At 68.1% G+C, this 115,343-nt stretch carries 96 protein-coding genes and 1 other RNA gene (2 of these 97 only partly in view); 50 read left to right on the top strand and 47 right to left on the bottom strand.

What is annotated here, in order from left to right:
• Both gltB and AC07U0_RS01920 read right to left on the bottom strand, forming a co-directional pair.
• Window positions 1-2,565 carry the 5' portion of a glutamate synthase large subunit gene (gltB, locus tag AC07U0_RS01925; protein WP_494718344.1) on the bottom strand. Its footprint begins 1,953 nt before the window's first position, so 2,565 of the gene's 4,518 nt are visible here — the first part of the coding sequence; the start codon lies at window positions 2,563-2,565; its stop codon lies off the left edge, out of view.
• On the bottom strand, window positions 2,562-3,992 hold the full coding sequence (locus tag AC07U0_RS01920) for an NAD(P)-dependent oxidoreductase (protein WP_494718343.1): 1,431 nt from the start codon (window positions 3,990-3,992) through the stop codon (window positions 2,562-2,564). Before AC07U0_RS01920 ends, gltB begins: the two co-directional genes overlap by 4 nt.
• Window positions 3,993-4,254: 262 nt before the next feature.
• On the opposite strand from AC07U0_RS01920, the gene AC07U0_RS01915 reads away from it, so the two are divergent.
• Window positions 4,255-7,062 (top strand): M16 family metallopeptidase, encoded by a 2,808-nt coding sequence (locus AC07U0_RS01915; RefSeq protein ID WP_494718342.1) that lies wholly within the window; start codon window positions 4,255-4,257, stop codon window positions 7,060-7,062.
• Window positions 7,063-7,145: 83 nt separating this feature from the next.
• Here AC07U0_RS01915 and AC07U0_RS01910 read toward each other — a convergent pair whose 3' ends face one another.
• From AC07U0_RS01910 to AC07U0_RS01900, 3 genes are read right to left on the bottom strand one after another with little or no spacing between them, the layout of a single operon-like run.
• Window positions 7,146-8,576, bottom strand: a complete 1,431-nt coding sequence (locus AC07U0_RS01910) for an efflux transporter outer membrane subunit (RefSeq protein WP_494718341.1) — start codon at window positions 8,574-8,576, stop codon at window positions 7,146-7,148.
• On the bottom strand, window positions 8,576-11,824 hold the full coding sequence (locus AC07U0_RS01905; RefSeq protein ID WP_494718340.1) for an efflux RND transporter permease subunit: 3,249 nt from the start codon (window positions 11,822-11,824) through the stop codon (window positions 8,576-8,578). The genes AC07U0_RS01910 and AC07U0_RS01905 overlap by 1 nt, the downstream gene beginning before the upstream one ends.
• A gap of 7 nt (window positions 11,825-11,831) precedes the next feature.
• The gene (locus AC07U0_RS01900) at window positions 11,832-13,046 is read right to left on the bottom strand and encodes an efflux RND transporter periplasmic adaptor subunit (protein WP_494718339.1); all 1,215 of its coding nucleotides are present in this window, start codon (window positions 13,044-13,046) and stop codon (window positions 11,832-11,834) included.
• A 166-nt stretch (window positions 13,047-13,212) separates the two neighbouring features.
• Between AC07U0_RS01900 and AC07U0_RS01895 the strand changes: the two genes are divergently transcribed.
• The 11 genes from AC07U0_RS01895 (at window position 13,213) to AC07U0_RS01845 (ending at window position 26,319) form a co-directional block, all read left to right on the top strand.
• A complete protein-coding gene (locus AC07U0_RS01895) occupies window positions 13,213-13,782 on the top strand; it encodes a TetR/AcrR family transcriptional regulator (protein ID WP_494718338.1) in 570 nt (189 codons plus the stop codon).
• Between the two features lie 512 nt (window positions 13,783-14,294).
• Entirely contained in the window at window positions 14,295-16,037 is a 1,743-nt protein-coding gene (ilvD, locus tag AC07U0_RS01890) for a dihydroxy-acid dehydratase (protein WP_494718337.1), read from the top strand.
• A 3-nt stretch (window positions 16,038-16,040) separates the two neighbouring features.
• On the top strand, window positions 16,041-17,048 hold the full coding sequence (ilvC, locus tag AC07U0_RS01885; protein ID WP_494718336.1) for a ketol-acid reductoisomerase: 1,008 nt from the start codon (window positions 16,041-16,043) through the stop codon (window positions 17,046-17,048).
• Between the two features lie 26 nt (window positions 17,049-17,074).
• On the top strand, window positions 17,075-18,787 hold the full coding sequence (ilvG, locus tag AC07U0_RS01880) for an acetolactate synthase 2 catalytic subunit (protein WP_494718335.1): 1,713 nt from the start codon (window positions 17,075-17,077) through the stop codon (window positions 18,785-18,787).
• Window positions 18,784-19,038: an ACT domain-containing protein gene (locus tag AC07U0_RS01875; RefSeq protein WP_492031726.1), complete on the top strand. Its 255-nt coding sequence runs from the start codon at window positions 18,784-18,786 to the stop codon at window positions 19,036-19,038. Before ilvG ends, AC07U0_RS01875 begins: the two co-directional genes overlap by 4 nt.
• A 3-nt stretch (window positions 19,039-19,041) precedes the next feature.
• A complete protein-coding gene (gene leuC, locus AC07U0_RS01870) occupies window positions 19,042-20,457 on the top strand; it encodes a 3-isopropylmalate dehydratase large subunit (RefSeq protein ID WP_494718334.1) in 1,416 nt (471 codons plus the stop codon).
• Window positions 20,450-21,040 (top strand): 3-isopropylmalate dehydratase small subunit, encoded by a 591-nt coding sequence (gene leuD, locus AC07U0_RS01865; RefSeq protein ID WP_494718333.1) that lies wholly within the window; start codon window positions 20,450-20,452, stop codon window positions 21,038-21,040. The genes leuC and leuD overlap by 8 nt, the downstream gene beginning before the upstream one ends.
• Window positions 21,040-22,140: a 3-isopropylmalate dehydrogenase gene (leuB, locus tag AC07U0_RS01860; RefSeq protein WP_494718332.1), complete on the top strand. Its 1,101-nt coding sequence runs from the start codon at window positions 21,040-21,042 to the stop codon at window positions 22,138-22,140. The genes leuD and leuB overlap by 1 nt, the downstream gene beginning before the upstream one ends.
• A 195-nt stretch (window positions 22,141-22,335) precedes the next feature.
• On the top strand, window positions 22,336-23,694 hold the full coding sequence (locus AC07U0_RS01855; RefSeq protein WP_494718331.1) for an ammonium transporter: 1,359 nt from the start codon (window positions 22,336-22,338) through the stop codon (window positions 23,692-23,694).
• Window positions 23,695-23,830: 136 nt separating this feature from the next.
• Window positions 23,831-24,538: a TorF family putative porin gene (locus AC07U0_RS01850; RefSeq protein ID WP_494718330.1), complete on the top strand. Its 708-nt coding sequence runs from the start codon at window positions 23,831-23,833 to the stop codon at window positions 24,536-24,538.
• Window positions 24,539-24,786: 248 nt separating this feature from the next.
• Complete coding sequence (locus tag AC07U0_RS01845; RefSeq protein ID WP_494718329.1) at window positions 24,787-26,319, top strand: MFS transporter; 1,533 nt, start codon at window positions 24,787-24,789, stop codon at window positions 26,317-26,319.
• 434 nt (window positions 26,320-26,753) lie between these two features.
• On the opposite strand, the gene AC07U0_RS01840 is transcribed toward AC07U0_RS01845, so the two are convergent.
• The 3 genes from AC07U0_RS01840 to AC07U0_RS01830 are packed head-to-tail and all read right to left on the bottom strand — an operon-like array spanning window position 26,754 to window position 28,498.
• Window positions 26,754-27,386, bottom strand: coding sequence for a DUF1190 domain-containing protein (locus tag AC07U0_RS01840; RefSeq protein WP_494718328.1), 633 nt, complete (start codon window positions 27,384-27,386; stop codon window positions 26,754-26,756).
• A 5-nt stretch (window positions 27,387-27,391) separates the two neighbouring features.
• Window positions 27,392-27,811 carry a DUF350 domain-containing protein gene (locus tag AC07U0_RS01835; protein ID WP_494718327.1) on the bottom strand — a complete coding sequence of 140 codons (420 nt, stop codon included), beginning with the start codon at window positions 27,809-27,811 and terminating at the stop codon, window positions 27,392-27,394.
• Window positions 27,812-27,838: 27 nt separating this feature from the next.
• On the bottom strand, window positions 27,839-28,498 hold the full coding sequence (locus AC07U0_RS01830; RefSeq protein WP_494718326.1) for a DUF2491 family protein: 660 nt from the start codon (window positions 28,496-28,498) through the stop codon (window positions 27,839-27,841).
• Window positions 28,499-28,648: 150 nt separating this feature from the next.
• Here AC07U0_RS01830 and AC07U0_RS01825 point away from each other — a divergent pair, with 150 nt between their 5' ends.
• The 10 genes from AC07U0_RS01825 (at window position 28,649) to AC07U0_RS01780 (ending at window position 44,442) form a co-directional block, all read left to right on the top strand.
• Window positions 28,649-29,326, top strand: a complete 678-nt coding sequence (locus AC07U0_RS01825) for a YjfI family protein (protein WP_494718325.1) — start codon at window positions 28,649-28,651, stop codon at window positions 29,324-29,326.
• A 21-nt stretch (window positions 29,327-29,347) separates the two neighbouring features.
• The gene (locus AC07U0_RS01820; RefSeq protein ID WP_494718324.1) at window positions 29,348-30,091 is read left to right on the top strand and encodes a PspA/IM30 family protein; all 744 of its coding nucleotides are present in this window, start codon (window positions 29,348-29,350) and stop codon (window positions 30,089-30,091) included.
• 162 nt (window positions 30,092-30,253) lie between these two features.
• Window positions 30,254-31,417: a glutathionylspermidine synthase family protein gene (locus AC07U0_RS01815; protein WP_494718323.1), complete on the top strand. Its 1,164-nt coding sequence runs from the start codon at window positions 30,254-30,256 to the stop codon at window positions 31,415-31,417.
• Window positions 31,418-31,585: 168 nt separating this feature from the next.
• Window positions 31,586-33,853, top strand: a complete 2,268-nt coding sequence (gene bglX / locus AC07U0_RS01810) for a beta-glucosidase BglX (protein WP_494718322.1) — start codon at window positions 31,586-31,588, stop codon at window positions 33,851-33,853.
• 57 nt (window positions 33,854-33,910) lie between these two features.
• Window positions 33,911-37,594 (top strand): hydantoinase B/oxoprolinase family protein, encoded by a 3,684-nt coding sequence (locus AC07U0_RS01805; protein ID WP_494718321.1) that lies wholly within the window; start codon window positions 33,911-33,913, stop codon window positions 37,592-37,594.
• 4 nt (window positions 37,595-37,598) lie between these two features.
• A complete protein-coding gene (locus AC07U0_RS01800) occupies window positions 37,599-38,300 on the top strand; it encodes a DUF969 domain-containing protein (protein ID WP_494718320.1) in 702 nt (233 codons plus the stop codon).
• Window positions 38,297-39,262, top strand: a complete 966-nt coding sequence (locus AC07U0_RS01795; protein WP_494718319.1) for a DUF979 domain-containing protein — start codon at window positions 38,297-38,299, stop codon at window positions 39,260-39,262. The genes AC07U0_RS01800 and AC07U0_RS01795 overlap by 4 nt, the downstream gene beginning before the upstream one ends.
• 1 nt (window position 39,263) lies before the next feature.
• Window positions 39,264-40,271: a DUF2891 domain-containing protein gene (locus AC07U0_RS01790; RefSeq protein ID WP_494718318.1), complete on the top strand. Its 1,008-nt coding sequence runs from the start codon at window positions 39,264-39,266 to the stop codon at window positions 40,269-40,271.
• A 79-nt stretch (window positions 40,272-40,350) separates the two neighbouring features.
• Entirely contained in the window at window positions 40,351-43,764 is a 3,414-nt protein-coding gene (locus AC07U0_RS01785; RefSeq protein ID WP_494718317.1) for an amidohydrolase family protein, read from the top strand.
• Window positions 43,765-43,788: 24 nt separating this feature from the next.
• Entirely contained in the window at window positions 43,789-44,442 is a 654-nt protein-coding gene (locus AC07U0_RS01780) for an inner membrane-spanning protein YciB (protein WP_494718316.1), read from the top strand.
• On the opposite strand, the gene AC07U0_RS01775 is transcribed toward AC07U0_RS01780, so the two are convergent.
• From AC07U0_RS01775 to AC07U0_RS01745, 7 genes are all read right to left on the bottom strand, one after another.
• The gene (locus tag AC07U0_RS01775; protein ID WP_494718315.1) at window positions 44,414-44,890 is read right to left on the bottom strand and encodes a GNAT family N-acetyltransferase; all 477 of its coding nucleotides are present in this window, start codon (window positions 44,888-44,890) and stop codon (window positions 44,414-44,416) included. The two genes, AC07U0_RS01780 and AC07U0_RS01775, sit on opposite strands and share 29 nt — an antisense overlap.
• Complete coding sequence (rutA, locus tag AC07U0_RS01770; RefSeq protein WP_494718314.1) at window positions 44,878-45,936, bottom strand: pyrimidine utilization protein A; 1,059 nt, start codon at window positions 45,934-45,936, stop codon at window positions 44,878-44,880. Before rutA ends, AC07U0_RS01775 begins: the two co-directional genes overlap by 13 nt.
• A gap of 12 nt (window positions 45,937-45,948) precedes the next feature.
• Entirely contained in the window at window positions 45,949-46,749 is an 801-nt protein-coding gene (gene rutD / locus AC07U0_RS01765) for a pyrimidine utilization protein D (protein ID WP_494718313.1), read from the bottom strand.
• Window positions 46,746-47,135, bottom strand: coding sequence for a pyrimidine utilization protein C (gene rutC, locus AC07U0_RS01760; RefSeq protein ID WP_492947035.1), 390 nt, complete (start codon window positions 47,133-47,135; stop codon window positions 46,746-46,748). The genes rutD and rutC overlap by 4 nt, the downstream gene beginning before the upstream one ends.
• A gap of 16 nt (window positions 47,136-47,151) precedes the next feature.
• Window positions 47,152-47,499 (bottom strand): hypothetical protein, encoded by a 348-nt coding sequence (locus AC07U0_RS01755; protein WP_494718312.1) that lies wholly within the window; start codon window positions 47,497-47,499, stop codon window positions 47,152-47,154.
• Window positions 47,492-48,199, bottom strand: coding sequence for a pyrimidine utilization protein B (gene rutB, locus AC07U0_RS01750; RefSeq protein ID WP_494718311.1), 708 nt, complete (start codon window positions 48,197-48,199; stop codon window positions 47,492-47,494). The genes AC07U0_RS01755 and rutB overlap by 8 nt, the downstream gene beginning before the upstream one ends.
• A 77-nt stretch (window positions 48,200-48,276) precedes the next feature.
• On the bottom strand, window positions 48,277-48,993 hold the full coding sequence (locus AC07U0_RS01745) for a FadR/GntR family transcriptional regulator (protein WP_494718310.1): 717 nt from the start codon (window positions 48,991-48,993) through the stop codon (window positions 48,277-48,279).
• A gap of 203 nt (window positions 48,994-49,196) precedes the next feature.
• Between AC07U0_RS01745 and AC07U0_RS01740 the strand changes: the two genes are divergently transcribed.
• Complete coding sequence (locus AC07U0_RS01740) at window positions 49,197-50,111, top strand: ROK family protein (protein WP_494718309.1); 915 nt, start codon at window positions 49,197-49,199, stop codon at window positions 50,109-50,111.
• Between the two features lie 60 nt (window positions 50,112-50,171).
• Here the strand turns inward: AC07U0_RS01740 and AC07U0_RS01735 are convergent, their stop codons facing one another.
• Window positions 50,172-52,598, bottom strand: coding sequence for a membrane-bound PQQ-dependent dehydrogenase, glucose/quinate/shikimate family (locus AC07U0_RS01735; protein WP_494718308.1), 2,427 nt, complete (start codon window positions 52,596-52,598; stop codon window positions 50,172-50,174).
• A 206-nt stretch (window positions 52,599-52,804) separates the two neighbouring features.
• On the opposite strand from AC07U0_RS01735, the gene AC07U0_RS01730 reads away from it, so the two are divergent.
• Complete coding sequence (locus AC07U0_RS01730) at window positions 52,805-55,354, top strand: ATP-binding protein (protein WP_494718307.1); 2,550 nt, start codon at window positions 52,805-52,807, stop codon at window positions 55,352-55,354.
• A gap of 181 nt (window positions 55,355-55,535) precedes the next feature.
• Here the strand turns inward: AC07U0_RS01730 and AC07U0_RS01725 are convergent, their stop codons facing one another.
• Window positions 55,536-56,450, bottom strand: a complete 915-nt coding sequence (locus tag AC07U0_RS01725; RefSeq protein WP_494718306.1) for a WecB/TagA/CpsF family glycosyltransferase — start codon at window positions 56,448-56,450, stop codon at window positions 55,536-55,538.
• A 90-nt stretch (window positions 56,451-56,540) separates the two neighbouring features.
• Here AC07U0_RS01725 and AC07U0_RS01720 point away from each other — a divergent pair, with 90 nt between their 5' ends.
• Both AC07U0_RS01720 and AC07U0_RS01715 read left to right on the top strand, forming a co-directional pair.
• Window positions 56,541-57,314, top strand: coding sequence for a type 1 glutamine amidotransferase (locus AC07U0_RS01720; protein WP_494718305.1), 774 nt, complete (start codon window positions 56,541-56,543; stop codon window positions 57,312-57,314).
• A 39-nt stretch (window positions 57,315-57,353) separates the two neighbouring features.
• Window positions 57,354-57,821: a hypothetical protein gene (locus tag AC07U0_RS01715; RefSeq protein ID WP_494718304.1), complete on the top strand. Its 468-nt coding sequence runs from the start codon at window positions 57,354-57,356 to the stop codon at window positions 57,819-57,821.
• A gap of 152 nt (window positions 57,822-57,973) precedes the next feature.
• Here the strand turns inward: AC07U0_RS01715 and hemF are convergent, their stop codons facing one another.
• Complete coding sequence (gene hemF, locus AC07U0_RS01710) at window positions 57,974-58,870, bottom strand: oxygen-dependent coproporphyrinogen oxidase (RefSeq protein WP_494718303.1); 897 nt, start codon at window positions 58,868-58,870, stop codon at window positions 57,974-57,976.
• Window positions 58,871-58,918: 48 nt separating this feature from the next.
• Window positions 58,919-59,275 carry an aspartate 1-decarboxylase gene (gene panD / locus AC07U0_RS01705; RefSeq protein WP_207868482.1) on the bottom strand — a complete coding sequence of 119 codons (357 nt, stop codon included), beginning with the start codon at window positions 59,273-59,275 and terminating at the stop codon, window positions 58,919-58,921.
• Between the two features lie 216 nt (window positions 59,276-59,491).
• Between panD and sppA the strand changes: the two genes are divergently transcribed.
• From sppA to AC07U0_RS01625, 16 genes are all read left to right on the top strand, one after another.
• Entirely contained in the window at window positions 59,492-61,279 is a 1,788-nt protein-coding gene (sppA, locus tag AC07U0_RS01700; protein WP_494718302.1) for a signal peptide peptidase SppA, read from the top strand.
• Between the two features lie 120 nt (window positions 61,280-61,399).
• Window positions 61,400-61,717 carry a hypothetical protein gene (locus AC07U0_RS01695; protein WP_207868480.1) on the top strand — a complete coding sequence of 106 codons (318 nt, stop codon included), beginning with the start codon at window positions 61,400-61,402 and terminating at the stop codon, window positions 61,715-61,717.
• A 10-nt stretch (window positions 61,718-61,727) separates the two neighbouring features.
• The gene (locus AC07U0_RS01690) at window positions 61,728-62,492 is read left to right on the top strand and encodes an N-acetylmuramoyl-L-alanine amidase (protein WP_494718301.1); all 765 of its coding nucleotides are present in this window, start codon (window positions 61,728-61,730) and stop codon (window positions 62,490-62,492) included.
• Window positions 62,493-62,525: 33 nt separating this feature from the next.
• Window positions 62,526-62,899: RNase P RNA component class A (gene rnpB, locus AC07U0_RS01685), an RNA gene on the top strand.
• Between the two features lie 527 nt (window positions 62,900-63,426).
• Complete coding sequence (locus AC07U0_RS01680) at window positions 63,427-63,834, top strand: division/cell wall cluster transcriptional repressor MraZ (RefSeq protein ID WP_494718300.1); 408 nt, start codon at window positions 63,427-63,429, stop codon at window positions 63,832-63,834.
• Entirely contained in the window at window positions 63,831-64,784 is a 954-nt protein-coding gene (gene rsmH, locus AC07U0_RS01675) for a 16S rRNA (cytosine(1402)-N(4))-methyltransferase RsmH (protein ID WP_494718299.1), read from the top strand. The genes AC07U0_RS01680 and rsmH overlap by 4 nt, the downstream gene beginning before the upstream one ends.
• Window positions 64,781-65,179, top strand: coding sequence for a cell division protein FtsL (gene ftsL, locus AC07U0_RS01670; RefSeq protein ID WP_494718298.1), 399 nt, complete (start codon window positions 64,781-64,783; stop codon window positions 65,177-65,179). The genes rsmH and ftsL overlap by 4 nt, the downstream gene beginning before the upstream one ends.
• Window positions 65,180-65,247: 68 nt before the next feature.
• Window positions 65,248-66,939 carry a peptidoglycan D,D-transpeptidase FtsI family protein gene (locus AC07U0_RS01665; protein ID WP_494719174.1) on the top strand — a complete coding sequence of 564 codons (1,692 nt, stop codon included), beginning with the start codon at window positions 65,248-65,250 and terminating at the stop codon, window positions 66,937-66,939.
• Window positions 66,936-68,402 (top strand): UDP-N-acetylmuramoyl-L-alanyl-D-glutamate--2,6-diaminopimelate ligase, encoded by a 1,467-nt coding sequence (locus AC07U0_RS01660; RefSeq protein ID WP_494718297.1) that lies wholly within the window; start codon window positions 66,936-66,938, stop codon window positions 68,400-68,402. The genes AC07U0_RS01665 and AC07U0_RS01660 overlap by 4 nt, the downstream gene beginning before the upstream one ends.
• Window positions 68,395-69,807 (top strand): UDP-N-acetylmuramoyl-tripeptide--D-alanyl-D-alanine ligase, encoded by a 1,413-nt coding sequence (locus tag AC07U0_RS01655; RefSeq protein ID WP_494718296.1) that lies wholly within the window; start codon window positions 68,395-68,397, stop codon window positions 69,805-69,807. Before AC07U0_RS01660 ends, AC07U0_RS01655 begins: the two co-directional genes overlap by 8 nt.
• 64 nt (window positions 69,808-69,871) lie before the next feature.
• Entirely contained in the window at window positions 69,872-70,981 is a 1,110-nt protein-coding gene (gene mraY, locus AC07U0_RS01650; RefSeq protein ID WP_494718295.1) for a phospho-N-acetylmuramoyl-pentapeptide-transferase, read from the top strand.
• 4 nt (window positions 70,982-70,985) lie between these two features.
• The gene (murD, locus tag AC07U0_RS01645) at window positions 70,986-72,404 is read left to right on the top strand and encodes a UDP-N-acetylmuramoyl-L-alanine--D-glutamate ligase (RefSeq protein ID WP_494718294.1); all 1,419 of its coding nucleotides are present in this window, start codon (window positions 70,986-70,988) and stop codon (window positions 72,402-72,404) included.
• A gap of 6 nt (window positions 72,405-72,410) precedes the next feature.
• Entirely contained in the window at window positions 72,411-73,595 is a 1,185-nt protein-coding gene (gene ftsW, locus AC07U0_RS01640) for a putative lipid II flippase FtsW (RefSeq protein WP_494718293.1), read from the top strand.
• A 4-nt stretch (window positions 73,596-73,599) separates the two neighbouring features.
• Window positions 73,600-73,848, top strand: a complete 249-nt coding sequence (locus AC07U0_RS01635; RefSeq protein WP_494718292.1) for a hypothetical protein — start codon at window positions 73,600-73,602, stop codon at window positions 73,846-73,848.
• A gap of 31 nt (window positions 73,849-73,879) precedes the next feature.
• On the top strand, window positions 73,880-74,962 hold the full coding sequence (gene murG, locus AC07U0_RS01630; protein ID WP_494718291.1) for an undecaprenyldiphospho-muramoylpentapeptide beta-N-acetylglucosaminyltransferase: 1,083 nt from the start codon (window positions 73,880-73,882) through the stop codon (window positions 74,960-74,962).
• Between the two features lie 56 nt (window positions 74,963-75,018).
• On the top strand, window positions 75,019-76,164 hold the full coding sequence (locus AC07U0_RS01625) for a mechanosensitive ion channel family protein (RefSeq protein ID WP_494718290.1): 1,146 nt from the start codon (window positions 75,019-75,021) through the stop codon (window positions 76,162-76,164).
• On the opposite strand, the gene AC07U0_RS01620 is transcribed toward AC07U0_RS01625, so the two are convergent.
• From AC07U0_RS01620 to AC07U0_RS01610, 3 genes are all read right to left on the bottom strand, one after another.
• Window positions 76,112-76,549, bottom strand: coding sequence for a hypothetical protein (locus AC07U0_RS01620; protein WP_494718289.1), 438 nt, complete (start codon window positions 76,547-76,549; stop codon window positions 76,112-76,114). The two genes, AC07U0_RS01625 and AC07U0_RS01620, sit on opposite strands and share 53 nt — an antisense overlap.
• 5 nt (window positions 76,550-76,554) lie before the next feature.
• Window positions 76,555-77,373 carry a type I methionyl aminopeptidase gene (gene map / locus AC07U0_RS01615; protein WP_492031776.1) on the bottom strand — a complete coding sequence of 273 codons (819 nt, stop codon included), beginning with the start codon at window positions 77,371-77,373 and terminating at the stop codon, window positions 76,555-76,557.
• Window positions 77,374-77,474: 101 nt separating this feature from the next.
• Window positions 77,475-77,912: a MarR family winged helix-turn-helix transcriptional regulator gene (locus AC07U0_RS01610; RefSeq protein ID WP_494718288.1), complete on the bottom strand. Its 438-nt coding sequence runs from the start codon at window positions 77,910-77,912 to the stop codon at window positions 77,475-77,477.
• Window positions 77,913-77,963: 51 nt separating this feature from the next.
• Between AC07U0_RS01610 and AC07U0_RS01605 the strand changes: the two genes are divergently transcribed.
• Window positions 77,964-78,626 (top strand): glutathione S-transferase family protein, encoded by a 663-nt coding sequence (locus tag AC07U0_RS01605; RefSeq protein ID WP_494718287.1) that lies wholly within the window; start codon window positions 77,964-77,966, stop codon window positions 78,624-78,626.
• A 3-nt stretch (window positions 78,627-78,629) separates the two neighbouring features.
• Here the strand turns inward: AC07U0_RS01605 and AC07U0_RS01600 are convergent, their stop codons facing one another.
• From AC07U0_RS01600 to AC07U0_RS01565, 8 genes are all read right to left on the bottom strand, one after another.
• A complete protein-coding gene (locus AC07U0_RS01600; protein ID WP_494718286.1) occupies window positions 78,630-79,307 on the bottom strand; it encodes an SDR family oxidoreductase in 678 nt (225 codons plus the stop codon).
• A 35-nt stretch (window positions 79,308-79,342) separates the two neighbouring features.
• Window positions 79,343-79,672: a hypothetical protein gene (locus AC07U0_RS01595; RefSeq protein ID WP_494718285.1), complete on the bottom strand. Its 330-nt coding sequence runs from the start codon at window positions 79,670-79,672 to the stop codon at window positions 79,343-79,345.
• Entirely contained in the window at window positions 79,669-83,106 is a 3,438-nt protein-coding gene (smc, locus tag AC07U0_RS01590; RefSeq protein WP_494718284.1) for a chromosome segregation protein SMC, read from the bottom strand. The genes AC07U0_RS01595 and smc overlap by 4 nt, the downstream gene beginning before the upstream one ends.
• A 20-nt stretch (window positions 83,107-83,126) precedes the next feature.
• The gene (locus AC07U0_RS01585; protein WP_494718283.1) at window positions 83,127-83,744 is read right to left on the bottom strand and encodes a DsbA family protein; all 618 of its coding nucleotides are present in this window, start codon (window positions 83,742-83,744) and stop codon (window positions 83,127-83,129) included.
• A 4-nt stretch (window positions 83,745-83,748) separates the two neighbouring features.
• A complete protein-coding gene (locus AC07U0_RS01580; protein WP_494718282.1) occupies window positions 83,749-84,375 on the bottom strand; it encodes a DsbA family protein in 627 nt (208 codons plus the stop codon).
• Window positions 84,376-84,379: 4 nt separating this feature from the next.
• Entirely contained in the window at window positions 84,380-85,012 is a 633-nt protein-coding gene (locus AC07U0_RS01575) for a DsbA family protein (protein ID WP_494718281.1), read from the bottom strand.
• A gap of 27 nt (window positions 85,013-85,039) precedes the next feature.
• Complete coding sequence (locus tag AC07U0_RS01570) at window positions 85,040-85,681, bottom strand: DsbA family protein (RefSeq protein ID WP_494718280.1); 642 nt, start codon at window positions 85,679-85,681, stop codon at window positions 85,040-85,042.
• Between the two features lie 95 nt (window positions 85,682-85,776).
• Complete coding sequence (locus AC07U0_RS01565; protein ID WP_494718279.1) at window positions 85,777-86,349, bottom strand: DUF721 domain-containing protein; 573 nt, start codon at window positions 86,347-86,349, stop codon at window positions 85,777-85,779.
• 20 nt (window positions 86,350-86,369) lie between these two features.
• On the opposite strand from AC07U0_RS01565, the gene mutY reads away from it, so the two are divergent.
• The gene (mutY, locus tag AC07U0_RS01560) at window positions 86,370-87,407 is read left to right on the top strand and encodes an A/G-specific adenine glycosylase (protein ID WP_494718278.1); all 1,038 of its coding nucleotides are present in this window, start codon (window positions 86,370-86,372) and stop codon (window positions 87,405-87,407) included.
• Here the strand turns inward: mutY and AC07U0_RS01555 are convergent.
• From AC07U0_RS01555 to AC07U0_RS01530, 6 genes are all read right to left on the bottom strand, one after another.
• Window positions 87,404-89,551, bottom strand: a complete 2,148-nt coding sequence (locus tag AC07U0_RS01555; protein ID WP_494718277.1) for an amylo-alpha-1,6-glucosidase — start codon at window positions 89,549-89,551, stop codon at window positions 87,404-87,406. The genes mutY and AC07U0_RS01555 overlap by 4 nt on opposite strands.
• Window positions 89,552-89,676: 125 nt before the next feature.
• The gene (locus tag AC07U0_RS01550; protein WP_494718276.1) at window positions 89,677-90,792 is read right to left on the bottom strand and encodes a glycosyltransferase family 4 protein; all 1,116 of its coding nucleotides are present in this window, start codon (window positions 90,790-90,792) and stop codon (window positions 89,677-89,679) included.
• A 150-nt stretch (window positions 90,793-90,942) separates the two neighbouring features.
• A complete protein-coding gene (locus AC07U0_RS01545) occupies window positions 90,943-92,502 on the bottom strand; it encodes a permease-like membrane multi-spanning protein (RefSeq protein ID WP_494718275.1) in 1,560 nt (519 codons plus the stop codon).
• Window positions 92,499-93,239 (bottom strand): ABC transporter ATP-binding protein, encoded by a 741-nt coding sequence (locus AC07U0_RS01540; protein ID WP_494718274.1) that lies wholly within the window; start codon window positions 93,237-93,239, stop codon window positions 92,499-92,501. Before AC07U0_RS01540 ends, AC07U0_RS01545 begins: the two co-directional genes overlap by 4 nt.
• A gap of 77 nt (window positions 93,240-93,316) precedes the next feature.
• Entirely contained in the window at window positions 93,317-94,393 is a 1,077-nt protein-coding gene (locus AC07U0_RS01535; RefSeq protein ID WP_494718273.1) for a site-specific DNA-methyltransferase, read from the bottom strand.
• Between the two features lie 45 nt (window positions 94,394-94,438).
• Entirely contained in the window at window positions 94,439-94,906 is a 468-nt protein-coding gene (locus AC07U0_RS01530; protein ID WP_494718272.1) for a GyrI-like domain-containing protein, read from the bottom strand.
• 96 nt (window positions 94,907-95,002) lie between these two features.
• On the opposite strand from AC07U0_RS01530, the gene AC07U0_RS01525 reads away from it, so the two are divergent.
• The 3 genes from AC07U0_RS01525 (at window position 95,003) to AC07U0_RS01515 (ending at window position 99,966) form a co-directional block, all read left to right on the top strand.
• Window positions 95,003-96,673, top strand: a complete 1,671-nt coding sequence (locus AC07U0_RS01525; RefSeq protein ID WP_494718271.1) for a M28 family metallopeptidase — start codon at window positions 95,003-95,005, stop codon at window positions 96,671-96,673.
• A gap of 77 nt (window positions 96,674-96,750) precedes the next feature.
• Window positions 96,751-98,343, top strand: coding sequence for a M28 family peptidase (locus tag AC07U0_RS01520; RefSeq protein ID WP_494718270.1), 1,593 nt, complete (start codon window positions 96,751-96,753; stop codon window positions 98,341-98,343).
• A 3-nt stretch (window positions 98,344-98,346) separates the two neighbouring features.
• Window positions 98,347-99,966, top strand: a complete 1,620-nt coding sequence (locus tag AC07U0_RS01515) for a saccharopine dehydrogenase family protein (RefSeq protein ID WP_494718269.1) — start codon at window positions 98,347-98,349, stop codon at window positions 99,964-99,966.
• Here the strand turns inward: AC07U0_RS01515 and AC07U0_RS01510 are convergent.
• The gene (locus AC07U0_RS01510; RefSeq protein WP_494718268.1) at window positions 99,963-100,964 is read right to left on the bottom strand and encodes a DUF6607 family protein; all 1,002 of its coding nucleotides are present in this window, start codon (window positions 100,962-100,964) and stop codon (window positions 99,963-99,965) included. The genes AC07U0_RS01515 and AC07U0_RS01510 overlap by 4 nt on opposite strands.
• 21 nt (window positions 100,965-100,985) lie before the next feature.
• Entirely contained in the window at window positions 100,986-103,289 is a 2,304-nt protein-coding gene (locus AC07U0_RS01505) for a TonB-dependent hemoglobin/transferrin/lactoferrin family receptor (RefSeq protein ID WP_494718267.1), read from the bottom strand.
• A 123-nt stretch (window positions 103,290-103,412) separates the two neighbouring features.
• Between AC07U0_RS01505 and AC07U0_RS01500 the strand changes: the two genes are divergently transcribed.
• Entirely contained in the window at window positions 103,413-103,925 is a 513-nt protein-coding gene (locus AC07U0_RS01500) for a hypothetical protein (RefSeq protein WP_494718266.1), read from the top strand.
• Between the two features lie 7 nt (window positions 103,926-103,932).
• Here the strand turns inward: AC07U0_RS01500 and ychF are convergent, their stop codons facing one another.
• The 8 genes from ychF to AC07U0_RS01460 form a co-directional block, all read right to left on the bottom strand.
• Window positions 103,933-105,033, bottom strand: a complete 1,101-nt coding sequence (gene ychF, locus AC07U0_RS01495) for a redox-regulated ATPase YchF (protein ID WP_494718265.1) — start codon at window positions 105,031-105,033, stop codon at window positions 103,933-103,935.
• Between the two features lie 72 nt (window positions 105,034-105,105).
• Window positions 105,106-105,582 carry a copper chaperone PCu(A)C gene (locus tag AC07U0_RS01490; protein ID WP_494718264.1) on the bottom strand — a complete coding sequence of 159 codons (477 nt, stop codon included), beginning with the start codon at window positions 105,580-105,582 and terminating at the stop codon, window positions 105,106-105,108.
• Window positions 105,583-105,594: 12 nt separating this feature from the next.
• On the bottom strand, window positions 105,595-107,655 hold the full coding sequence (locus tag AC07U0_RS01485) for a TonB-dependent receptor family protein (protein WP_494718263.1): 2,061 nt from the start codon (window positions 107,653-107,655) through the stop codon (window positions 105,595-105,597).
• A gap of 70 nt (window positions 107,656-107,725) precedes the next feature.
• The gene (locus AC07U0_RS01480) at window positions 107,726-108,115 is read right to left on the bottom strand and encodes a hypothetical protein (RefSeq protein WP_494718262.1); all 390 of its coding nucleotides are present in this window, start codon (window positions 108,113-108,115) and stop codon (window positions 107,726-107,728) included.
• 61 nt (window positions 108,116-108,176) lie between these two features.
• Window positions 108,177-108,782, bottom strand: coding sequence for an aminoacyl-tRNA hydrolase (gene pth / locus AC07U0_RS01475; RefSeq protein ID WP_494718261.1), 606 nt, complete (start codon window positions 108,780-108,782; stop codon window positions 108,177-108,179).
• A 78-nt stretch (window positions 108,783-108,860) separates the two neighbouring features.
• Window positions 108,861-109,544: a 50S ribosomal protein L25/general stress protein Ctc gene (locus AC07U0_RS01470; protein ID WP_494718260.1), complete on the bottom strand. Its 684-nt coding sequence runs from the start codon at window positions 109,542-109,544 to the stop codon at window positions 108,861-108,863.
• Between the two features lie 150 nt (window positions 109,545-109,694).
• Window positions 109,695-110,789 carry a hypothetical protein gene (locus AC07U0_RS01465; RefSeq protein WP_494718259.1) on the bottom strand — a complete coding sequence of 365 codons (1,095 nt, stop codon included), beginning with the start codon at window positions 110,787-110,789 and terminating at the stop codon, window positions 109,695-109,697.
• Window positions 110,790-110,878: 89 nt separating this feature from the next.
• On the bottom strand, window positions 110,879-111,811 hold the full coding sequence (locus AC07U0_RS01460; RefSeq protein WP_494718258.1) for a ribose-phosphate pyrophosphokinase: 933 nt from the start codon (window positions 111,809-111,811) through the stop codon (window positions 110,879-110,881).
• Window positions 111,812-112,044: 233 nt separating this feature from the next.
• Here AC07U0_RS01460 and AC07U0_RS01455 point away from each other — a divergent pair, with 233 nt between their 5' ends.
• Entirely contained in the window at window positions 112,045-112,920 is an 876-nt protein-coding gene (locus tag AC07U0_RS01455) for an outer membrane protein assembly factor BamD (RefSeq protein ID WP_494719173.1), read from the top strand.
• 73 nt (window positions 112,921-112,993) lie between these two features.
• Window positions 112,994-114,694 (top strand): DNA repair protein RecN, encoded by a 1,701-nt coding sequence (recN, locus tag AC07U0_RS01450; RefSeq protein WP_494718257.1) that lies wholly within the window; start codon window positions 112,994-112,996, stop codon window positions 114,692-114,694.
• Window positions 114,695-114,711: 17 nt separating this feature from the next.
• Here the strand turns inward: recN and AC07U0_RS01445 are convergent, their stop codons facing one another.
• A protein-coding gene (locus AC07U0_RS01445) for a cobalamin biosynthesis protein CbiG (RefSeq protein WP_494718256.1) crosses the window boundary here: on the bottom strand, window positions 114,712-115,343 show its 3' portion. Its footprint extends 280 nt past the window's final position; the window shows 632 of its 912 coding nt (coding positions 281-912); its start codon lies beyond the right edge, outside the window — the gene reads right to left on this strand; it ends in the stop codon at window positions 114,712-114,714.

Raw genomic sequence — 115,343 nt, 5'->3', positions numbered from 1 at the left:
CTGGGCGCGGATGGCGTCGGTGTATTGCTTGAAGCGCTTGTAGTCGCCGCGGTTGCAGGCGTCCTGCAGCAGGTGGATCGTCTTCGCGTCGTGGGCGTGGGCTTCCTGACCCGCGCGGATGCGGAAGAAGCCGCCGATGGCCGGGGAGGGAACGGCCTCGGTCCAGGCCTGGGCGTGGCGGCGCAGGGCCTGCTGCTCCAGACCGGCCAGGCCGATGCCCGAGATGCGCGACGGGGCGCCGGGGAAGAACTCGGCGGTCAGGGCGCGCGACAGACCCAGCACCTCGAACTCGCAGCCGCCGCGATAGGCGGAGATGATCGAGATGCCCTTGCGGGCCAGGGTCTTCATCAGACCGGCCTCAAGGCCCGCCTTGTAGTTCAAACAGGCGTCGCGCAGCGACAGGCCGGGGTACATGCCGCGGTCCAGACGTTCCTGGAAAATCTCCTGGGCCAGCCAGGGGTTCACGGCCGTGGCCCCGACGCCGACGAGGACGGCGACGCCGTGCGGCTCCAGCGCTTCCGACGAGCGGACGACGATGGAGACGAAGCTGCGCAGTCCCTTGTCGGTCAGGCGCAGGTGAACCGCCGCTGTCGCCAGGATCATCGGGATGGTGATGCGCTCTTCCGAGGCGCGTTCGTCGGTCAGGACCACCAGAGCCGAACCTGACTTCACGGCCGCCTCGGCTTCGGACTGGATGCGGTCGATGGCGGCGCGCATCCCGGCGCCCGGGCGATCGCCCTCGGCCGGCAAGGGATAGGAGCAATCGATGGTCACGGTGGTGCCCGCGCCGACGACGCCCAGCATCCGCTCGTACATGCCGGTGGTCAGGATGGGGCTGTTCAGGACGAAGACGTTCGTCTGGGCCTCTTCCTCGGCGAGGATGTTGCCGAGGTTCTTGAACCGGGTCTTCAGACTCATGGCCCCGGCTTCACGCAGGGGGTCGATGGGCGGGTTGGTGACCTGTGAGAAGTTCTGGCGGAAGTAGTGGGCCAGCGGGCGCGGCAGGTCCGACAGCACCGCCGGCGGGGTGTCGTCACCCATGGAGCCGACCGCCTCCTTGCCGTCGCGGATCAGCGGATCCAGCAGCATGTCGAGATCTTCGCGGCTGTAGCCGGCGGCGATCTGGCGACGGGTCAGGGCCTCGCCGGTGGCGGCGCGCGGCTCGGGTCCGGGGCCGATGACCGGCTCCAGATCGATCATATTGTCCAGCCACTCCTGATAGGGGTGGGCGGCGGCCAGGGCGTCGATGGCCTCGGCCTCGTCGAGGATGGTTCCGGTCTTCAGATCGGCGACGATCATCCGGCCGGGGCCGATGGGCAGGCGGCGCGCGATCCGGGCCTCGGGCAGGCCGGCCAGACCGGCTTCCGAACCAGCCAGCAGCAGGCCGTCATGGGTGACCATGGCGCGCAGCGGACGCAGGCCGTTCCGGTCCTTGCCGCAGACGATGTAGCGGCCGTCGGTGGCGCAGATGGCGGCCGGGCCGTCCCACGGCTCCATGACCGCGTTGCAGTAGGCGTACAGCGCGCGGTGGTCGGCCTTCATCAGGCCCTCATCGCGGGCCCAGGCCTCGGGGATCAGCAGGGCCTTGGCCATCGGCGCCGGACGCCCGGCGCGGACCAGAACCTCGAAGACATTGTCCAGCGCGGCCGAGTCGGAGCCGCCGGCCTGAACGACCGGCTTCACGTCGCCGTCGTGGTCGCCGAAAGCCTGGGCCGTCATGCGGATCTCGTGCGACCGCATCCAGTTCAGGTTGCCCTTCAGCGTGTTGATCTCGCCGTTGTGGGCCAGCATCCGGAACGGCTGGGCCAGCCGCCATTCGGGGAAGGTGTTGGTCGAATAGCGCTGGTGGAAGATGGCGTAGGCCGACTGGAAGGTCGGATCCAGCAGATCGGGATAGAGCTGGTCCAGCAGCTCGGCGCGGACCATCCCCTTGTAGATCAGCGACCGCGCCGACAGGGAGCAGACGTAGAAGCCGGGCACGGCTTCGGCAGCGACCGCGTTCTCGATCCGGCGGCGGCAGAGATACAGCTCGCGCTCCAGATCCTCGCCGGCCTCGGGGTCGGCGAGGTGGGCGGGGGTGGCCAGCATGATCTGTTCGATCTCGGGCCGGGTCGCGCCGGCCTTGGAGCCGACGACCGACAGGTCGATCGGGGTCTGGCGCCAGCCATAGATATAGAAGCCGGCGCGCAGCACTTCGCTCTCGACGATGGCGCGGGCGCGGTCCTGGGCGCCCAGATCGGTGCGCGGCAGGAAGATCTGGCCGATGGCGATCGGGCCCGGACGCAGGGTCTGGCCGATCACGCGGACCTGTTCGGCGAAGAAGGCCTGGGGCGCCTCGACCATCAGGCCGGCGCCGTCGCCGGACAGGCCGTCGGGATCGACGGCGCCGCGGTGGGCGACGTTCTTCAGCGACTTGATCGCGTATTCCACGACCTCGCGGCGCGGCTTGCCGTCGATGGCGGCGACGAGGCCCACGCCGCAGGCGTCTTTCTCCGACGCGGGCTCATACGCATGGGCGTCGATCAGGCGCTGGCGGTCGGCGGTGTATTGGTCGAGCCAGGTCATGCGGCCTGCTCCTCAGTCTGGGTACGCAGATAACGGTCGATTTCGGCGGCGGCGTCCTGGCCATCGCGCACGGCCCACACGACCAGCGAGGCGCCGCGGACGGCGTCGCCGGCGGCGTAGACGCCGGGCAGGGAGGTGGCGAAGCCCGAGCGGGCGGTGGCCACGGTGTTCCACTCGGTCAGCGACAGTTCATTGTGGTGGGCGGCGAATTCCTCCGGCTCGAAGCCGAGGGCCTCGATGACCAGATCGGCCTGCAGGTCGAAGTCGCCGCCGGGGACGGCGACGATCTCGCGGCGCTTGCCGAATTCGGGTTCCGACAGGGCCATGCGGGCGGCGCGGACTGAGGAGACCGAGCCGTCGCGCGACATCAGGGCCTTTGGCGCGCCCAGCCATTCGAAGACGACGCCTTCCTCCTCGGCGTTCTGAACCTCACGGGCCGAGCCCGGCATGTTGTCGCGGTCGCGGCGGTACAGGCAGACGACGGACTCGGCGCCCTGACGAATGGCGGTGCGGACGCAGTCCATGGCGGTGTCGCCGCCGCCGATGACCACGACCTTTCGGCCCTTCGCATTGTGCCAGGTGTCGTTGTCGGTCTCGCCCAGATCGCGACGGTTCTGGTGGATGAGGAAGTCGAGCGCAGGGACGGTGTCGCCGGGGCCGCCGCCGGGAACCGACAGGGCGCGCGCCTGATAGACGCCCATGGCCAGAAGCACGGCGTCATGGCGCTCGCGCAGTTCGGCGAAGGTCACGTCGACGCCGACGTTGCAGTTCTGGACGAACTCGACGCCGCCTTCGATCAGGCGGTCGGTGCGGCGCTGGACGACGCGCTTCTCCAGCTTGAAGCCGGGGATGCCGTAGATCAGCAGGCCGCCGGGGCGGTCGTGACGGTCATAGACGGTGACGGCGTAGCCCGCGCTGCGCAGACGGTCGGCGGCGGCCAGACCGGCCGGGCCGGCGCCGACGATGCCGACAGACTGGCCGCGCTCATGGCTGGGGCGAATCGGTTCGACCCAGCCGTTGTCGAAGGCGGTGTCGCCGATGAAGGCCTCGACCGAGCCAATGGTCACGGCTTCCCAGCCGGACTGGTTCAGGGTGCAGGAACCCTCGCACAGGCGGTCCTGCGGACAGATGCGGCCGCAGATCTCGGGCATGGTCGAGGTGGCGGAAGCGATGCGCCAGGCCTCGCGCATCTCGTCCTCGGCTGACAGGCCGAGCCAGTCAGGAATGTTATTCTGCAGCGGGCACGCGTTCTGGCAGAAGGGTACGCCGCAGTCGGTGCAACGCCCGGCCTGGACCTCGATATTTTCGGTCGTCGGTTTGACGATGATCTCGCCAAAATCCTGCACGCGGACGGATGCTGTCGTCTTGGGAAGACGACGCGGTTGCACGACGAAGCCCTGCGGCCCGGATGTTCCTTTGTTCTGCATACGCGCATAAAGCCAAAAACAGGCTTTTCGGCAAATGATTTTCTCGAGAGTGGGGTTTTCGGACGGTGTTCGGCATGATCTTGCCGACGATGTGCAAAGTCGAGGACGAACCGACCCTGCTCGGAGGCGCTTGTTTGCGAACGGTTCGCGATAACCCGTCCGAACATGACCAAAAGTTCAGGAAACGTCGCTTTCCCGGTCGGCGGGTGCGAGCTACGCAGCTGTAACGGCCCAGCTGGGCCCCTCGCATCCGGAGGATTTCATGCGTTCGACCGCCCGCCGCCTAGCCCTGATGGGAGGCGTCGCCGCCTCCGTCGCATTCGCCTCCGCCGCCTGGGCGACGCCTGAGCCCGCGGCTCCGACTTCCACGGCCACGCAACGCGGCGAACGCCTGGCGCCCCTGCCGCCGATCGACATTCCGTTCACGAAATTCACCTTGGCCAACGGCCTGACCCTGATCGTCCACGAGGACCACAAGGCCCCGATCGTGGCGGTCAACATCTGGTACCACGTCGGTTCCAAGAACGAGCCGGCGGCGCGTTCGGGCTTCGCCCACCTGTTCGAACACCTGATGTTCAACGGGTCGGAGAACTTCAACAACGACTTCTTCAAGGCCACCGAGCTGCTGGGCGCGACCGACCAGAACGGCACCACCAACACCGACCGCACCAACTATTTCCAGAACGTTCCGACGTCGGCCCTGGACTCGATCCTGTGGCTGGAGAGCGACCGGATGGGCCACCTCGTCGGCGCCATCGACCAGGCGCGTCTGGATGAGCAGCGCGGCGTCGTCCAGAACGAGAAGCGCCAGGGCGAGAACCAGCCCTATGGCCGCGTCTGGGATGCGATCACCAACGCCACCTATCCGGCCGACCACCCCTATGGCCACACCGTCATCGGCTCGATGGATGACCTGAACGCCGCCGATCTGGACACCGTCAAGGCCTGGTTCCGCGACTATTACGGCGCCTCCAACGCGACGATCGTTCTCGCCGGCGACATCACCCCGGAAGAGGCCAAGGCCAAGGTCGAGCAATACTTCGGCGATATCCCGCCCGGACCGCCCGTCACCCATCCGAACCGGATGATCGCCCCCATGGTCGGCCATCAGTCCGAAACCATGTACGACCGCGTCGGCCAGCCGCGTCTGTACAAGGTCTGGAACACGCCGGAAGCCGGTTCGGCCGACAGTGACTATCTGGGCCTGCTGGGTCAGGTCCTGTCCTCGGGCCGCAACTCGCGCCTCTACAAGCGTCTGGTCTTCGACGATCAGGTCGCGGTGGGCGTCAACGCCGGCCAGAACGAGAGCGAGATCGGCAGCCAGTTCCTGGTCATCGTCACCGCCAAGCCGGGTGAGGACCTGAACCGCATCGAGGCCATCGTCGACGAGGAGATGGCCAAACTGCTGCGTGACGGTCCGACCGCCGAGGAACTGGAGCGCGCCCGCACCGTTCAGGGCGCGGGTCTGGTGCGCGGCGCCGAGCGCATCGGCGGCTTCGGCGGCAAGTCCGACCTGCTGGCCGAGAGCCAGGTGTTCCACGGCGACCCGAACGCCTGGAAGGACAGCTATGAGCGCGTCCTCGCCGCGACCCCGGCCAACCTGACCGCCGCCGGCCGTCAGTGGCTGACGGACGGCAGCTATTCGCTCGACGTCCTGCCGATGCCCGACTACGCCGCCGCCGCCACGGGCGTGGACCGCACCCGTGGCGTGCCCGCGACGGGCGCTGTCCCCGCCGCGATCTTCCCCGAGGTGCAGCACGCCACCCTGTCGAACGGGCTGAAGGTGGTTCTGGCGCCGCGTAACGGCGTGCCGACCGTGTCGATGAACCTGATCGTCAACGCGGGCTCCGCGACCGACGCCGCCGACAAGGCCGGCATCGCCTCGCTGGCCCCGACGGTGATGACCAACGGCACCGACACCTTGGACGCGCTGCAGATCTCGGACCGCACCCAGCTGCTGGGCGCCACCCTCGGCGCCGGTTCGGCCGCGGACTACTCCAGCGTCTCGATGACCGCCCTGTCGACCCGGATGGAGCCGTCGCTGGCCCTCTATGCCGATGTGATCCAGCATCCGGCCTTCCGCGCGGCCGACTTCACCCGCGCCCAGGCCCAGCAGGTCGCCGGCATCCAGCAGGCCAACCGCAACCCCGGCGCCATCGCCAACCGCGTCCTGGCCGCCAATGTCTATGGTCCGAACAGCCAGTACGGCCGTCCGACCACGGGCACCGAGGATACGGTCAAGGCCCTGACCCCGGCCGACGCCGAGGCCTATCACGCGGCCTGGTTCCGTCCCGACAACGCGACCCTGGTCGTGGTCGGCGACACGACCCTGGCCGAGCTGCAGCCGCAGCTGGAACGCGCCTTCGCCGGCTGGAAGGCCCCTGCCACCCCCCTGCCGGCCAAGCCCGAGACCTCGGTCATGGCCGTTCCGGCCCAGCCGCGCGTGCTGCTGGTCAACCGTCCGGGTCCGCAGGCGATCATCACCGCCGGCCGCCTGACGGCGCCGTTCGACGCCGCCAGCGAGCCGCGTCAGGACGCCTTCAACACCGCCCTCGGCGGCGCCTTCACCAGCCGGATCAACATGAACCTGCGGGAGGACAAGCACTGGTCGTACGGCGCGTCGTCGGGCGTGCGCACGGCCATCGGTCCGCGCATGTTCGCCGCCACCGCCGCCGTTCAGTCGGACAAGACCGCCGAGAGCGCGGCCGAGGTTCGCAATGAGCTGTCCGGCGTCGTCGGCGCCCATCCGGTCACCGAGGCCGAGCTGACGGCGGTCAAGGCCAACCTGATCCAGGGCATGGCCGGCGGCTGGGAAACCAACGCCGCCGTCATGGGCGAACTGACCCGTATGGTCGTCTACGGCGTGCCGGAAGACTACTACACGGCCTACGCCCGCGAGGTGAACGGCACGACCCCGGCCATGGCCGCCACGGCCGCCCAGACCGTGGTCGGCTCGGGTCCCACGACCTGGGTCATCGTCGGTGACGTGGCTTCCATGCGTTCCAAGATCGAGGCCCTGAACCTGGGCCAGGTCACGGTTGTGGACGTCAACGGCAACCCCGTTCCTTAAGCGAACGGGCATCGCCTGAAATGACGAAGGGGCCGGTGATCGCTCACCGGCCCCTTTGCTTTGCCCGAGTGTGAGCTCGGGACTTACCCTTCCGCCTGCCAGCCTCCGGCCAGCGCCTTGAACAGGGCGATCTGGTAGGTGGTGACGAGGGCGTCCGACTGGGCGAGGGCCGCCTCGGAAGCGGCCAGGGTCCGTTCGGCGATCAGCACGGTCAGGAAGCTGTCGGCGCCCGCGTCGAAGCGGGTGCGCGACAGGGTGGCGGCGCGCGCGGCCTGGTCCCGGGCCTCGGTCAGGGCCGTGCGGCGGTCCAGCTCGTTGGCGTAGTTGGACAGGGCCGTCTCGGTTTCCTGCAGGGCCGTCAGCACGGTCTGGTCGAAGGTCGCAAGAGCCGCATCGCTCAGGGCGCCCGTCTGGGCGATCCGGGCGCGGGCCACGGCGATGTTCGGGAAGGACCAGCTGATCAGCGGGCCGAAGGAGAACCGATAGTTCTCATCCTTGCCGAGATCGCCCGAATCCAGCGCCGTCGATCCGTAGGATCCGCCCAGGCTGATGGTCGGATAGAGCGAGGCCGTGGCCACGTTCACCCGCGCGGCGGCGGCGGCCAGGTTGCGCTCAGCCTGACGCACGTCGGGACGACGAGCCAGCAGGGCCGCGCCGTCGCCGACCGGAATCGGCTGGCTGAGTTGCGGCGGACGGGCGCAGGTCTTCGCCGCTTCCGAGGCCTCGGCCGGGGTGCGGCCCGTCAGGGTCGAGAGGCGGAACAGGGCCTCATCGCGCGCGGCCAGAAGCGAGGGCACGGCCGCCCGGGTCTGGGCGAGTGTCGACCGGGCCTGGGCGACGTCCAGACCGGTGCCGGCGCCGCCGTCCAGCAGGCGCTGGGTCAGGTCGACGGTGTTCTGCTGCAGGTCCAGGTTCCGCTGGGCGACAGCGATCTGGGCGTTGGCGGAACAGGCGTCGGCATAGGCGCGAGCCGTCTCGGCGGCCACGCTGACGCGGACCACATCGACGGCCGCCGCCTGGGCGTCGGCGTCGGCGCGGGCTGCGCGGATCGTGGAGCCCACGCGACCGAACAGGTCGATCTCGTAGGAGGCGCTGATGCCGGCGTCATAGGTGTCGATCTCGGGCGGCTGGGTCCCGGTCGTCGAGGTCGCGGCCGACCCCTGGCTGCGCGTCGCGGAGGCGCTCAGGCTGGTGGAGGGCAGGCGGCCGGCGCGGGCTTCCGAGAGCGAGGCCCGGACGGCGCGCAGATTGGCCTCGGCCGCTTCCAGCTGGTTGTTCTCGGCGAAGGCCTGGGTGATCAGGCCGTCCAGCGTCGGGTCGTTATAGAGCCGCCACCAGTCGCTGCGGGCCTCGGCGGTCGCGGTGACCGCCGTCGAGGAAGAGCCAATGAAGGCGCCCGACGCCTGGGGGGGAAGGTCGGCGTCGGGCGCCTTCGGCCCAACCGCGCAGGCAGCCAAAATCAGGGCGGCCGGAGCGACGGTCAGGAACCGTTGAAGGTAGGAACGAGCGGTCATCAGTGGTCTCCGGCCGGACCCGTGGCGGGCAGCGGCTGGTTGGGGTCTTGCGGCGGGGTCCCGGTGGTCGGGGCCGGTGGCGTCTTGGACGGCTCATGCGGGATGTGAGCCGCGATGGCACGGGTGAGGACATAGAAGACCGGCGTGAACAGCAGGCCGAAGATGGTCACCCCCAGCATCCCGAAGAAGACCGCCGCGCCCAGGGCCTGGCGCATTTCGGCGCCCGGACCTTCGGCCAGCACCAGCGGCAGAACGCCGAGGATGAAGGCGAAGGAGGTCATCAGGATCGGGCGCAGACGGGTCCGGGCGGCGGAGACGGCGGCGTCCCAGCGGTTCAGGCCTTCTTCTTCCGCCTGTTTGGCGAACTCCACGATCAGGATGGCGTTCTTCGCCGCCAGCGCCACCAGCACCACCAGTCCGACCTGGACCAGGATGTTGTTGTCGAGACCCAGGGCGTTGACCCCGAGCATGGCGGCCAGCACGCACATCGGCACGATCAGGATGACCGCCAGCGGCAGGGTGAAGGCCTCGTAGTTGGCGGCCAGCACCAGGAAGACCAGCAGGACGGACATCGCGAAGATCAGACCGGCGCCGCCCGAAGCAGATTTCTCCTGGTAGGCCAGTTCGGTCCATTCGTAGGAGAAGCCGGGCGGAAGCGTCGCGGCCGCCAGTTGCTCCATGTCGCCGATGGCCTGACCGGACGAGATGCCCGGCGCGCCCTGACCCTGCAGCTCGGCCGCCGGGAACAGGTTGAAGCGCACGATCCGCGACGGACCGGAGTCCTGGCGCAGATTGGCCAGCGAGCCGATCGGCACCATGGCGCCCGAGGTCGACTTGACCTTCAGGTTGGCGATGTCGGCAAGGTCGTCGCGATAGGCTGGCTCCGCCTGGGCGGTCACACGATAGGTGCGGCCGGCCATGTTGAAGTCGTTGATGTAGGACGAGCCCAGATAGATGCCCAGGGTGCTGAACACCGAGGACGGCTGGACGCCCAGCATCAGGGCCCGGTCACGGTCGACGTCGGCGGCGATGCGCGGCGAGGCTGTGTTGTAGGTCGAGAAGACCTGCTGCAGCTCGTCGGGCTTCTGGGCCGCGGCGCCCATCATGGCGAAGGTGGCGCCTTCCAGAGCACGGTAGCCCGCGCCGGAACGGTCCTGGACCATCATCTTGAAGCCGTTGCCGGTGCCCAGGCCCTGAACCGAAGGCGGGGCGATGACGAAGATATTGGCTTCCTCGATACCGCCGGTGGCCTGGGTGATGGCCCCGGCGAGGGCGGCCGCCTTGGTCTCCTTGGACTTGCGGTCCTCGGACGGGTCCAGACGGACGAAGATGGTCGCGGCGTTGGAGCCGAAGGCGAAGCTGGAGCCGTCGAGGCCGGCGAAGGCCACGGTGCCGTTGACGCCTTCCTTGGCCTGGATGATGTCCTTGGCCTTCAGCATCACCGCTTGGGTGCGGTCCAGCGACGAACCGGCCGGCAGCTGGATGACGCCGATCAGGAAGCCCTGGTCCTGCTCGGGAATGAAGCCCGAGGGGGTGTCGACCAGTCGCCAGGCGGTCAGGGCCAGCAGGCCCGCGTAGACCACCAGGACGATGGCGACCAGACGGACCAGTTTGGCGGTGACCCGGCCGTACTGGTTCGACAGCCAGTCGAAGCCTTCGTTGAACTTGCGTCCGCCGAGGCCGACGTACCAGACGACGGAGCCCCAGACGCCCGGCTTGCGATGGCCGTGGCCATCCGCGTGCGGCTTGAGCAGCAGGGCGGCCAGCGCCGGCGACAGGGTCAGCGACACGAACAGGGAGGTCACCGAGGCCGCGGCGATGGTCACCGCGAACTGGCGATAGAAGATCCCCGGAATGCCCGGCACGAACATGGTCGGGATGAACACCGAGACCAGCACCAGACCGATGGCGATCAGGGCGCCCGACACTTCCTCCATCGAGCGATAGGCGGCGTCGCGTGGACTGAGCCCCTCGCCGATCAATCGCTCCACGTTCTCGACCACCACGATGGCGTCATCGACGACGATGCCGACGGCAAGGATCAGGGCGAGCAGCGACAGGGAGTTCAGCGAATAGCCGAGCGCCAGCTGGACCGCGAAGGTGGCGACCAGGGCGACCGGGATGGCGATGATCGGGATGATCGCCGCGCGCCAGGTCTGAAGGAAGACCATGACCACGATGACGACCAGGATGATCGCTTCAACCAGGGTGTGCTGCACCGACTCGACCGAGGCGGCGACGAACTCCGTCGGGTTGTAGGCGACCTTGACCTCGGCGCCTTGCGGCAGGTCCTTGCGGATGGCTTCGAGCTCGGCCTGGACGCGTTCGGCGGTGCCGAGCGCATTGGCGCCGGGCTGCTGGACGATGGCGACGCCGACGCCGCGCTTGCCGTCGAAGAAGCCGCGGATACCATAGTCCTGGGCCCCCAGCTCGACGCGGGCGATGTCGGACAGGCGGGTCACGGCGCCGTTGGCGTCGGTCTTGAGGACGACCTGGCCGAACTCTTCCGGCGTGTTCAGGCGGCCCTGAACCTGGATCGGTTGCTGGAAGGCGGCGGCGTTGGTGGCGAAAGGCGGGGCGCCGATCGAACCGGCCGCGGCCTGGACGTTCTGGGCCTGCAGGGCGGCGATGACCTCCTGGGCGGACAGGTTTCGGGCCGCGGCCTTGGCCGGGTCGATCCAGACGCGCATCGAATAGTTGCCGCCGCCGAAGACGGTCACCCCGCCTACGCCCTCGATCCGCAGCAAGCGGTCGCGGATGGTGGAGTTGGCGTAGTTGCCCAGATAGTCGTTCGACAGACTGCCGTCGGGCGAGGTGACCGAGGCGATCAGCAGGAAGCCCTGTGACGCCTTGGCGACCACGACCCCGGTCTGGCGCACCTGATCGGGCAGGCGCGGCTCGGCCAGGGCGACGCGGTTCTGGACAAGCACCTGGGCCTTGTCGAGGTCGGTGCCCGGCTTGAAGGTGACGGTGATCGCCACCGCCCCGTCGGAGGTCGAGGAGGAGGTGACGTAGAGCATGTCCTCAACGCCGTTGATTTCCTGCTCGATGGGCGCGGCGACGGTCTCTGCCAGGGTCTCGGCCGAGGCGCCGGCGAAGGCGGCGTTGACGGTGATCGTGGGCGGCGCGATCTCCGGATACTGCGAAAGCGGCAGCAGCGGATAGGCGGCGAGGCCCACGATGGTGATGACCACCGACAGAACGGCCGCGAAGATCGGCCGGTCGATGAAGAAGCGGGAGATGTTCATGTGTGGATCAGTCGCCGATCGCCACGGAGCCCGACAGGGCGCTGGCTGAGGTCGCCGTGGCGGCCGGGGGGGCATAGGTAACGGGGGCGGCGTTCGCCGTCGGCGTGTGGGTGATGCGGCCGGGGTTGGCCTTCACCTTCTGGCCGGGCTGCTGAACGCGCGAGCCGCCGTTGATGATGACGCGGTCCTGGGCGGTGATGCCCGAACGGATCACGCGCAGACCGTCGATCAGCGGGCCGAGGACCACCGGGCGCGGCGTAACCGTGCCGTCGGCCGCGACGACCGCGACGGTGCGCTGGTCGGCGCCCGCCGAGACCGCCGAATCCGGAACCAGCAGGGCGTCATAGGCACCGGCGCCGGCGACGCGGATCTGGCCGAACATGCCGGGCTTCAGGAAGCCGTCGCCGTTCTGGACGATGGCCCGCAGACGGATGGTGCCGGAAGACGGATCAATGGCGTTGTCGGTGAAGTCCAGCGTGCCCGAGTGACCGAATTCGGCCTCGTCCTGCAGGCGGATGCGGACCGGGGCGCCCTTACCGGCGCGGACCTGGCGCTGGTACTTGAGCAGGGTCGCTTCCGAGCCGTCGAAGACGAACCAGATCGGCGAGGAGGAGACGATGGTGGTCAGGACGTCGGCTGCCGACGATCCGCCGGCGACCAGGTTGCCCGGGTCGGTGCGGCGGTTCGAGACGCGGCCCGAGACCGGGGCGGTGACCCGGGTGAACTCGACCTGCAGCTGGGCGGAGCGGACATTGGCCTGGGCGGCGGCGACATTGGCCTCTGCGGTGCGCAGGGCGCCGGTGTTGGCGTCGACCTCGGCCTGGGACACGGCCTGCGAGGCCAGAAGGCCTTGCGAGCGGGTCAGATTGGTGCGGGCCAGGGCCACCTGGGCGTTGGCCTGGGCCACCTGGGCCTGGGCGGCGGCGAGGGCCGCCTGGGCCGGACGCGGATCAAGCGTGAACAGCAGCTGGCCGCGCTGGACATAGTCGCCGTCCTTGAAGTGGACCGACTGGATATAGCCGCCGACGCGGGCGCGGACGTCGACCTGCTGGGTCGCCTCGAAGCGGCCGGTGAAGTCGTCCCAGTCGACGATCCGTTCCTGCAGGGGGTTGGCCACGGTGACCGGGGCAGGGGGCGGCGGGCCCGCGGCCTCGCTCTTGGAACAGCCATAAAGCGCGGCCGCAATCATTGCGGACACGGCGACGATCTTCAGCCTGCGCATGCAAGGCCCTCCAGCAAGCAATTTGAGTCCAGGCGGACAAACGGGCAAATGGGGGGACGCGCCCGCAGGTCAACACCTGATGACATGTTTATTGTGCGACTGCGAAAGCCTTGTCAACAGGCGATGACATAGCCATACTCCCAATGGGGCCTTTGAGGACATCAACTTGAGTTTCGAGCTTTGCAGCAGACCCCGGAACGCCGCCGCCACGCGGGAGGCCATTCTGGCCGCCGCCAACGCGCGCTTTCTTGCGGAAAGCTATGACCAGGTCGGGATGCGCGACATCGCCCGCGACGTGGGCGTCGATCCGGCCCTGATCTCCCGCTACTTCGGCTCGAAGGAAGACCTGTTCAACTCCGTGCTCGAGGGCTGTGGCGACGGCTCGGACCTGACGGCCGGCGACCGGGCGACCTTCGGTGAACGTGTGGCCCACGATCTGGTGTATGGCCCCAAGAAGGAATTCAAGCTGCGCTGGCTGCTGCTGATGCTGCGCTCGATCACTTCGCCCAAGGCCGCCGATATCATCCAGCGCGGCTCCAAGGCCAAATTCTACCAGCCCTTTACCGACTGGGTCGGGGGCGAGGACGCCGAGATCAAGGCCCGGCTGACCGCCGGCATGATCATGGGTCTCACCGTCAGCCGCGACATCACCGGCGGCTTCGACATGACCCCCGAGCAATGCGAGCGGTTCAAGGCCCGCATCGCCGCGACCCTGCAGAGCTTTATCGACAGCTGACACCGTTGTCGGCGATTGCCGACCCGGCCTGACGTCCGCGCCGCTGGTCTTCGGGCCGGTCGATTTCGCTCGCGCGGCGGACAAGCGCCCGCGACTTTCGACCCTCAGCTGCCATTAGGGGGTGGATTTTACCTCCGGGCGTCCTCTGGGGCTGAAAATTGGAAATTTATTCCAGGTGGCGGTTGCGCCGGCCCGGTTAATCTGGCTTTATGCCGGGGTAAGCAGGAGATCGGCCGTGCGCCAATCCATTCGCCATGACCAGAAGACGCGGGGAGCTCAGGCTGTCGCCGCGACGCGCGCAAGCGTCGGTCCCGTGATGCTGACCACCCTCATTCTCAGCGTACTCCTCGGCCTTCTCCTTACCGGAGCGGGATGGATGCAGCTGACCTGAGCACAAGCAAAATCAGGATCACACGCAGCCACCCGCTCCCGCCAGGAAGCGGGTTTTTTCATACCCGAAACGACCCCGCCGCCCGCCCAAAACGACTGATCAGCAGAAACGACCGCCTCCCGTGACCACGCAAGATTCCACCCCCGAAAACAGCGCCGGCAACCGTCGAAGCTCGGTCGTGACCAAGGGTCCGAACCGCGCGGCGGCGCGCTCCTATCTGCGCGCGGCGGGGATGCAGGACGCCGACTTCGACAAGCCGATGATCGCCATCGTCAACACCTGGTCGACCATCACCCCGTGCAACATGCATCTGAACCGGCTGGCCAACGACGTCCGCGCCGGGATCATCGCGGCGGGTGGCTGGCCGGTCGATTTCAACACGGTGATGGTCACCGACGGCATCTCCATGGGCACGCCCGGGATGAAGGCCTCGCTGATCTCGCGTGAGGTCGTCGCCGACTCGATCGAGCTGGCCGTCGAGGGCCATCAGCTGGACGGCGTCGTCTGCATCGTCGGCTGCGACAAGACCATCCCGGCGGCGGCCATGGCCCTGGCGCGGATGGATATCCCCGGCCTGGTCTATTACGGCGGCACCATCATGCCGGGCGTCATCGGCTCGAAAGAGGTCTCGGTCCAGGAGGTCTTTGAGGCCATCGGCGCCCACGGCGCCGGCACGATCGACGACGAACAGCTGAAGATGGTCGAGAGCGCCGTCTGCCCCGGCGCCGGCGCCTGCGGCGGCCAGTTCACCGCCAACACCATGGCGATGGCTTTGGCCGTCATGGGCATTTCGCCCATGGGCGCCAATGACGTCCCCGCCGTCGATCCGGCCAAGGCCGCCGAGGGCCATCGCTGCGGCCAGCTGATCGTCGAACGCGTCTTCGCCGGCGACAGCGCCCGGAAATACATCACCCGCGCCAGCCTGAAGAACGCCGCCGTCGCGGTCTCGGCCTCGGGCGGATCGACCAACGCCGTCATGCACCTGACCGCCATCGCCATCGAGGCCGGCGTCGATTTCGGCGTCGAGGACTGCCATCAGGCCTGCGTCGAGGCGCCGGTCATCTGCGACCTGAAGCCGGGCGGCAAGTTCCTGGCCTCGCACCTGTACGCCGCCGGTGGCACCCGTCTGGTCACCCAGCGGCTGGCCGAGGCCGGCAAGATCACCAACACCCCCACCGTCTCGGGCCGCAGCCTGTTCGCCGAGGCCGCCGAGGCCGAGGAAACCCCCGGTCAGGTCGTCGTCGCCACCATCGACCAGCCGATCATGGAGCGCGGCTCCTATGCGGTCATCTACGGCGACGTCGCCCCCGAAGGCGCGATCATCAAGCTGACCGGCCACAAGGTCGACCGCTTCGAAGGTCCCGCCGCCGTGTTCGACAGTGAGGAAGACGCCTTCCACGCCGTCCAGGACGGATCAGTCGGCGAGGGTGACGTCATCATCATCCGCTACGAAGGGCCCAAGGGCGGTCCGGGCATGCGTGAGATGCTGCAGGTCACCGCCGCCCTGAAGGGCCGGGGCATCTCCGATGTCGCCCTGCTGACCGACGGCCGCTTCTCGGGCGCCAGCTACGGCTTCGTCGCCGGCCACGTCTCGCCGGAAGCAGCGGTCGGCGGGCCGATCGGCCTGATCCGCGACGGCGACCGCATCACCATCGACGTCACCAATCGCCGCATCGACGTCGCCGCCGATCTGGCCGCGCGGCGTGCGGACTTCGTCCTGCCGCCCATGGCCCCGGCCCACGGCGTCTTCGCCAAATACCGCGCCTCGGTGGCTTCGGCCTCGCAAGGCGCCGTCACCATTCCCAACCCTCCGCCGGCCCAAACGCCTGCGTCCATCACCGCCAAAGAAACCGAGAAGGCCTGAGCCATGGAAATCTACACCAACGACGACATCCGTCCCGGCGTCATCGCCGGTCAGCGCATCGCCGTCATCGGCTATGGCTCGCAGGGCCGCGCCCACGCCCAGAACCTGAAGGACTCGGGTCACGACGTCATCGTCGGCGTCCGTGAAGGCGGCAAGGGCTGGAAGAACGCCCAGTCCGACGGCCTGGCCACGGCCGAGCCCGCCGATGCGGTCAAGGACGCCGACATCATCGCCATCCTGACGCCGGACATGGCCCAGGCCGAGATCTACAAGACCGTCATCGAGCCTTACGCCAAGGCCGGTTCGGCCCTGTTGTTCGCCCACGGCTTCTCCATCCTGTACGGCCGCGTCACGCCGCGCGAGGACATGGACGTCATCCTGGTCGCGCCCAAGGGCCCCGGCGATCTGGTCCGTCGTGAATACGCCCGCGGCCGCGGCGTCCCCGCCCTGTTCGCCATCGAGAAGGACGTCACCGGCAAGGCCCGCGACCGCGCCATGGGCTATGCCAAGGGCATCGGCGGCGCGACCGGCGGCCTGCTGGAAACCAGCTTCAAGGAAGAGACCGAGACCGACCTGTTCGGCGAACAGGCCGTCCTGTGCGGCGGCGCCAAGGAACTGGTCATGGGCGGCTTCTCGACCCTGGTCGAGGCCGGCTACCAGCCCGAGATCGCCTATTTCGAATGCCTGCACGAGCTGAAGCTGATCGTGGACCTGTTCTACGAAGGCGGCATCACCAAGATGAACGAGTTCATCTCCGAGACCGCCAAATGGGGCTCGGTCGTCTCCGGCCCGCGCGTCATCAACGGCGAGACCCGCGAGCGCATGAAGGAGATCCTGACCGAGATCCAGAACGGCGCCTTCGCCCGCGAATGGATCGCCGAGAACGAAGCCGGCAAGGGTGCCTATGACGCCCTGGTCAAGGCCGACAGCGAGCATCCTATCGAGGTCGTCGGCGCGGGCCTGCGCGAGCGCATGGCCTGGCTGCACGCCCCCAAATCCGAAGCCGCCTGAGCGACTGAGCCCAAAGAGCAAGACCGATGAGCGCCGCCGCCACAGCCATAAAGCCCTCCGCCGAGACCGCATCCCAATCGGGTGCGCGTCTGGTGGTCTCCACGCTCGAGAAGCTGGGGGTCGAGGTGCTGTTCGGCTATCCCGGCGGCGCCATCATGCCGATCTACGACGCCCTGGCCGGGTCGTCGCTGCGCCACTATCTGTGCCGCCACGAACAGGGTGCGGCCTTCGCGGCGGACAGCTACGCCCGGGTCTCGGGCAAGGTCGGGGTCTGTATGGCGACGTCGGGGCCGGGCGCGACCAATCTGGTCACCGGCATCGCCAACGCCATGCTGGATTCCATCCCCATGGTCTGCATCACCGGCAATGTCGCCCAGGGCGTCATGGGCATGGACGCCTTCCAGGAAGTCGACATCCTGGGCGTCACCCTGCCGATCGTGAAACACTCCTATCTGGTCCGCAGCGCCGCCGACATTCCGGCGGTGATCGAGGAGGCCTTCCACATCGCCCGCTCGGGCCGCCCCGGCCCGGTCCTGATCGACCTGCCCAAGGACGTCCAGTTCGAGATGACCGACGCTCCGCGCGGCATCCATCTGTCCAACGAGATCGACGTCGCCGACGCCTCGATCATCGCCGAGGCGGAAGCCGCCATCCGGGCCGCGAAGAAGCCGATCCTGTACATCGGCGGCGGGGCCAAGATCTCGGGCGCGGTCGAGGCGGTCCGCGACTTCGCCCGTATGACCGGCATTCCGCAGGTCTCGACCCTGAACGCCCTGGGCACCATCCCGACGGGCCAGGACAATTTCCTGGGCATGCTGGGCATGCACGGGACGCGCGCGGCCAATGAGGCGGTTCAGGACTCGGATCTGCTGATCGTCGTCGGCGCCCGGTTCGACGACCGCGCCACCGGCAAGCTGGTCGAGTTCGCCCCCCACGCCGGCGTCGTTCATTTCGACATCGATCCGTCGGAGATCGGCAAGCTGCGCAAGGTCGCGGTCGGCGTCACCGGCGACCTGAAGCCCAATCTGGAGGCCCTGAACGCCCGGTTGGCGCGAGGCGACGCCATCGACGTCTCCGGCTGGGCCGACCAGTGGCGCGCCCGTTCAGTCGAGACCGCCTTCGACTACAACGCGCCGGGGGAGGGGGTCTTCGCGCCCCAGCTGCTGAACGAGCTGTCGAAGAAGGCCGGACCGGACTTCATCGCCGCCTGCGACGTCGGCCAGCATCAGATGTGGGTCGCCCAGTACTGCGACTTCTCGCGGCCCCAGGCCCACATCACCTCGGGCGGTCTGGGTTCGATGGGCTTCGGCCTGCCCGCGGGGATCGGCGCCAAACTCGCCGAGCCGGACGCCTGCGTCGTCACCATCACCGGCGACGGCGGGGTGATGATGAACATCCAGGAGCTGGCGACCGTCAACCGCTTCAAGATCCCGCTGAAGATCATCCTGCTGGACAACTCGCGCCTGGGCATGGTGCGCCAGTGGCAGGAGTTCTTCTTCGAGCGGAACTTCTCCGAGGTCGATCTGTCGGACAACCCGGACTTCGTGAAGGTCGCCGAGGCCTTCGGTATCCCGGCCTTCCGCATCGACCGCCGCGATCAGGTCTCGGCCGGCATCGACCGGCTGCTGGCCGCCGAAGGGCCGATCCTGGCCCACGTCATTATCGATCCCGCCGACAATGTCTGGCCCCTGGTTCCCCCGGGCAAGAACAACGGCGAAATGCTGGAGGGCTCACGATGAGCGACACCATCCATATCCTGATCGACCGCGCCGACGGCGCGCTGCAGCGGCTCATCGGTCTGGTGGAGCGGCGCGGCTTCCATATCGACGCCATGGATATGGCGACCGAGGGCGCCGCTCTGCGCATCGCCCTGACCGTGCGTGGCCGCGATGCGGGCCGCTCGATCGTGAACCTGGGCCAGCAGATCGACCGTCTGGTCGGGGCGCGCCGCGTCTCCAACGACAGCGCCTTTCGCTTCGAGGCCGCCTGACCGATGAGCGTAGCGCGTACCCTGTATGAAAAGGTCTGGAACCGGCACCTGGTCGTGCCGGAGACCGACGCCACGCCCGGCGTTCTGTATATCGACCTGCATCTGGTCCACGAGGTCACCAGCCCCCAGGCCTTCAGCGAGATCGAGAGCCGGGGGCTGAAGGTCCGCCGGCCCGACCGCACCTTCGCGACCCTCGATCACTCGACGCCGACCCTGCCGGCCGTGAACGGCCAACGCCCCTATGTCACCGCCGAGGCGCGCGATCAGGTGGCGCGGCTGGAGAAGAACTGCGCCGCCCACGGTGTCGAGCTGGCGGGCTGGGATTCCGACGCGCGCGGCGTGGTCCACGTCATGGGGCCGGAACTGGGCCTGACCCAGCCGGGCATGACCGTCGTTTGCGGCGACAGCCATACGGCGACCCACGGCGCCTTCGGGGCCCTGGCCTTCGGTATCGGCACCTCCGAGGTCGGCCATGTGCTGGCGACCCAGTGCCTGCTGCAACGGACGTCGAAGACCCTGCGCGTCACCGTCGATGGCGAACTGCAGCCCGGTGTCTCGGGCAAGGACGTGGCCCTGGCCGTGATCGCGGCGCTCGGGTTCGGCGGCGGCACCGGCTACGTCATCGAATATGCGGGCGATGCCGTGCGGTCGCTGGACATGGAAGGGCGTATGACCCTGTGCAACATGTCCATCGAGGCCGGCGCCCGGGCGGGCATGATCGCCCCCGACCAGAAGACGATCGACTGGCTGCGCGGCCGTCGTAAGGTTCCGCAGGGCGAGGCCTACGAAGCTGCGGCCGCCGAATGGCTGCAACTCGCCTCTGATCCCGGCGCGGTGTTCGACAAGGAGGTCGTGCTGGACGGCGCGGCCATCCGTCCGATGGCGACCTGGGGCACGACGCCCGACGCGGGCGCGCCCATCGGGTCGAAGGTCCCGGAGCCGCAGTCTGACTCAGACCGCAAGGCCATCGCATACATGGGCTTCGAGGCCGGCCAGACGACGACCACCCAGGCCGTCGACGTGGTCTTCGTCGGCTCTTGCACCAACGGCCGCCTGCCGGACCTGCGCGCCGCTGCCGAGGTGTTGAGGGGGCGCAAGGTCAAGGACGGCGTTCGGATGCTGGTGGTCCCGGGCTCCGAAGCGGTGCGCCGCGACGCCGAGGCGGAGGGGCTGGATCAGGTCTTCATCGCCGCCGGGGCCGAATGGCGCCTGCCCGGCTGTTCGATGTGCATCGCCATGAACGGCGACACGGTTGGACCGGGCCAACTGGCCGTCTCGACCTCCAATCGCAATTTCGAAGGCCGTCAGGGCAAGGGCGCCCGCACCATCCTGGCCAGCCCCGCGACGGCGGCGGCGTCGGCCATCGCCGGGGTGCTGACCGATCCGCGCGTCTATCTGTCGGAGACGGTTGATGCCTGAGCCGATCAGAGTGTTCACCTCCCGGTCGCTGGTCCTGACCCAGGCCAATATCGATACCGACCAGATCATCCCGGCCCGGTTCCTGACCACGACGGAGACGACCGGTCTGGGGGCCAAGGCCTTCTACGACTGGCGCTATGAAGCCGACGGCTCGGCCCGGCCCGAGGCCGTGCTCAACCGCATCGATCCGGCCGAGCACCGCATCCTGGTCGCGGGCGACAATTTCGGCTGCGGCTCGTCGCGCGAGCATGCGCCCTGGGCGCTGTACGACTACGGCTTCCGGGCGGTGATCTCGACCGGGATCGCCGACATCTTCACCTCCAACGCCCTGAAGAACGGCCTGCTGCCGATCGTCGTCGATCAGGCGACCTGGGACGATCTGGTCGCCCATCCGGAACAGCCGGTGACTATTGATCTGGAGACCAATGAGGTCCGACGCGGCAACCATGCTCCCGTGACCTTCGCCGTCGAGGCCTTTGCACGCCAGTGCCTGCTGGACGGCGTCGACACCCTCGGCTGGCTGCAGAACAAGCTGCCTGATATCGAAGCCTATGAGCGCGCCACCGCGCCGGAGACCGTCTGATGCCCACACCCAGGACCTGGAAGATCGCCCTGTTGCCCGGTGACGGCGTCGGCCCCGAGGTCATCGCCGCGACCAAGTCGGTGCTGCAGGTCATCGGCGACTTCTACGACCACGACTTCCAGTTCACCGAACACCTGATCGGCGGGGCCGGCATCGACGCGGTCGAGAACCCCCTGCCGCAGGACACCATCGACGCCTGCCTGGCCTCGGACGGGGTGCTGCTGGGCGCGGTCGGCGGACCCAAGTGGGACGGCCAGAAGCTGCGGCCGGAACAGGGACTGCTGGGCCTGCGCAAGGTCATGGGCCTCTACGCCAACCTGCGTCCGCTGCAGGTCTCGCCGGTCATGGCCCACCGCTCGCCGCTGAAGAAGGAGATCGTCGAGGGTGTCGACCTGATCGTCTTCCGCGAGCTCACCGGCGGCGTCTATTTCGGCGAGAAGGTCCGCACCGAGACCATGGCCTCGGACCTGTGCGTCTATTCGGTCGAGGAGATCGAGCGGGTCACCCGCGCCGCCTTCAAGATCGCCGTCCAACGCCGCGGCAAGGTGACCTCGGTCGACAAGGCCAATGTCATGGAGACCAGCCGCCTTTGGCGCGAGGTCGTGACCCGCATCCACGCCGAGGAGTTCCCCCAGGTCGAGCTGAAGCACGCCCTGGTCGATTCGATGGCCATGCACCTGATCCAGCGGCCCCGCGACTATGATGTCATCCTGACCGAGAACATGTTCGGCGACATCCTGTCGGACGAGATCTCGGTGCTGGGCGGCTCTATCGGTCTGCTGCCGTCAGCCTCGCTGGGATCGGGCGGGCCGGGCCTGTTCGAGCCGATCCACGGCTCGGCGCCGGACATCGCGGGCCAGGATCTGGCAAACCCGGTCGGGACGATTCTCTCGGCCGCCATGCTGCTGCGCCACGGTCTGGGGCTGGAGGATGAGGCCGGTTCGATCGAGGCTGCCGTGGCCGCCGTTCTGGCCGCCGGAGCCACCACGGCGGACCTGGGTGGCGAATTGGGCACACGTGCGGCCGGGGAGGCGATCATCGACGCCATCCGCGCCATCCACTGGGCGGCTGCACATCGTGTGCAGATGCACTGGGGTTAAGCTTTTCGTTAGCATTTGCGAAAAGGGTATGAATTTTCGAATTCATGCCTCTTTCCGGCAATATCCCTCAACAGGGCCGTGCTGAAATAATACGGCAGCACGAAAATTGCGCCGATCACGGCAAACCCTCTTGCATATGTCCGTTTTGCGATGGTTACCTCGCAGTTGCGAGATTGCAGAGGGGCTACAACGCAAATGTCACAGGTACTGAATCGACTTCCGGGCATCCTTGCCCTGCTGATATTGACCGCCGTGCTGTTCTACGCCGGCGGCGCCTTCGCCCAGGACGCCGCTGCGGCGCCGGCTCCCGTTCTGGCCGGTCACCAGGCTGTGCTTGAACTGAATGGCGCGGACACCGCGTGGATGGCCACCTCGGCCGCCCTGGTTCTGCTGATGACCCTGCCGGGTCTGGCGCTCTTCTACGGCGGCATGGTGCGCCGCAAAAACGTCATCGCCACCATCACCCAGTCCGTCGGCGTCTTCGCCGTCGTGACCATGGTCTGGTTCATCGCCGGCTACTCCCTGGCCTTCGGCAAGAACCCCGACCCGACCCTGAACAACTACATCGGCAGCCTCGACGCCCTGTTCCTGAACGGCGTGACGCTCGAGACGGCGCACAGCCTGCTGCCGGGCATCCCGGAGTTCGTCTTCCTGACGTTCCAGATGACCTTCGCCATCATCACCCCGGCCCTGATCACCGGCGCCTTCGCCGAGCGCTTCAAGTACTCGGCCCTGCTGCTGTTCACGGCCCTGTGGTCGCTGCTCATCTACTCCCCGATCTGTCACTGGGTCTGGGGCGGCGGCTTCCTCGGTTCGGCCGGCGTGCTGGACTTCGCCGGCGGCGCGGTCGTTCACGTCAACTCCGGTGTCGCCGGTCTGGTCTGCGCCCTCTTCCTGGGTCGCCGTAAGGGCTATGGCACCGAGCCGATCAACCCGCACAACCCCGTCCTGACCATGATCGGCGCCTCCCTGCTGCTCGTGGGCTGGATCGGCTTCAACGCCGGTTCCGCCGGCGCCGCCAACGGCCTGATGGGCGTGGCTCTGTTCAACACCATCGCCGCCGCCGCCGCCGCCGCCCTGACCTGGAAGATCATCGAGGTCATGCACAAGCGGAAGCCGTCGCTGATCGGCATGCTGTCCGGCATCGTCGCCGGCCTGGTCGCCATCACTCCGGCCGCCGGCTTCGTCGATCCCAAGGGCGCGGTCATCATCGGCCTGCTCGCCGGCCCGATCTGCTACATCTCCTCGGTGTGGATCAAGAAGCTGCTGCGCTACGACGACAGCCTGGACGCTTTCGGCATCCACGGTGCGGGCGGTCTGGCCGGCGCCCTGCTGACCGGCGTGTTCGCCTCGACCGCGATCAACAGCCTGTCGGGAGACGCCACCATCGCCAAACAGGCCATCGGCCTGGCCTGGACCATCGCCTACTCGGCGGTCGGCACCCTGGTCATCCTGATCATCTGCAAGTTCACCACCGGCCTGCGGGTCTCGGATGCTGAAGAAGCCGAAGGTCTGGACACCGTGCTGCACGGCGAATCGCTGGAGCACAGCTAAACGACTGCGCGGGATGCGGCTGGAACCGCATCCCGCCTACGGCCCGAACGAAGACGACCAACGACCACAAGCGATCGGACCTCCGGAGCTCTCTCCTCCGCCGATCGGCTCTCAAACTCACTGGAAGGGGATACCCATGAAACTGTTCACCGCCTCCGCCCTCGCCGGGGCCGCCGCCCTGGCCCTGCTGACCTCCGCCGGCGCCGCTTCGGCCCAGGACGCCACCATCAGCTACAATATCGGCGTCACCAGCGACTACGTCTTCCGCGGCTTCAGCCAGACCGACGAGAACCCCGCCGTGCAGGGTGGCCTCGACGCGACCTTCGGTCCGGGCTTCTACGCCGGCGTCTGGGCGTCGAACGTCGACTTCCTCGACGACACCGACGCCGAGATCGACATCTACGGCGGCTACCGCACCGAAGCCGCGGGCTTCGCCGTGGATCTCGGCGTGGTCGGTTATACTTACGCCGGCGCCCCCGGCGGCGCGGACTACAACTACGTGGAGTTCAAGGCCGCGGCCTCGCGCGCCATCGGCCCGGTGACCGCCGGCGCCGCCGTCTACTACTCGCCCGACTTCTTCGGCGTGGCCGATGAAAGCGCCACCTACGCCGAGCTGAACGCCGCCTACACGACCCCGATCACCGGCCTGTCGGTCTCGGGCGCGATCGGCGAGCAGTGGCTGGACGTCAGCGACGACTATGCGACCTGGAACCTCGGCGCGACCTACGCCTTCGCCGGCACGCCGCTGGCGCTGGACATCCGCTACTCCGACACCGACGTCGACAGCCCGGCCATCCCGGCCAGCGATGGTCGCGTGTTCGCCACCCTGAAGGCCACATTCTAGGTCCAAAACGGTGTTATAAGGCCCTGTTCGCGGTGTGAGACGCGAACAGGCTGCACCCCGATCCGACGCTGTCGGGATAGGGACTGCATCGGAAAGTGGCCTCGCGGCGCGCCCGCGGGGCCACTTTTGGTTACGGCAAGGCTGAAACGGCTGGACCGCACGGCCCTGTCCGTGGAACCAAGGGTTATCAAGAGCCTCCACGACGCACCCGCGCCGGAGGGGCCGCCCGGGAACCGCAACAGGACCTCATGAGCCAGTCAGACACAACCGCAGCGCCCGCGCCCAAGGGCACCGGCCTCGCCTTCGCCTATGTGACCACCCTCTTCTTCGCCTGGGGCTTCGCCACTTCCCTGGTCGATCCGTTGATCGCGGCCGTACGCGGGGTGTTCGAGCTGAGCTTCACGGAGGCCCTGCTGACCCAGTTCGCCTGGTTCACGGCCTATGGCGTCTTCTCCCTGCCGGCCGCGGCCGTCCTGTCAAAGCTGGGCTATGCCCGTTCGATCGTCAGCGCCCTCGGCGTCATGGTGCTCGGCGCCCTGATCGTGCCCCTGTCGACCCTGATGAACTTCTATCCGGGCGTGCTGATCGCCCTGTTCGTGATCGGCGGCGGGGTGACCCTGCTGCAGGTCGCGGCCAACCCGCTGGCGGCCTCGCTGGGTTCAGCGGGCAAGTCGCACTTCCGACTCGTCTTCTCCCAGGCCTTCAACTCCCTCGGCACCGTCGTCGGCCCGCTGCTGGGCGCGACCGTCATGCTGTCGGGCGGCATCTTCGTCGCCGGGGGCGTGACCGAGCTGGCCTCGTTCGAGGGGATCGTCCTGCTGGGTCTGGGCCTCGTGCTCGGGGCCGTGGCGGGCGGCCTGATCGGCGGGCTGAAGCGGTCGTTCAAGAGCTGGCTGATCATCGGCGCGGCCCTGGGTCTGGCCATCGGCTGGCTGGTCTTCCTGCAGCACTACATCGGTCAGGTGGAGGCCACGGGCGCCGCCGCTGACGCCGCCGCCATCACCGTGGCCCCGGCCGCTCCGGCCGCCGCGACCCTGGACCCGGCCCTGCGCGCCGTGACCCTGCGCAACATCGACTCGGTCTTCTTCATCCTCGCCGTCCTGTTCGCCGCCCTGGGCGCCTTCATCTGGCTGATCCGCTCGAAGCTGAACCAGCCGGGTCAGGAGTCGGGTCACGTCGAGTCGCCGTTCAAGGCCCTGTCCTCGCCCTGGGCCATCGCCGGCGCCGGCGCCATCTTCCTCTACGTCGGCTCCGAGGTCTCCATCGGCAGCCTGATGACCAACCTGCTCCATTCCGAAGGCACCCTGGGTCTGCGCATCGAGGACGCCGGCCGTCTGGTCGCCCTGTACTGGGCCGGCGCCCTGATGGGCCGGTTCGCGGGCAGCGCGCTTCTGACCCGCGCCCCGGCGGCCCTGCTGCTGACCATCTGCACCCTGGCGGCGGCGGTGCTGAGCTTCGTGGTCTTCCAGAGCACCGGCGCGGCCGCGGCCTTCGCCGCCCTGTCGATAGGCCTGTTCAACTCGATCATGTTCCCGGCCATCTTCACCCTGACGCTGGAGCGTTCGACGGCGCCGGCCTCGGCGACCTCGGGCCTGCTGGTCTTCGGCATCATCGGCGGCGCCCTGCTGCCGCTGCTGGCCGGTCAGATCGCCGACATGAGCAACCTGAACCACGCCTTCATCGTGCCCCTGATCGGCTATGTGCTGCTGACGGTCTTCGCTGTCGCCGCCATGCGGACGAAGCCGGTGACGGCGGCCGGGGTGAGCGCCGCCAGCCACTGACCTGATCTGTCGCTGCACCCGGAAAAAACCGGGTGCAAAAAGTGCAAGGCTTGAAGCCGGGTGAGAGAGGCAGCCGTCAGGATGCTGATCTTGCCCGGCTTTTGTTTTGGGCGCTGGCCGGAGTGGGTTTGCACTCGAGTGCAAGGAGCGTTCTGAGGCGCGTGCAGGCGTGCGGAATGTCAAAGACCGTGAGGTCGGGAGTGTACCTCAGCCGGGGAGGGCGCTGGATCGAATGGCGCGGTTTTCAGGCAAGGCGTTGAGCGGGAAGGGGATCGCGCTCCTCGGCTTGCGAGGTTGGGCCTGTATGCGCGGCAGGTTCGCGCTCTCGCGCGCCGCTGGGTCCCCCGGTCTCGCTACGCTCGCCGGAGGATGACGGAAGAAAGAAAAAGGGCGGACCGTGAGGCCCGCCCTTTGTTGTTTCGCGATGCGGGATGTTACCCGCCGAAGCTTCGGCCGCCGCCGCCGAAGCCGCCGCGGGAGACGACGGTGGTGCGGCTCTGGACGCGGGAGGGGGCCTGGCGCGCGACGTCGACGTCGTTGCGGTTGGCGACCGTCCGGCCCGTGCGGTAGTCGCGGCTGAGATAGCCGCCGCCGTAGCCGTTGGAATAGCCGCCGTCGCGATCGCGATACAGCGGGCCGCCGCCGCGATAGCCGCCGCCGTTCATCAGCTGGCCGATGATGAAGCCGGTCGCCAGCGGGCCGAAGAAGGAGCCGCCGCCGTGGTTGATCGGACGGCACTGTTCCGGACCCCACTGGCCCTCGCACTCGGCCTGGGTGGCGTAGCGGGGGCCGTTCTCCTTGGCCTGATCGTCGGCGGCCTTGTAGGCGGTGTCGCACTCGGCGTCGGAGACATCGTTGGCGGCCTTGCAGTCGGCCAGCGAGGTATAGGCCGGGGCCGGATCGGGCTCGGGCGTCGCGACCTGGGGCTGGCCGCAGGCGGCGAGCGAGAAGCTGGCCGTGGCCATCAGGCTGGTGACGTGCAGGGTGCGCGAACGCATCAGCCGGCGCATCGAACCGGAGCCGGCTTCGGGGCGCGTGTCTTCAGGTTTGGGGGTCGGGTCGGTCATGGATCTTACGCCGTCATGCAGGCGGCGTTGAGCAGCCCGATGCAGATGGAGATGGAGGCCAGATAGACGGCGGCGGAGGTCTCGCCCGCCTCGATGCGCTCGGCCATCTTGCGATAGACGAGGCGGCTGATGACCACGAAGGCCAGGATCTGGATGATGGCGGCCAGCAGGGCCCAGGCGGCGAACTCGCGCAGGGTCACCGTGTGCGACAGGGCCGAGGCCAGGGGCAGGACATAGCCGATCAGGGCCCCGCCCAGCGAGATGGCGGCGGCTGTGTTGCCTTCGCGGATCAGGGTCTGCTCATGATAGGGCGTGACCCACTGGTAGATCAGCTTGAAGGCGACGGTGAAGACGCCTGCCGCGGCGAAGGCGATCAGGAAGGCGGTCGCCCCCTGCATGAAGGCGTAGCGGTCGAAGTCGAACATACTGTCTGTCTCCCCAAATCTGCGCGGTCAGGCGCGGAACTCGGCCATCTCCAGCGGGATGCCGATCATGATTTCGTGGCTGAGGTCGCCGGCTTTGCCACGGGCGTCCTCGGGCTGCATCTCCAGCGCCAGCATCAGCTCGCGGCCGTCATCCAGTTCGCGCGCGTACAGCATGCAGGTCTGGAAAATCTTCGAATAAGGGACGCGGGCGGCGCGGTCGTCCCAAACCGTCTCCCAGATCGTCACCGGCGGTTGGCGGCCGTCGGCCTCGGTGAACCAGAAGCGCGGATAGTCGGGCAGGCTTTCCGCCGCGCCGTGGAAGACGGGCTCTGACAGCCGGTCCTTCCAGATGCGCCGCTCGCGCTCGCCGGCCGGATAGGCCGAGGTCCAGGGCATGAAGAGGGTGAAGTCGTAGCTCTCAAAGCCCGCCGCATCGTCGCTCATCGCCTGAAGCATCAGATGGTCCTCGGTGTAGAACCGGTGGACGAACTGGCCGCTGTCGAGGGTGACGGTCCCCTGGGCCGTGATGTCGAGCACGTCGCGGTCGAGGGTGAATTTGGTCTGGTCGCCCAGCCGGCGCCAGGCCAGCGGGTCCAGGGCGACGGTGCGGCCGATGGTGATGTTGCGCACCACGGCGAGGGCGGGGGCCGCCGGTGCTTCCTGTCCGCCGAAGAGACGCTTGAACATGGTCTGTCCTTAGCCTCGATCCGCGCGGGCGGCGAGGGCGTGTCCTGCACGATCCGGTGTGTCACGTGTCTGAAGCGGGGCCATGCGACAAAAAATCACTCCGGTCGGGCCTCTTGTCAAGCGTACATGTTACGCGTTACATGTAACGCCATGACGGACGAGGACGACAGCCTGTCGCCGAACGCAGCCACGGATCGTATCCGGGCCTGGCGAAAGGCGCGCCGCGAGGCGGGGATGGTCAAACTCGAGTTCTGGGTTCCCCAGGCGGCGCGCGACGATGTGAAGGCGGCGGTGCGCGCAATCGTCACGGACTCGGCGCGGGCCCCGGCCCTTGCTCCCCGTCCCCGATCCTCTCACTTCCAAGCCTTCATTCCTGGAGCCGACCATCAAATGGACGCCGTGATCGAAACCCCCTGGACCGTGCCGGCCATCAAGACCGCACTGGACGCCTCGACCCTGATCCGCGAGGGCGAAATGACGCTGCGGGTGCTGGAGGGCGCCGAGCCTGTCCTGCTGGTGACCATGCATGAATACGGCGACCTGCCGATCTATCTGTCGGTCGGCGGCGCGCAGATCGTGGTCTCGGTGCTGCTGTGGCCGGTGTCCGAACAGGCCGACCCGGCCCGGTTCAACGAGTTCCTGCTCAAGGCCCAGCGGGTCGTTCCCCTGTCAAACTTCTCGATCACGTCGATCGGCGGCGAAGATGTCTATGAGTTGATGGGCGAACTGTCGTGCAAGACGACGCTTCAGACCATATTGATCGAACTGCGCACCCTGGCCGAGAACGCGATCGACGCCACCGCCCTGCGCGAAACCTTCGACGCCTGATTTCGGAACCGGATCTTACAGATGTCCATGCTCTCCAAACTCTCCGCCCTGTTCCGCGGCACGGCCCATGACGCCGGCCAGTCGATCGTCGACGCCAATGCGCTGAAGATCCTGGATCAGGAAATCCGCGACGCCGACAACGCGCAGGGCAAGGCCCGCGACGACCTGGCCGGTCTGGTGGCGCGCCGCCGCATGGCCGAGAACGAGCTGCAGAGCTTCGGCGAGCAGATCACCAAGTATGAAAGCTCTGCCCGGGCGGCGGTCAGTCAGAACAAGATGGATCTGGCCCGCGAAGTCGCCGGCCGGATCGCCGAGCTGGAAACCGAGATCGGCACGCGCGGTCCGCAGATCGAGAACATGAAGGCCGCCGAGGCCAAGCTGCGCACCGCCATCGCTTCGACCGACCAGAAGATCGAGACGCTCCGGCGCGAGATCGACATCGTCAAGGTCAATGAGAGCGTCCAGCGCGCCCAGACCTCGGTCGCGCTTCAGTCGGCGGGGGCCCAGTCGCGCATCGGCTCGGCCGCCGACAGCCTGCAACGCATCAAGCAGCGTCAGGCCGTCAACGAGGAGAAGCTGCGCGCCGGCCAGGAGCTGGAAGACAAGCGCACCGGCGCCGACCTCGACGCCAAGCTGCGCGACGCGGGCATCCTGCCGGGGCATGCCTCGGCCGACGACGTCCTGGCGCGGCTGACGCAGCAGGACATCAAGGTGGTGACGCCGCAGATCGAGACGAGCGTCCCGATCGAGAAGGACAAGGCTTAAGTCTGAGTCTCCTCCCTGTCGCGCAGCGATGGGGAGGTGTCACGGCGCGGCTTCGCATCGTGACGGAGGGGTTCTTGAACTCCCATGATCGCGCGTGCGGGCAGAGCCCCTCCACCGCTTCGCGGTCCCCCTCCCCACGGCGTGGGGAGGAGACGGAAACCCATGCAACGCATCAAACTCTCCCCCCGCGCGGACTGGCAGGCCAAGGCCGAGGCGGTCGGGTTCACCTGGAACCACGTCGACGGCCAGCAGTACTGGGACGAGGGCGCGGCCTATGAGTTCTCGCTGGCCGAGATCGAGGACGGCATCGAGGCGCCGACGGAAGAGCTGCACTCCATGTGCCTCGATCTGGTTGACGAGGCGGTCCAGTCCGAGCGGTTGATGACCCAGCTCGAGATCCCGGAGGCGATGCGCGACTATGTCGCCGACAGCTGGAAGCGGAACGAGCCGTCGCTCTATGGCCGGTTCGACTTCGCCTATGACGGCACGGGCCCGGCCAAGCTTTATGAGTACAATGCCGACACCCCGACCTCGGTGTTCGAGACGGCGGTGTTCCAGTGGCTGTGGCTGGAGGACCAGATCGCGGCGGGCGTCTTCCCCGAGGACACCGACCAGTTCAACAGCCTGCACGAGAAGTTGGTCGACCGGTTCCGGGCCATCTTCCCCGATGGCGGCTTCGTGCATTTCAGCTCCGTCCCCGACTATGTCGAGGACCGGCAGACGGTGCTGTTTCTGGAGGACCTGGCCAAACAGGCCGGGCTGGAGCCGCAGTTCGTGGCCATCGGCGACATCGGACTGAACGAGGCCGGGCGGTTCGTTGACCACGAGAACTTTGAGATCGGGGCGATGTTCAAGCTCTATCCGTGGGAGGAGATGCTGCGCGACGACTACGCCGAGCCCCTGCCGAACGCGGAGATCACGGTGCTGGAGCCGGCGTGGAAATCCCTGTTGTCCAACAAGGGCATATTGCCGCTGCTGTGGGAGCGGCACGCGGGGCATCCGAACCTGCTGGAAGCCTATTTCGAGAGCGACCCGGCCCATACGCGGCTGGGCTCGTCCTATGTCAGGAAGCCGCTGTTCTCGCGCGAGGGGGCCAATGTCGAACTGGTCAAGGACGGGCGCAAGTCGGCCGTGCTGGACGGGGGATACGGCGACGGGGCCTGGATCCGGCAGGCGCTGCACGCCCCGCCGAAATACGACAACCGCTATGTCATCGTCGGCTCCTGGGTCGTCGGGAACGAAGCGGCCGGGATCGGCTTGAGAGAGGATCGCGGCCGGATCACGCGCAACGGCTCGCGCTTCGTGCCGCACGTGATCCGGGGGTGAAAGCTCTCAATTCGGACCGGGAGAAACGATCGGTGACCTGACAGACGGGTTCGCGGTCGCTAGGAAGCCCTGCTCCTGACGAAAAGGTCCGCCATGTCGATGATCACGACTGCCACCCCGACGCGAACGGGAGTAGCTTCCTCCGCCCAGATGTCTCGCCGAACCGCCATGTCCAATTTTGCTATCCTCGCGGCCCTCGGCGCCGGCCTGTTCTCCGCCCGCAAGGCGGAGGCGCAGACCGCTGCGCGGTCGGTGGAAGAGCATGCCGACATGATCGAGGGCCTGATCGCGCGGATGACGATCGAGGAGAAGGCGGGTCAGCTGAACCTGCTGCCCGATCCGTTCCGGTTCCGGCCGCAGAACGTCAATCCGCTGGACGGGCAGGGCGATCCGGCCAAGGTCAATGACGCCATCCGCGCGGGCCACTGCGGCGCCCTGTTCAACGGCGTGGGCGCGGAGGCGGGCCGCCGCATCCAGCGTATCGCCATGGAAGAGACGCGGCTGAAGATCCCGCTGCTGTTCGCCGCGGACATCATCCACGGCCTCTATACGGTCTTCCCCGTGCCGCTGGCGGAGGCCGCGGCCTTCGACGCGGACCTGGCCGAGCGCACGGCGCGGGCCATGTCGCTGGAAGGCGCCGTCTCGGCCATCCACCAGACCTATGCCCCCATGGTCGACGTCGCGCGCGACCAGCGCTGGGGCCGCGTCGTCGAGGGCGCGGGCGAGGACGTCCACCTGAACGAGGTTCTGGCTGCCGCCCGGGTGCGCGGAGTCCAGGGCACGAAGGGCCTCGCCGACCGCGACGCCCTTCTGGCCACGCCCAAGCATTTTGTCGCCTATTCCGCCGCCATCGGCGGGATGGAGTACAACACCACGGACATGTCGGAGGCGACGCTGCGCGGCGTCTTCCTGCCGCCGTTCAAGGCCGCGCTGGACGCCGGCGCCCTTTCGGTGATGAGCGCCTTCAACGACCTGAACGGGGTGCCGACCTCGGGCAACCACCGGATGCTGACCGACGTCCTGCGCGGCGAGTGGGACTTCGAAGGCTTCGTGGTCTCGGACTACACGTCGGAGCAGGAGCTGATCGCTCACGGCTTCGCCGAGGACGGCCGCGACGCGGCGCGCATCGCCCTGCTGGCCGGGGTGGACATGAGCATGGTCTCGGGCCTGTACATGGCCCACATCCCGGATCTGGTCGCCAAGGGCGATGTGCCGATGGCCCGCGTGGACGAGGCCGTGCGCCGCGTTCTGCGCACCAAGGCGGCGCTGGGTCTGTTCGACGATCCCTATCGCGGCATGGACGCCCGGCGCGAGAAGGCCGTCTGCGGCTCGCGCGAACACTATGCGCTGGCGCGCGAGGCGGGCCGCGAGTCGATCGTCCTGCTCAAGAACGAAGGTGATGTCCTGCCGCTGAAGGCCGAGGGGCAGAAGATCGCCCTGATCGGACCCTTCGCCTCGGACCTCGACGTCTTCGGCCCCTGGACCATCTGGGGCGACGAGACGCACCGAATCTCGGTGGAGGCCGGTCTGCGCGCGGCGATGAAGACGCCGTCGGACCTGACGGTCATCAAGGGCTGCGATATCGAGACGGCGCTGGACGGCGGGATCGCCGACGCGGTTCTGGCCGCGGGTCAGGCCGATGTGGTGGTGCTGGCGCTGGGCGAGGGCTCGCGTTTCACCGGCGAGGCCCAGTCGCGCGTCGAGATCACCCTTCCCGAGATCCAGCGCAATCTCGCCGCCGCCGTGGCCGCCACCGGCAAGCCGGTCGTGGTCCTGATCCGCAACGGCCGGGCGCTGGAGCTGTCGGGCGCGATCAAGGACGCGCAGGGCATCGTGGTGACCTGGTTCCTGGGTTCGGAGATGGGCAACAGCGTCGCTGACGTCCTGTTCGGCGATCACTCGCCCTCGGGCCGTCTGCCGGTCAGCTTCCCGCACAGGTCGGGCCAGCAGCCCTTCTCCTACGACCACAAGCGCACCGGTCGCCCGGCCAATCCGAACCTGGCGTCGGAGGAGTACACCGCCCGCTATCGCGAGACGACGAACACGGCGCTGTATCCGTTCGGCCATGGCCTGACCTACGGCAAGGTGAGCTACGCCACGCCGGTGGTGGCCAGTCCGACGATGAGCTGGGACGGGACGCTGGAGGTCTCGGTGGATGTCACCAACGCCGGCGAGGTCGCGGTCGTCGAGACGGTCCAGCTCTATATCGGCGACAAGGTCGCCAGCCTGACCCAGCCGGGCCAGCGCCTGCGCGACTTCCGCAAGGTGGCGCTGGCCGCGGGTGAAACCGAGACGGTCCGCTTCACCCTGAACCGCGAACAGCTGGAGTTCATCGGGGCGGCAGGGACGCCGACCGTGGAGCCCGGCGCGTTCGATCTGTGGCTGGCGCCGTCGGCCCAGGTCGGGACGCCGGTGCGGTTCAATCTGGTTCGCTAGGTCGTGAGGGCGTAGTTCGTCCTTGTCTCCACGCGGCGGCCCCCGTCTAATCGGGGCATGACCGACAAAAGGGAATCCGACGCCGTGACGGGCGAGGGCTGGCGCTTCTGGATCGACCGGGGCGGCACCTTCACCGACATCGTGGCGCGGGCGCCGGGCGGTGAACTGAAGACCGCCAAGCTGCTGAGCGAGAACCCGGAACATTATGCCGATGCGGCGGTGGAGGGGATCCGGCGCTTCCTCGGTGTCGGGCCCGGGCCGATCGCGGGGGGACTGATCGAGGCGGTCAGGATGGGAACGACAGTCGCCACCAACGCCCTGCTGGAACGGAAGGGCCAGCCCACGCTGCTGGCCATTACCGCCGGGTTCGGCGACGCCCTGAGGATCGGATGGCAGAGCCGGCCCGAACTGTTCGCGCGCCACATCGTGCTCAATCCGCCGCTGTACGAAGAGGTGGTCGAGATCGCCGAACGGGTCGGGGTCGATGGCGACGTCCTGACGCCGCTCGATGAGACGAAGGCGCGGGCGGACTTCGCGGCGGCACGGGCGAGGGGGTTGACGGCGGTCGCCATCGTCCTGATGCACGGCTGGCGCTGGACGGCGCATGAGGAACGGCTGGCGCAGATCGCGCGCGAGGTCGGGTTCGAACAGGTCTCGGTCAGCCATGACGTCGGCGCCCTGATCAAGCTGATCGGGCGCGGGGATACGACGGTGGCCGACGCCTATCTGTCGCCGGTGTTGCGCGCCTATGTCGACCGGGTGGGGGCGGATCTGGGCGAGGCGACGCCGCTGCTGTTCATGCAGTCGAACGGCGGGCTGACGGGGGCGAAGGCGTTCCGAGGCAAGGACGCCATCCTGTCGGGACCGGCGGGCGGGGTGGTCGGGATGGCCACGACGGCGCGCGAGGCCGGGTTCGACCACGTCGTCGGCTTCGACATGGGCGGCACCTCGACCGACGTCTCCCACTATGCCGGCGACTATGAGCGGACTTCGGACAGCGTGGTCGCGGGGGTGCGGCTGCGGGCGCCCATGTTGTCGATCGAGACGGTGGCGGCGGGCGGGGGATCGATCTGCCGGTTCGACGGATCGCGGTTGCGGGTGGGGCCGGAGAGCGCGGGCGCCGTGCCGGGACCGGCCGCCTATCGCCGCGGCGGGCCGCTGACAGTGACCGATTGCAATGTGCTGCTGGGCAAGCTGAGGCCCGGGTTCTTCCCCGCCGTCTTCGGACCGGGCGCCGACCAGCCGCTGGACGCCGATGTGGTGCGGGCGAAATTCGGAGCGCTGGCGGCGGAGGTTCAGGCCGCGACCGGGCGGGCGACGACGCCGGAAGCGCTCGCCGAGGGCTTCATCGCCATCGCGGTTCAGGCCATGGCCCAGGCGATCAAGACCATCTCCATCCAGCGCGGACACGACGTGACCCGCCATGTGCTGAACTGCTTCGGCGGGGCGGGCGGGCAGCACGCCTGTCTGGTGGCGGATGCCCTGGGGATGACGACGGTGCTGCTGCATCCGTTCGCCGGGGTGCTGTCGGCATACGGCATGGGGCTGGCCGATGTGCGGGCCATCCGGCAGGAGACGGTCGGGGCCCTGCTGACGCCCGAGCGGGACGCGGAACTGGCTGCGCGGGTCGAGGCGCTTGGCGCGGCGGCCGAGGCCGGGCTGGCGGGGCAGGGATCGAGCGGTGACGTGGTCTCGCGGCTGGCGCGTGCCGAGGTGAAATACGCCGGGACCGACACGCCCCTGACCGTGGCGTTCGGGACGGCGGTCGAGATGCATGCCGCGTTTCAGGACCAGCACCGGCGGCGGTTCGGCTTCGTCGGCGAGCGGGATCTGATCGTCGAGACCCTGCAGGTGGAGGCGGTGTCCGCCCCGCCCGCGGGATCGGAGGCGCCGGTCGCGACGACGGCGGAAGACGGGACAGCGGACCCGGTCGAGGTCGCCTCGGTCTGGATGGCCGGGGCGATGCGCGAGGCGGAGATCTACCGGCGCGAGGGGCTGGCGTCCGGCGTCGCGGTCGACGGCCCGGCGATCATTCTGGAGAGCACCGGGACAACGGTGGTCGAGCCCGGCTGGCGCGCCAGCGTCGATGCGCGCGCCAATCTGATCCTGACCCGGGTTCAGGCCCTGGCGAAGCGGACGGCGCTGGGGACCGAGGCCGATCCGATCCTGCTGGAGCTGTTCAACAGCCGCTTCATGGCCGTGGCGGAGCAGATGGGCGAGGCGCTGAGGGCGACGGCCTATTCGGTGAACATCAAGGAGCGGCTGGACTTCTCCTGCGCCGTCTTCGACCGGACCGGCGCCCTGATCGCCAATGCGCCGCACATCCCGGTGCATCTGGGCTCGATGGGGGAGAGTATCGCGGCGGTGGTGCGGTCGCGGGGAGACGCGCGCGACGGTCGGGGCTTGCGGCGCGGCGACGTCTATATGCTGAACGCCCCCTACAACGGCGGGACCCATCTGCCGGACATCACGGTGATCCTGCCGGTGTTTCTGGAGGACGATGCTGAAAGCGAAGGGAGGGGGCCGGCCTTCTTCGTCGCGGCGCGCGGGCACCATTCGGACGTGGGCGGGATCACGCCCGGGTCGATGCCGCCGAACAGCCGGTCGGTCGAGGAGGAGGGCGTCCTGATCGACGACTTCCTGCTGATCGATCAGGGGGAGTTGCGGGAGGCCGAGACGCGGGCGCTGTTCGGCTCGGGCGCCTGGCCGTCGCGCAATGTCGAGATGAACCTGGCCGATCTGAAGAGCCAGGTGGCGGCCTGCGCGCGCGGCGCCGAGGAGCTGGAGCGGATGGTCGCCGAGTTCGGCCGTGACACCGTCGACGCCTATATGGGCCACGTCCAGGACAATGCCGAGGAGGCGGTGCGGCGGGTGCTGGCCGACTTCGGCGGCGGCGAGTTCGCGCTGGAGATGGACGATGGCGCCATCATCCGGGTGCGGGTTTCGGTCAATGCCGGGACACGGTCGGCGCGGGTCGACTTCACCGGGACCAGCGACCAGAGGCCGACCAATTTCAACGCCCCGCGCTCCATCACCCGGGCGGCGGTGATGTATGTGTTCCGGACGCTGGTGGACGACGCCATTCCGCTGAACGAGGGCTGTCTGAAGCCGATCAGCCTGATCGTGCCGGAGGGGTCGATGCTGTCGCCCGTCTGGCCGGCGGCGGTGGTGGCGGGCAATGTCGAGACCAGTCAGGCGGTGGTCGACGCCCTGTACGGCGCGCTGGGCGTGCTGGCCGCCAGTCAGGGGACCATGAACAATTTCACCTTCGGCGACGCGACGCGGCAGTATTACGAGACCATCGCAGGCGGTTCGGGCGCCGGGCCGGGCTTCGACGGGGCCTCTGCGGTCCAGACCCATATGACCAACAGCCGGCTGACCGATCCGGAGGTGCTGGAGACGCGGTTCCCGGTGTTGCTGGAGGGCTTTTCCATTCGTCACGGCTCGGGCGGGGGCGGAGCCTCGACCGGCGGCAACGGCGCCGTGCGGCGGGTGCGGTTCCTGGAGCCGATGACGGCGGGCATCCTGTCGAACCGGAGGCGCGTGCCGCCGTTCGGGGCGGTGGGCGGCGATCCGGGCAAGGTCGGGATCAATCGCGTCGAGCGGGCGGACGGCACGGTCGAGGCGCTGGGCGCGACGGCCGAGGTCGAGATGGCGCCGGGCGATGTCTTCGTGATCGAGACGCCGGGGGGCGGGGGATACGGGGTGCCTTCTCCCGTGACGGAAGAGGGGCTAGCGTAGCCTTATGCTCGTCCTGCTCGGAATTCTGGTCGTGGTCGCGGGGTTCGCCGCCCGCCTGAATCCGTTGCTGACCATCGTGGTCGCGGCGCTGGTGACGGGGGTGCTGGCGGCGGTGGTCGCGGGGGCCGATGCGGCCGGGCTGTGGCGGGCAGGCGTCGATACGTTGGCCCTGTTCGGCAAGGCCTTCAACGACAACCGATACTTCCACATCACCTGGCTGGTGCTGCCGGTGATCGGTCTGCTGGAGCGGGAGGGTCTGCAGGAGCGGGCGCGGATGCTGATCGGCAGGGTCCGGGCCGCGACGGCCGGCCGGCTGCTGCTGGTCTACCTCGTGATCCGGCAGGCGACCTCGGCGCTGGGCCTGACCTCGCTGGGCGGGCATCCGCAGATGGTCCGGCCCCTGGTCGCGCCCATGGCCGAAGGCGCAGCGGAGAAGGACCAAGGCGAGATTTCGGACGACACCCGCTTCCGCATCCGCGGCATGGCGGCGGCGACGGATAATATCGGGCTGTTCTTCGGCGAGGACATCTTCATCGCCATCGGCTCCATCGTCCTGATCGTCGGCTTCCTCGAACAGGCGGGGGTCAAGGTCGAGGCCCTGCATGTGTCGCTGTGGGCCATCCCGACGGCGATCGCGGCCTTCCTCGTGCATGGCGTGCGGCTGTGGTTCTTCGACCGGACGCTGAAGAAGGGAGATCCGGCATGATCACCCTCGACCACGCCTATGTCCTCGTCGGGCTGATGTTCCTGGCCTTCGCCGTGCTGACGGCGCTGGACCGCAGCCATCCGACGCGGATCCGGAACACCCTGTTCTGGGGCCTGATCGCCGTGTCGATGTTGTTCGGCGCGAAGCTGGGCGGGCTCGGCAACGGGGTGTTGGTGCTGGCTCTCGTGGCCCTCGGCGCGACGGGCAAGATGGGGGTCGCGAAGCCCGCCACGACCGGGCCGGAGGAACGGGTCGAGCGGGCTGAGCGGCGGGGCAACGCCCTGTTCCTGCCCGCCCTGATCATTCCGGTGGTGGCGGTCGGTGGGACGCTGGCGGCCAAATACACCGACGCGGGCAAGTGGCTGATCGGCCCGACCCAGACGACGCTGATCGCGCTGGGGCTCGGCTGTCTGATCGCCTTCTTCGCCGCCGTGGCCTGGCTGAGGCCGCCGGTCTCGGCGCCCGCTCAGGAAGGGCGGCGGCTGATGGACTCCATCGGCTGGGCGGCCCTGCTGCCCCAGATGCTGGCCTCGCTGGGGGCGGTGTTTCTGGCGTCGGACGTCGGGGGCGTGGTGGGTCAGGCGGTGACGGCGGTCATTCCGTTGACGACGCCGCTGCTGGCCGTGATCGCCTATTGCGTCGGCATGGCCCTGTTCACCATCGTCATGGGCAATGCGTTCGCGGCCTTCCCGGTGATGACGGCGGCGATCGGCCTGCCGCTGGTGGTGCATCAGTTCGGCGGCGATCCGGCCATCGTCTGCGCCATCGGCATGCTGGCCGGCTTCTGCGGGACCCTGCTGACCCCGATGGCCGCGAACTTCAATGTGGTGCCCGCCAACCTGCTGGACCTGCCCGACCGCAACGCCGCCTTCAACGGCGTGATCCGGGCGCAGGCGCCGACGGCGGCGGTGATGCTGCTGGTCAATATCGCCCTGATGTACGCCCTGGCCTTCCGGTTCTGAGATGACGCGACTGACAGCTGAGACCGCCAGCCTCTACGCCCGCACGGCGCTGGGCCATGTGACGCGGGAATACCCGAACAAGCTGGATCATGTGATCAGCGGCCCGGAGGCGGTGAAGGGGCCGCGGGCCCTGCATCCGGTCTTCTTCGGCAGCTTCGACTGGCATTCGTGCGTGCACGGCTGGTGGACCCTGTTCACCGTGCTGCGCCTGCATCCGGAGATGGAGGAGGCGGCCGCCATCCGGGCGCTGGCCGATGAGCTGTTCACCGAGGCCAATGTCGCGGCCGAGACCGCCTATCTGGCCGAGCCGTCGAGCCGGGGGTTCGAGCGTCCCTATGGCTGGGCGTGGCTGCTGATGCTGGCGGGCGAGCTGACGCGGCATGACAGCGAGGACGGGCGGCGGTGGTCGGCGACGCTGAAGCCGCTGGCCGATGCGTTTGCCGACCGGTTCCAGGCCTTCCTGCCGCTGGCGACCTATCCGGTGCGGGTCGGGACCCACTACAACACCGCCTTCGCCCTGACCCTGACGCTGGACTATGCGGCGTCCGTCGGCGATGCGGCGCTGGCCGATCTGTGCCGGGCCAAGGCGCGGGACTGGCATCTGGGCGACGCGGGCTGTCAGGCGTGGGAGCCGTCGCAGGACGAGTTCCTGTCGCCTGCCCTGATGGAGGCCGAGCTGATGCGGCGGGTGCTGCCGCCCGAGGAATTCGCTAGCTGGTTCGACGCCTTCCTGCCCGATCTGGCGCAGCACAGGCCCGCCACCCTGTTTACACCGGCCAGCGTCAGCGACCGGTCGGACGGCAAGATCGCCCATCTGGACGGGCTGAACCTGAGCCGGGCATGGTGCTGGCGCGGGATCGCCTCGGCCCTGACGGATGAGCGGAAAGACGTCGCCCTGAAGGCGGCCGAAGACCATCTGGCCGTGGCCCTGCCGCAGGTGACGGGCGACTATATGGGCGAGCACTGGCTGGCCAGTTTCGCCCTGCTGGCGCTGCTGGCCGCTGCATGAACAATCGGTAAGGTTGGCAGCCTCGCCAATCTGCTCCGTATGCCGCTAGATGCCGCCCTGTTCGGAGAGGGGCTGTTCGATGAAGCGGATGTGGTTGACGACGGCGGCTGTGGCCGTGCTGGCGATGCAGGGGCCGGTGAGCGCCCTGGCCCAGACGCAGTCTGCTCCGCCCACGCCGACACCCGCGCCTCAGGACGCGCCGCCGGCCCCGACGCCTGAACAGCCGGCGCCTGCCCCGGTGCTGGAGGCCGCGACGCCTGCCGCCACCGCGACCCCGGCGCCTGCCGCTTCCGACGAAAAGCCCAAGTGGGACGTCAACAACCCGCCCGGGCCGTCGCATGAGGTGAACATCAACGTCACCCAGGGCACCTGGATGTCGCTGGACGTCAGCCCGGACGGCCGGACGATCGTCTTCGACATGCTCGGCGATATCTACACCATGCCTATCGGCGGTGGTGAGGCGAAGGCCATTGCGTCCGGCGTCGCCTGGGAGATGCAGCCCAAATTCTCACCCGACGGGACACGGATCGCCTTCACCTCCGACCGGGGCGGCGGCGACAACATCTGGACCATGGCCGTCGATGGCTCGGACCTGCAGCAGGTGTCGAAGGAAAGCTTCCGTCTGGTCTCGCAGCCGGAATGGACGCCGGACGGCCAGTTCATCGTCGGCCGCAAGCATTTCACCTCCAGCCGTTCGCTCGGCGCCGGCGAGATGTGGATGTGGCACCGGTCGGGCGGCGGCGGGGTGCAACTGACCACCCGCCGGACCCAGCAGAAGGACACGGGCGAACCCGCCTTCTCGCCGGACGGCCGCTATCTCTACTTCTCGGATGACACGACTCCGGGCGGTCAGTTCGAATACTCCAAGGACGTCAACACCCAGATCTACGCCATCCAGCGGCTGGACCGTGAGACCGGCGAGACCGAAGAGTTTCTGTCCGGACCCGGCGGTTCGATCCGCCCGACACCCTCGCCGGACGGCAAGTCGATCGCCTTCATCCGCCGCGTCCGCTACCAGTCGACCCTCTATGTGATGGACATCGAGAGCGGCCGCGAGACGCCGATCTACGGCCATCTGGACCGCGACCTGCAGGAGACCTGGGCGATCCATGGCGTCTATCCGGCGATGAGCTGGACGCCGGACGGCAAGGCGATCGTCTTCTGGGCCGGCGGGACCTTCCACAAGATCGACGTGGCCTCGCAGGCCGTCACTGACATCGCCTTCCACGTCGCCGACACTCGCCGGGTCGAGCCCGCGGTGCGCACCACGGTCGAGGTGGCGCCCGACACCTTCCAGACGAAGATGATCCGCTGGGCCCATGCGTCGCCCGACGGGACGAAGGTGGTGTTCGAGTCGCTCGGCAACATCTGGATCCGCGATCTGCCGACCGGGACCGCGCGTCGTCTGACGTCGCAGAGCGACCATTTCGAACTCTATCCGTCCTGGTCCCGGGACGGCCGGTCGATCGTCTATACGACCTGGTCGGACAAGGATCTGGGTACGGTGCGGGTGATCCCGGCCTTGGGCGGGACGGGCCGTGTGGTGACCCGGCATCCGGGCCATTTCATCGAGCCGAGCTTCTCGCCGGACGGCAAGACGATCGCCTATCGGGCGGTGACGGACGGCTTCCTGACGACGGGACTGTGGGGCCGCAATCCGGGCATCTACCGCGTGCCGACGGCGGGCGGGGAGTCCACTCTCGTCACCGAGGACGGCACGACCCCGCAGTGGGGAGCGTCCAACGATCGCATCTTCTTCCTGGGCCGTCAGGACGGCAATTCGGCGCTCAAGTCGGTGGATCTGGGCGGACATGAGCCGCGCATTCACCTGACCTCGCAGTGGGCTTCTGACTTCGAGATTTCCCCGGACGAGCATTGGGTCGCCTGGACCGAGCGGTTCAACGCCTATGTCGCGCCGTTCGTGGCCACCGGCCGCCCGGTCGAGATGGGCGCCAAGGGCGAGGCCCTGCCGCAGACGCGGGTGACGCGCGACGCCGGAAACTGGCTGACCTGGTCGGGCGACTCGTCGCGGCTGAGCTGGGCCATCGGGCCGGAGTTCTTCACCCGCACCCTCCAGGACAGCTTCAAGTTTGAAGAGGGGGCACCGGCCGAACTGCCAAAGCCCGCCGAGCACGGCATCAATCTCGGCTTCACCGCCACGGCCGACAAGCCGACGGGCCGTCTGGTCCTGGCCGGCGCGCGCATCATCACCATGAACGGCGACCAGGTGATCGAGGATGGCGTCATCGTCGTCAACGAGAACCGGATCGAGGCCATCGGGCCGCGGGGCTCGGTCACCGTGCCCGCCGACGCCGTCGTCATGGACATGACCGGCAAGACCATCACCCCGGGTCTGATCGACGCCCACTGGCACGGCTCGATGGCGGCCGACGGCATCATCCCGCAGCAGAGCCGCATCGATTATGCGTCCCTGGCTTTCGGGGTGACCACGATCCACGACCCGTCGAACGATTCCAGCGAGATCTTCGCTCACTCCGAACTGGCCCGCGCCGGCCGGGTGGTCGGGCCGCGCATCTATTCGACCGGGACGATCTTGTACGGCGCCCAGACGCCGTTCACGGCCCAGATCGACAATCTGGATGACGCCCTGTCCGCGCTTCGCCGGACCCAGGCGCTGGGGGCGATCAGCGTCAAGAGCTACAACCAGCCGCGTCGGGATCAGCGCCAGCAGATCATCGAGGCCGCGCGCCAGCTGAACATGAACGTCGTCCCCGAGGGCGGCTCGCTGTACCAGCACAACATGTCGATGATCGTCGACGGCCATACGACCATCGAGCACTCGATCCCGCTGGCCCATCTGTATGACGACGTGCGCCAGCTGTGGAGCCAGACGGACGTCGCCTACACCCCGACCCTGATCGTGGCCTATGGCGGCGCCTTCGGCGAAAATTACTGGTACCAGGAAAGCCCCGTCTGGAACGATCCGCTGCTGCAGCAGTATGTCCCCCGCCGGGTGCTCGACGCGCGCGCCCGCCGGCCTGTGACCCAGCCGATGGAAGAGTGGAACCACATCGCCATCTCGCAGCAGGCCAAGGCCCTGTCGGACCTCGGCGTCAACGTCGAGACCGGCGCCCACGGCCAGCGCGAGGCCCTGGGCGAACACTGGGAAATCTGGATGATGGCCCAGGGCGGGATGACGCCGATGCAGGCCCTGAGGACCGGCACCCTGAACGGGGCCAGGGCCCTGGGCATGGACAAGGACATCGGCTCGCTGGAGGTCGGGAAACTGGCGGACATGGTGGTGATGAACACCAACCCGCTGGAGAACATCCGCAACACCCGCGACATCGCCTACACGGTCGCCAACGGCCGGGTTTACGACAGCCATATGGACGAGGTGGGCCGTCGCAACAGGCCGCGTCAGCCATTCTGGTTCGCGTCGTCGGACGGGGAAGCTGGTCCGGCGGGCGTCGCCGTCGCGACCGGTCACGGCCATGGTTCGGGTCAGGACGATGGGTCGGACGCGGACTGACCCGCGAAGGTCCCGGGGCGGGGCATGAGCGACGTCGACCTTCAGAGCCTGCGGGCCAACCCGGCCGCGAGACGGGCGGCGGAGCTGAAGGCGTTTCTGTTCGCGGTCAGGCCGATCACCAGCGATCTGGCGGCGACCCTGGTCTTCTATCTGGTGCTGATCGTCGGCGGCCGGGTGGAGACCGCGGTCGCGCTCGGCATCGCCCTGGGGCTCGGGCAGCTGGTCTGGGCTCTGGCCAGGCGCGTGCGGATCGCGCCGATGCAGTGGGTCAGTCTGGGACTGGTGGTGATCATGGGCGGGGCCACCCTCGTCACCCACGACCCGCGCTTCGTGCTGATCAAGGTCAGCGTGATCTACGCCCTGATCGGCGGCGCCATGCTGCAGCCGGGCTGGCTGCATCGCTACATTCCGCCCATCGCCGTGCGCCATATCCCGGAGCGGTGGGTCGTGATCTCGGGCTATGTCTGGGCCGCGCTGATCCTCGGGACCGGGGTGCTGAATCTGGTTCTGACCCTGACGGTGGAGGCGCGGACAGTGGCCGGGGTGATGACGGTCTGGGCGATCGGATCGAAGATCGCCCTGTTCGCGGGCCAGTATCTGCTGTTCCGGGTGGTGGCGCGCAGGAGCATCCGCGCGACCTTGTTGGCGGCTACAGTTCCAGATCCAGGAACTGGTTGAAGGCGCTGCGCTCGTAGTCGCTGAAGGCCTCGCCGTCGACGAAGCCGCGTCGGCGGTAGAGGGCCAGCGCCGGGTCGAAGGCCTCGCCTGAGCCGGTCTCCAGTGAGAGGCGCGACCAGCCGCGCGACTGCGCTTCGCCGATGATGTGTTCCAGCAGGGCGGCGGCGACACCTGCGCGCAGATGGTCGGGATGGGTGCGCATCGACTTCAGCTCGCCGGTCCCGTCGGGCAGGGCCTTGAGCGCGCCGATGCCGGCGATGCTGTCGCCGCGCCAAACCGTCCAGACGGTGACGTCGGGCCGCTGCAGCCCGGTCAGGTCCAGCGCTCGCACATGATCGGCCGGCGAATTGGCGTGCATCCCGGCCAGATGCAGGGCCAGCAGGGCCCGGGTCTGGTCGCCGGACAGGTCGTCGATGCGGATGTCCAGGGCGGGACCTATTTCCGGCATTCCATCAGCGGCTGGATCTTCGTGCCGAAGTCCTCGATGCCCTGTTCGAAGTCGTCGAAGGTGAGGAGGACGCCGCCGGTGCCGGGGACTTCCGACATCTCGTCCAGCATCTTCGCGACGCTGGCGTACGATCCGACCAGAGTACCCATGTTGATGTTCACCGCGCCCTCGGGGGCGGCGAGCTGGCGGACGTTGGTGGTGGCGTTGACCTTGTCGGCGGCGCCCTGGTCCTTGAGCCAGCTGATGGCGTCGACGTCGACGCCGTCGTTATAGGACTTCCACTTCGCCTGGGCTTCCTCGTCGGTGTCGGCGGCGATGATCATGACCAGCACGAACATCTTCACGTCACGGCCGGTCTTGGCGGTCGCCTCGGCCAGACGCTCGTTGTTGAAGGCGAAGGCCTTCGGCGTATTGACCCCCTTGCCGAGGCAGAAGGCGTAGTCGGCCCACTTCGCCGAGAAGGCGAGACCCTCGTCCGAGGAGCCGGCGCAGATGATCTTCATGTCGCCGGTCGGCTGGGGCCGGACCAGACAGTCGTCCATGGTGTAGTAGTCGCCCTTGAGGTCCGAGCGGCCCGTCTCCCACAACTCGCGCAGGATCTGTGCGTATTCGTCGAGCATCTTGTAGCGGTTGCGGAAGTGATCCTCGCCGGGCCACAGGCCCATCTGGGAGTATTCGGGCTTCTGCCAGCCGGTGATCAGGTTCAGGCCGAAGCGGCCGTGGCTGATCGAGTCGATCGTGTTGCACATCCGCGCGGCGAAGGCGGGCGGGATGATCAGGGTCGGGCAGGTGGCGTAGATCTTGATCTTTTCGGTCACCGCCGCGAGGCCGGACATCAGGGTGAAGCTCTCCAGCCCGTATTCCCAGAACTCGGTCTTGCCGCCGAAACCGCGCAGCTTGATCATCGACAGGAGGAAGTCGAGGCCGTGCTTCTCGGCCGCCTGGGCGATGCGCTTGTTCAGATCGAACGACGGCATGTACTGCGGCGCGTTCTCCGAAATCAGCCAGCCGTTGTTGTTGATCGGGATGAAGACGCCGACTTCCATGGGTGCAGTCCTTCAGACGTCGCCGGAGAGCCAGGCGATCAGTTGGGTATTGAAGACATCCGGAAGCGTCGCCGTAAAGGCGTGACCGCCCCAGGGCGTGATCTCGAGTGTCGCGTTCGGAAGGCCGGCGGCCAGACGCAGGGCCAGTCGGGGCGGGACCAGCATGTCATCGGCGGAGGCGCTGATGAGGACCGGGTGCGGGATCTGGTCCAACCGGTCGTCGATGTCGAAGGCCAGAAGGGCGCCGATCCTGGCCAGCATGACGTCCGTGCGGGGGAAGCCTGCGACGTGATGCGGCTCCTGTTCTTTCAGCAGGGCGTCGTTCTCGCTGATCCAGTCGGGCGGATAGAGGAACAGGCTCTGGGCCTCGACATAGGCGGTGGGACCGAAGGCCTCCAGCAGCCGGGTGCGGGCGGCGAAACAGCGGGCCACATGCGGATCCGGCCGCGACCAGCCGTTGACGACGACCAGTTTGTCGAGGCGGTCAGGATGGTCGAGCGCGAGCTGGAGGCCCGCATTGCCGCCCGCCGCATGGCCAACCAGGTGGGCCTTGTTCGTGCCGGTGGCGTCGAGGACGGCGACGATGTCCTGAGCCATCGAAGCCACCGAATAATCGGGCTTGAGGCTGCGGTCGCTGCGGCCCGTGCCGCGGTGGTCGTAGAGGATAACGCGGAAGCGCCCGGTCAAGGCCGCCATCTGCGGCGCCCAGAAGGCGGCAGAGCCGCCGAGGCCGGCGGACAGGATCACGGACGCGGCGCCTTCCGGGCCGTCGTGGAATTCGTACCAGAGACCGTCGGCGGTCCCGGACGTCACGTCTTGCCGATGTGGGCGATGGTGGCGATTTCGACGAGGAAGTCGGGGCGGACGAGGCCGCACTGGATGCAGAAGCGCGCCGGCTTGTCGCCCGGGAAATACTCCGCATAGACCTTGTTCAGGGCGGCATAGTCGGCCCAGTCCTTGAGGAAGATGTGGTTCATGGTCACGTCGTCCATGGTCCCGCCGGCGGTCTCGATCACCGACTTGATGGTCTCCAGAACGATGCGCGTCTGGCCCTCGGCGTCGCCCACGCAGGCGACGTTGTTGTCCTTGTCGAAGGCGAGGGTGCCGGAGACATAGACCACGCCGTCGGCGAGCGTGCCGGGCGAGAAAGGGGCGATGGGAGTGACGGTCCCGGGCGGGGTGATGACGGTCTTGGGCATTCGGTCGTCCTTCGGTTCAGGCGGGCAAAGGTTCGCAGGCAGGTTCATCGAAGACGAAAGCCTGTCCACGACGCATCAGGTGAGGCGTGTTCTCGCGCCACCATCGCGCGGCGTCCGGTTGAGTCTTTTCAAGCAGCTCAACGGCTGCCAGGGCGTGCACAGCATAACCGTTGTGCGGCGCCAGCTTGCCGCCGAACCATGCGGCGAGAAACGCCAGGAAGGTTTTCGGGCCGCTCAGTACGCCGGCGCCGCAGTAGGTTCTAAGGTCTGGCCGAATGGTCGGAAGGTCGAGGCCGATCCAGGCCTCGCGGACCCAGAGCGGCGCCTCGCCGAGCGGAGCGGCGACAATGCGGACGCTAGACATCGGCTGTCGCATCCGGCGCGATCTGGCCGACGACGCCCTTGAAGTCGGCGACGCTGGAGACCCAGCCGAAGAATTTCTCGATGTTGTAGAGGGCCGCCTGCTGCACGAACTCGGGTCCGGCCTGGTGGGTGGCGTCCTCGAGCACGACGCCGAAATATTCGAGGAAGAAGCCGTCGCGCAGGGTGCTCTCGACGCAGACGTTGGTGGCGATGCCGACGAAGATCAGGTTGCGGATGCCGCGCGAGCGCAGGACGCTGTCGAGCTGGGAGTTGAAGAAGCCGGAGTAGCGGGTCTTGTGAAGCTGGATGTCGCCCGGCTGCGGCTTCAGCTCGTCGACCAGTTCATAGTCCCAGGTCCCGCGCGCCAGCAGCTGGCCGTGCAGTTCGGGGCGGGCGCGCATGGTCTTGAGGGCATTGGACTTGTGCCAGTTGGGGCTGCCAGGACCGCCGGCCTCGACGTAGTCGGGGTCCCAGCCGTTCTGGAAATAGACCACCTGAACACCGGCCGAGCGCGCGGTCTCCAGCACGCCCTTGATATTCTGGATCACCGTCTTGGCGCCCGAGATGTCAAAGCCCGCCAGGTCCAGATAGCCCCCGGGCGAGGCGTAGGCGTTCTGCATGTCGATGACGATGACGGCGGTCGAGGCCGGATCGATCTCCAGCGGCTCGGGACGGGCGGGCAGGGTGATCCTGGCGGTCATGGAGAAGAGGCGTCCGCGTTACGGGAAACCGCTACCCTCTCGCGGCCTGAGCCCGGCGCCAAGGGGGCTTGTGACGGTCAGGCCGTCAGCGGGTCCTCGATCAGCAGCCGGGCGGCGACCGTGGCGTCGAAATGGCGGTCCATGGCGGAGCGGGCGGCAGCAGGATCGCCCTTGGCGATGGCGTCGGCGATTTCGAGGTGACGGTCGAGGATGTCGCGGTGGCGGCCGTCGTCATCGATCAGACGCCAGGCGGCGGAGACCGAGGATTCCAGCAAGGGCTCCAGTGACGCGATGATCTGGGCCATCAGCAGGTTGCGGCCGGCGTCGGCGATGGCCTTGTGGAGCTGGATGTCGAGGCTCATCAGGTCGGTCGAGCCTCGCTCGGCGGCGGACATGGCGCGGGCGAGCTCCGAGATCCGGACCGCCTCGGCGTCGGTGCGGCGCACGGCGGCAAGAGCGACCGTCTCGGTCTCCAGACAGCGACGGGTCTCCCAGACCTGACGGACCGAGATCTGTTCGGTGCGGACGGCGTGGTCCAGAGAGATCGACAGGACCGAGCCGTTCAGGGCGCTGACCCGCGGGCGGCGGCCGTTGGCGGTCTCGACGATGTTCAGGGCGGCCAGGGCGCCGAAGGCCTCGCGCACCACCGGGCGGCTGACGCCCAGCACCTCGACGAAGCTGGTCTCGGACGGCAGCTGGTCGCCGACGCGCAGGCGCTCGCGCGAAATATGCTCGACGACCCGGCGCATCACAAACTGGACGCGGGTTTCGTCGGCGGGAGCATCGGTGGTCATTGGAGCCGGATCACGGTGGCGCGAGAGAGGCGCGCGAAGAGGTCACGAGGACGAAATTGGCGGGATTTCCGAAGTCTAGCACACCGGAAGCCGAAATGGTTCAGCTTGGCGACGCGACACATTCAACCCTCGTAACATCCGACGGGGTGACGCGGACCGCCACGAACGGTCTAGAAGGGCCGACCGCTCACCGGAGGCGCCGCATGGCCGAACTCACCGACACCCCTGCCGCCCCTCTGATCGCCGGCGTCGAACTGGGCGGGACCAAGATCGTCTGTCTGCTGGCCTCGGGTCCCGATGACATCCGCGACGAGGTCCGCCTGCCGACCACCACGCCGGAGGAGGCGCTGGGGAAGGTCGCGGCGGTGCTGAAGCGCTGGAAGGCCGAACATGATTTCAAGGCGCTGGGCATCGGCAGCTTCGGGCCTCTGGAGCTGGACGACCGGGCGCCGAACTGGGGCTCCATCGTCTTCACGCCCAAGCCGGGCTGGTCAGACGCCGACCTGACAATGCTGGGCCGCGATCTCGGCGTGCCCATGGCCATCGACACAGACGTCAACGGCGCGGCCTTCGCGGAAGGCGTCTGGGGCGCGGCGCAGGGCTTGCGGTCGTTTTCCTACATCACCGTCGGCACCGGGATCGGGGTGGGGGTCGTGATCAACGGCCAGTCGGTCAGCGGTCTGGGCCACACCGAGGCGGGCCATCTGCGCGTCGGGCGCATCCCGGGCGATACATGGCCGGGCAGTTGCCCCTATCACGGCGACTGCGTCGAGGGTCTGGCGGCGGGGCCGGCCCTGCTGGCGCGGACGGGCCAGCGCGGTGAGACCCTGTCGGCCGACGATCCGGTCTGGGAGATGGTGGTCAACGCCCTCGGCGGCCTGCTGCACAATCTGGTGCTGACGACGGCGCCGGAGCGAATCCTGATCGGCGGCGGCATCTTCGGCGGCAACGACCATCTGTTTCCGCGCCTGCGCAACGCCCTGATCGAGAGCCTGGCCGGGTATGCGACCGCCGGGCGGATCGCGGCGATGATCGACGACTATGTCGTGGCGCCGGGACTGGGCGGGATGGCCGGGCCGCTGGGGGCGATCGTGCTGGGACAGAAGGCGCTGCGCTAACAGCGAAACGGCCGCCCGGGAGATCCCGGACGGCCGCTCTGCCTTCAGTCGATCCCGGCCCTAGGTCGGCAGGGCGTAGGCGATCACCTCGTCGGAGATGGGGGTCTCCATGAAGTGGTGGCCTCCGGGGGCGATGACCAGATACTGGCGGCCACCGATCTCATAGGTCATCGGGGTGGCCTGACCGCCGCCGGGCAGGACGTCGGACCAGACCGTCTTGCCGGTGTTGATGTCGATGGCCCGGATCAGGCCATCGGTGGCGGCGGCGACGAAGATCAGGTTGCCCGCCGTGACGACGGCGCCGCCGTTGTTGGGCGTCCCGATATTGATCGGCAGACCCGAGGGGATGCCGAACGGGCCATTGTTCCGGGCGGTGCCCAGGGGGCGGTCCCAGATCTGGCGGCCGGTCTTCAGGTCGATGGCGCGGATGCCGCCGTAGGGAGGCTCCTTGCACAGCAGGCCGGTGAAGGGCAGGCGCCAGCCAGCGTTGACCGAGATGGCGTAGGGCACGCCGGCTTGAGGATCGCCGGCGCCTTCGGCCCCGCCCTTGCGGGCGTTCGGCTGGCCACGCGGAACCCAGCCGCGCTTGTCGGCCTCGGCCCGGGGGACAAGCGTGTTGTAGTTGGGCATGTCGTTATAGTTGGCGACGATCACACCCCGGTTCGGGTCGATGGCGATGCCGCCCCAGTCCGAACCGCCGTTGTAGCCCGGGTATTCGATATAGTGCTGGCCGGCGGTCGGCGGGGTGTAGAAGCCCGCATAGCTGGCCTGACGGAACTGGATCCGGCAGACCATCTGGTCGATCGGCGACATGCCCCACATCGACTTCTCGGTCAGGTCGTTCTGGCGACGCAGGGTGTGGAACAGCGAGTGGGGCTGGGTCCTGGTGCGCATGGCCGGTTCCTGACCGCCCTGCGGGACAGGCAGTTCGGCGACCTGGGTCAGGGGCTGGCCGGTCTCGCGGTTCAGGACATAGATGTCGCCCTGTTTGGACGGCAGGACCACAGCTGGGACGGCACCCGCGCCCGTGGGGAAGTCGACGAGGGTGGCCTGCGAGCCGAGGTCATAGTCCCAGACGTCGTGGTGGACGGTCTGGAAGTTCCAGCGCGGCTTGCCGGTCGTGACGTCGAGCGCCACCAGCGAGGTCGCATAGTCGAGCTGCGGTCCGGTGCGGTCCGAGGACCAGTAATCGGCGGCAGTCGAGCCCAGCGGCAGATAGACCAGACCCAGACGCTCGTCGCCCGAAGCCGTCGTCCACATGTTCGGTGTGCCGAGGGTGTAGATCTGGCCGGCCGGCGGGGTGGTGTTGATGTCGGGACGCATCATGTCCCAGGCCCAGCGCAGCTGGCCGGTGACGGCGTCGAAGCCCTTGATCACGCCCGAGGGGGCGCGGCGGTACTGGCCGTCGAGGATCTGGTGGCCGGTGACCACGACGCCGCGCACGATGGTCGGGGCCGAGGTGATGGAGACCATGCCGGGGATCAGCGGACCCATGTTGGCGGCGGTGTCGACCTGGCCGTTCTGGCCGAAGCCCTGGCAGCGCTGGCCGGTGCGGGAATCGACCGCGATCAGGCGGGCGTCCAGCGTGCCCCAGATGATGCGGGTGGCGCAGGGCGTCGCGGCCGTGGCGTTCGGCACGACATAGTAGCTCACCCCGCGGCAGGCGGCGGTATAGGGGATGTTGTCGTCCGAAACCTGCGGATCATGACGCCAGATCGTCTTGCCGGTGCCCGCATCAACGGCGAGGACGATGCCCTTGCCGGAGCAGATGTAGAGGGCGTTGCCGACCTTCAGGGGGGTGTTCTCGGACGCGTATTTGTTCTGCGCTCCGGGACGGTCGCCGGGCAGGTCGCCGGTATGGATGTTCCACGCGCGCTGCAGCTTGCCGACGTTGGTCGTGTTGATCTGGGTCAGGGGCGAATAGCGCTGGGCGTGGTAGGTGCCGCCATAGGCCGGCCAGTCGGCGCCGACCGGGATGGCGGCCGGATCGCTCGAGGTCGAGGGCTGGGCGGCGGGCAGGGGCATGTCGACCCTGGGCGCATTGGCCTGGGCCACACCGAAACCGGCGAGCAGTGCCACGACCACGAAGCCGATGCCGCCGCCGATGGCCCATTTGCGACCGTCACGGCCGGGGTTGAGCACCGGAAGCGAGGCGATGACCAAGGCCAGAAGCACGGCCGGGGCGATGACGCGCGGAACCAGACCCCAGCCGTCGAGACCGACTTCCCACAGGGCCCAGAGCACGGTCAGGACGAAGACGCCGAAGTAGACGTACGCCCCGACCAGTTTGAGCCGGAACATCATCACGCCGGAAGCGATCAAGCCGAGACCGGCCAGCAGATAGTAGAAAGAGCCGCCGACGCTGATCAGCTTGACGCCGCCGATGGCGAGAACCGCCCCGATCAGGATGAAGACGACGGCGAGGATGCGGACGAGTATGGCGCCGATCCCCCCTCCGCCTGAGGTTGCGAGGGAAAATCTGGCCATGTCGGAGTCCTTCTCGAGGTGCGTCAATTTGTCATGACAACACGCCTGTCAGGCAGGTCGTTCCCTCACGAACCGTAACAGCTACGGTTTTTTATGTGTCGCACTGTGTCGGCCATCCGACACTGGGAGATCGGGGATTCGCGAATGTCTCCGCTAAGCCTTGCTCAAGGTTCTTGTGCGAAGACGGAGGCTCACCCGGATTTCGTATGTTCCGTTTAGTAAAGCTCATCATCGCGGCGTGCTTCGCGATCACCCTCGGGGCGGAGGCTGCTTCAGCGCAGGCCTCGACGCCGCCGCGCAGCCCCACAGCCTTGATTGCGACGGTCGAGAAGCGGGCGAGCGCCACCAACTTCCATGCCCTGGACCGGTTCGGTGAGGCGGCCATGGCCCGCAACGACCGCGAGGGTTTGAACCGGCTCTATCATGTCGCCTGGATCTATCTGAACCAGGGCGAGTTCGATCACACCCGTTACTGGAACGGCCAGCTGGAAGCGGCGGCGCGCAACCAGGGCGACGCCCGCTATGTGGCGATCGCCCATCTGAATGATCTCGCCGTTCGCTACGACACCGGTGAGGCCGAGGCCGCCGAGGAGATGAAGCGGATCGCGGCGACGGCGACCGACTGGTTCGTGCGCGTCCACGCCACCCGCCTTTATGCCCTGTCCCTGATGGACAACGACCGGATCGGCGACGGGCTGAAGATGCTGGCCGAGATCGACGGAGCTATTCCGGAGAAGGATCCCTATTCGGCTACGGCCCATGCGGGTGTGTGGGAGGTCGCGGGCATCGGCCTGATGAAGCTGAACGACTTCGAGGGCAGCGCCACCGCCTTCGGCAAGTTCGAGATCGACTTCGCCAACCCCGCCTATCCGCGCCCCGACTTCGACAGCCTGTACAACCTCGCCCGGCTGGCGGTTCAGGTGGGCGATCAGCCTCTGGCCGACCGTCTGGCCGCCGCCCACCACCGCCTGGCGGCCCGCGCCGGACTGCAGAGCCTTTCTGTCTATGACGCCAGCCTGTGCGCGACGGTCGCCCAGGCCCGCCATGCGCCGCGCGACGTTCTGAAATGTCTTGAACCTTATGGCCACCAGCTGGGCGCCGCCGCCTTCCTGGCCGGGCGGTTGCTGCCGATGCGAGCCATCGCCAACGCCCAGTTGGGCAATGTGGAAGCCGCGCGCGCAGATCTGGCCGAGGTTCGCCGCCGCGAAGCCGCCGGCGCCTTCCGCGAGGACGGGGTGTCGGAAATCCCCCACGTCGAGGCCGAACTCCTGTTTGCCGAGGGGCGTCCGGCCGAGGCCTATCGCAAGCTGCGCGAATACGATCAGGCCGCTGAAATCCAGGCCAACCGCCGCTTCAGCGCCGGCATCCGCCAGGTCACCGGCGACATGCAGGACAAGCTGGATCGCCGTCGCCAGCAGCTGGAGACCGAACGCGCCAACACCGTCCTGCAGAAGGATGTGATCCGGTCGCAGAACTGGATCGTCGGCATCGCCGTCGTCTTCTTCCTGTCGGCGATCGCGACCTTGATCTGGCAGTTCCGTCTGTCGAAACATCTGCGCGTCGCCCGCAAGCGGGCCGAGGCGGCGAACCTGTCCAAGTCCGAGTTCCTGGCCAATATGAGCCATGAGATCCGCACGCCTCTGAACGGCATCGTGGCCATGGCCGACACCCTGGCCCGGGCCGGGATGAAGCCGCGCGAGCATGAGATGGTCGAGGTCATCCGCGCTTCCGGCGTGACCCTCGAACGCCTGCTGTCCGACATCCTCGACAGCGCCCGGATCGAGTCCGGCAACGTCACCATCGAGACGGCGCCCTTCCATCTGGGCGACGCCGCCCGGGGTGTGGGTATGCTGTGGACCCAGACGGCCGAGGAAAAGGGCGTGGCGCTGGAGGTCACGATCGACCCGGCCCTGGAGCATGTGGTCAGCGGCGATCCGGTGCGGTTCCGCCAGATCCTGACCAATCTGATTTCCAACGCCCTCAAGTTCACCGACAAGGGCTCGGTGCGGGTGACCGGCGAGATGACGCCGGAGGGCCTGGCCCGCTTCACTGTCACCGATACAGGCGTGGGCTTCGACGACGCCGAGAAGGAACGCATCTTCGGCCGCTTCCAGCAGGCCGACGGCTCGATCACCCGGCGCTTCGGCGGCACGGGTCTGGGTCTGGCGATTTCGAAGGACCTGTCCGAGCTGATGGGCGGGACCCTGGACTGCCGCAGCCGTCCCGGCGAGGGCGCGACCTTCTGGTTCGACCTGCCCCTGCCGGAATGCGAAGCCGCGGCGCCCGTGGAAGCCGCCCGCGCCTCGAATGACGAGGACGGCTGGACCGACGCCGCCGGGACCCTGCGCATCCTGCTGGCCGACGATCACCCGGCCAACCGCAAGGTGGTGGAGATCATGCTGGCGGAGAGCGCGGTCGAACTGGTCCCGGTCGAGAATGGCCAGGAAGCGCTCGACGCCTATGCGGCCAGTCTTGCCGGGGGCGAGCGCTTCGACCTGATCCTGATGGACATGCAGATGCCGGTGATGGACGGCCTGACCGCCACCGCCGCGATCCGGACGCTTGAGGCCGAGCAGGCCTGCGTCCGCACGCCGATCATCATGCTGACCGCCAACGCCCTGGCCGAGCATGTCGCGGCGGGCAAGGCTGCAGGCGCCGACGGCCATCTGGCCAAGCCCATCACCCTGACCACCCTGTTCGCCGCCATCGAGACGACGCTGGCCGGCGTCGGTGTAGAAGAGCTGGAAGCGGCGTAAGTGTCTGAGCCTTCTCCCCTTGCGGGAGAAGGTGGCAGCCGAAGGCTGACGGATGAGCGGTCACGCAGACCTGTCAGGCTCAGAGACGTTTTGGCAGGCTGAATTTCAGAGGGCGGCACGACCCCTCATCCGTCTCGCTTCGCGAACCACCTTCTCCCGCAAGGGGAGAAGGACATAAACGCTACCGACGTCCCGGGTGGGCTTCGCTGCCGACTGGGAGGACGGCGCCCTTGCGGACGGCTTTCAGGCGGCGCTTCGCGGCGGCGGCCAGGTCGTCATAGATCAGGTCCAGCAGGCTCCACGGCTCGACGCAGTAGCGGCGGAACAGGCGTTTGGGATCGGCGGCAAGGCGGTACAGCCATTCGACCCCGGCCTTGCCCATCCAGCGCGGCGCGGACTTCTGGACCCCGGCCTCATAGTCGAAGGCGGCGCCGACCGAGAAGACGGCGCAGTCGGGCAGGGCTTCAAAGTTCTGGGTGATCCAGATTTCCTGACGCGGCATGCCCATGCCGACGAACAGGACATGGGGCTGGAAGGCCTTGATCTGTTTCAGGACCTCGGCGTTGTCGGCCGAGCCGGGCGTGGCGTCGAAATAGCCGTTGCGGGTCTCGATGACCGCGCGGGGATAGCGGGCGTTCAGCCGCGCCTTGGCGATATCGACGACCTCCTGGGTCGCGCCGACGTACATGATGCGCCAGCCGTTGCGGTTGACCAGGCTCCAGAAATGGTCGCGCCAGTCCAGATAGGTGCAGCGGTGGAAGGGGCGGCTGTTGATGCCCAGCAGCTTCGCGAAATGCACCAGCGGCGTGGAATCCAGCTCGACCAGCTCGGCGCGCTCGTAGAAGGCGCGCATCTCCGGATGCTTCCGCAGCAGGTAGAGGCTGTTCAGATTGTGGTTGGCGATGATCGCCTTGCGGCCGTCCTGGATCCAGCGCTGCATGTGGAAGAGCACTTCTTCCGGCTTCACCAGATCGACGGTCTGACCCATCAGGCGCACGCGTTCCTGCGGGCGGCGCGACTTGCGAAACCCTGTGCGGGCCTGGTCGCGGCGGTCCGGGGCGACGCTCGAAAACCTGAATTGGGTGCTGTCGGCCATTGGACGACCGTAGCGGGGATGTCTCAAGGGGCGGTGAGCAGACAGCGTTAACGCATACTGCCCTTTCGCCCCGCGCCGGGATCGCCTCTTATGGCTACCGAGCCGGAGACCGCCGTGAAGCCCATCGCCATTCTGGAAACCGGCAAGCCGCCGACTGACCTGCAGGACGCCTTCGACGACTATCCCGCACGCTTTCGCGCCCTGCTGGGCGAGGGGGTGGCGACGGTGCGGTTCGACGTTCAGGCCGGGCGGTTGCCCGAGGACCCGACCGAGTTCCAGGGCGCCATCGTCACGGGCTCGGCCGCGGGGGTCTATGACGACCTGCCGTGGATCGCCCCCCTGCTGGACTGGCTGAGGGCGGCGCGGGGCAAGACCCGGCTGGTCGGCATCTGCTTCGGCCATCAGGCCCTGGCCCAGGCCTTCGGCGGCCATGTCGCCAAGTCGGACAAGGGCTGGGGCGTCGGCCTGCATCGCTATGACGTCGTCGCCGATGAGCCGTGGATGTTCCCGCGCGCCGCCAGCATCGCCATTCCGGTCTCGCACCAGGACCAGGTCGAGATCCTGCCGCCCGACGCCCGGGTGATCGCATCCAGCGCCTTCACCCCCTATGCGGGCCTGGCCTGGGACGATCCCACGGGGGGTGAGAACGGCGTCGTCTCCTTCCAGTGCCATCCGGAGTTCCAGCCCGAATACGGCGTCGCCCTGATCGAGGCGCGGCGTGGGACGCGGGTGCCCCACGATCTGGCCGACGAGGCCGTCGCCAGCCTGTCGCGGGTCAATGATCGGGCCGTGCTGACCGCCTGGATCCGCGCCTTCCTGATGCTGACCCCGCCCCCGATCGAGGAGGCCGGCAGTGGCATCTAACCTGCAAGACCAAGGCTGAAAGACCTCAGGATGAGACATATGCGCCCCGCGATCCGGACTGCCGCCGTTGTTGCCGTTTCCGCCGTCACCCTCGCGCTCGGCGCGTGCGGGACCACCGGCGCGCCGAGCGGGCCGCCTATCGTCGGCACACCCGCTTCGGCTGACGACTGCGCGGTGATGGCCACGACGCTGGAGGTGTTCTCGCGTCCGCTCGACGGGACGGGGCTGAAGGTGCTGGACGTGGCGGTCCCCGAAAATCCGCCCTTCTTGCCGCAGCGGCCGGAACAACGCGGGCCGACGCCGATCTCCCTGCGCGGCTGTTCGTTCATCGAGGTCCAGCTGGTGTCGCGCGGCCCGGCGGTTATCCTCGGCCGGCCGGAAATTCACGATGACCGCGTCATCGTCTCCTATCAGGAGCCCGGGGCGACGCCGGTGCATGCGGTGCTGCAACGCGCGCCCGACGGCCATTGGCAGCATATCGGCGCCCTGCTGACGCCGCCTCGCTAACCAGACGGTGGCGACCCAACCGCGCCGACAGTTTGCGGTATCGACGAGACCGGGTCGCCTGTCGTCGGGGGGACCAACGACGGGCTTACTAGGTCACAGCGCAGGATCGGCGGAAAGCGCGGAACACCCGTGCGCCACTCTGTCGCGGACCTTCAGGGCCAGGCGACGGTTGGGGGCATGGAGCTGAGGATCGACTCGACATTGCCGCCCGTCTTGAGCCCGAACATGGTGCCGCGGTCGTAGAGCAGGTTGAACTCGACATAGCGGCCGCGGCGAACCAGCTGCTCCTGCCGTTCTTCCGCCGTCCAGGGCTCGGCCATGCGGCGGCTCACGAGGGCCGAATAGACGTCGAGGAAGGCGGTCCCGACGTCGCGGGTGAAGGCGAAGTCGGCGGCGTGGTCGCCGGTGTCGTGGTGGTCGAAGAAGATGCCGCCGACGCCGCGCGGTTCATTGCGGTGGGGCAGCCAGAAATACTCATCGCACCAGGCCTTGAAGTGCGGGTGATAGTCCGGGTTGTGGGCGTCGCAGGCGGACTTCATCGCGGCGTGGAAGGCGAGGGCGTCGGGGGCTTCCTGCGTCCGGTCGACGTCGAGCACGGGGGTCAGGTCGGCGCCGCCGCCGAACCAGCTCTTCGTCGTGGCGATGAAGCGGGTGTTCATATGCACCGCCGGGACGCGCGGGCTCCACGGGTGGGCGATCAGGCTGATGCCGGTGGCGAAGAAGCGCGAATCCTCCTCGGCGCCCGGGACGGTCTTCGCATAGTCGGCGGGGAAGGTTCCGTGGACGGTCGAGCAGTGCACCCCGACCTTCTCGAAGAGCCGGCCGTGCATCATGCCCATGACACCGCCGCCGCCCGGGCTTCCGTCGGCGTTGGCGGCGCGGGTCCAGGGGGTGCTGACGAAACGGCCGGGCTCGCAGGGGAAGAGGTCGGCGGGCGCCGCGTCCTCCAGCGCCTCCAGACCCGCATGAATCCGGTCGCGCAGGGCCTCGAACCAGGCGCGGGTCTCGGCCTTCTTCAGGGCCAGGGGATCGGTCGTCGCTTCACTCATGCGCGGCTTGAACCACGGATGGCGGGCGGCGTCACCGGTATGAAGGGATCAGGCGGCGCGCTTGATGTTGTTGGCGTCGTCCAGCAGCACGACGGTGGGCGACCACTGGCGGGCTTCTTCCTGGGGCATCTGGCCGTAGGTGACCACGATGACCTTGTCGTTCTTCTGCACCAGGCGCGCGGCGGCGCCGTTGACGCCAATCACCTTCGAGCCGCGCGGGGCCTCGATGGCATAGGTCGTGAAGCGGGCGCCGTTGGTGATGTTGAGCACATCGACCTGTTCGTGCGGGAAGATCCCGGCGGCATCCAGCAGATCGCCGTCGATGGCGATCGAGCCTTCATAGTCGAGGTCGGCCTGGGTCACCGTCGCGCGGTGCAGTTTGGCCTTCATCAGGGTGACCAGCATGGGAGGTGCTGTCCGGTCGTGACGCGGGGCTATCGGCCCCCGCTCGCAGGCGGCTCATATAGGGATTTCACCCGAGGGCATCAATCGCATTGCTGCGTCGCAGCGAAATCGTGATTTCACCTCGCCTGCCGCGATACGTTCATTTGACGGTGACCTGCGGGTCTCTATGGTCGCTGAAGCGCCGCCATTGGCCCTGCGACGGATCGCCGCCTGACCATGAAACAGTTCTTCCTGACGATGGGCGGCGTGTTCGCCGGCCTGCTGCTGTTCTTCGTGATTTTGCCCTTTATCTTCCTCACGATGATCATCGGCGCCGCGTCCAGCTCGTCCAAGCAGACGACGGCGGCCAATTCGGTGCTGGAACTGGATCTGCGCGACGGCATCTCGGACCAGGCTTCGTCTAACCCCTTCGCTGCCTTCAGCGGCTCGGGCCTGTCGGTGATGAAGGTGGTCGACACCCTGGCCCAGGCCGAGAAGGACGATCACGTCAAAGTCCTGCTGCTGCGCCTGCCTGAAGGCGGCGTGACCCCGGCCTCGGCCGATGAGATCCGTCAGGCGATCCGCCGCTTCCGCGCCTCGGGCAAGCCGGTCATCGCCCACTCGCAAGGCTTCCAGCCGGTCGGGACCGTCATCGACAGCTATATGATCGGCGCCTCGGCGTCGGAGCTGTGGATGCAGAACACCGCCAACTTCCAGGTGACCGGCTTCGCATCGAACGAGGTCTTCCTGGGCCGGGCGTTCGAGAAGTACGGCGTCCGCGCCGACTTCGAGCAGCGCTATGAGTACAAGAACGCCGTCAACCAATACACCCAGTCCGACTTCACCGAGCCGCACCGCGAGGCGATGACGGCCTGGATGACCTCCATCTACACCAACGCCCTGGCCAATGCCGCCTCGGACCGCAAGCTGGCGCCGGCTGCGCTGAAGGCCACGATCGAGGCCGGCCCCTATTCGGCCCAGCAGGCCCTGTCGCTGAAGCTGATCGACAAGATCGGCCAGGTCGAGGAGGCCGAGAAGGAGGCCAGGCGCCGCGCAGGCTCCAACGCCGAGATCATCGAATTCGGCGACTACGCTTCCTCCAAGGGCTCGCGTGACGGCTCGGGCTCGAACGCTATCGCCATCGTCGGCGCCGAGGGCGACATCGTCACCGGCCGCGGCGGCGGGGGCGGCTTCGGCGGCGGATCGTCGATCCATTCCGACGACACGGCCAAGGCCATCTATGACGCGATAGAGGACAAGGACGTGAAGGCCATCGTCTTCCGCGTCTCCTCGCCGGGCGGCTCGCCGGAAGCCTCCGAACAGATCCTGGCCGCCGTGCGCGCGGCCAGGGCCGCCGGCAAGCCGGTGGTGGTCTCCATGGGCTCCTATGCCGCCTCGGGCGGCTACTGGATCAGCTCGGAGGCCGACTGGATCGTGGCCCAGCCCTCGACCCTGACCGGCTCCATCGGCGTCTTCGGCGGCAAGTTCGTCCTGGCCCCGGCTTTGGCCCGTTTCGGCGTGGACATGCGCGGCATCTCGGTGGGCGGCGACTATTCCGACGCCTTCTCCCCGACCGAGCCCTTCACGGCCAGCCAGCGCGCCGCCTTCTCGGCCTCGATGGACAAGACCTATGACGAGTTCGTCCAGCGGGTCTCCACCGGCCGCCATCTGCCGGTCGAGCGGGTTCGCGAGATCGCGCGCGGCCGCGTCTGGACCGGGGCGCAGGCCAAGGATCTGGGGCTGGTCGACCAGTTGGGCGGCGTGACCGAAGCCATCGGCAAGGCCCGCGAACTGGCCAGGATTCCGGCCGGACAGTCGGTCCGCTTCAAGCGCTATCCCAAGGCGGAATCGCCCTGGGAGGCCCTGTCGTCGGTCTTCGGCGTGTCCAGCGAGGCCGCCCACGCCCTGATCGCCATCGGCGGGGTGATGTCCGATCCCCAGGCCGAGGCGACGATGCGCGCCATCGAGGCCGACCGGATGCGCAGCCGCGGTTCCGTGGTCATGGCCGATACGCCACTGCAGTGATCGAAACGGACCGAGGGGCGCGACACACCCGCCTGTGAAGCCCTTGGTCATTGACGGTTCACCTCTATGGACCGACATTAGGGGTCAGGCGTTCCACGGAACGCCTTGAAAGGGATTCGAATGACCCAGGACCGCTTCACCCCGCTCGGCTTCAACGCCCGTCGCCAGACGAGCGGCTGGCTCGCGCCGGTGATGTGGCTGGCCGGTCTGGTGGCGACCATCGTGGCCCTGGCCGTCGGCGCCGTTCTGGCCGTCTTCACCGCCGCCGCCGTGGCCGTCATCGCCGTGGTCGCCAGCGTGCTGGTGTTCTTCGCGGGCCTGGCCATGAGCGCGCGCCGCAAGATGACCGTGCGCGCCCGCCGCGGCGACGATGTGATCGAGGCCCGCAAGGTCGGCGACACCTGGGTCACCTATGGCTGGGAACGGCCCGGCCACTAAGGCCCGATCAATGCCCCTGACATTCGAAGACGCGCCGTCGCCCAATTTCAACGCGCGACGCGGACCGCCGGACATGCTGGTCCTGCACTATACCGGCATGCCGACCGGCGAGGCGGCTCTGGCGCGGCTGCGCGACCCGGCCGCCGAGGTCTCGGCCCACTATCTGGTCGAGGAGGACGGACGGATCTTCGCGCTGGTGCCCGAGGAGCGCCGGGCGTGGCACGCGGGACGCGGCGCCTGGCAGGGCGAGACCGACGTCAACGCCGCCTCCATCGGCATCGAGATCGTCAATCCGGGCCATGAGTTCGGCTATCGCGCCTTCCCCGACGCGCAGATCGAGGCGGTCATCGCTCTGGTCGCCGACATCCGTTCGCGCTGGAGCATCCCCGACGCCCGCATCATCGCCCACTCCGACCTGGCGCCCGAGCGCAAGGAAGACCCGGGCGAGCTGTTCCCCTGGAAGCGGCTGGCGCAGGCCGGGCATGGCCTGTGGTTCGAACCGGCGCAGGAACGGATCGCAGCGCTGGGCGGCTTCCTGCAGGTGGGGGACGAGGGGATCGGGGTTGTGGTGTTGCGCGCCGGCCTGCACCGTCTCGGCTATGCCCTCCAGCCGGGCGGGACCTATGACGCCGAGACGGCCGCGACCGTGAAGGCCTTCCAGCGCCACTGGCGTCAGGACCGCGTCGACGGCGTCGCCGACGGCGAGACCCGGGCCACCCTCATGGGGGTGCTGCAACTGGCCACGGCCGAGAGCGTGACGGGCGTTCTGAATTGACGTCGCCCCTCTAAACCCTCACTAACGCCGCCGTCAGACGGCCGGGCGGTCGCGGCGGGGCTTGCCCTGTCGAGGAAAGTCCGGGCTCCACGGTGAAAAGGCGGCGGGTAACGCCCGCCCGGGGTGACCCGAGGGATAGCGCCACAGAAAGCAAACCGCCTGCGTCGCGACGCAGGGAAGGGTGAAAGGGTGGGGTAAGAGCCCACCGCGGGACTGGCAACAGGACCGGCATGGCAAGCCCCGCCTGGAGCAAGACCGAATAGGGATGTCGTGCGAGTTCGCTCGCAGGGTCACCGCCCGAGGCATCCGGGTAGGTCGCGAGAACCGTCCAGCAATGGGCGGTCCAGAGGAATGATCGTCGCTGTCTTCGGACGGAACAGAACCCGGCTTACAGGCCGTCTGACCTTATTTTTGGCCTAACGCCCGTTCGAGCTACTTGAGGCCAGTTCCGGGCCTAACGCCTCTTCGGCTAGTTGAAGCCAGGTAGAGGGCTCAGCGGCGTTAACCTTTGCCGTTCGGTGAAGGGCGGTTGGCCGACGATCCACATCTAACTTTGGCATGACCAGCGCGAGTATTCGCGTCAGCGTCGTCGCGCGTCCCGGTTGTCGGGGTTCCGTCGAGGAACTCCGACCGTCGCTTGATTTCACTCGTTAATCCGCTGTCGAGACCTTCGGCTCAGACTGGTCGTCGAACCGGCGTTACTGAGCGCGTTCTGTGTATGTTCTTACGTATCATTACGCGACATCGTGAACACAGTCGGAACATGGTTAAAAAGTGCCTTCCAATCCCATTGAGACCCACCTGATCCCATGTTATCCCAGTTTCGTGAGCCGGGGGTGATCAGCGTCTGGCTCCAGGCGTTTTGGCAGTTCAGGGGCGGACCGACGGGTCCGAATGGGACAAGGGCGTGTTTCTCGGCACCTTTGAGAAACAATTGGACGGTAAACGTCGTCTCCTGATCCCTCAGGAGTTCCGCACCTCCGACAACGGCGCCGAGCACGGCGTCTTCTGCTTCCTCTCCATGAAGGACGACTGCCTCGAGGCCGGCGGCGACCCGCTGATGGCCGACTATGTCGAGCGCATCGAAGCCCTGCCGTTCGGCAGCGAGGACCGCACGGCGCTGGAGGAGGCCTTCTATGCGGGCCAGCGCCCGCTTTCCTACGATGGCGGCGGTCGGATCACCTTGCCGGAGAGCCTGTGCGAAGAGGCCGGACTGACCGACGAGGTCGTCATCCTGGGCATGGGGCGCCGTTTCCGCATCTGGGACAAGGCGAAGTGGGAGGCCCGCAAGCCGGGCAGCCGCAAGCGGGCCGGCGTCGTCATGTCGGGGGAGGGCGCATGACCGCGTCTCCGCACGCTCCCGTCCTGATCGCTGAGGTGATCGAGGCCCTGTCGCCCAAGCCTGGCGAGACCATGATCGACGCCACCTTCGGCGCCGGCGGCTATACTCGCGCCATCCTGTCGACGGGCGCGCAGGTCATCGCCCTGGATCGCGACCCGACGGTCCAGCCGCACGCCGACGCCGTGGCCAACGACTTCCCGGGCCAGTTCCAGCTGGTGCGCACGCCCTTCTCGGGTCTGGCCGACGCTTTCGCCGAAAGCGGCAAGCCCCGGCTGGACGGCGCCGTGTTCGACATCGGCGTGTCCTCGATGCAGCTGGACCAGGCCGAGCGCGGCTTCTCCTTCATGCGCGACGGGCCGCTGGACATGCGTATGTCCGATCAGGGCGAGACTGCCGCCGACATCGTCAACACCTATGAGCACGGGCCGCTGGCCCATCTGATCAAGCTGTACGGCGAAGAGCGTCAGTCGGGGCGGATCGCCACGGCCATCCTGCGTCGCCGCCAGAGTCAGGCCTTCACCCGCACCCTCGACCTCGCGGAGGTCGTCGAAAAGGCTTTGGGCGGCCGTCGCGGCGCCCCGACCCATCCGGCGACCCGGACCTTCCAGGCCCTGCGCATCGCGGTCAATGACGAGCTGGGCGAGCTGGAGGCCGGCCTCGCCGCGGCCGAGGCCAGCCTGTCGCCGGGCGGCCGTCTGGCGGTCGTGACCTTCCACTCGCTGGAAGACCGGATCGTGAAGGCCTTCTTCACCGAGCGCAGCGGCAATGCGCCCGGCGGCTCGCGTCACGCCCCCGTCGCCGTCGAGACCCGCAAGCCCAGCTTCACCCTGCTGTTCAAGGGCGCGCGCGAGGCGGGCGAGGAAGAACTGGCGGCCAATCCGCGCGCGCGTTCGGCCCGGCTGCGCGCCGGCGTCCGTACCGACGCCCCCGTCTGGAGGGCCGCCGCATGAACGCCTCCCTGATGCTGAAGCGGCTGTTCGACTGGAAGGTGCGCGGCATCCGCTGGGTCGAGATCATCGGCGTGGTGATGGTCGCCGCCATGATCTTCTCGGTCTATATCGCCAAGGCCGCCGCGGCGCGCGAGAGCAGCCGCATCGACGAGCTGAACCGCGACATCGCCGAGAATCGCCAGCGCGTCCGCCTGCTGCGCGCCGAGATTTCCCGCCTGGAACAGCCGAGCCGGCTGGAGGCCCTGTCGCGCGAGGCCGGTCTGGCCCCCGTCGATGTGCGCCGTCAGGCCACCGAGACCGAACTGCCTGACCTGAAGCCAACCCATGCTCCGGCCCAGGTCGCTGCGCCCGCTCCGGCGCCTGCCGCTCCCGTGACCACGGAGGCGCCGCAGTGAGCGTTCACGATCACCGCACCGACTTCCATCGTCCGGCGCCCGGACCGCGTCCGGCGCTCGGCTCGACTGTGGGCCAGAGCTTGTCGCCCTGGCTGCGTCTGTTCTCGTCGGGCATCTGGTGGATCGAGCATGCGTTCGAGCGCGCCCGCGCCGACGGCCGCCCCGAGGAAGACACCCGGGTCCGCATCTTCCTGATCACCTGCGTCTTCTCGCTGGTCTTCGCCGGCCTGGCCATCGGCGCGGCCCATGCCGCCCTCTTCGCCAAGCGCGGCGGCCTGGGGTCGATCGACAATCCCAACGCCCTGACCCGCGCCGATCTGGTGGACCGCAACGGCGCCCTGCTGGCGTCCAACATCACCCACTACGGCCTCTACATCGATCCGGCCGAGGTCTGGGACCGTCAGCTGGCCTATGAGCAGATCCACCGCGCCATGCCGGCGATCCCGGCGTCCCGGCTGCGCAAGGTGCTGTTCGGGGAGCGTCGCCTGATCGTCCAGACCGGCCTGACGCCGCGCGAGCGTGCGGCCATCCATGCCCTGGCGCTGGGCGGGGTGTCGTTCGAGCCCGAGGACCGCCGCGTCTATCCGCTCAACAACTCCGCCACCTATGTCGTCGGCTCGGCCGACACGGGCGGGCAGGGCACGGCCGGCGCCGAACTGGCCTTCAACGACGAGATCCGCGCCGCCGGCGCGCGCGGCGATGAGTTCCCGCTGTCGATCGACCTGCGCGTCCAGGGCGTGTTGGAGAACGAACTGGCCGCCGCCGCCATCGCCAACGGCTCAAAGGGCGCGGTCGGCATCGTTACCGACACCCGCACCGGCGAAGTCCTGGGCATGGCCAGCTGGCCGCTGGGCACGATGAACCGGGCCGTGGGCTCGGTCTATGAGATGGGGTCGGTGTTCAAGACCTTCACCATCGCCGCCGCCGTCGACGCCGGCCGGGCCGACATGAACTCGATGATCGACGCCTCCAGCGCCTATATGATCGGCACGCGTCGCATCACCGACTTCCACGCCACCAACCGGGTTTTGAGCCTGGAGGAAGTCTATTTGCACTCGTCCAACATCGGCTCCTCGCGCCTCGCCGTCGGCATGGGCGGGACGATGATGAAGGACTATATGACCCGCTTCGGCTTCCTGCAGCCGGCGCCGATCGAACTGCGGGAATCCGCCCGTCCGATCCGGCCGCGCGACTGGTCGGACTCGACCCTCGCCTCGATGTCCTTCGGCTATGGCATCTCCATCACTCCGGCCCAGATGTCGGCGGCCATGGGCGCGCTTGCCAATGGCGGCCATTACCTGCCGCTGAGCCTGCGCAAGGGCGGGGCTCCGAACCGGGGCGAAGGCCGCCGCGTGGTCTCGGAACAGACCTCCCTGACCATGCTGGAGCTGATGCGCCGCAACGTCGTCGCCGGCTCGGGCAATTTCGCCGAAGCCCCGGGCCTGCGCGTCGGGGGCAAGACGGGTTCCGCGAACAAGCTGGTCAACGGCCGCTATGACCCCAGCCACGCCGTCGGCACATTCGCCGCCATCTTCCCGGCCGACGGCCCGGTCGGCACGCACCGCTATTCGATCCTGGTCCTGATGGACGAGCCGCAGAGCTATCCCAAGACCGGCGGCTATGTCGCGGCTCCCGCCGTGGGCCGCATCGCCGACCGCATCGCCGGCTTCCTGGGCGTGCAGCGTCGCGCCGACCCGTATCGCACCGCCATGGGCGACAAGATCCCGCGCTTCCAGGACGTGGAGGGGGACGGCCGATGAGCGCCATTCACCTGTCCGATCTGCTGCGCCGCGACGTGGCCTCCGACCCGGTCATCACCGGGGTGACCGCCGACAGCCGCAAGGTCGCGCCGGGCGCCCTGTTCGTGGCCCTGCCGGGCAGCGCCGCCGACGGCCGCGCCTTCATCCCGCAGGCCCTGGCACAGGGCGCGGCGGCGATCCTGGCCCCGGTCGACACCCCGATCGATACGGCGCCGCTGCTGGTCACCTCGGGCGATGTGCGCCGGGCCTATGCTCTGGCCGCGCGCAGCTTCTACGGCGCCCAGCCCGCGACCTGCGTCGCCATCACCGGCACCAACGGCAAGACCTCGGTCGCCGCCTTCTGCCGCCAGATCTGGGCGGGCCTCGGCCTCAAGTCGGCCAGCATGGGGACGCTCGGCGTCGTCGGCCAGAAGGGCGACAAGACCTACAATCTGACCGGCCCCGGCCTGACCAGCCCCGACGCCGCCGACGCCGCGCGTCTGCTGGCCGAGCTGGCCGCGAAACAGGTGACCCATCTGGCGCTCGAGGCCTCGTCGCACGGCATCGACCAGCGCCGTCTGGACGGGGTGACGATCAAGGCGGCGGGCTTCACCAACCTGACCCAGGACCATCTCGACTATCACGGCACGATGGAAGAGTACCGGGCCGCCAAGCTGCGCCTGTTCGAGACCCTTCTGCCGCGCGGCCGGACGGCGGTGCTGAACGCGGATTCCGACGCCTATTCCAGCTTCGCCTCGGCCAGCATCATGTCGGGTCTGGGCATCATGGGCGTGGGCGAACGCGGCCGCGACCTGGCCTTGATCGGCCGCAAGGCGACGCCGGAGGGCCAGCGCCTGTCGATCGACGTGCGCGGCGTGGTCCATGACATCCTCCTGCCGCTGGCCGGCGCCTTCCAGGCCTCGAACGCCCTGGTCGCGGCGGGCCTGTGCATCGCCGCGGGCGAGAGCGCCGACCGGGTTCTGGGCGCGCTGGAAGGCATTACGGGCGCGCAAGGCCGTCTGCAGCGCGTGCGCGGGCCCGAGGGTCTGGACGCGCGCGGCGAGGTCTATGTCGACTACGCCCACACGCCCGACGGTCTGGAGACGGTGCTGTCGGCCCTGCGCCCCCATGCGACCGGCAAGCTGATCGTCGTCTTCGGCGCCGGAGGCGACCGGGATCGCGGCAAGCGACCGCTGATGGGCGAGATCGCCGGCCGTCTGGCCGATGTGGCCATCGTCACGGACGACAATCCCCGCTCCGAAAAGCCCGCCATGATCCGCGCGGAAGTGCGGAAGGGCTGCCCGGATGCCCTCGAAATCGGCGACCGCCGCGAAGCCATCCGTCACGCCGTATCGCTGATGGGCGAAGGAGATGTGGTGGTCATCGCCGGAAAAGGGCATGAACAGGGTCAGATTGTCGCTGGGGTGACCCATCCCTTCGACGACGTCACCGAAGCGACCGAGGCCCTGCTCGCCTATGCCTGACACCCATCTGCCGCTGTGGACGGCGCCCGAGATCGCCGCGGCCACCGGTGGACGGATCGAGGGCGGCGATTTCAATGTTTCCGGCCTGACCTACGACAGCCGCGAGATCGGCCCGGGCGAGCTGTTTTTGGCCCTCAAGGGCGAGCGCGACGGTCACGACTTCGCCGGAACCGCCTTCGCTGCGGGAGCATCCGGCGCCCTGGTCGAACGGGTCGTCGATGGCGGTCCCTGCATCGTCGTTCCCGACACCCTGAAGGCGCTGGAACAGCTGGGCGCGGCCTCGCGCGATCGCGCGCCCCAGGTCCGTCGCGGCGCCGTCACCGGCAGCGTCGGCAAGACCAGCGTGACCCAGGCGATCAAGGCGGGCCTCGATCTCGCCGGTCCGGCCCACGCCTCGATCAAGAGCTACAACAACCACATCGGCGTGCCCCTGACGCTGGCCCGCATGCCCGCCACGGTCGAGCGCGCTGTGTTCGAGATCGGCATGAACGCGCCCGGCGAGATCGGGCCGCTGTCGAAGATGGTCCAGCCGCATGCGGCCTGCGTCACCACCGTCGGCCCGGTGCACATCGAAGGCTTCTCCGACGGCGAGGCCGGAGTAGCGCGCGAGAAGTCGGCCATCTTCCAGGGGCTCGGCCCCGGCGGCGTCGCGGTGATCAACGGCGAGAACGTCTGGGTCGACCTGCTGCGCGAGGCCGCCCTGCGTCAGGGCGCACGCATCGCCCAGTTCGGCTTGGGTCCCGGTCAGGACGCGCGGCTGATCGACTTCGTTCCGGGTCCGGACGGCGCCCGGGTGACCGCCGACATCTGGGGCCGCACCCACGCCTTCTCGCTGAAGCAGACGGGCTTCCACTGGGGGCTGAACAGTCTGGCGGTGATCCTGATGCTGGATGCGCTCGACGTGCCGGTCGAGACGGCCTTCGCGGCGCTGGCCGAGTTCCAGCCGCTGGCCGGACGCGGCGAGACCCGGACGGTGCGCGTTCCCGGCGGCGCCTTCACCCTGATCGACGAGAGCTACAACGCCAATCCGCTGTCGATGCGGGCAGGCTTCATGAGCTTGGGCGCGAAGCCGGTGGCGGCAGGCGCGCGCCGCGTCGTGGTTCTGTCCGACATGCTGGAGCTGGGCGACCAGTCGGAGGCCCTGCACGCCGGTCTGGCCGAGACGATCGAGGCCGCGAAGCTGGATCTGGTCCACGCCGCCGGTCCGCAGATGCGCCATCTCTACGACGCCCTGCCGGCCTCGCGCCGGGGCCTCTGGGCCGCGACCTCGGCGGAACTGGCGGCGCAGGCGGGCGAACTGGTCGCGCCCGGCGACATCGTCATGGTCAAGGGATCCAACGGTTCGAAGGCCTCGCTGGTCGCAAAGGCCCTGGCCGCGCTCGACAACCCCGGGATCGGCGCATAAGGCCTGAATACAGGGCTCCGCAGGACGCGCGGGCCCGACAAGGGACAAGGAAAGCCCCTCAACGATGTTCTACCTGCTGTACCTGCACTACGCCGACGTGGCGAAGGACTATCCGCTTCTCCACCTGATCCAGTATCAGACGGTGCGCGTCGCCCTGGCGATGGCCACGGCGATGATCGTGGCGGTGGCGATGGGCAGCCGGTTCATCAACTGGATCCGCACCAAACAGGGCCGTGGCCAGCCGATCCGCGACGACGGCCCGGTCTCGCACCTGTCCAAGGTCGGCACCCCGACCATGGGCGGTCTGATGATCCTGGCGGGCATCGGCGTCGCCGTCCTGCTCTGGGGCGACCTGACCAACCCCTATATATGGATCGTCAGCTTCGTGACGGCCGCCTTCGGGGTGCTGGGCTTCATCGACGACTACGCAAAGGTGACGAAGCAGACCTCGGCCGGCCTGACCTCGAAGCAGAAACTGCTGGCCCAGCTGGTGGTGTCGGTCATCGCCGGGATCGCCACGGTCGCCTGGATGACCCAGTCGCCGACCTCGCCGAACCTCGAGACCTCGATCGCCTTCCCGTTCTTCAAGAACGTGCTGCTGAACATCGGCTGGTTCTATGTGGCCTTCGCCGCCTTCACCATCATTGGCTTCTCCAACGCCGTGAACCTGACCGACGGTCTGGACGGGCTGGCCATCGTGCCGGTGATGATGGCCTCGGCGGCGTTCGGCCTGATCGCCTATCTCGTCGGCAACTTCATCTTCGCCGAATATCTGGGCGTCCACCATGTGCCGGGCTCGGGCGAGCTGGCCATCTTCTGCGCTGCGATTATCGGCGGGGGCACGGGCTTCCTCTGGTACAACGCCCCGCCGGCCAAGATCTTCATGGGCGACACCGGTTCGCTGGCCCTGGGCGGCGCGCTCGGCTCCATCGCGGTGGCCACCAAGCACGAGCTGGTGCTCGGCATCGTCGGCGGCCTGTTCGTGCTGGAGGCCGCCTCGGTGATGATCCAGGTCGGCTATTACAAGGTCACCAAGAAGCGCATCTTCCTGATGGCCCCGATCCACCACCATTTCGAAAAGCTGGGCTGGCCGGAATCGACGGTGGTGATCCGCTTCTGGATCGTCGCCGCCATGCTGGCGCTCGCCGGTCTCGCCACCCTCAAGCTGCGCTGACCCCGTGATCGCGGTTCCCGGATTCGAGAACCGTCGGGTCGCCGTCTTCGGCCTCGGCCGGTCGGGGATCACGGCGGCGCGGGCCCTGCACGCGGGCGGGGCCATCCCGATCCTGTGGGACGACGGCGTCTCGGGCCGGATGCAGGCAGAGGCCGAGGGCTTCACCGTCGAGGACTTGACCACGGCGGACTGGAGCCGGTTCGCCGCCCTGATCCTGTCGCCCGGCGCGCCCCTGACTCATCCGAAGCCGCACTGGACGGTGGACAAGGCGAAGGCCGCGGGCGTCGAGGTGATCGGCGACGTCGAACTGTTCGCCCGGGCGCTCGCCGCCACCCCCGAGGCCGTGCGGCCGAAGGTCGTCGCCATCACCGGCACCAACGGCAAGTCGACCACCACCGCCCTGACCGGCTGGGTTCTGAAGCAGGCGGGCCTCAAGGTCGCGGTCGGCGGCAACATCGGCATCGGCGTTCTGGCCCTGCCGGCGCCCGCAGAGGTCCAGGTCTATGTGATCGAGGTCTCCAGCTACCAGCTGGACCTGACGACCAGCTTCGCGCCGGATGTGGCGATCCTGACCAACATCACGCCCGACCATCTGGACCGCCACGGCGGCATGGCGGGCTATGTCGCGGCCAAGACGAAGATCTTCCGGGACGATCGAACGCACAAATACGTCGGGGTGGACGATCCCTATGGACGCGCCATCCTGACCGACCTCCGCGCCCGGGGCGCGGTCGATGAGGTTTCGGTGGCGGGGCCGCTGGACGGCGTGACCGGCATGTATCTGGACGACGGCTGGCTGACCTACAATGTGCGCCACGAGCCAAAGGGCCCGGTCGTGCCCTGCAGGATCGTGGACCTGTCGCAGGCCCGCTCGCTGCCCGGTCGACACAATGCCCAGAACGCCGCCTTCGCCTTCCTCGTCGCGACCGATCTGGGCATCCCCCACGAGACCGCCATCGAGGGGCTGATGAGCTTCCCGGGCCTTGCCCACCGGATGGAGGAGGTCGGGCGTCTCGGGACGATCAAATTCATCAACGACTCCAAGGCCACCAACGCCGACGCCGCGCGTCAGGCCCTGACCTCTTACCCCGCCGTGTTCTGGATCGCGGGCGGCAAGGCCAAGGACGGGGGCATCGACGACCTGACCGACCTCTTCGGCCGGGTCACGAAAGCCTATCTGATCGGGGAGGCGGCCGAGGCGTTCGCGAAGACGCTGGGCGATACCCCGTATGTGATTTCGAAGACCCTCGACGTCGCCGTCGCGGCGGCCGCCGAGGACGCCAAAGCCGCGGGAGGCGAGCAGATCGTGCTCCTGTCGCCGGCCTGCGCCTCCTTCGATCAATATCCGGACTTCGAAGTGCGTGGAGAGGCGTTCCGGGCGGCGGCTCTTAACCTTGGAGCTACCCCTCTCGTTCATGGTTAGCGAACCATGACCAGCCCGACCTACAGCCCCGCTTTCTCGCGCAACGACCAGAGCCCGATCGCCCAGTGGTTCTGGACCGTCGACCGCGCCCTGCTGGGGGCGGCGCTGGTGCTGATGTCGCTGGGGGTGGCGCTGAGCTTCGCCTCGTCTCCCGCCGCCATCCTGGCGGATGAATCGATCACCGATCCCTTCCACTATTCCTGGCGGATGATCGTCTGGGCCTCCATCGGGGGCGGGATCATGCTGACGGTGTCCCTGTTCTCGCCGCGCGGCGTGCGGCGTCTGGCGGTGCTGGGGCTGCTGGGCGCCATCGTCGTCATGGCCGCCCTGCCGTTCATCGGCGACGAGGTGAAGGGCGCCGCGCGCTGGGTGAACCTCGGCCCGTTCAGCCTTCAGCCGTCCGAGTTCGTCAAACCCTGTCTGATCATCTTCGCGGCCTGGATGTTCGCCGAGGGCCAGAAGGGGCAGGGGGTGCCCGGCGTCTCGATCGCCTTCGGCTTCTGGGCCCTCGTCGTCGGCCTGCTGCTGATCCAGCCGGATATCGGTCAGACGCTTCTGATCACCACCACCTTCATGTGCGTCTTCTTCATGGCCGGGGTGCCGCTGAAGTGGATGGCGGTTCTGGCCACGGCCGCCGCCGGGGGCGTGGTGTCGCTCTACTTCATGTTCGGTCACATGCGCGATCGCCTGAGCCGGTTCACCAACCCCGAGACCACCGACACCCATCAGATCGACCGGGCGTCCGACGCCATCCGCGCCGGCGGCCTGTTCGGGCGGGGCGTGGGCGAAGGCGTCATGAAGCGCCACGTCCCCGACCTGCACACCGACTTCATCTATTCGGTCGCGGCGGAAGAGTTCGGCCTGGTGCTCAGCCTGACGATCATCAGCCTCTATGCCTTCATCGTCATCCGCGGCATGCGCCGGGCGATGAAGCTGAACGACCCGTTCGAGCAGACGGCGGCGGCGGGCCTGTTCATCCTGATCGGGCTGCAGGCCTGTATCAACTGCGCGGTGAACCTGAACCTGATCCCGACCAAGGGCATGACCCTGCCCTTCATCAGCTACGGCGGTTCGTCCATGCTGGCCATGGGGCTGACGATGGGACTGGCTCTGGCCTTGACCCGCCGCCGTCCCGGCGCCTACGAGCCGGGGGCCAGCCTGTCACGTCCGCGTCGGCGTATCCTGCCTTGAGCCGATGGATCATCGTCTGTTCCTGATGACCGCGCTCCGACAGGTGGTGTTGGGCGGCAATATCCTTCAGCACGAATTGAACGCGGCTGTTCCGGACCCCAAGGTTCTGCGTGGCGAAGAGCAGAAGGCCTATCTGGCGTTGAGCTACTGGGCTGACGACGCGGATATCAGGGCGAAAGATCCGGCGTATGCAACGGTGCGCAGGGAAGTCCTCGCACAGCTTTTGCAGCGGCTGGGTCATGACGCTAGATAGCCCCACCATCACCGCATCGGCGGGAGTTTTCATGTCATCCAAAGTCTGCGTCGTCGCCGCCGGGGGCACCGGCGGGCATATGTTCCCGGCCGAGGCCCTGTCGCGCGAGCTGACGGCCCGGGGCTGGCGGGTGGTGCTGGCGACCGACCAGCGCGGCGAGAAATACGCCGCCAACTTTCCGGCCGAGGAAAAGCTCTATCTCGACACCGCCACCGGCTCGGGGCCCGTCGCCCTGCTGAAGGCGGGTCTGGCGATCACTCGCGGCGTGCTGCAGGCGCGCTCGGCCCTCAGCCGTCTGGACGCGGGCGTTGTGGTCGGCTTCGGCGGCTATCCGTCGGCCCCGGCTCTGGTCGCGGCCTTGACGCAGGGCAAGTCAACCCTGATCCATGAACAGAACGCCGTGCTGGGCCGCACCAACCGGCTGCTCGCCGGGCGGGTCAAGGTCGTGGCGTCCTCCTTCCCGACGCTGAAGCATGCGCCCGAGGGGCTCAACGCCCAGGTGGTCGGCAGTCCGGTTCGCGCCGAAATCCGCGCCCTGTTCGACCGGTCCTATGTCGCGCCCACAGCCGATGGCCCGATCCATGTGCTGGTCACCGGCGGCAGCCAGGGCGCGCGCATCCTGTCGGAGACCACGCCCCGTTCGCTGGCGGCCCTGCCCGAGGCCATCCGCAAGCGCCTGAAGGTGCAGCAGCAGTCGCGGCCCGAGACGCTTGAGGCCGCGCGTCAGATCTATCTGGAGGCCGGGATCGACGCCGTCGTCGCTCCCTTCTTCCGCGACATGGCCACGCGACTGTCCGAGGCCCATCTGGTTATCGGCCGGGCCGGGGCCTCGACCTGCGCCGAGCTGGCCGTCGCCGCCCTGCCTTCGGTCCTGATCCCCCTGAAGATCGCCACCGACGACCATCAGACCCTCAACGCCAGGGCCCTGACCGATGTCGAGGCCGCCGTGGTGATCGCCGAGGACGACGTCACCGTCGACCGGCTGACGGACGTGCTGGTTCCGCTGCTGTCCGACCCGGTCAAGCTGGCGGTGATGAGCGCGGCGGCGAAGTCGGTGGCCATCCCCGACGCGGCTCAGCGGCTGGCCGATCTGGTCGAGGCGACGGCGCGCTAAGGGTCGCAGGCCTTCGCAACTGCGAAACGGGGCGGCGGCTGGCGCGTTAAAGCCCGATGCCTCCCGAAATCCACAACATCACCCGCGAGATCGCCCTCCTGTGGCGACAGTTCAACTGGCTGCCCGAATGGGCGGTGGTGGCGATCGTGCTCGCCGTCTTCGTCGGCGGCGGCTGGATCGTACACAAGCTGGTCTTCGCCGTCCTTCGGCAGGTCGTGAAGAACAAGGACGTCTTCTGGCGCGGCGTGATCGAGCGCGGGCGGGCGAAGCTGCGCGTCATGATGATCATCGTGGCGCTCGGCATCGGGGTGACCGTTTCACCGATGGACGCCGTGCCGTCGATGCAGGTGCGTTCAGCCCTGCTGTTCGCCTTCATTCTGACGCTGGGCTGGCTGGCCTCGGGCGTGCTGGACATGTGGACCGCCATGCATCTGAGGCGGTTCAACATCACCGCCGAGGACAATCTGGTCGCCCGCAAACACTATACCCAGACCCGCATCCTGCAGCGGGTGGCCAAGGTGCTGCTGCTGATCGTCACCGTGGGTCTGGCCCTGATGACCATCGCCGGCTTCCGTCAGTGGGGCGTCAGTCTGCTGGCCTCGGCGGGGGTCGTCGGCATCATCGCCGGTCTGGCGCTGCAGCCCGTCCTGACCAATCTGCTGGCCGGCATCCAGATCGCCCTGACCCAGCCCATCCGCATCGACGACGCCGTCATCGTCGAGAACGAGTGGGGCAATGTCGAGGAGATCACGGCCACCTATGTCGTGGTCAAGCTGTGGGACTGGCGCCGGATGGTGCTGCCGCTGAGCTGGTTCATCACCAACCCCTTCCAGAACTGGACCCGCGAGAGCGCACGCCTGATCGGCACGGCCATGTTCTACGTCGACTACGAAGCCCCCATCGACCGGCTGCGCGAAGCCTTCGAAGGGATCGTGAAGTCCTCGAAGCTCTGGGACGGGGACGTGCAGGTGATGCAGGTCACCGACATCACCGAACGGGTCATGCAGGTCCGCTGTCTGGCCAGCGCCCGATCAGCGCCGGTCGCCTTCGATCTGCGCTGTGAGATTCGTGAGAAGCTGATGGCCTTCATGCGCGACCAGTGCCCCGAAGCCCTGCCGCGGGACCGTCTGGATTGGCAGGGAGGCGAGGCTATTCCGCCAGAGCGGCTCGTCCACGCCGAACCGCGTCCTCAAGCGTCTTAGCCTCGGCGGGGCGGTTCGTATCGCCACAGGCCGCGGCCAGAAGTTCGGCTGCATCGCCGCCCGGCGCGGCGGCATAGGCGGGCTGGTTGTCGGGGCTGGACGGGCCTTCCGCGCCGCCCTCACGCACCCCGGCGAAGTCCAGACGGTCGGCGGTCAGGGCCCTGCAATCGAAGCGCCAGCGCGACCAGCCGCCCCAATAGGCATTGGCGCCCGCCGTGAAGCCGGGCTCAACGACCTGGAAGGACCGCATCGTCGCCGTGTCGCCGTCGCGTTCGATCGTGGACAGGTCGGCGAAGACGGCGAACCGGCCCGAGCCGGTCAGGACGAAGCGGTGTTCAGGCGCGGCTTGAACCGCCATCGCGGTGGCGAGCGCGAAGCCGATCATCAGGCTCAGTTCGGGCGGAACAGGCCGGCGGGGCTGGCCGAGAAAATCTCGACGCCGTCTTCGGTCACGCCGACGGTGTGCTCGCACTGGGCGGACAGGGACTTGTCGCGGGTCACGGCGGTCCAGCCGTCGGACAGGACCTTCACGTGCGGCTTGCCCAGATTGACCATGGGCTCGACCGTGAAGCACATGCCGGGCTTGAGCACGGCGCCCTCGCCCTTGCGGCCGTAGTGCAGGACATTCGGGCTGTCATGGAAGACGCGGCCGATGCCGTGGCCGCAGAAGTCACGCACCACGCTCATGCGGGCGGCCTCGACGTGGCGCTGGATGACGTAGCCGATGTCGCCGAAGGTATTGCCCGGCTTCACCTGCTCCAGACCCAGCATCAAGGCCTCATAGGTGACGTCGATCAGCTTCTTCGAGCGCGGATTGATGTTGCCGACAGCATACATCCGGCTGGAATCGCCGTGCCAGCCGTCGACGATGACGGTGTGGTCGATGTTGACGATGTCGCCGTCCTTGAGCACCCGGTCGCCCGGAATGCCGTGGCAGACGACGTGGTTGATCGAGGTGCAGACCGTCTTCGTATAGCCCTTGTAGCCCAGGCAGGCGGGCAGGCCGCCACGGTCCAGGGTGTATTCCCGGATCAGGTCGTCGATCTCGCCCGTGGTCACGCCCGGCACGACGTGCGGGACGATCATGTCCAGCGCCTCGGCGACCAGCCGGCCGGCGATGCGCATGCCCTCGAAATCGTCCTGATCATAGATCCGGATCGCGCTCGACCGGGTGAAGGTCTCGTTGTCCAGTTCGGGGGTCTCGTACATCGGGGGCTCGGAAGGCGGTCGGGGGTCAGGGAGCAGATGGTCCTTCTACCACAGAACCTCAACCCTGTCCGGAGTGTGGCGTGTCGCAGTTGGGACGCGTTTCAGATCAACTGGTTCAGGCCGGCGCGCAGGGCGTCGCCGCCGCCGGCCAGGGTCGCCTCGATGGCGGCGTGTTCGCGGGTCCAGATGGGGGTGGCTGCGGCGAGTAGCGCGAGGCCCTGTTCGGTCAGGGCGATGCGCCGCCCGCGCTTGTCCTCGGGATCGGCCTCGATACGCACCAGCCCCTGCCGCTCCAGCGGCTTGAGGTTTGCGGTCACCGTCGAACGATCCATGGCCAGCAGGCTTGCCACCGCGCCGATGGTCGGCGGTTCAGGGCGGTTCAGGCCGTTCAGCAGGGAGAACTGGCCGGAGGTGATCCCCACCGGCCGCATCGCCTCGTCGAAATGCCGCGACAGCCGCCGCGCCGCCCTCTGGGTGTGCAGGCACAGGCAATGGTCGCGGATGTGAATCGTCGTCGCGAAGGGATGAGGAGTCGACATGAGGTCGATTATGTTGATATCAACGTAAAAGATCAATCCGGGAGAGCCGCCATGATCCAGGTCACTGCCTTCAAATGGGTCCCGCCGTTCGCGCAGGGGTCCGTGCGCGACATCCGTGTCCGCTGGGCGCTGGAAGAAGCCGGCATTCCCTATGGCGAGCATCTGATCGGCTTCGAGGACCAGGGCACGCCCGAATACCGGGCGATGCAGCCCTTCGGTCAGGTCCCGGCCTATCGCGAAGGTGACCTGCAGATGTTCGAGAGCTGCGCCATCGTTCTGCACGTCGCGCGCAAGTCCGACGTGCTGATGCCCTCCGACGAGGCCGGGAAGGACCGGGTCACCTGCTGGCTGTTCGCTGCCTCCAACTCGATCGAGCCCTGGGTCGGGCAGCTGGCGACCATCGACCTGTTCGCCGCCGACAGCGCCTGGGGCCAGGAGCGTCGGCCGCAGGTTGAGGAGTTCGTCCGCCGTCGTCTGGGCGAGCTGCAGGCGGCGCTGAGCGATCGCAGCTGGTTCGCCGACGACCGCTTCTCGGCCGCCGACATCATCATGACCCACGTCCTGCGTGACCTGCGCCACACGGACATCCTGACCGACTTCCCGAAGCTCAACGCCTATGTGAAACGCGCCGAGGCCCGCCCCGCCTTCCAGCGGGCGCTGGCCGATCAGCTGGCGCCGTTCCGCGAGACCGAGAAGGCGATGGCGACCGCCTGAGCCCTATTCGGCGTAGATCATCTTCTTCGTCATCCCGCCGTCGACGGTCAGGACCTGGCCGGTGACGAAGCCGGCCTCGGCGAGGTAGAGGACCGCCCCCGCGATGTCGTCGGGTCGGCCGACGCGGCCGACCGGATGCTGGGCGTTGTCGGCCTTGCTCAGGCCCTTGCCGTCCGAGATCCAGCCGGGGGCTACGGCGTTGACGCGGATCTTCGGCCCCAGGCTGACGGCCATGGCGTGGGTCAGGGCGACCATCGCCCCTTTCGACGCCGCATAGGCCTCGGTGTCCGGCTCGGACATGAAGGCCCGGGTCGAGACCATGTGGACGATGCTGCCGCCCTCGTTCAGCAGAGGGATGGCTGCACGGCTCATCAGGAATGCGCCGGTCAGGTGGCTGTCGGTCACCTTGCGCCAGTCGGCCAGCGACAGTTCGGCCATCGGTCCGCGGTTCGGCGAGGCGATGCCCGCATTGTTGACCAGCAGATCCAGCGTCTCCCAGCCCAGTTCGGCGAAGGCCGCCTGCACCGAGGCCTCGTCGCCGACGTCGCAGATGATGGACCGCGCGCCATCATGCCCGGGCTTGAGATCGAAAGACGCGACCTCCCATCCCGCTTCGATCAGGGCGGCGCAGAGGCCGGTTCCGACAAGTCCGGCGGCGCCGGTGACGATGGCTTTCTTCATGGGAGCCTCAAGCAGTGAGGGGAAAGTGGGTTCCGTCAGTTCGGCGGAGCCTCGACGGTCCATGAGATGACGAAATCCGGATCGACCACAACCTCGCCCGTCGACCGCAACCGATATTCGCCCGGCGCGACCGGTTCGAAGGCGCCAAGGTCGGGTGGCAGGCGGTAGCTCTCGCCCTCGCGCTGACCGCTGAGGATGATCTCGACGCCGTTGTGCGGATCGAGGCTCTGGATCACCCCGTGCATCTGGGTCTGCTCGTCGCCCTCGGGACGGCGCGTCGTGATACCGATCAGGACGACGGCGCCGACCATGGCGTCGGCGGCCTCCTCATCATCCCACTCGGGTTCGTCATCGACGAAGGTCACGCCACCAGCTTCTCGGCCTGGTGCAGGTCGACGCTGACCAGTTGGGAGACGCCGCGTTCGGGCATGGTGACGCCGTAGAGACGGTCCATCCGGCTCATGGTCACCGGGTTGTGGGTGATGACGATGAAGCGGGTGTCGGTGCGGCTGCGCATCTCGTGCAGCATGCGGCAGAAGCGGTCGACGTTGGCGTCGTCCAGCGGGGCGTCGACCTCGTCCAGCACGCAGACGGGCGCGGGATTGGCGAGGAAGACCGCGAAGATCAGGGCCGCCGCCGTCAGGGCCTGTTCGCCGCCGGACATCAGGCTCATCACCGACAGCCGCTTGCCGGGCGGGCAGGCGAAGATTTCCAGACCGGCTTCCAGCGGATCGTCGCTTTCGACCAGTTTCAGCTCGGCCTGACCGCCGCCGAACAAGGCTTCGAACAGGCTCTTGAAGTTGTCGTTGATGACGTCGAAGGCGGCGATCAACCGCTCGCGACCCTCGGCGTTCAGCTCGTCGATCCCGTCGCGCAGGCGGGCGATGGCGCCGGTCAGGTCCGAGCGTTCGATGCGCATGGTGTTGAGCCGTTCGCCGTATTCCTCGGCCTCGTCCTCGGCGCGCAGATTGACCGGGCCCAGCTGTTCGCGCTCGCGCTCCAGACCGTAGAGCAGGCTCTCGGCGCCGGCGGCGTCCGGCGGGCGCGCGATGGCGTCGTCGATCAGCTTCTGGCCCAGCGCCTCGGGCTCCATCTGGGCCGTCTCGCGCACGGTGTTGGCGGCGTCCAGCAGGCGGTCGGCGGCGGCCTCGGCCCGGGCCGACAGACCGGCGCGCGCCTCGCGGGCGGAGGAGGCGGCGGCGTCGGCGGCTCTGGAAGCGCGGTCGGCGTCCCCGGCCTCGCCCTCGGCCACGGCAAGCGCGTCCGAGGAAGCCTTGCGGCGGGTCTCGGCGCTGGTCAGCGTATCCAGCAGGGATGAGCGCTGGGCGGCGAGGGCCTCGGGCGCGGCGGAAGCCTGCTTCAGCAGGGCGGCGGATTTCTCGGCGTCGGACGCCAGGGTCTTGATGCGGACGGCGGCGTCCTTCGACCGGGTCGCCCAGCCGTCGCGTTCCCGGGTCAGACTGGTCAGGCGGGCTTCGCGGCCTGATCGCTCGCGGGCCTCGGCGTCACGGTCGGCGCGCGCCTGACCGGAGGCGGCGCGGGCGACGTCGGCGGCAGCGCGGGCGGCGGCCAGTTCGTCGCGCAGCCCGGCCAGGGTCTCGGACGGGGCGTCCACCGACATGGCTTCGGCCAAGGCGGCTTCGGCGGCCTCGACCTCGGTGGTCTGGCGGGCCAGGGTTTCGTCCAGGGCCTGGGCGCGGGCCTCGCGGCGGGCCTGATCGCGGCTCAGGCTCTCGACCTTGTCGCGGGCGGCGGTGACGGTCTTGTCGGCGGCGAAGGGGGCGAGGCGGGCGGTCTTCACGGCCTCCTCAGCGGCGCGGAAGGCTTCGGTCGCGGCCTTCTGGGCGGATTGAGCCTTCTCCAGCGCTGGCTTGCCCTCGTCGATGGCGGCTTCCAGCTCGGCCAGACGGCCGCGCTGGGCAAGACGCACGGCGGCGGGGCGCGGGGCCTCGGCGCGCGAGACGAAGCCGTCCCAGCGATAGAGGTCGCCTTCCTTCGTCACCAGACGGGCGCCGGGCGGCAGGCTCTGGGCCAGCTTCGCCGCCTCTGCCTTGTCCGCGACGCCGCACAGGGCGAGACGCGCGGCCAGCTGATCAGGGGCCTTCACATGGGCGGACAGGGGCGAGACGCCGGCGGGCCAGTTCGGGGCAGGGGGTGTGGCGCCGGCCCAATAGGCGGCGGCCTTCGGATCCAGCGCCGCGTCCAGATCGTCGCCGAGGGCAGCAGCCAGCGCGGCCTCATAGCCCTTGTCGGCCGAGACCTTGTCCAGCGCCGGGGCGTGCTCGCGCTTGCTGGTGACCAGCAGGGAGGCGAGGCCACGGGCCTCGGTCTGCAGACGGCCCAGCTTGTCCTCGGCAGCGCGGGCCTCGGTGCGGGCCTCCTGCTCGGCGCGGGCCAGGTCGCCGCGTTTGGCCTCAGCGGCCTCAACAGCGGCGCGGGCGGCGGTCAGGGCGGCGGTGGCCTCATCCAGCGCCGTGCGGGCAGTCGCCAGTTCCGGCGTCTCCATCGGGCCCAGCGCCTCGCGTTCCCGCTTCGCTTGATCCAGACCTGAGCGCGCGCGGGCGACGCGGGCTTCGGCGTCGCGTTTGCGGGCGGTCTCGGCATTGGCGCGGGCCTCGACGGCGGCCAGTGTTCCGGCCAGACGCTCGACCTCGGCGTCCGCGGCGCGACGGGCATCCTCGGCGGCGACGAGGGCGGCTTCCAGCTCGGGCCCGCGCGCGGGGGCGGCGGCGACCTCGGCGGTCAGGGTCTCGAGCTCGGCGGTCAGGCGCGCCAACTCGGCGGCCGCGTCCTCCGACATCTTTTCCTCGCGTTCGGCGTCGGCGGCGATGCGCGCGCCCTCGGCCTTCAGCCGGTCGACCTCCGCCCGGGCCTGTTGCTCGGCCATGTCCAGCCGGTCGCGTTCGAGGCTGGCGCGGTGCAGCAGGGCGGCGGCGACGGCGTCTTCCTCGCGCGCGGGCTTGAGACCTTCCTGGGCCTTCAGGGCGGCGGTCTGGGCGGCGGCGGCGGCGGCGGTCGCCTCGGCCACGGCCCGGTCGGCCTCGCGCAGCTCACCGGCGGCGGCCTCGGCCGCGACCCGGGCGTCGTTCCAGCGTACGAACAGCAGGGCCGATTGCAGGGCGCGGATCTCGGCCGAAATCTTCTTGTACTTCTCCGCCTGCCGCGCCTCGCGCTTCAGCCGGGTCAGGGCCGTCTCCAGCTCCTTGCCGATGTCGTCGAGACGTTCGAGGTTGGATTCCGCCGCCTTGAGCCGCAGCTCGGCCTCGTGCCGGCGGGTGTGCAGGCCCGCGACCCCGCCCGCTTCCTCAAGGATGCGGCGGCGGTTCTGGGGCTTGGCGGCGATCAGTTCAGAGATCTGGCCTTGACGCACGAGGGCGGGTGAGTTGGCCCCGGTCGAGGCGTCGGCGAACAGCAGCTGGACGTCGCGCGCCCGGACCTCCTTGCCGTTGATCCGGTAGGTCGAGCCCTGGCCCCGGTCGATGCGGCGCGAGACCTCCAGCATCGGACTGTCGGTGAAGGGCTGGGGCGCTCGGCGTTGCGCATTGTCGATGGTCAGCTGGACTTCGGCGTGGTTGCGCGGCGGCCGGTTCGAGGCGCCGGCGAAGATGACGTCGTCCATGCCCTGACCGCGCATGGCCTTGGCCGAGTTGGCGCCCATGACCCAGCGCATCGATTCAAGGACATTGGACTTGCCGCAGCCGTTGGGGCCGACGATGCCGGTCAGGCCGGGCTCGATCTGGACCTCCGACGCATCGACGAAGGACTTGAAACCGACGAGGCGGAGGCGCTGGAATTGCATCGCGTCCCCGGCCCCCGACGTCAGCGGCCGGTAGCGGCGTCGATGGCGGCGCCCAGGGTCTCGAGCGAGCCGTCGGCGACCACCTTGCCGTTGACGAAGAAGGTCGGGGTCCTGGTCACGCCCGCCGCGATGCCGCCGGTCATGGCCTCGCGGATGGCGGCGATCGTCGCCGGGTCCTGGACGCAGGCGTTGATCTCGTCGCGCGAGCGGCCGCTGACGGCGATGGCGCGGTCGTACCATTCGCTGACCGGGCCGAAGTTCCGGGCCGTCGACTGCCAGCGGTAGAAGGTGTGCAGGACCTCGAAATACTGCTCGGGCGCCGAGCAGCGGGCGATGGCTGCGGCCTGGGTCGCCTCGGTCACCGGCTCGGTCAGCATGTCGCGGAAGACGAAGCGGACCTGGCCCGTGTCCACAAAGCGCTCCTTGAACGCATACCAGGTGCCCATCTGCCATTCGGCGCAATGGGGGCAGGCAAGGGAGCCGTATTCCACCACCGTCACCTGGGCGCGCGGATTGCCGATGGTCCGATCCGCCGAGCCCACACGCGGCAGAGTGCCGGCCCAGACCTGCGAGGGCAGGGCGGCCAGCAGCGGCGTCGCCAGCATCACGCTCAGGATCAGTCGGCGGAGCATCGACATGGGTTCAGTGTCCGGGCCGGTGAGCGGCGTCGACCGCGGCGCCAAGGGAGTCCAGCGAGGGATCGGCGATCCGGCGGCCGTTGACGAAGAAGGTCGGGGTGCCTTCGACACCGGCGGCCGTGGCGCCGGCGATCTCGGCGTCGATCCGGGTCTTGGTGGCGGGATCGGCGAAACAGGCCTTCATCTCGTCCTCGGTGCGGCCGCCGACGGTCACGGCGTCGCGGAGCCAGGTCCGGCTTCCGGCATAGAAGGCCGGCTGGCCGTCGAAGAGGGAATCGACCACGGCGAAGAACCGGTCCGGCCGCGAGCAGCGGGCGATGCCGGCTGCGGTCATGGCGAAGTCCTGGGGCGCGGTGGGCAGGGAGCGATAGACGAACTTCACCTTGCCGGTGTCGATGTAGCGCGCCTTGAAGGCCGGATAGACGTCCTTGTGCCAGACCGCGCAGTGCGGACAGACGAAGGAGGCGTATTCCACCACCGTCACGGGAGCGTCGGCGCGGCCCAGAACACGGTCCTCGGCGGTGACCGGCGGCAGATCGCCGGCCAGAACCGGTGTAGCGATGCCGGCCATGCCGGCGGTCAGGGGCGCCGCCAGGGTCAGGACAAGGAAAAGACCGCGGAACAGACGCATCGGCCTACTTCGCCAGTTCCGCGTCGATGGCCTTGGCCAGGTCGGGCAGTTGCGTGCCCTCGTCGCTTCCGGGCGTGATCACATCCTTGCCGTTGACCTTGAAGGTCGGCGTACCCTGGACGCCTGCGGCGGTCGCGGCCTGGATCCGCTTTTCAAGAGCGGCGACGTTGTCCGGATTGGTGATGCAGGCGGTATATTGCTCCTGGCTGAAGCCGAAGGACTGGGCCGTCTTCACCAGCGAAGCATTGGGCGACAGGGCGCCGGAACGCCATTCGTCCTGATTGGCCAGCAGTTCGTGCATGACGTCGAAATACTTGTCCGGACCGGCGCAGCGGGCCAGCAGGACGCCCGCCGTGGCGACGTCGACCGGCGGGGTCGGCAGTTCGCGGAAGATGTAGCGGACCTTGTTGGTGTCGACGTACCGGGCCTTGAACGCCGGCCAGGTGTTCTTCTGCCAAAGGGCGCAGTGGGGGCAGGTCGGCGAGGCGTATTCGATCACCGTGACCTTGGCGCCGTCGGCGGCGCCAAGGGCCATGTCGCCCTCGACGGCCTTGTCGCCGCCGCCGCCGCCGCAAGCCGCGAGAGCCAGGGCGAACAGGGCCACGGCCGATCCGGTCAGTTTCTTCGTGAAGCTCATGGGTGCGGTTTCCGGATCAACTCTGGATCATTTGGCGAGGGCGGCGTCGATCTTCGCAGACAGGTTCGCCAGGCTCGGCTCGGCGATCTTCTCACCATTGACGAAGAAGCTCGGCGTGCCGCTGACTCCGGCGTCGATCCCTGCCTTGACCCGCTTGTCGAGATCGGCGGCGGCCTTTTCGTCGGTGACGCAGGCCTCGAACTGGGCTTCGCTGAGACCCGCGCCCTGTGCGATGCGCAGCAGGGTGATGCGCGGCGGCGTGCCGCCGAAGATCTCGGCCTGGCTGGCCATGATTTCGTGGATCACGTCGAAATACTTGTCCGGACCGGCGCAGCGCGCGACCAGGAAGCCGGCGGCGGCGACCGGCACCGGCGGGGTCGGGAACTCGCGGAAGACGTAGCGGACCTTGTTGGTGTCGACGTACTTGGCCTTGAACTGGGGCCAGACCTCTTCCTGCCAGGCAGCGCAGTGGCTGCAGGTGACCGAGGCGTACTCGACGACGGTGACCTTGGCGCCCTTGGCGGCGCCCAGGCCCATATCGCCCTCGGCCTCCTGATAGCCGCCCCCGCCGCCGCATGCGGCCAGGGTGGTCATGGCGGCCAGGGCCGCGCCGGTGATCGCCGCACGGCGGCTCATCGATCCGAATTTGAAGGGCTTGCTGGCGCGCATGGGCTCTTTCTACAGGCAATAACGAACGATGATCACGCGATTCCCCGGGGAGGCGCGCATCGACACCTTTCGAGAACAGGTGCGGCGAAGTTTTGTCAACGGCGAGGGGGTCTGGCGCGTTGTTTGGCCTCGTCGGAAAGCACCGCCCGGCCCAGGCCGGCGAGGGCGGCCTTGAGGGCGTCGGGGGCCTTGGCGACCGACTGGGTCAGTTCGGCCTCGGTCCCGGCGTCCAGCGGATCGAACCGGCGACGCGCGCCCTTGGTCGAGGCGGCGGGCGTGGCCAGAGGCTTCACCGGCCCTTGGGCGATGCGCAGCTTGTCCACCGAGCCCGGACCCAGGAACAGGTTCACCCGCGACAGGATCTCGGCCGACTGATGCTGTACCAGAAGGGCGGCGGGACCGGCGACGCGCAGCTCCAGCGTCCCACCGGCGCCGCCTTTGCCGCGGGTCAGCTTCTGCGGGCGGGTGACGCGGGCCAGCTGGTCGCCGACGATCTCGCGCCAGCGCGGCTCCAGCGCCCCGGCGCCGCGTCCGAACTTCTCGTCCAGCTCCCGGATGAAGCCGGTCAGGGCGCGGCCGGCGGGCGGCGCGGGACGGGGCGCCGGACGCGTGCGCGTACGGGCGAGAATCTCGCGCGCCTCTCTTTCCGTGGGCAGGTCCCGGGCCATGGCCCTATATAGCGCCACTGATGCCCGACGTCGCCCTCCACAAATCCGATCTCCGCGCCGCCTTGCTGGCCTGGTACGACGAACGCGCGCGGACGCTGCCCTGGCGCGCGCCGCCGGGAGCGGCCGAGCGCACCGATCCCTACCGGGTCTGGCTGTCGGAGGTGATGCTGCAGCAGACGACCGTCCCGCATGCCACGCCCTATTTCGAGAGCTTCACCGCGCGCTGGCCGACGGTGAACGATCTGGCCGCCGTCGCCGACGCCGATCTGATGGCCGCCTGGGCAGGGCTCGGCTACTATGCCCGCGCCCGCAACCTGCTGGCCTGCGCCCGGGCCGTGGCTGGTCAGCACAGCGGGGTGTTTCCGGATACGGAAGCGGGGCTGCTGGCCCTGCCCGGGGTGGGCGCCTATACGGCCGCCGCCGTCGCCGCCATCGCCTTCGACCGTGAGGCCAATGTGGTCGACGGCAATGTCGAACGAGTCGTGGCCCGGCTGTTCGCGGTCGAGACGCCTGTTCCTGCCGCGCGACCCGAACTGAGAGCGCTCGCCGGTTCGCTGGTCGACGCCCACCGGCCCGGCGATTGGGCCCAGGCCCTGATGGATCTCGGCGCCACCGTCTGCCGTCCGAAGTCGCCGTCCTGCCTGATCTGCCCGATCCGCCAATGGTGCGCGGGCTATCGGACAGGCGAACCCGAACGCTATCCGATCAAGACGAAGAAGGCGGACCGTCCGCACCGCCACGGGTTCGCCTGGGTGCTACGCGACGGCGCGGGCCGCGTCGCCCTCGTCCAGCGGCCGGACAAGGGCCTGCTCGGCGGCATGCTCGGCCTGCCGACCAGCGACTGGTCCGCTGCGCCTTCAGAAACACCGCCGGTCGCCGCGGACTGGACCGAAGCGGGGGCCATTGAACACGTCTTCACCCACTTCAGCCTCACCCTGTCGGTGCGGGTGGCGACGGGAAGTGGTGACTTCGTCTGGACACCCGAGGCCGAGGCGCTGAAGGCCCTGCCGACGGTGTTCAGGAAGGCGCTGGAACGCGGGCTGGCCGCAGAGGTCTAGCGCGAGGTCAGGATCCGCACGTCGCCCTGCTTGCCCTTGGGCATCAGGACTGTGCCCTCGCCGATGCGTTCGAAGATCAGGTCGACCTTCGACGTTCCGACACGCAGCTCCGACACCGTCAACCGATCAACGCCTGCCGGCAGGGTCGGGTTGGCCACGGTGACCACGCCATCGAGAGCGTTGACGTCAACACCCAGCGACGACTGCAGCATCAGGAAGGCCGAGCCCGCCGCCCAGGCCTGGGGCAGGCAGGCGACCGGATAGGCGATGGGACCTTCGCCCGGCTCGCGGTCAAAGCCGCAAAACAGCTCGGGCAGGCGCATCTGGAAGTGGCTGGCGGCGGTGTAGATCTCGCCGAGGATGGTCGAGACGGCGTCACGCTCGCCATAACGCGCCATCCCCGCCACCCCGATGGAGGTGTCGTGCGGCCAGACCGAACCGTTGTGATAGCTCATCGGATTGAACCGGGCCTGACCCTTGGCCAGCGTCCTCAGGCCCCAGCCGCTGCGGAACTCGCTGGACAGCATGCGGCGGGTCACCCGCTCGGCGCGGGCCTTCGACGGCAGGCCGCTGAAAAGCAGGTGTCCAGCGTTGGAGCCGATCGAGCGGCACTGCTCACCGTCCCCGTCCAGGGCGATGGCGTAGAAGCCCTCGTCCTCCATCCAGAACTTGTCCTCCACCAGGAAGCGGACCTCGTGGGCGTGGTCCTCCCAGGCCTGGGCGCGGGCGTCGCCGACCCGGGCGCCCAGATCGGCCATGGCCAGCCAGGCGGCATAGGCATAGCCCTGCACTTCCAGCAGGGCGATCGGCCCCTTGGGGAAGCGTCCGTCGCGGTGGAAGATAGAGTCTTCCGAGTCCTTCCAGCCCTGGTTGGAAAGGCCGGTCTCGGCGCCGCGCGCATAGTCGATCAGGCCGTCGCCGTTCGAGTCGCCATAGTCGCGCATCCACTCCGAGGCCGCGACCAGATTGGGCCAGAGCTTGCGGATCAGGTCGAGGTCGCCGGTCCGCCGGGCATAGGCGCCGGCCAGGGCGATGAACAGACAGGTGGTGTCGACCCCGCCGTAGTAAAGGCCGAACGGCACCTCATGCAGGGCGCTCATCTCGCCGCCGCGTGTCTCGTGCATGATCTTGCCGGGCGCCGAGTCGTGGAAGGCCGAGACCTCGGTCGCCTGACGCGAGGCCAGATAGGTCAGGACACCGCGCGCCAGAGACGGATCCAGCCACAGCATCTGCCAGGCGCTGAGGATGCCGTCGCGGCCGAACGGGGTCGAGAACCAAGGGGTGCCGGCATAGGGATAGGGGCCGGTCGGCAGATCAGTGGTCAGCAGCGCCATGTCGGCGCGCGACTGGTCAAGCCAGGCGTTGAACATCGGGCTGCGCGGTCCGCGCAGGGAGGCTCCCCGCCTGCGCCGCCGCCGCATCGACAGCCGGGCGGCCAGGGCGTTTTCGCGCCAGCGCAGCGGGTCCGGCGTGGTGCAGGCTTCGCCGCCGCACTCGATATACAGGTCCATCCGCTTGCCCTTGGGCAGGCTGAACATGAACTCCGCCTTGGTCGCGGACAGTCGCGCGGGAGGCTCCGAGAAGGACAGGCAGCTGATCCGCTCGACGTCGTCCAGGCCGGTGTATCGGAAGGTGATGCGCCGCCCGTCATGCGTCGGCGTATGCACCGTGCCGCGCTTTTCCCGGAGGGTGCCGCGCACCTGGAAGATGTCGGCGAAGTCGGCGGCGAAGTCGAAGGCCAGCGGTAGCAGGACGTCCTCGACGCCGTGGTTGACCATCCGCACCCGCTCGAACATCCGCCGGTTCCAGAGGAAGCGGCGGCGTTCGATATGCATCACCCCGGCCGGGGCAGACCGCCCGCCCATCGGGGGGAGGGGCCGGTTGGTCGAATGGGCGGTGAAGAAGACGTTGTCGCGCGACACCCCGGACGACAGCCGCGAGGGCCGGGCCATCCCCGCCGTCATCTGGAACCTGGACAGCAGTCGGGTGTCGCTGTCGAACAGGCCGTCGGCCCCGCCCTTCATGTCGCCCCAGCCGTCGGCGACCAGAAAAGTGTCGCCGTCCTTCAGGGCCTGAAGAGTGTCGAGACCGCCGGTCTCGCCGGTCTCAGCGGCCGTGGTCTGGACCGAGTAGCTGTCGTCCATGGAAACTCCGCACGCGGCTTTGGGTCGCCTGAATCGTCCCACCCAAATGCGGCTCTAGACTGTCCGCTTCATGACCTAATGGCTGAGAAGCGCGACGGTTCAGCGACCGCGCGAAGGATCGGACCTTATCCGGCGGCGGCGAAGCTGCGCGGTTCGTCCAGCGGCCGCAGCGGCGTCACCACGTCCTCGAGCGGGGCCTCGGCGAAGGGCCGTTTGGCCAGCAGGTCGCCATAGACGTCGAGGTAGCGCCGCGCCATGGCGGTCGCCGAGAAGCGCAGTTCGAAGCGGGCGCGCACGGCCTCGCGGTCCAGCAGACCGACCCGACCGGCGGCAGCGATGGCCTGCTCCATCGTATCGACCAGATAGCCGGTGGCGCCGTCCTCGATGATCTCCGTGGTCGAGCCGCATTTGAAGGCGATGACCGGCGTACCGCAGGCCATGGCCTCGATCATCACCAGGCCGAAGGGTTCGGGCCAGTCAATCGGGAAGAGCAGGGCCTCGGCGCCGCCGAGGAAGGCCGACTTCTGGTGGTCGCCGATCTCGCCGATGAACTCGATCAGCGGATTGCCGTCGATCAGCGGCTTGATCTTCTCTTCGTAATAGACCCGGTCGGCGGCATCGACCTTGGCCGCCATCTTCAGCCGCTTGCCCAGTTTTGTCGCGATCTCGATGGCCCGGTCGGGGCGCTTCTCCGGGGAGATGCGACCGAGGAAGGCGAGGTAGCCCTCGGATTTCGGCGAGAAGCGATACTGCTCGGCGGGCATGCCGTGATGGACCGTCGCCTTCCAGTTGGCGAAGGCCAGCGGCTTGCGCTGGTCGTCGGAAATGGAGATCAGGCCGAACTCGGTGAACCGGTCATAGACCTCGGTCAGGTCCTTCATATCGAGCCGGCCGTGCAGGGTCGTCAGGGTCTTGTCGGCGTACTTCCGGAACATCGGGAAGTGGATCATGTCGGTGTGGAAGTGGATGACGTCGAACTGGTCCACCCGATCCATCACCTCGGCCAGCATGGTCAGGTGAGCCGCCAGATCGGACTTGAGCGGCGCCGGGTCCAGACGGATGGCCTGATCGCGCACCGGAATCAGCCGCGCCTTGGTGATGGCGTCGGCGCTGGCGAACAAGGTCACCTCATGACCCAGATCGACGAGGGCGTCGGTCAGATGGGCGACCACCCGTTCGGTCCCGCCATAGAGCTTCGGAGGGACGGCCTCGTAAAGCGGAGTGACCTGGGCGATCTTCATGATGTGTGTGCTCCGACCCGCTCAGCCGGGCCGTAGACATCAATGTTCTCGCAACTGCGAAGTTCCGTCGCGGAACGTGCAATTTTGTTCAGCGATTGCGGGGCGTTACAGGCGTTCCATCTGTGCGTTTCCGGACATTTCGTCCAGAGTTCAGGACTCCCAGCGCTTTTGCGGCGAGCGGTACAGCGACAGGGTGATCAGGGTGGCCAGGACGGCGGGGATAGCCGCCCAGACAAGACCGGCCAGAGCGAGGGCGGTGGCGCCGCCCCAGCCCGCCTGAACGAACATCTCGGCGATATTGACCAGCCATGAGCCGCCGCGCTGGCGCTGGTTGAAGGCTTTGCGGGTCGCGGGCTTCTGGCGCCAGATCTGGATCAGGCCCGAGCAGGCGGCCGCGCAGACGCAGCCGATCAGGACAACGGCAGCCTGAACTGGAGCGAGGAAGGCAAAGCCGGCGACGGCGAGACCTGTCAGGACAAAGGTCGGGATCAGGGCGGCGATCAGCTTGGCCCGGTCGGCGAGGCCACGGTCGATCGGCGCCGAGCGCAGCAGGTCGGGGCTGTCCTCGGCCGAGATGGCGATCCAGGCGAAGCTGCCGGCCAACTGGCCCGCCATGAAGACAATGGCCGCGCCGCCGAAGGTCGGGCCGGTCCCCGAATGGGAGCTCTTGAACAGGACGATGCCGAGCGGGATCAGATAGACGATGCGCAGCAGGATCTGGCTGATCAGCTGCGGGTCGCGGGCCAGAAGCCGCAGCTCCTTTTTGACCATGACGCGGGTCAGGCCGCCGGCGAAGGCGCCGTCGGCGCCGCGGGTGCGGGCGGGGGTCGATTTCTCGCCGACGGCGGCGGCCGCGTCCTTCGCGAAGCGCGGGCCGAGAAGACGGATCACGGCGGCGAGCAGGACGACGCCTATGCCGCCGATGACGATCAGGGGGAGGGGGCTGGCGGTCACGGCGCGCACCGGCCAGGCCAGCGGACCGCTCGGCGCCAACAGGGGGCTGGCGGTCAGGCCGAGGGCGAAATCGGCGACGCCCGACGAGCCGTGGCCGCCCTCGTGCCGGGTGAAGTTGTAGAGCTGACTCAGGACGAACATCAGACCGCCAACGAGGGCGGCCAGCACCTGGGCCACCACCCGGGTCTTGCGCGGGCCGATCAGGGCGAACAGCCCCATGGTCAGGAGAATGCCCAGAGCGGTCGCGACCATGGCCAGGGAGATCAGGATCACGAACAGCGACAGCCATTCAGGCCGTCCCAGCACGGAGGCGGTGATCACGAAGGGCGTCACCAGGGCGACGTACAGGATGCTGGCGACGACCGTGATCGACAGGGCCCGCACCGCCAGAACCACACGCGGCTTCAGCGGCGAGGACAGCAGCAGGTCGAGGTCGCCCCGCTCGTACAGGGCCTGAACCGCCAGATTGATCGCCTGGGACAGCATCAGGGTGAACAGGACGACACAGGCTGCATCCACGATCAGGGCCGACAGAGGAGTGATCGGCAGGGGCCAGCGCGAGGCGAGGAAGCCCAGGGACAGGCCGCCGAAGACGACGCCGGCTACCGCCACGATCGAGATGATAATCAGGGCGACCTTGGAGCCGCTGGCGCCGCCGCGCTTGCCGGCCATGCCGCGCAGGCCGAGGCGGACCTCGGCGGCCAGAAGCCAGGCGGCCGATCCCGGCGGCAGCATCCTGACGAGGGCGCCGATCACGAGACGTCCGCGCCCACGAGGTCGAGGAAGACGTCTTCCAGCGTCGCGCCGCCGTGCCCCGATCTGGCGCGCAGCTCCTCCAGCGTGCCTTCGGCCAGCAGCTTGCCGTGCTGGATGATGCCGATCCGGTCGGCCATCCGCTCGGCGACGTCGAGGATGTGGGTGGTCAGGATGACGGTGGCGCCGGCCTTCACCCGCTGCTGCAGCAGGTCCTTGACCTGACGCGCCATGGCGGCGTCGAGACCGGTCAGGGGCTCGTCCAGCATCAGCAGCTTCGGCTCATGGATCAGGGCGCCGGCCAGGGCCGCCTTCTGCTTCATGCCGCGCGAAAAGCCCTCGCAGCGTTCGCCGCGATGGGGCCAGAGGGCGAGGAACTCCAGCAACTCCTGGGCCCGTTTGCGCGCCGTCTTCGCGTCCACGCCCCACAGGCCGGCGACGAACTCGAGGTACTCCATCGGCGTCAGCTTGTCGTAGAGCATGGGCTCGTCCGGCAGCCAGGCGATCAGCCGCTTGGCCGCGACCGGATCGGCGATGGCGTCGGTCCCGAAGACGCGGATCGATCCCGCGTCGGCCTTCGTCAGGCCCGCGACCATGCGCAGGGTCGTGGTCTTGCCGGCTCCGTTCGGTCCCAGAAGGGCATAAAGCTCTCCGGCCCGAACCGTCAGGTCGAGATTGTCCACCGCCGGGCGGCTGAACGTTTTTCGCAGGCCCCGGATTTCGAGCGCACTGTCCGTCATAAGCTGTCCCCCGTCAGGCCCTGACCCTGCCGCCCGCGAGACGGGAGGTCAAATGGCGCGCGGGGAATTCGCGTTGGTCAGAGCGTCGCGCGGATTTCCGAGCGGAGGGCGTCGATGGACTTGAAACCCTGGTCGGTCTTGAAGCGCCAGTAGGTCCAGCCGTTGCAGGCCGGGGCGTTCTCGAGGATGGCGCCCAGCTTGTGGATCGAGCCGGTGAACTCGCCGGACACCAGCGAGCCGTCGGCGCGCACGCGGGCTTCGCGGTCGCCCTTGGGCGAATAGAGGCGGTCGCCGGGGGCCAGCAGGCCCGCTTCTACCAGGGCGCCGAAGGGCACCTTCACCTCGGCCCGCTTGGAGCCCATGACCTTGAGGTCTTCGGCCGCGGCGGGAATGACGGTGGCGATGCGGGTCTCGGCGACCTTGGCATAGGTCTCGTCGCGCTCGATGCCGATGAAGTGACGGCCCAGACGCTTGGCGGCGGCGCCCGTCGTGCCCGTGCCGAAGAAGGGATCAAGGATCACGTCGCCCGGCCTGGTCGCGGCCAGGATCACCCGGTGCAGCAGGGCCTCGGGCTTCTGGGTCGGGTGGGCCTTCTTGCCGTCCTCGCCCTTGATCCGTTCCTCGCCGGTGCACAGCGGGAAGGTCCAGTCCGAGCGCATCTGGGTGTCTTCGTTGAAGGCCTTCAGGGCGTCGTAGTTGAAGGTGTAGCGCTTCTGCTCTCGCGACTTGGCGGCCCAGATCAGGGTCTCGTGGGCGTTGGTGAACCGGGTGCCCTTGAAGTTCGGCATCGGGTTGGACTTGCGCCAGATAATGTCGTTCAGGACCCAGTAGCCCATGTCCTGGATGGCGACGCCCAGGCGGAAGATGTTGTGATAGCTGCCGATGACCCACAGCGAGCCCTCGTCCTTGAGGACCCGGCGGCATTCCTTCAGCCAGTCGCGGCAGAAGGCGTCATAGGCGGCGAAGCTGTCGAACTTGTCCCAGTCGTCATCGACGGCGTCGACCTTGGAATTGTCCGGCCGCAGCAGGTCGCCGCCCAGCTGAAGGTTATACGGCGGGTCGGCGAAGACCATATCGACCGACTTCGACGGCAGGCCGCGCAGGATCTCCAGGCAGTCGCCCAGATGGATGATGTCGGTCTTCAGGTCGGTCACGCGCACAGCTCCGGGGAGTGGAGCCGGTATGGTGAATCCTTGTGGTTAAGGTGGGGTAACCGGAAGCCATATCTCGGTGTCGCCCATGCCGGTGGCAGCGTCGTAGTGCGGGCCGTAGCGTTCGAAGTCGGGCGTGCCCGCTGGCTTCCATTCGCCGTTGGTCTCCAGCCAGGCCTGACTGGCCACGATGGTGTCGCGGATTTTCCAGACAGGAGCGTCGTGGGCGAAGACGGCGTAGTGGGCCTCGGGAATCTTCAGCCGGCCGAGGTCGTCGGGCAGGGCATCGAAGCTCTCGACTTCTGCGGCGCAGATATATTCGAAGCGCTGGCCTTCCGGGTCCATCTGGCAGGTGGCGCCATAGGTCCGACCCCCAACCTGACCGGGCAGGGGCAGTCGGGCGACAAAGTCTTTCCAGACGAGCGGAATCTGCGTCGGGCCCTCGGAGAAGGCGTACCAGCGGCGCAGGCCCGCCAGAAGCATGGGGCGGCCGGTCTCGAAACGTGATGGGGTCATGGGCGCAGATTACGCGCGGGACTGCGACACTGGGAAGACATCGACTCCTCCGGCGACGCTGAATAGGGTCCCGGCATCGTATCCCCCGGAGCCGCCATGCGCCTGACCCTGTCACTTGCCGCCCTGATGTCCGGCGTCGCCCTTTCGACGATGGCGTTCGCCCAATCCGCCGAGCCCGCCTTCGACGCCGCCAAACTGTCGGAACACATCCGCATCCTGGCCGACGACAGCTTCGAAGGCCGCGGCATCGCCACCGAGGCCGAGCCCAAGGTCATCAAATATCTGAGCGAGCAATACGCCGCCGCCGGATTCGAGCCGGGTGGGGACTTGCAGGCCGACGGCTCGCGTCTGTGGACCCAGGCCGTGGCCCTGAACCGCTTCGAGATCGACGACTTCAAGGCCACGCTGAAGGTCGGCGACTGGACCCTGCCGCTGGCCCAGGGCGAGCAGGTCGTGGCTTCGACCCGCCTGCCGAACTCCTCGGGCCACGTCATGCTGATGAACGCCCCGCTGGTCTTCGTCGGCTACGGCATCAAGGCGCCCGAGCGGAACTGGGACGACTTCAAGGGCATGGACCTGAAGGGCAAAATCCTGGTCGTCCTGGTCAATGACGCCGACTTCGAGGATCCGACGCTGGACACCTTCGGCGGCAAGGCCATGACCTATTACGGCCGCTGGACGTACAAGTATGAAGAGGCCGCCCGTCAGGGCGCCGCAGGCGTGCTGATCGTGCATGAGACCGCGCCGGCCTCCTATGGCTGGGCGACGGTGCGCAACTCCTGGACCGGACCGCAGTTCGACATCGTCCGCGCCGATCCTTCGAAGGAACGGGTTCCGATGGAGGGCTGGATCCAGCGCGACGTCGCCGTCCAGCTATTCCAGCACGCCGGTCTCGACTTCGAGGCCCTGAAGGCTCAGGCGCGCAGCCGCGACTTCCAGCCGGTGACCCTGACCGGCGCGGGTCTGAGCGCCATGTTCGACCTCAAGACCGACCGGATCGAGAGCCATAATGTCGTCGCCCGCCTGCCCGGCACGACCCATCCGGACGAGACCGTCCTCTACACCGCCCACTGGGATCACATCGGGGTCGGCACGCCCGACGCCAACGGCGACGCCATCTTCAACGGCGCGGTCGACAACGCCTCGGGCACCTCCGGCCTGCTGGAGATCGCCCGGGTCTTCGGCGCCGCGCCCCGCACCCAGCGCTCGATCGTCGCCATCAGCTTTACCGGCGAGGAAAGCGGCCTGCTGGGCTCGACCTACTACGCCGCCAACCCGCTGTACCCGCTGGCGAAGACCGTCGGCGGCTTCAATATGGACTCGGCCAATGTCTATGGCCGGACCACGGCGATGAGCATCATCGGCTTTGGCCAGTCTGACCTCGACGAGCGCGTCACCCGGGCGGTCGAGGCGCAGGGCCGTGAGATCGAGCCCGATGGCAACACCCAGGCCGGCTACTACTTCCGCTCCGACCACTTCCCTCTGGCGAAGGAAGGCGTGCCTATGGCCTATGCCGAGAGCGGCGGCGAATTCCGGGACGCCCCCATCGATGAGCGCATCGCCAGGCGCGATGAATATACCGAGAAGCGCTACCACCAGGCCGACGACGAATGGTCCGCCGACTGGGACTATCGCGGCCAGATGGAGGACCTGACGGTCTATTACGACATCGGCCGGGCCCTCGCCGACAGTCGCGACTGGCCGCAGTGGAAGACAGGTTCGGAGTTCGGTCCGGCCCGCGCCGTCAGTGCCGCCGAACGTCAGTAGGCTGCATTACAAAAATGTAAGGGGCGGTCGGGAGCGGCCGCCCTAAGGTGCGCGCGCATTTCCCACGGAGTTTCTTGATGCTGGCCCGACTGACTTGCGGCGTCGCCGCTTCGGCGATGTTGCTTCTGGCCCTGCCGGCTGCGGCCCAGGACTTTTCGGCCCAGCGCCTGTCCGACCACATCAAGTATCTGTCTGACGACAGCCTGGAAGGTCGCTTCCCGGGCAAGATCGGCGAGCAGCTGACCCTGGCCTATCTGCAGGCCCAGTATGAGGCCATGGGGCTGCAGCCCGGCGGTCCGGACGGCCAGTGGCTGCAGCCGGTCGACCTGCTGCGTCTGACACCGGCGCGTCCCGCAACGGTCAGCTGGACCGGCGTCGACGGGGTCGTCCATCCGGTCGAGTCCGGGCTGATGATCCGCGCCGGCGCCGCCGACGGCCATGTGAAGCTGGACAATGTGCCGATCGTCTTCGCCGGCTACGGCGTCGTCGCGCCCGAGCGGAACTGGGACGACTATGGAAACATGGACCTGACCGGCAAGGTCGTGATCGTGCTCAGCGGCCAGCCGGCCGCCTTCGGCGCCGATCCCAACTTCTACGGCTCCTCAACCCACAAGGTGGACGAGGCGATCAAGCGCGGCGCCGCCGGCGTCATCACCCTGTACGAAATGCAGGGCGGACGCGGCATGCGCGGCGGCGGCCGCCCGCGCATGACCATCACCGGCGCCCATGAGACCGCCTTCAGCGGCACGATGACCCTGGACGCCGCCGCCGTCCTGTCGACCGCCTCGGGCGAGGATATCCAGGCCGTCCTGACGGCGGCCAAGGCCGGCGGCGCCTTCAAGGCCCAGGACATCGGTCTGAAGCTGAACATCGACACCGATGAGGTGGCCGAGGTCATCCACTCCCATAACCTGCTGGCCAGGATCCCCGGCACGACCCGTCCGGACGAATACCTGGTCTATTCGGCCCATTGGGACCACGTCGGCGTCGCCGCCGATCCGGACGCCAACGGCGACCGCATCTACAACGGCGCCTGGGACAACGCCTCGGGCACCTCGGGCGTGCTGGAAATGGCCCGCGCCTTCAAGGCCGGCCCGCCGCCGGAGCGCACCGTTGTCTTCCTGCACGTCACGGCCGAGGAGCAGGGCCTGCTGGGCTCGGAGTGGTACGCCACTCATCCCGTCTATCCGCTGGAAAAGACGGCCGCCGACATCAACATCGACATGCTGCCCTTCACCCCGGCGACCAAGACCATCGCCATCTTCGGCATCGGCAAGTCCGGGCTGGAGGATGATCTGGAACGTCTGGCCCAGCGTGAAGGCCGCCACGTCGTCGGCGACGGCGAACCCGAGCAGGGCTACTACTACCGAAGCGACCACTTCAATTTCGCGGCAGGCGGGGTTCCGGCCCTGATGCCCTGGACCGGCGTCGACTTCGTCGAAGGCGGCGAGGCCGTCGGGCGGCCGTATTACCAGGCCCAGATGGCGAAATATTACCACAAGCTCGACGACGAATGGCGCGCCGACTTCGACTTCACCGCCGCCCTGCAGAACCTGAAGCTGCTCTATCAACTGGGTCAGGAAGTCGCCGACAGCACCAGCTGGCCGCAGTGGAAGCCGACGTCGGAGTTCGCCGCCATCCGCCGTCAGAGCGACGCCGCCCGGCGTTAAGCCGTGACCCGCGTCCTCGTCATCGGGGCCGGAGGCGTATTCGGATCGCGGCTGGCGAAAGGGCTGGTCCGCGACGGGTTCGAGGTCGTGGTGGCGGGGCGGAGCCTTGAGCGCGCCGAGGCGACGAAGGTTGAGGTCGGGGCGGCTTCCGCGACGGCGCTGGACACCCGTAGCCTGACCGCCGCCGATCTGACGGCGACCGGCGCCGGCATCGTCGTGGATGCGGCAGGGCCGTTCCAGGGGGCGGAGCCGTGCGTGGCCAGGGCCGCCATCGCGGCGGGCCTCCATTATGTCGATCTGGCCGACGCGCGGGACTTCGTCGCGGGGTTCGGGGCGCTGGATGCGGCGGCGAAGGCGGCGGGCGTCACGGCCCTGACCGGCGCCAGTTCGACACCGGCCCTGTCCAACGCCGTGCTGGACGCCCTGATCAAGGGCTGGACCCGCATCGACGCGGTCGAGGCGGCGATTTCTCCCGGCGCACGCGCGCCGCGCGGCCGGTCGGTGACCGAGGCCATCCTGTCCTGGTTGGGACGGCCCGTGAGGGTGTTCGAGGACGGGGCGTGGACACAGCGCACGGGGTGGGGCGCGGTGGTGCCGCGCGACTTCGGCCCGGCGGGACCCCGCCGCCTGTCGTTGTGTGAGACCCCTGATCTGGATGTGCTGGCCGAGCGCTTCCGGCCCACCGACCGCGCGCTGTTTCTGGCCGGGCTCGAGCCGGGGTTCACCCATTGGGGCGGTTGGGCCCTGGCGAGGTTGGTCAGTTTGACCGGCGCGGACCCCCGATCCCTGACCGGTTTGATCATCTTCCTGTCCCGGCTCGCCGCCCCGTTTGGAAGCGACGTCGGCGCCATGCGGGTCGAGGCGACCGGGCGGGACGGAGAGGACAGGGTCGTGCGCGCGGTCTGGCTGCTGATCGCGCCGCCGGGCGTCGGGCCTGTGACGCCGGGCGTCCCGGCCCTGGCGGCGGTGAAGGCCCTCGCAGCGGGGCGGCTAACGCCGGGCGCTCGGGCCTGTGTCGGAGAACTGCCGCTGGCCGAGCTGGAGGCCGAGTTGGCGGTCCACAGCATCACGACCACGACCACCGTCGAACCGTCCGCTCTCTTCGAGCGGGCCATCGGTCCCACCTTTGCGGACCTGCCGGCATCGATCCGGGCGCTGCATGAAGCTTCGGGCCTGTCGGTCTGGCGTGGTCAGGCCTCGGTCGAGGGCGCGGCCAATCCTGTCGCCGGTCTGGTCGCGCGGGTGTTCGGGTTTCCGAAGGCGGGGCAGGGCGTTCCGGTCGAGGTCCGGATTGACGCCGACCGCGACTGTTCGGTCTGGCGGCGCGAGATCGCGGGCAGCCGGTTCCAGAGCCGGCTGTCGTCGCCGAAGCCGGGCGGCCGGGTGGTCGAGAGCTTCGGCCCCTGCGCCTTCGATCTGACCCTAAGCCCCGAGGATCGGCGGTTGGTCTATCAGGTTCAGGGCTGGCGGTTGCTGGGCCTGCCAATGCCGAGGCGCTGGGCGCCCACCACCGTAACCCACGAAAAAGAAGACGCCGAAGGCCGGTTCGCCTTCGACGTCGAGATCGGCCTTCCGATAGCGGGCCGGATGGTCCGCTATCGGGGCTGGCTGGAAAGGGTCTAGCGCGCCGTGGCGGTCGCGATGATGGTCTTGGCCTGATCGATGGCCGCCGCGGTGGTGACCTCGCCGGACTGGACCTTTTCGGCCAGGTCCATCAGCGGGGTCCCGGTGACGGCGCCGGTCTCGGCGACTTCCTGAACGCGGACGCCGCCGTGGGCCGCGATGGCCGCGTCCCACAGGTCGCGAACCGCCGCCCAGTAGTCCTTGGTGGCCGCCCAGTAGTCGTCGCCCGCCTTGGGATCATAGCCGTCCCACTTGCGGTAGGTGTTGACCACGTCCTCCTGGACGACGGCGACGGGATCGCCGTCATCGCCCTGGCCGGGCTGCATCTTCATATTGTCCTGGATGTGCACCCACCCGACCGGCGTCAGGGCGTGGCGGTTGACGCCCAGGTAGCGGTCATAGATCGGGTGACGCACGGCGTCGCGACGGGCCAGCGGACGCCAGGTCGGGCCGCTGGTCCAGACGGCCATGCCGTTGTCATAGCTCCACTTGCCGACGCCGCCGTAGCGCGGCGAATCGTCCGTCTGCCACACCGTCTGGGACCAGGCGCCGGCGCGCTCGGCCTCGGGCACGTTCGACAGCGTCCACTCGCCCGGACCGGCATAGGTCAGGACGGTCGAGGGCTGGTAGGTCCAGTCCTCGCGCCAGTGTTTGACGACGATCGACTGGCCTTCATGCTCCATCACCAGGATGTGCTGCAGGCTGATCCGGTCGCCGTGGTCGTAGACGACCCGGACGATCTCATTGCCCGCCGAGTCGTGCGCCTCGACCGGGGTGTAACCCGCCAGGAAGCTGACGTTCTCGCGGAAGTCGAAGCGGACGCGGAACTGGCCCGCCTCCGCCAGGATCGATTGCCGGTCCCGCTCGAAAGCGCTGGTCGGCGCGGTTGCGGCGGGAGCAGCCGTCTGGGCCTCCGCTGCGACGGGCGCAGCGGAGGCCAGCAGGGCGGCGGCGATCATCAGGGCGCGCATCGGAACCTCGTTTATCTTGATAGTCATTCGCATCATCCTCTGTGACGCTTACAGACGCAAGGACAGAGAGACGCCGAAGTTGCGGCCGGGCTGGGTATAGGCGTCGGTCACGGTCGAGGTGGCGCTGACGCCGTTGATGTCGCTCCACCAGCTGTACTTCTCGTCGAAGACGTTGAAGGCGCCGACGCGGGCCGTGACCTGGTCGGTCACGTTCCAGTAGGCGGTGATGTCCACCAGGGTGAAGGCCTGGCCGAGGTAGCAGCCTGCCGCCGGGGAGACGGCGCCGGTCGCCCGGCAGGAGGAGCCGATGGTGTCCACCGCATCCTTGGAATCGGACCAGGTCACCACCCCTTCGACGCCGTATCGGCCCGCGGGATCGTTCCAGGCCAGTCCGCCCACCAGCTTCACCGGATCGATCGTCGACAGCTTGCCCGCCGTCGTGCCGTCGACCTTGTCGCCGTCGGCATAGGCAGCGGCGAAGTGGGCGGCGAACCCGTTGTCCCAATAGATGTCGGCCTTGGCTTCCAGCCCGTTCACCTCGACGCTGGTGTAGTTCACGTACTGATAGACCGCCGGATCAGCCGGGGTGAACGAGCCCGAAACCACCTGCTGGGAGATGAAGTCCTGATAGTCGGAATGGAAGCCGACCAGTTGGAAACGCATGGTTCCGAAGGCGAAGTCCTGATCGCGCAGACGCAGGCCGATTTCGGTGCTCTGGCTGGTTTCCGGTGACAGGTTCGGGTTCGGCGTCGAGACATAGCCGAAGGCCGCATTGGAGAAGTAGTTGTTCACCTGGTTCGGCGTCGGGGCCTTGAAGCCTTCGGCGTAGTTGGCGAACAGCTGGAAGCCCGGCGTGACCTGCCAGACGGCGCCGATCTTGGGCGAGAGATGGCTGTCGTTCTGATCGGCGCGCGTACCGATGTAGAGCGGATCGGTGTCGGTCGACAGGTCGTAGCTGTCATACCGCACCGCCGGAATGATCCGCAGGCGTCCGCCCGCCAGCACGATCTCGTCCTGCACGAAGGCGCCGGCCAGGGTGTAGTCGGTCTTGGGGAAGGGGCTGGTCGGGAAGGTCTCGCCGGTCGGCGGGACGGTGCCGTCGCGAATGCCTTCCTGCGTCGTCTGCGACCAGTCGCCGCCGAAGGTCACGCGGTTCTCGATGCCGCCCGCGGTGAAGGTTTTGCGGGCCCAAGCCGAGGCGCCGAACACCTTGTTGTTGAAATGGTTGTCGCGGATCCGGTCGGTGCCGACGCGATCCTCGTAGGTGTACTGGCGGTTGGTGGAGTCCTGGCCATAGACGGCGACCTGACCCTCATCCAGACCGAAGGCGTCCGAGAAGCGCCAGTCCAGGCTGAGACGTTCGCGCTCGGTGGCGTCCGCGGCGGTCAGGCCCAGGACCGCGGTGGCGGCGGTCGGCGGGGTGGCGGCGACCGTGCGGGCCGAACGGCCGCTCAGGACGTTGTAGTCCGAGTCCAGCTGGAAGTTCTCATAGGTCAGACGAAGGGTTTGTTTCGGCGCGAAGGCCCAGACCAGCTTGGCCAGGATCGCGTCGGACGTATTGTCCTGCGGGTTGGCCTCGGTGCGGTTGGAATAGGTGATGCCGCCGGCCGGGGTGACTTCCTCGCCGGTCAGGTCGCCGTGGGTTTCGGTCTCGGAACTGTCGCGATGGGTCCAGGCCAGCAGGCCGGAGAAGGCGCCGCTGCGCCCGGCGACGGCCAGGGATTCCGTCGTCCCCTGGTCGGCGGAGTTATAGCCGACCCGGGCGCGGGCGCCGAAATTGCTGCCGGCCCGGATCAGGTCCTCGGGATCCTTGGTGGTCATGCTGACGGCCCCGGCGACGCCGTCCGAGCCGTACAGGGCCGAGGCCGGACCGCGCAGGATCTCGACGGTCTTCATCAGGTCGAGATCCGAATAGCCGCCGCGGCCGACGCTCTGGGCGCCGAAGACGAAGCCGTCAGGCTGGCGGATGCCGTCGACGATCATCAGGACCCGGTCGCCGCCGAGACCCCGGATGGTGAAGCCCTCATTGCCGCCGCGGCCCGCGGTGCCGAGCGCGGCGCCGAAGCGGGCGGGCTGGCTGATGACGCTGACGCCCGGCTCGTACTTGATCAGGTCCTTGATGTCGGTGGCCAGCAGGCCCTCGATATCGTTGGCGGTATAGACGCTGACGGTCGCCGGGACCTCATCCACCGGAGTGGCGGTGCGGGTGGCCAGGACGCTGACCGGCGCGACCGGCGTCGCCTGATCTTCCGGCGCGGCCATGCTCGCAGTGGGGGCTTCCGGCGCGGCGGCCTGGGCCGAACCGGCGGCAAGGGCGGCGAGCCCGGCTGTGATCATGAGGAGGTTGCGCATTTTTATGGTCCCGCTTGAGAGAGGGGGCGCAATTACTGCGAACGATTATTAGAATCAACCGCAATGACCGTGCGGGTTTTCGGGTGTGTTTGAACGGCCACGCTTCATGCGCGTTGGTCCGGGATGAAAGCGGTTCTTTTCCTTGCGCCCTTGATGCTGCTGGCGGGCTGCGACCGGTCGCGGGTCAATCCCCCGACAGAGCCGGCCAGGCCGATCACCTCGCCGATCGTCGATGCGACGGCGGACGCGCCGTCGGACTCGATGGCGCCGCTAATGCCGGGGACCGGGCCGACCAGCTTCATCGGCCGCTGGAGCGCCGATCCGGCCCTGTGCGCGGCGCCTCAGGGAAACAGGCGTCCCATCGAGATCACGACGACGCGGTTCGAAGGGCCTGAAGGCGGCTGCGACATCGCCCATATCGATCAGGTCACGGGCGGCTATCAGGCGACCCTGTCCTGCCCGGCGCCGGCCGGCCGGCACGTTGAGCGCGTGCAGATGTCCGTCGTCGGCCAGACGCTGGACCTGGCCTACGTCGACCGGCGCCACCCGGATGGGACGCCCCGGTCGGTCAAGCTGCTGAAATGCACGACCCTGACCGACACCTCGCAAAAGGCGCCGGGGCTGTCGCTGCCTTGAGGGCGGATCAGCTGAACAGGAAGTTCATCACGTCGCCGTCCTTGACGACATAGGACTTGCCTTCGGCCCGCAGCTTGCCGGCCTCGCGCGCCTTGGCCTCGCCGCGCAGGGCGATGAAGTCCTCATAGGCGATGGTTTCGGCGCGGATAAAGCCCTTCTCGAAATCCGTATGGATAACGCCGGCCGCCTGGGGTGCGGTGTCGCCGATATGGATGGTCCAGGCGCGGGCCTCCTTGGGCCCAACGGTGAAGTAGGACTGCAGGCCCAGAAGCGCATAGGCCTCGCGGATCAGACGGTTCAGGCCCGGCTCGGCCAAACCCAGACCTTCAAGGAATTCAGCCTGTTCCTCAGCGTCGAGCACGGCCAGTTCGGCGTCGATCTTGGCCGAGATGACCACCGACTTGGCGTTATCTTCGGCGGCGCGTTTGGCGACCAGATCCGACAGTTCATTGCCCTTGTCGGCCGAGCCCTCGTCGACGTTGGCGACATAGAGGGCGGGCAGGGCGGTCAGCAGCTGGAGCATGTCCCAGGCCTTGCGGTCTTCCTTAGAGACGTCAGGCAGGGCGGTACGGGCGGGCTTGCCGGCGTTCAGCTTGGACAGGGCCAGATCGACCAGCTTGAGGCTGAGCTGGCTATCCTTGTCACCGCCCTTGGCGCGCTTCTCCATCTGGACGCGGCGGCGTTCGAGGCTTTCCAGATCGGCCAGCATCAGTTCGGTTTCGATGATCTCCAGGTCCGAGATCGGGTCGATGCGGTTCTCGACGTGGGTGATGTCGTCATCGACGAAGCAGCGCGCGACGAAGGCCACGGCGTCGCAGTCGCGGATGTTGGCCAGGAACTGATTGCCCAGGCCCTCGCCCTTGGAGGCACCGCGCACCAGGCCGGCGATGTCGACGAAGGTGATGCGCGACGGGATGATCTCCTTCGAGCCCGCGATCTCGGCCAGGGCGTCCAGACGCGGCTCCGGCACGGCGACGTCGCCGGTGTTCGGCTCGATGGTGCAGAACGGATAGTTTGCAGCCTGCGCCGCCGCCGTCTTGGTCAGGGCGTTGAACAGGGTGGACTTGCCGACGTTGGGCAGGCCGACGATCGCGACTTTCAGAGCCATAGGATTCCTCGAAGAAGGCGCGAGCCTTTAGACGGTTCGGGACCGTTTGTCAGGCTCGGCTTGCAATCGCGCTTACTTGGGTTGGCGCACCGGCGCCTGGACCGTCATGGCGGGGGTGTCAGAGAAGGTCAGGGTCAGGGGCACGGCCGAGCCCTCGACCAGCGGCCCCGTCAGGCCCATCAGCATCAAATGCTTGCCGCCCGGCTTGAGCTCGACTTTCTCGCCGCCCTTGAGCGGCAGGCCGTCGGCCATCTCGGCCATGTTCATCATGCCGTTCGCCATGGTCATGTCGTGGACCATGGCATTCGCGGCCAACGGGGTGGCGACGCCGGTCATCGTGTTCTCGTGCGACGACTTGATCGTCAGATAGCAGGCGCCGGCCTGGGCGCCGTTGGGCGTGGGCCGGCACCAGGGATCGGTGATCTCGACCGTGGCCTTGACGCCATCCGTCTCGATCGAGGCGGTGGTCGAGTTCTTCTTGCCCTGATGGCAGGCGCCCAGGGCGAGAGCCGGGGCCAGAAGGAGCAGGGCGATCACGGTCGGTTTCATCGTCATTCCTCCCTAATAGGCCAGTCGGAGGCCGAGGAACAATGACCGACCTTCACCGGGGAAAAACACCGCCGTCGAGGCGACCCGGGCGTCGGTCACCGCGCTGAAGTTCGAGACATAGCGTTCGTCGGTCAGATTGCGCAGGTCCACGAAAAGATTGACCCCCTCCGAAACGGCCCAGCCTGCGTTCAGGGCCATGACGGCGTAGGACGGCGCCTTCAGGGTGTTCTGATAATCGACCCAGCTGTCGGCCATCGACCACTCCAGCGAGGGGGCCACGAACCAGCCCTGTGCGGCGTCATAGCGCAGCTCGGCGCGGTACAGATGCGGGGGGACGACCGGCAGGTCGTGGTCGCCATAGACCTTGTCCCCGTCGAAGTGGAAATCCGAGAAGGCATAGGTCTGGCGCAGCCTCCAGCGCGGCGTGAACCGCCAGTCGAGGCCGGCCTCGATGCCCTGATGGACGGTCGGCCCGGCGTTGAAGGTCGCGGCCGGAATGCCCGCCGCCGCATTGACCACGAAGTTGAGCAGCTCGTGATCCAGCTCGGCGCGATAGGCCGAGACGTCCCAGGTGAAGGCTCCGCGCTTGCCCCGCAGGCCTGCTTCGTAAGTCACGGCCTCCTGCGGAACGAGGGGCTGGAACCCCTGGGTGGTCGGCGACAGGGCAGAGAAGTTGGGCGGCTCCACCGAGCGGGTGACATTGGCATACGCCTGGGTTCCGCCGCCGGTCTGCCAGAGCAGGCCGAGGCGCGGGGCGAACCAGTCGTAGGTCTTGCCGGTGGTCAGATTGAAGGTCGTCGTGACGCCGGGCAGGGCGAAGCTCTGATAGTCGCGCTCGGCTCGACCGTAAGAGCCGCCCGCGACCACCGCCAGATGGTCGGTGACGAACAGCCGTCCCTCGGCGAAGACGTCCAGCCCCGTGGCGTTCTGACGGCTCTGCGCCGTATGGGCGCCGTGCGACCCGGCGAGGTTGATCCATTGGTTGGCGTCCAGATCGCCCGAACGGTACGAGACGCCGTAGAAGGCGTCCGCCGCCTTGCCGAAGGCGCGGCCGGTCCAGTCGATGCGGCCGAAGACCCCATAGTTGCGGCTCTGCTGGTCGACGACCTGGAAGATCGGATGGTCGAGGTCCTTCCAGGTCCCGTAGATTCCGCCCTCGAAGACGGTTTCGTCATTCAGCCGCCAGCGCGTCTGCAGGGTCGAGCGGATCGAGGCCATGTCGCGCTGATAGGCCATGGCCTTGTTGGTCGCATTGGCGGCCTCGGGCTTTGTCAGGGCGTCGGACAGGCTGAGCGAGCCGGGGATTTCCTGATGGACGTAGCCGCCCGAGACATAGAGCCGGACTTCGCGGTCCTCACCGAAGCGATGGCCGATGTTGAGCGAGCCGTACTGCTGCTGGCCATTCGACTGGTCGCGCCAGCCGTCGGCCCTCTGACCCGTGGCGGCGGCGAAGACGTCCCAGTCGCCATACGTCCGCGCGACCTCGGCGTGGGCGCGCAGTGTACCCCAAGACCCGCCGTCGATGCGGAAGCTGTTCTCAGCCCCCGCCGTCCGGCCGGTCGGCGTCACCAGATTGATCGCCCCACCCAGCAGGGCTCCCCCGAAGCGCAGCGCGTTGCCGCCCTTGTAGACCTCGGTGTAGCGGGCGATCGACGGGTCGATCAGCTGGAAGTCGCCGAAGCCGTCGGCCTCGTTGAAGGGAATGCCGTCCTGGGCCAGCAGGGTGCCTCGGTTGTGGCTGGAGTTGCCGATGCCCGAACCCCGGATCGACAGGCGGATGTCGCCGCCCCACTTCTTCTCCGCATAGACGCCCGGCACGTCGCGCAGGACGTCGGCGAGATTGGGCGCATAGCGGTCGCGATAGGCCTCGGCCGAGACCACGGCGACGGCGCCGGGCGTGCGCGACAGCCGGGCGCGGGTCTCGGCGACCACCGGCGGATCCTCGGGATTGCGGACAGCGGTGACGATGATCTCGTCGAGCTGGGTCACCCGGTCGGCGGTTTGAGCAAAGGCGGGGCCGGCAAATGCGGCGAGCAGCAGGGCGCAGGGCGCCGCAGTGGTCTTGAGAAGCATGAAAAGTCGAGGTCCTGAACAGGAATGAGCAGGCGTGCGATGGCTCGCGCGCGGACGGCGTCAGTCGGGTTCAGGCCTGGGGTGGGGCGGTCGAGGGCGGGCGCGGCGGGCCGCGGGCCGGAGGCGTCAGGTGCGCGGCCTCGGCGACGAAGACTGATGCCGGATGAGTGGTCGGGGCGGCGGCGGCCGTGACCAGCGGCGGCTCGGGCAGGGCGATGGACAGGGCCAGCAGGCAGGCCGCGCATTTGACCCCCATCATCCCCTTGCCCGGCAGAGGGCGTCCCGTCTCGTCGACAGCGACGGTCTGGAGGCCGTCCGCCGAACAGAAGACCGGATGGTCGGGCGTCGAGGCCGCCAGGGCCGCGAAGGGCATCAGACTGCCGAACGAGATCGCGAACGTCGCAGCCAGGAAGGCCAGCGAGCGCCGAATCGACCAGTTGTCGGCCTGGGAGCGGGTCACGCGCGACGACTAGCGGGAAGCGCGACGGCAGGAAAGGGGACGGATCGCCCTGCCTGCCCCGTTACTCCCCACGCGCTTGCTGGCGGGGGCTGAATTTGGGCGCGGGAGCCAGGCGCATGACCTCGCCCTGATAACGGTCGTCCTCGCCGGCGACGGCGAAGGGCAGGGCGTCGGCGCATGCCTGGAGCAGGGCGTCCAGCCACGGCTGTTCGGCCTTGTGGAAGTCGCCCAGGACGTGGGGCATGACCAGATTGGCCTCGCCGGGATGGCCGATGCCCATGCGGCCGCGGCGGAAGTCGGCGCCCAGATGGCTGATCAGCGAACGGATGCCGTTCTGACCGGCCGCCCCGCCGCCCTTCTTCATCCGGAACCGGCCCGGAGCCATGTCGATCTCGTCATGGAAGACGATGATGTCGGCGGGCGGGATCTTGTAGAAGCGCGCGGCTTCGCCGACGGCCCGACCGCTCTCGTTCATATAGGTCTGCGGCTTCATCAGGAGGACCTTGGTCCCGTCGACCTCGCCCTCGGACACCACCGACTGGAATTTGGCCCGCTCGGGACCGAAGCGCCAGCGGCGCGCGATCTCGTCGGCGGCCATGAAGCCGATGTTGTGCCGGTTGTTCTGGTATTTGGGGCCCGGATTGCCGAGGCCGGCGATGATGATCATGCGGTCAGGTCCGGATATGGAAACGGCCCACTCCCGCGAAGGAATGGGCCGTCCCGAAAGTCAGGTCTCGTGAGAGGCTTAGCCTTCCGAGGTTTCGCCTTCGGCGTCGTCGGCCTGTTCCGAGGCGGGGACTTCGTCCGCAGCGGCTTCGGCAGCGGCGGCGGCGTCTTCTTCCTCGTCATGGGCAGCCGAGATGGCGGCCGACGAGGTCTTGATCGAGGCGATCATGAAGTCGCGGTCCGAGATGGCCGGAACCACGCCCTTGGGCAGCTTGATGTCCGAGATGCGGATGCTGTCGCCCAGCTTGTGGCCGGCCAGGTCGACGATCAGGTCTTCCGGGATGTGGTCGGCGCGAACCATGATCTCGACCGTGTGACGGACGATTTCCAGCGAGCCGCCCTGACGGAAGGCGATGCACTTGTCTTCGTTGATGAAGTGAACCGGCACTTCGATCTTGATGACTTGCTTTTCGTCAACGCGCATCAGGTCGAAGTGCAGCGGACGGTCCGACACCGGGTCGAACTGGACGTCCTTGGCGATGACCGGCTGGCTCTCGTTGCCGTACTTCAGCGTGACCAGGTGGCCCAGCAGCTTGCCGGTGTACAGGTTCTTGCGGAAGTCCTTCTCGTTCACCGAGATGGCGACGGGGGCCTTGCCACCGCCGTACAGGGTGCCGGGAACGGCGCCCGAACGACGGGTTTCGCGCGCGCTGCCCGTGCCGGTGTTTTCGCGGACGTCCACGTTCAGAATGATCTCGGCCATCTGGCTCGCCTCAACAACAATAACGCCTGCGCCAACCTGTGGCCCGCGCGGCGGGGTCATCAACCCTCGAATTCAAGAGCGCGGGTCATTACACGCATCGCACCCCAGGCGCAACCGCCTGCGGCCGACTCCGTAAAGACTCTTCAGACGTCAGTGCCCGGCGGGCGTCGAAGTCTGGTTCAGGCTGGCGGTCGTGCCCGGCTGCGGCAGGCTGACGGTGGGCGCCGGCTGACCGGTGGTGTCGGTCGGTTCGCTGACCGTGATGATGGCCGTGCGGGTGGACGTCGAGGCGCAGGTGGCCAGGTCGCGCACGATGTGACGGCCAACGCAGAACATGTCCTCATAGCTGGGGCGCGAAGCCGCCAGACACTGATAGAGGTTCAGCTTGGACATGCTGAGGCAGAATTCGCTGTTGGTCTCGACCGTCAGGGCGTCGGTGTTGGCCTTTGCCTGGTCGCCGGCGGCGCCCAGGGCGGCGAGGGCGGCGATCGCCAGGGCATTGGCCACAGCGGGGGTGTAGGGCGCGCGAATCGGCGCCGAGGCGACGTTCAGGCCCTGGCCCGAGTTGCCGGCGGCGAACAGCCGGGCCGATTCCTCGGCCGAGGGCAGCATCCTGCCTTCGGAGATGGTCTTGGCCGTCTGCAGCCGGACTTCGCGGTTCGGAATGGGGGTGACGGCCCAGCGGCGGCGCGGATCGCGACGTTCCTGGATCGTATAGGCGTCGCCCTCCACCGCGTCGGCGATGGCGGTCAGTGAGGTGATATCCTGACCCAGGGTCGAGATGATCAGGCCGGCGGCATAGTCCGCGCCCGGCAGGGTGGCGGCATAGGCCGGGTCATTGATGATGGAGGCGATCATCTGCTGGCGTTGCGCGGGATCGGCGGCGTACTGGCGCACGCCCGCCACGAATTCGGGCGACTGCAGCGCCAGGATGGAGGCGTAGGCGATCATGCCGCGCGACAGCTGGGCCGGATCATAGGCGGCGCCCTTGCGCATGGCCTGCTGGATCGATTCCGCGTCGGGGAAACCGGCCCGGATGGTGCCGACGTCGCGGATGAAGTTCACATAGATTGAGGCGGCCTCGGCGACGCTGGCGTTCAGGGTCACCGGCGGCGGCGGCAGCACGACGGGCGGCGGCGGCGCTTCGACGACGGCGGGTTCGGGTGTCGAGCAACTGGCCATCAGGCTTGCGACGGCGGCGGCGGCCAGGACGGCTGCGCCGCGACGGAGGTGGACCAGAGACATCGAGGCTTTCCCCACAAGAACGCGGGCGTCGTCGCCGACGCCCCTTACTCAGGAGGGGTTATAACGCCTTTGAAGTGGTTTTCCGACCGTTAATCGAACAGCTTCGAAACCGATTCCTCGTTCGCGATCCGGCGGATAGCTTCACCGATAAGGGGCGCGACGGGTACGGATCGAATCTTGGCGCAGGTCAGGACCTCGTGCGGCTGTTCGATCGAGTCCGTGATCACCAGCTCCTTGAGCGGGCCGTCGGTGACGCGCTTGACCGCCGGGCCGGACAGGACGCCGTGGCTGATGTAGGCCGAGACCTCGGTGGCGCCAGCCTCGATCAGGGCCTTGGCCGCGTTCACCAGGGTGCCGCCCGAATCGACGATGTCGTCGAACAGGATGCACTGGCGGCCCGAGACGTCGCCGATGATGTTCATGACTTCGCTCTCGCCCGCCTTGGGGCGACGCTTGTCGACGATGGCCAGGTCGACGTTCAGCCGTTCGGCCAGGCTGCGGGCCCGCACCACCCCGCCGACGTCCGGCGAGACGATCATCAGATTTCCGCGCGGATAGTTTTCCTTGATGTCCTGGGCCAGAACCGGGGTGGCGACCAGGTTGTCGGTCGGAATGTCGAAGAAGCCCTGGATCTGGCCGGCGTGCAGATCCATCGTCAGGACCCGGTCGGCGCCGGCGCGGGTGATCATGTTGGCGACCAGCTTGGCCGAGATCGGCGTGCGGCCGCCGGTCTTCCGGTCCTGCCGCGCATAGCCGAAATAGGGCATGACGGCCGTGATCCGCTTGGCCGAGGCCCGCACCAGGGCGTCGATGCAGATCAGCAGCTCCATCAGGTTGTCATTGGCCGGATAGGAGGTCGACTGGATGACGAAGACGTCCTCGCCGCGGACGTTTTCCTCGATGACCACGAAGACCTCGTTGTCGGCGAATCGCTTCACCTGGGACTTGGTCAGGGGCATGTCGAGGTGGTCGGCGATGGCCTGGGCGAGTTGCCGGTTAGAGTTGCCTGCGAGCAGCTTCATCGCCGGTCATCCTTTCGCCGTCATCGGACCGCCAATGACGCCTGTTCAATTCTCGCGCTCCTTTACCAGCGCGCCGGACGGGAGCAAGCCGTATACGGTCGATTTCAGCCTTAATGGGCCGATTTGGGCGGATTGGCTTGGGGCCGGTGGCTGGTATAGAGGACGCGGTCATCACCGGGGGCGGTGCACGTTCCCTTCAGGTCCGGCGTGTCATGAGGTCTTCTTTGTCTGCTATTTCGGCGCTGTCTTCCTCGGGTTCCGCCCGGCCGTCGCGCGCGCGCCTGTCGCGCGCCGGTACGATCCTGCTGGCCGCGGCCCTGACGGTCACCGTCGCGGGCTGCCAGGGCAAGCAACGCCCGAAGCTGGCCTATGAGGAGCGTCCGGTCGAACTGCTCTACAACACCGGCTACGACCGGCTGCAGAGCCACCGCTGGGCCGACGCCGTCGACTACTTCCAGGAGGTGGAGCGCCAGCACCCCTATTCGGAATGGTCGCGCCGCGCGATCCTGATGCAAATCTACGCCTACTATCAAGATGGCCAGTACGCCGACTCGATCGCGGCGTCGGACCGGTTCATCCAGCTGTTCCCCGGTAGCCCGTCAGCGGCCTACGCCTTCTATATGAAGGCGACCTGCAACTTCGAGCAGATCGTCGATGTCGGTCGCGACCAGGCCTATGCCCAGGCCGCCCTCGACGGGCTGAAGGACGTCCAGCGTCGCTATCCGCGTTCGGCCTACGCCACCGACGCCATGGTCAAGATCGACATGGTCAACGACCAGCTGGCCGGCAAGGAAATGAACATCGGCCGCTATTATCAGCGCTCGAACCAGCCGCTGGCCGCCATCGGTCGCTACAAGGCCGTCATCGACAACGAAGCCTATCAGCGCACCTCGCACACGCCGGAGGCCCTCTATCGTCTGGTCGAGGTCTATCTGACGCTGGGCCTCAAGGAAGAGGCGACCCGCAACGCCGCGGTCCTGGGCTACAACTATCCGGGCAGCCCCTGGTACGCCGAGGCCTATGCCCTGCTGACGGAACAGGGCGCCAGGCCCGAAACCGCCCCGACGGGACAGCGCGAAGGCTGGCTGCACCGGCTGATCCCGGGCTGATCCGTCAGGTCCCCTGTTCCGCATTGGTTCTACACGGCTATAGAAGGGGCTTGATGTCGAATCGGGCCCCTTCATGCTGACCGCCCTCTCCATCCGGGACATCGTTCTGGTCGACGTGCTCGACCTGGACGTCGAGACCGGCCTGACCGTGCTGACCGGCGAGACCGGGGCCGGCAAGTCGATTATCCTGGACGCTCTCGGTCTGGCGCTGGGCGGGCGCGGCGAGGCCGGTCTGGTTCGCGCGGGCGCCAAACAGGCCAGCGCCACCGCCGTCTTTACCGCCCCTGATGATCCCGATCTGATCGCCCTGATCGCCGAGCGCGGTTTCGAGGTCGTGGCGGGGGAGGATCTGATCCTGCGCCGGGTCCTGTCCGCCGACGGCCGCAGTCGGGCCTATGTCAACGATCAGCCGGCCGGGGTCGCCGCCCTGCGCGAGATCGGATCGCGTCTGGTTGAGGTGCATGGCCAGCACGAGACCGTCGGTCTGCTGGACTGGCGCACCCACCGCGCCCTGCTGGACGCCTATGGCGGCCTGTCGCCCCAGCTTTCCGCGGTCGCCGCCGCCGCCGAGACCCTGAAGGCCGCCGAGGCGCGCCTGTCCGAGCTTCAGGCCGCCGCCGCCGACGCCGCCGCGCGGGCGGAGGAGATCGCCCTCAACCTCGCCGATCTCGACGCCCTGGATCCGCGCGAGGACGAAGAGACCGAACTGGCCGGGGAGCGCGCCATTCTCGGCGCCGCTGAAAAGGCCATGGCCGATCTGGCCGACGCCCGCACCCAGCTGGGCGGTGACAAGCTGAGCCAGAAGCTGTCGGCCGCTCTGCGGGCTGTTGAGCACGCCCGGCAGAGGGCCGTTCAGGCGGGCGCCGAGGCCGACCATCCGGTCATCGCCCGGCTGGCCGCGGCCGCCGAGGCCATCGACCGGACCATCGTCGAGGCCGTCGAGGCCATCGCCGAGGTCGACGCCGCAGCCGCCGCCTTCGACTTCGAGCCCGGCCGCCTGGACAAGGCGGAGGAGCGGCTGTTCGCCCTGCGCGCCGCCGCTCGCAAGCTGAACACGACTGTGCCGGCCCTGCCGAAGCTCCGCATTTCCTTGCGCGAACAGCTGCGGCTGATCGAGGACGGGGCCGACGCCCTGACTGCCGCCCGGCGCGAGGCCACGGCGGCCCGCGAGGCCTATGACCTGGCCGCGACCTTCCTGACCTCGGCTCGCGAGGCCGCCGCGGAGCGGCTGACCTCAGGCGTCATGGCCGAGCTGACGCCCCTCAAGCTCGAACGCGCCCGTTTCCGGGTCGCCTTCGAGCCGGTGGGGGAGGGCAGGCGCGGCCCCCTGGGCGTCGAGACCGTGCGTTTCGAGATCGCCACAAACGCCGGGGGCGGCTTCGGCCCGCTGGACGCCATCGCCTCAGGCGGGGAATTGGCGCGCTTCGCCTTGGCCATGAAGGCGGCGCTCGCCGGTCGTGAGGACCAGCGCCAGCCGGTCATGATCTTCGACGAGGTCGATCAGGGGGTCGGCGGCGCCGTCGCCGAAGCGGTCGGCCAACGCCTGAAGAGGCTGTCGACCGGCGCCCAGGTTCTGGTCGTGACCCACAGTCCCCAGGTCGCCGCTCGCGGCCATGCCCACTGGAAGGTGATGAAGTCCGATCAGGACGGCGTCACCACCACCACCGTCGTCGCCCTCGACGATGATCGCCGTCAGGAAGAAATCGCCCGGATGCTGTCCGGCGCAACGATTACCGACGAAGCCCGCGCGGCCGCCAAGGCATTGATCGGCTGATCGGCCGCTTTCCGGGCCTACTGAACGCCCAGGATCCAGCCTTCTTCCTGCTCAACCTGTTCGATCAACTCGGGCGAGGCGTCCTTCGGCGGGGCGAAGGCCTTGGCCAGTTCGCCCTTGTCGTCCATCTCGGCAAAGGCCATGGCCGTGGTGCGGACCTGGGCCTGGTCCTTGAACTCGCCCTCGGCGGCGGTGGTGGGCCACATCGAGGGCCAGACCTCGGCGACCAGCACCGACAGGGGCTCCACGTCGGCGGCGTCCAGCGCCCGCCAGCCGGTGCCGAAGGGCCAGACGGCAGCCGAGGCGCCCAGGCTTTCCAGCAGGCGGCGCACGGCCGGAATGCCGACCAGGGTCTGGCCGCCGACGGCGCCGGCGCCGTGCATCTGCCAGTTCGACTTGGGCTGCAGCCGGCCCTTGCGCACGGCGTTCTCGGTCGCGCGATATTCCGGGATGTCGGCGCCCGATCCGACCGGGGGCTTGGTCGTGGTCAGCCAGCGCTGAGCCTGATTGGCGGGCGAGCCCCAGAACGGCCAGGCCTCGTCGGTCATCAGCCGGTTCATCTTGGCCGCGACCTGATAGCGGTTGTTGGTGTTGTCCGGCTTGTCGACGATGTTCGACGCGATGAATTTCCACATCGCCGACCAGATCG

The organism is Brevundimonas sp. GW821-FHT02A10 (genome assembly GCF_059422025.1).
Note: the sequence above shows the minus strand (reverse complement) of the source record. Positions and strands in the feature narration are given on the sequence as shown.

Bases quoted from the DNA above. Each gene is read 5' to 3' on its own strand.
- ilvC (WP_494718336.1), top strand. From the start codon at position 16,041: ATGGAAATCTACACCAACGACGACATCCGTCCCGGCGTCATCGCCGGT.
- AC07U0_RS01660 (WP_494718297.1), top strand. From the start codon at position 66,936: ATGAGCGCCATTCACCTGTCCGATCTGCTGCGCCGCGACGTGGCCTCC.
- AC07U0_RS01720 (WP_494718305.1), top strand. From the start codon at position 56,541: ATGGCTACCGAGCCGGAGACCGCCGTGAAGCCCATCGCCATTCTGGAA.
- sppA (WP_494718302.1), top strand. From the start codon at position 59,492: ATGAAACAGTTCTTCCTGACGATGGGCGGCGTGTTCGCCGGCCTGCTG.
- AC07U0_RS01585 (WP_494718283.1), bottom strand. From the start codon at position 83,744: ATGTCGATGCTCCGCCGACTGATCCTGAGCGTGATGCTGGCGACGCCG.
- AC07U0_RS01910 (WP_494718341.1), bottom strand. From the start codon at position 8,576: ATGACCGCTCGTTCCTACCTTCAACGGTTCCTGACCGTCGCTCCGGCC.
- AC07U0_RS01785 (WP_494718317.1), top strand. From the start codon at position 40,351: ATGAAGCGGATGTGGTTGACGACGGCGGCTGTGGCCGTGCTGGCGATG.
- AC07U0_RS01600 (WP_494718286.1), bottom strand. From the start codon at position 79,307: ATGAAGAAAGCCATCGTCACCGGCGCCGCCGGACTTGTCGGAACCGGC.
- hemF (WP_494718303.1), bottom strand. From the start codon at position 58,870: ATGAGTGAAGCGACGACCGATCCCCTGGCCCTGAAGAAGGCCGAGACC.
- AC07U0_RS01815 (WP_494718323.1), top strand. From the start codon at position 30,254: ATGCAACGCATCAAACTCTCCCCCCGCGCGGACTGGCAGGCCAAGGCC.
- AC07U0_RS01900 (WP_494718339.1), bottom strand. From the start codon at position 13,046: ATGCGCAGGCTGAAGATCGTCGCCGTGTCCGCAATGATTGCGGCCGCG.
- AC07U0_RS01605 (WP_494718287.1), top strand. From the start codon at position 77,964: ATGATCCAGGTCACTGCCTTCAAATGGGTCCCGCCGTTCGCGCAGGGG.
- AC07U0_RS01620 (WP_494718289.1), bottom strand. From the start codon at position 76,549: ATGATCGGCTTCGCGCTCGCCACCGCGATGGCGGTTCAAGCCGCGCCT.
- AC07U0_RS01530 (WP_494718272.1), bottom strand. From the start codon at position 94,906: ATGACCCCATCACGTTTCGAGACCGGCCGCCCCATGCTTCTGGCGGGC.
- AC07U0_RS01580 (WP_494718282.1), bottom strand. From the start codon at position 84,375: ATGCGTCTGTTCCGCGGTCTTTTCCTTGTCCTGACCCTGGCGGCGCCC.
- ilvG (WP_494718335.1), top strand. From the start codon at position 17,075: ATGAGCGCCGCCGCCACAGCCATAAAGCCCTCCGCCGAGACCGCATCC.
- AC07U0_RS01550 (WP_494718276.1), bottom strand. From the start codon at position 90,792: ATGAAGATCGCCCAGGTCACTCCGCTTTACGAGGCCGTCCCTCCGAAG.
- AC07U0_RS01470 (WP_494718260.1), bottom strand. From the start codon at position 109,544: ATGGCCGAGATCATTCTGAACGTGGACGTCCGCGAAAACACCGGCACG.
- AC07U0_RS01725 (WP_494718306.1), bottom strand. From the start codon at position 56,450: ATGGCCGACAGCACCCAATTCAGGTTTTCGAGCGTCGCCCCGGACCGC.
- AC07U0_RS01740 (WP_494718309.1), top strand. From the start codon at position 49,197: ATGGCCGAACTCACCGACACCCCTGCCGCCCCTCTGATCGCCGGCGTC.
- AC07U0_RS01465 (WP_494718259.1), bottom strand. From the start codon at position 110,789: ATGTCTCTGGTCCACCTCCGTCGCGGCGCAGCCGTCCTGGCCGCCGCC.
- AC07U0_RS01745 (WP_494718310.1), bottom strand. From the start codon at position 48,993: ATGACCACCGATGCTCCCGCCGACGAAACCCGCGTCCAGTTTGTGATG.
- AC07U0_RS01855 (WP_494718331.1), top strand. From the start codon at position 22,336: ATGTCACAGGTACTGAATCGACTTCCGGGCATCCTTGCCCTGCTGATA.
- AC07U0_RS01920 (WP_494718343.1), bottom strand. From the start codon at position 3,992: ATGCAGAACAAAGGAACATCCGGGCCGCAGGGCTTCGTCGTGCAACCG.
- AC07U0_RS01800 (WP_494718320.1), top strand. From the start codon at position 37,599: ATGCTCGTCCTGCTCGGAATTCTGGTCGTGGTCGCGGGGTTCGCCGCC.
- AC07U0_RS01735 (WP_494718308.1), bottom strand. From the start codon at position 52,598: ATGGCCAGATTTTCCCTCGCAACCTCAGGCGGAGGGGGGATCGGCGCC.
- panD (WP_207868482.1), bottom strand. From the start codon at position 59,275: ATGCTGGTCACCCTGATGAAGGCCAAACTGCACCGCGCGACGGTGACC.
- murG (WP_494718291.1), top strand. From the start codon at position 73,880: ATGTCATCCAAAGTCTGCGTCGTCGCCGCCGGGGGCACCGGCGGGCAT.
- AC07U0_RS01805 (WP_494718321.1), top strand. From the start codon at position 33,911: ATGACCGACAAAAGGGAATCCGACGCCGTGACGGGCGAGGGCTGGCGC.
- AC07U0_RS01875 (WP_492031726.1), top strand. From the start codon at position 18,784: ATGAGCGACACCATCCATATCCTGATCGACCGCGCCGACGGCGCGCTG.
- AC07U0_RS01655 (WP_494718296.1), top strand. From the start codon at position 68,395: ATGCCTGACACCCATCTGCCGCTGTGGACGGCGCCCGAGATCGCCGCG.
- AC07U0_RS01775 (WP_494718315.1), bottom strand. From the start codon at position 44,890: ATGCCGGAAATAGGTCCCGCCCTGGACATCCGCATCGACGACCTGTCC.
- mraY (WP_494718295.1), top strand. From the start codon at position 69,872: ATGTTCTACCTGCTGTACCTGCACTACGCCGACGTGGCGAAGGACTAT.
- AC07U0_RS01505 (WP_494718267.1), bottom strand. From the start codon at position 103,289: ATGCGCAACCTCCTCATGATCACAGCCGGGCTCGCCGCCCTTGCCGCC.
- AC07U0_RS01565 (WP_494718279.1), bottom strand. From the start codon at position 86,349: ATGGCCCGGGACCTGCCCACGGAAAGAGAGGCGCGCGAGATTCTCGCC.
- leuC (WP_494718334.1), top strand. From the start codon at position 19,042: ATGAGCGTAGCGCGTACCCTGTATGAAAAGGTCTGGAACCGGCACCTG.
- AC07U0_RS01690 (WP_494718301.1), top strand. From the start codon at position 61,728: ATGCCCCTGACATTCGAAGACGCGCCGTCGCCCAATTTCAACGCGCGA.
- AC07U0_RS01520 (WP_494718270.1), top strand. From the start codon at position 96,751: ATGCTGGCCCGACTGACTTGCGGCGTCGCCGCTTCGGCGATGTTGCTT.
- mutY (WP_494718278.1), top strand. From the start codon at position 86,370: ATGCCCGACGTCGCCCTCCACAAATCCGATCTCCGCGCCGCCTTGCTG.
- rutA (WP_494718314.1), bottom strand. From the start codon at position 45,936: ATGGAAGTCGGCGTCTTCATCCCGATCAACAACAACGGCTGGCTGATT.
- AC07U0_RS01555 (WP_494718277.1), bottom strand. From the start codon at position 89,551: ATGGACGACAGCTACTCGGTCCAGACCACGGCCGCTGAGACCGGCGAG.
- AC07U0_RS01525 (WP_494718271.1), top strand. From the start codon at position 95,003: ATGCGCCTGACCCTGTCACTTGCCGCCCTGATGTCCGGCGTCGCCCTT.
- AC07U0_RS01795 (WP_494718319.1), top strand. From the start codon at position 38,297: ATGATCACCCTCGACCACGCCTATGTCCTCGTCGGGCTGATGTTCCTG.
- AC07U0_RS01840 (WP_494718328.1), bottom strand. From the start codon at position 27,386: ATGACCGACCCGACCCCCAAACCTGAAGACACGCGCCCCGAAGCCGGC.
- AC07U0_RS01825 (WP_494718325.1), top strand. From the start codon at position 28,649: ATGACGGACGAGGACGACAGCCTGTCGCCGAACGCAGCCACGGATCGT.
- ftsL (WP_494718298.1), top strand. From the start codon at position 64,781: ATGAACGCCTCCCTGATGCTGAAGCGGCTGTTCGACTGGAAGGTGCGC.
- AC07U0_RS01820 (WP_494718324.1), top strand. From the start codon at position 29,348: ATGTCCATGCTCTCCAAACTCTCCGCCCTGTTCCGCGGCACGGCCCAT.
- AC07U0_RS01755 (WP_494718312.1), bottom strand. From the start codon at position 47,499: ATGTCTAGCGTCCGCATTGTCGCCGCTCCGCTCGGCGAGGCGCCGCTC.
- AC07U0_RS01510 (WP_494718268.1), bottom strand. From the start codon at position 100,964: ATGACTATCAAGATAAACGAGGTTCCGATGCGCGCCCTGATGATCGCC.
- rsmH (WP_494718299.1), top strand. From the start codon at position 63,831: ATGACCGCGTCTCCGCACGCTCCCGTCCTGATCGCTGAGGTGATCGAG.
- AC07U0_RS01715 (WP_494718304.1), top strand. From the start codon at position 57,354: ATGCGCCCCGCGATCCGGACTGCCGCCGTTGTTGCCGTTTCCGCCGTC.
- AC07U0_RS01625 (WP_494718290.1), top strand. From the start codon at position 75,019: ATGCCTCCCGAAATCCACAACATCACCCGCGAGATCGCCCTCCTGTGG.
- AC07U0_RS01490 (WP_494718264.1), bottom strand. From the start codon at position 105,582: ATGAAACCGACCGTGATCGCCCTGCTCCTTCTGGCCCCGGCTCTCGCC.
- AC07U0_RS01500 (WP_494718266.1), top strand. From the start codon at position 103,413: ATGAAAGCGGTTCTTTTCCTTGCGCCCTTGATGCTGCTGGCGGGCTGC.
- AC07U0_RS01835 (WP_494718327.1), bottom strand. From the start codon at position 27,811: ATGTTCGACTTCGACCGCTACGCCTTCATGCAGGGGGCGACCGCCTTC.
- AC07U0_RS01780 (WP_494718316.1), top strand. From the start codon at position 43,789: ATGAGCGACGTCGACCTTCAGAGCCTGCGGGCCAACCCGGCCGCGAGA.
- AC07U0_RS01460 (WP_494718258.1), bottom strand. From the start codon at position 111,811: ATGAAGCTGCTCGCAGGCAACTCTAACCGGCAACTCGCCCAGGCCATC.
- AC07U0_RS01830 (WP_494718326.1), bottom strand. From the start codon at position 28,498: ATGTTCAAGCGTCTCTTCGGCGGACAGGAAGCACCGGCGGCCCCCGCC.
- AC07U0_RS01575 (WP_494718281.1), bottom strand. From the start codon at position 85,012: ATGAGCTTCACGAAGAAACTGACCGGATCGGCCGTGGCCCTGTTCGCC.
- ychF (WP_494718265.1), bottom strand. From the start codon at position 105,033: ATGGCTCTGAAAGTCGCGATCGTCGGCCTGCCCAACGTCGGCAAGTCC.
- AC07U0_RS01730 (WP_494718307.1), top strand. From the start codon at position 52,805: ATGTTCCGTTTAGTAAAGCTCATCATCGCGGCGTGCTTCGCGATCACC.
- rutB (WP_494718311.1), bottom strand. From the start codon at position 48,199: ATGACCGCCAGGATCACCCTGCCCGCCCGTCCCGAGCCGCTGGAGATC.
- recN (WP_494718257.1), top strand. From the start codon at position 112,994: ATGCTGACCGCCCTCTCCATCCGGGACATCGTTCTGGTCGACGTGCTC.
- AC07U0_RS01695 (WP_207868480.1), top strand. From the start codon at position 61,400: ATGACCCAGGACCGCTTCACCCCGCTCGGCTTCAACGCCCGTCGCCAG.
- bglX (WP_494718322.1), top strand. From the start codon at position 31,586: ATGTCCAATTTTGCTATCCTCGCGGCCCTCGGCGCCGGCCTGTTCTCC.
- AC07U0_RS01915 (WP_494718342.1), top strand. From the start codon at position 4,255: ATGCGTTCGACCGCCCGCCGCCTAGCCCTGATGGGAGGCGTCGCCGCC.
- map (WP_492031776.1), bottom strand. From the start codon at position 77,373: ATGTACGAGACCCCCGAACTGGACAACGAGACCTTCACCCGGTCGAGC.
- AC07U0_RS01905 (WP_494718340.1), bottom strand. From the start codon at position 11,824: ATGAACATCTCCCGCTTCTTCATCGACCGGCCGATCTTCGCGGCCGTT.
- AC07U0_RS01850 (WP_494718330.1), top strand. From the start codon at position 23,831: ATGAAACTGTTCACCGCCTCCGCCCTCGCCGGGGCCGCCGCCCTGGCC.
- leuB (WP_494718332.1), top strand. From the start codon at position 21,040: ATGCCCACACCCAGGACCTGGAAGATCGCCCTGTTGCCCGGTGACGGC.
- AC07U0_RS01540 (WP_494718274.1), bottom strand. From the start codon at position 93,239: ATGACGGACAGTGCGCTCGAAATCCGGGGCCTGCGAAAAACGTTCAGC.
- AC07U0_RS01485 (WP_494718263.1), bottom strand. From the start codon at position 107,655: ATGCTTCTCAAGACCACTGCGGCGCCCTGCGCCCTGCTGCTCGCCGCA.
- rutC (WP_492947035.1), bottom strand. From the start codon at position 47,135: ATGCCCAAGACCGTCATCACCCCGCCCGGGACCGTCACTCCCATCGCC.
- AC07U0_RS01570 (WP_494718280.1), bottom strand. From the start codon at position 85,681: ATGCGCGCCAGCAAGCCCTTCAAATTCGGATCGATGAGCCGCCGTGCG.
- AC07U0_RS01635 (WP_494718292.1), top strand. From the start codon at position 73,600: ATGGATCATCGTCTGTTCCTGATGACCGCGCTCCGACAGGTGGTGTTG.
- ftsW (WP_494718293.1), top strand. From the start codon at position 72,411: ATGACCAGCCCGACCTACAGCCCCGCTTTCTCGCGCAACGACCAGAGC.
- leuD (WP_494718333.1), top strand. From the start codon at position 20,450: ATGCCTGAGCCGATCAGAGTGTTCACCTCCCGGTCGCTGGTCCTGACC.
- pth (WP_494718261.1), bottom strand. From the start codon at position 108,782: ATGATCATCATCGCCGGCCTCGGCAATCCGGGCCCCAAATACCAGAAC.
- AC07U0_RS01610 (WP_494718288.1), bottom strand. From the start codon at position 77,912: ATGTCGACTCCTCATCCCTTCGCGACGACGATTCACATCCGCGACCAT.
- AC07U0_RS01845 (WP_494718329.1), top strand. From the start codon at position 24,787: ATGAGCCAGTCAGACACAACCGCAGCGCCCGCGCCCAAGGGCACCGGC.
- smc (WP_494718284.1), bottom strand. From the start codon at position 83,106: ATGCAATTCCAGCGCCTCCGCCTCGTCGGTTTCAAGTCCTTCGTCGAT.
- AC07U0_RS01790 (WP_494718318.1), top strand. From the start codon at position 39,264: ATGACGCGACTGACAGCTGAGACCGCCAGCCTCTACGCCCGCACGGCG.